The 115,343-nt window shown below is 33.7% G+C and carries 89 protein-coding genes (1 of these 89 cut by a window edge); 56 read left to right on the top strand and 33 right to left on the bottom strand.

The genetic code is table 11. The features are described 5' to 3' along the window. Positions 1 to 885 precede the first annotated feature (885 nt). The gene (locus tag Q1B37_RS11240; RefSeq protein WP_299898690.1) at positions 886 to 2,982 is read right to left on the bottom strand and encodes a putative porin; all 2,097 of its coding nucleotides are present in this window, start codon (positions 2,980 to 2,982) and stop codon (positions 886 to 888) included. Positions 2,983 to 3,121: 139 nt separating this feature from the next. On the opposite strand from Q1B37_RS11240, the gene Q1B37_RS11235 reads away from it, so the two are divergent. The 3 genes from Q1B37_RS11235 to Q1B37_RS11225 all read left to right on the top strand — a co-directional run bounded on the left by Q1B37_RS11235 (position 3,122) and on the right by Q1B37_RS11225 (position 6,860). Beyond that, a complete protein-coding gene (locus Q1B37_RS11235) occupies positions 3,122 to 3,724 on the top strand; it encodes a ribonuclease HII (protein ID WP_299898688.1) in 603 nt (200 codons plus the stop codon). An 85-nt stretch (positions 3,725 to 3,809) separates the two neighbouring features. Continuing rightward, entirely contained in the window at positions 3,810 to 6,278 is a 2,469-nt protein-coding gene (locus Q1B37_RS11230; RefSeq protein ID WP_299898686.1) for a hypothetical protein, read from the top strand. Between the two features lie 81 nt (positions 6,279 to 6,359). Continuing rightward, a complete protein-coding gene (locus Q1B37_RS11225) occupies positions 6,360 to 6,860 on the top strand; it encodes a hypothetical protein (protein ID WP_299898684.1) in 501 nt (166 codons plus the stop codon). A 76-nt stretch (positions 6,861 to 6,936) separates the two neighbouring features. Here Q1B37_RS11225 and lipB read toward each other — a convergent pair whose 3' ends face one another. After that, the gene (gene lipB, locus Q1B37_RS11220) at positions 6,937 to 7,635 is read right to left on the bottom strand and encodes a lipoyl(octanoyl) transferase LipB (protein ID WP_299898682.1); all 699 of its coding nucleotides are present in this window, start codon (positions 7,633 to 7,635) and stop codon (positions 6,937 to 6,939) included. A 112-nt stretch (positions 7,636 to 7,747) separates the two neighbouring features. On the opposite strand from lipB, the gene Q1B37_RS11215 reads away from it, so the two are divergent. Next, entirely contained in the window at positions 7,748 to 8,599 is an 852-nt protein-coding gene (locus Q1B37_RS11215) for a hypothetical protein (protein ID WP_299898680.1), read from the top strand. 75 nt (positions 8,600 to 8,674) lie between these two features. Here Q1B37_RS11215 and Q1B37_RS11210 read toward each other — a convergent pair whose 3' ends face one another. Next, positions 8,675 to 9,454, bottom strand: coding sequence for a hypothetical protein (locus Q1B37_RS11210; protein ID WP_299898678.1), 780 nt, complete (start codon positions 9,452 to 9,454; stop codon positions 8,675 to 8,677). Between the two features lie 107 nt (positions 9,455 to 9,561). Next, a complete protein-coding gene (locus Q1B37_RS11205; RefSeq protein ID WP_299610685.1) occupies positions 9,562 to 9,720 on the bottom strand; it encodes a YqaE/Pmp3 family membrane protein in 159 nt (52 codons plus the stop codon). 115 nt (positions 9,721 to 9,835) lie between these two features. On the opposite strand from Q1B37_RS11205, the gene Q1B37_RS11200 reads away from it, so the two are divergent. From Q1B37_RS11200 to Q1B37_RS11190, 3 genes are all read left to right on the top strand, one after another. Further along, positions 9,836 to 10,894, top strand: a complete 1,059-nt coding sequence (locus Q1B37_RS11200) for a LuxR C-terminal-related transcriptional regulator (RefSeq protein WP_299898676.1) — start codon at positions 9,836 to 9,838, stop codon at positions 10,892 to 10,894. A 135-nt stretch (positions 10,895 to 11,029) separates the two neighbouring features. Continuing rightward, complete coding sequence (locus tag Q1B37_RS11195) at positions 11,030 to 11,521, top strand: DUF1573 domain-containing protein (protein ID WP_299898674.1); 492 nt, start codon at positions 11,030 to 11,032, stop codon at positions 11,519 to 11,521. Positions 11,522 to 11,624: 103 nt separating this feature from the next. After that, complete coding sequence (locus tag Q1B37_RS11190) at positions 11,625 to 12,506, top strand: hypothetical protein (RefSeq protein ID WP_299898673.1); 882 nt, start codon at positions 11,625 to 11,627, stop codon at positions 12,504 to 12,506. 61 nt (positions 12,507 to 12,567) lie between these two features. On the opposite strand, the gene Q1B37_RS11185 is transcribed toward Q1B37_RS11190, so the two are convergent. Further along, complete coding sequence (locus Q1B37_RS11185) at positions 12,568 to 12,759, bottom strand: hypothetical protein (RefSeq protein WP_299898672.1); 192 nt, start codon at positions 12,757 to 12,759, stop codon at positions 12,568 to 12,570. 101 nt (positions 12,760 to 12,860) lie between these two features. Then, positions 12,861 to 14,021 (bottom strand): hypothetical protein, encoded by a 1,161-nt coding sequence (locus tag Q1B37_RS11180; RefSeq protein WP_299898670.1) that lies wholly within the window; start codon positions 14,019 to 14,021, stop codon positions 12,861 to 12,863. 447 nt (positions 14,022 to 14,468) lie between these two features. On the opposite strand from Q1B37_RS11180, the gene lysS reads away from it, so the two are divergent. The 3 genes from lysS (at position 14,469) to Q1B37_RS11165 (ending at position 19,475) form a co-directional block, all read left to right on the top strand. After that, positions 14,469 to 16,160: a lysine--tRNA ligase gene (lysS, locus tag Q1B37_RS11175; RefSeq protein WP_299898668.1), complete on the top strand. Its 1,692-nt coding sequence runs from the start codon at positions 14,469 to 14,471 to the stop codon at positions 16,158 to 16,160. 147 nt (positions 16,161 to 16,307) lie between these two features. Further along, complete coding sequence (locus Q1B37_RS11170; RefSeq protein WP_299610665.1) at positions 16,308 to 17,729, top strand: PKD domain-containing protein; 1,422 nt, start codon at positions 16,308 to 16,310, stop codon at positions 17,727 to 17,729. Between the two features lie 168 nt (positions 17,730 to 17,897). Beyond that, on the top strand, positions 17,898 to 19,475 hold the full coding sequence (locus Q1B37_RS11165) for a hypothetical protein (RefSeq protein ID WP_299898666.1): 1,578 nt from the start codon (positions 17,898 to 17,900) through the stop codon (positions 19,473 to 19,475). Between the two features lie 71 nt (positions 19,476 to 19,546). Here the strand turns inward: Q1B37_RS11165 and Q1B37_RS11160 are convergent, their stop codons facing one another. The 3 genes from Q1B37_RS11160 to Q1B37_RS11150 all read right to left on the bottom strand — a co-directional run bounded on the left by Q1B37_RS11160 (position 19,547) and on the right by Q1B37_RS11150 (position 26,792). Beyond that, a complete protein-coding gene (locus Q1B37_RS11160; RefSeq protein WP_299898664.1) occupies positions 19,547 to 21,277 on the bottom strand; it encodes an alkaline phosphatase D family protein in 1,731 nt (576 codons plus the stop codon). A gap of 146 nt (positions 21,278 to 21,423) precedes the next feature. Then, positions 21,424 to 22,419, bottom strand: a complete 996-nt coding sequence (locus Q1B37_RS11155) for a type IX secretion system membrane protein PorP/SprF (protein ID WP_299610658.1) — start codon at positions 22,417 to 22,419, stop codon at positions 21,424 to 21,426. Between the two features lie 32 nt (positions 22,420 to 22,451). Continuing rightward, positions 22,452 to 26,792 carry a T9SS type B sorting domain-containing protein gene (locus tag Q1B37_RS11150; protein WP_299898662.1) on the bottom strand — a complete coding sequence of 1,447 codons (4,341 nt, stop codon included), beginning with the start codon at positions 26,790 to 26,792 and terminating at the stop codon, positions 22,452 to 22,454. A 379-nt stretch (positions 26,793 to 27,171) separates the two neighbouring features. Between Q1B37_RS11150 and Q1B37_RS11145 the strand changes: the two genes are divergently transcribed. Beyond that, positions 27,172 to 27,795 (top strand): SPOR domain-containing protein, encoded by a 624-nt coding sequence (locus tag Q1B37_RS11145; protein WP_299898660.1) that lies wholly within the window; start codon positions 27,172 to 27,174, stop codon positions 27,793 to 27,795. Between the two features lie 77 nt (positions 27,796 to 27,872). Here Q1B37_RS11145 and Q1B37_RS11140 read toward each other — a convergent pair whose 3' ends face one another. The 5 genes from Q1B37_RS11140 to yiaA form a co-directional block, all read right to left on the bottom strand. Continuing rightward, on the bottom strand, positions 27,873 to 28,217 hold the full coding sequence (locus Q1B37_RS11140; protein WP_299898657.1) for a DUF6515 family protein: 345 nt from the start codon (positions 28,215 to 28,217) through the stop codon (positions 27,873 to 27,875). 73 nt (positions 28,218 to 28,290) lie between these two features. Next, positions 28,291 to 28,842 carry a GDYXXLXY domain-containing protein gene (locus Q1B37_RS11135; protein WP_299898656.1) on the bottom strand — a complete coding sequence of 184 codons (552 nt, stop codon included), beginning with the start codon at positions 28,840 to 28,842 and terminating at the stop codon, positions 28,291 to 28,293. Positions 28,843 to 28,959: 117 nt separating this feature from the next. Next, a complete protein-coding gene (locus Q1B37_RS11130; RefSeq protein ID WP_299898654.1) occupies positions 28,960 to 30,243 on the bottom strand; it encodes a DUF2157 domain-containing protein in 1,284 nt (427 codons plus the stop codon). A 47-nt stretch (positions 30,244 to 30,290) separates the two neighbouring features. Continuing rightward, positions 30,291 to 31,088 carry a ceramidase domain-containing protein gene (locus tag Q1B37_RS11125; RefSeq protein WP_299898652.1) on the bottom strand — a complete coding sequence of 266 codons (798 nt, stop codon included), beginning with the start codon at positions 31,086 to 31,088 and terminating at the stop codon, positions 30,291 to 30,293. A 134-nt stretch (positions 31,089 to 31,222) separates the two neighbouring features. Continuing rightward, entirely contained in the window at positions 31,223 to 31,699 is a 477-nt protein-coding gene (yiaA, locus tag Q1B37_RS11120; RefSeq protein ID WP_299610641.1) for an inner membrane protein YiaA, read from the bottom strand. Positions 31,700 to 31,875: 176 nt separating this feature from the next. Between yiaA and Q1B37_RS11115 the strand changes: the two genes are divergently transcribed. Continuing rightward, positions 31,876 to 33,363 carry a hypothetical protein gene (locus Q1B37_RS11115; protein ID WP_299898650.1) on the top strand — a complete coding sequence of 496 codons (1,488 nt, stop codon included), beginning with the start codon at positions 31,876 to 31,878 and terminating at the stop codon, positions 33,361 to 33,363. 11 nt (positions 33,364 to 33,374) lie between these two features. On the opposite strand, the gene Q1B37_RS11110 is transcribed toward Q1B37_RS11115, so the two are convergent. Then, the gene (locus Q1B37_RS11110; RefSeq protein ID WP_299898648.1) at positions 33,375 to 34,676 is read right to left on the bottom strand and encodes a hypothetical protein; all 1,302 of its coding nucleotides are present in this window, start codon (positions 34,674 to 34,676) and stop codon (positions 33,375 to 33,377) included. 332 nt (positions 34,677 to 35,008) lie between these two features. Here Q1B37_RS11110 and Q1B37_RS11105 point away from each other — a divergent pair, with 332 nt between their 5' ends. The 5 genes from Q1B37_RS11105 (at position 35,009) to Q1B37_RS11085 (ending at position 56,521) form a co-directional block, all read left to right on the top strand. Then, the gene (locus Q1B37_RS11105) at positions 35,009 to 48,718 is read left to right on the top strand and encodes a PKD-like domain-containing protein (protein ID WP_299898646.1); all 13,710 of its coding nucleotides are present in this window, start codon (positions 35,009 to 35,011) and stop codon (positions 48,716 to 48,718) included. Positions 48,719 to 48,764: 46 nt separating this feature from the next. Continuing rightward, on the top strand, positions 48,765 to 49,712 hold the full coding sequence (locus Q1B37_RS11100; RefSeq protein ID WP_299898644.1) for a type IX secretion system membrane protein PorP/SprF: 948 nt from the start codon (positions 48,765 to 48,767) through the stop codon (positions 49,710 to 49,712). 16 nt (positions 49,713 to 49,728) lie between these two features. Beyond that, the gene (locus tag Q1B37_RS11095) at positions 49,729 to 51,699 is read left to right on the top strand and encodes an OmpA family protein (protein WP_299898642.1); all 1,971 of its coding nucleotides are present in this window, start codon (positions 49,729 to 49,731) and stop codon (positions 51,697 to 51,699) included. Positions 51,700 to 51,944: 245 nt separating this feature from the next. Further along, positions 51,945 to 53,921, top strand: coding sequence for a tetratricopeptide repeat-containing sensor histidine kinase (locus Q1B37_RS11090; RefSeq protein WP_299610623.1), 1,977 nt, complete (start codon positions 51,945 to 51,947; stop codon positions 53,919 to 53,921). A gap of 113 nt (positions 53,922 to 54,034) precedes the next feature. Next, the gene (locus tag Q1B37_RS11085) at positions 54,035 to 56,521 is read left to right on the top strand and encodes a zinc-dependent metalloprotease (protein WP_299898640.1); all 2,487 of its coding nucleotides are present in this window, start codon (positions 54,035 to 54,037) and stop codon (positions 56,519 to 56,521) included. Between the two features lie 76 nt (positions 56,522 to 56,597). On the opposite strand, the gene hemL is transcribed toward Q1B37_RS11085, so the two are convergent. Genes hemL through Q1B37_RS11065 form a run of 4 tightly spaced genes read right to left on the bottom strand, consistent with a single transcriptional unit; the run spans position 56,598 to position 60,037 of the window. Beyond that, on the bottom strand, positions 56,598 to 57,884 hold the full coding sequence (gene hemL, locus Q1B37_RS11080; protein ID WP_299898638.1) for a glutamate-1-semialdehyde 2,1-aminomutase: 1,287 nt from the start codon (positions 57,882 to 57,884) through the stop codon (positions 56,598 to 56,600). Between the two features lie 6 nt (positions 57,885 to 57,890). Beyond that, positions 57,891 to 58,727 (bottom strand): glucosaminidase domain-containing protein, encoded by an 837-nt coding sequence (locus Q1B37_RS11075; protein WP_299898636.1) that lies wholly within the window; start codon positions 58,725 to 58,727, stop codon positions 57,891 to 57,893. A 34-nt stretch (positions 58,728 to 58,761) separates the two neighbouring features. Further along, on the bottom strand, positions 58,762 to 59,703 hold the full coding sequence (locus Q1B37_RS11070) for a 1-aminocyclopropane-1-carboxylate deaminase/D-cysteine desulfhydrase (protein WP_299898635.1): 942 nt from the start codon (positions 59,701 to 59,703) through the stop codon (positions 58,762 to 58,764). 7 nt (positions 59,704 to 59,710) lie between these two features. Continuing rightward, complete coding sequence (locus tag Q1B37_RS11065) at positions 59,711 to 60,037, bottom strand: hypothetical protein (protein WP_299610615.1); 327 nt, start codon at positions 60,035 to 60,037, stop codon at positions 59,711 to 59,713. A 28-nt stretch (positions 60,038 to 60,065) separates the two neighbouring features. Here Q1B37_RS11065 and Q1B37_RS11060 point away from each other — a divergent pair, with 28 nt between their 5' ends. The 3 genes from Q1B37_RS11060 to Q1B37_RS11050 all read left to right on the top strand — a co-directional run bounded on the left by Q1B37_RS11060 (position 60,066) and on the right by Q1B37_RS11050 (position 61,552). Continuing rightward, entirely contained in the window at positions 60,066 to 60,242 is a 177-nt protein-coding gene (locus tag Q1B37_RS11060) for a DUF5522 domain-containing protein (RefSeq protein ID WP_299610612.1), read from the top strand. A 76-nt stretch (positions 60,243 to 60,318) separates the two neighbouring features. Continuing rightward, positions 60,319 to 60,855, top strand: coding sequence for a DUF4136 domain-containing protein (locus Q1B37_RS11055; protein WP_299610610.1), 537 nt, complete (start codon positions 60,319 to 60,321; stop codon positions 60,853 to 60,855). A 91-nt stretch (positions 60,856 to 60,946) separates the two neighbouring features. After that, positions 60,947 to 61,552 carry a DUF4230 domain-containing protein gene (locus Q1B37_RS11050; protein WP_299610607.1) on the top strand — a complete coding sequence of 202 codons (606 nt, stop codon included), beginning with the start codon at positions 60,947 to 60,949 and terminating at the stop codon, positions 61,550 to 61,552. Positions 61,553 to 61,585: 33 nt separating this feature from the next. Here Q1B37_RS11050 and Q1B37_RS11045 read toward each other — a convergent pair whose 3' ends face one another. The 10 genes from Q1B37_RS11045 to Q1B37_RS11000 form a co-directional block, all read right to left on the bottom strand. Further along, positions 61,586 to 62,119, bottom strand: coding sequence for a DUF2867 domain-containing protein (locus Q1B37_RS11045; protein ID WP_299898633.1), 534 nt, complete (start codon positions 62,117 to 62,119; stop codon positions 61,586 to 61,588). Then, positions 62,116 to 62,994: an ATP-binding cassette domain-containing protein gene (locus Q1B37_RS11040; protein WP_299898631.1), complete on the bottom strand. Its 879-nt coding sequence runs from the start codon at positions 62,992 to 62,994 to the stop codon at positions 62,116 to 62,118. The genes Q1B37_RS11045 and Q1B37_RS11040 overlap by 4 nt, the downstream gene beginning before the upstream one ends. Continuing rightward, complete coding sequence (gene modB, locus Q1B37_RS11035; RefSeq protein WP_299898712.1) at positions 62,991 to 63,662, bottom strand: molybdate ABC transporter permease subunit; 672 nt, start codon at positions 63,660 to 63,662, stop codon at positions 62,991 to 62,993. Before modB ends, Q1B37_RS11040 begins: the two co-directional genes overlap by 4 nt. Continuing rightward, on the bottom strand, positions 63,662 to 64,063 hold the full coding sequence (locus Q1B37_RS11030; RefSeq protein ID WP_299610601.1) for a TOBE domain-containing protein: 402 nt from the start codon (positions 64,061 to 64,063) through the stop codon (positions 63,662 to 63,664). Before Q1B37_RS11030 ends, modB begins: the two co-directional genes overlap by 1 nt. Positions 64,064 to 64,078: 15 nt before the next feature. After that, positions 64,079 to 64,882, bottom strand: a complete 804-nt coding sequence (gene modA, locus Q1B37_RS11025; RefSeq protein ID WP_299898629.1) for a molybdate ABC transporter substrate-binding protein — start codon at positions 64,880 to 64,882, stop codon at positions 64,079 to 64,081. 6 nt (positions 64,883 to 64,888) lie between these two features. Next, on the bottom strand, positions 64,889 to 67,159 hold the full coding sequence (locus Q1B37_RS11020; protein ID WP_299898628.1) for an aminotransferase class III-fold pyridoxal phosphate-dependent enzyme: 2,271 nt from the start codon (positions 67,157 to 67,159) through the stop codon (positions 64,889 to 64,891). A gap of 129 nt (positions 67,160 to 67,288) precedes the next feature. Then, positions 67,289 to 67,726: a GNAT family N-acetyltransferase gene (locus Q1B37_RS11015; RefSeq protein WP_299898627.1), complete on the bottom strand. Its 438-nt coding sequence runs from the start codon at positions 67,724 to 67,726 to the stop codon at positions 67,289 to 67,291. Between the two features lie 28 nt (positions 67,727 to 67,754). Next, complete coding sequence (locus Q1B37_RS11010; protein ID WP_299898626.1) at positions 67,755 to 68,570, bottom strand: hypothetical protein; 816 nt, start codon at positions 68,568 to 68,570, stop codon at positions 67,755 to 67,757. A 56-nt stretch (positions 68,571 to 68,626) separates the two neighbouring features. Next, the gene (locus Q1B37_RS11005) at positions 68,627 to 69,082 is read right to left on the bottom strand and encodes a DUF1572 family protein (RefSeq protein ID WP_299898624.1); all 456 of its coding nucleotides are present in this window, start codon (positions 69,080 to 69,082) and stop codon (positions 68,627 to 68,629) included. Then, positions 69,075 to 69,542: a DinB family protein gene (locus tag Q1B37_RS11000; protein ID WP_299898622.1), complete on the bottom strand. Its 468-nt coding sequence runs from the start codon at positions 69,540 to 69,542 to the stop codon at positions 69,075 to 69,077. The genes Q1B37_RS11005 and Q1B37_RS11000 overlap by 8 nt, the downstream gene beginning before the upstream one ends. Positions 69,543 to 69,925: 383 nt before the next feature. On the opposite strand from Q1B37_RS11000, the gene Q1B37_RS10995 reads away from it, so the two are divergent. The 6 genes from Q1B37_RS10995 to Q1B37_RS10970 all read left to right on the top strand — a co-directional run bounded on the left by Q1B37_RS10995 (position 69,926) and on the right by Q1B37_RS10970 (position 75,181). Then, positions 69,926 to 70,606, top strand: coding sequence for a Crp/Fnr family transcriptional regulator (locus Q1B37_RS10995; RefSeq protein WP_299898620.1), 681 nt, complete (start codon positions 69,926 to 69,928; stop codon positions 70,604 to 70,606). 12 nt (positions 70,607 to 70,618) lie between these two features. Then, positions 70,619 to 72,229, top strand: coding sequence for a glutamate synthase-related protein (locus tag Q1B37_RS10990; protein WP_299898618.1), 1,611 nt, complete (start codon positions 70,619 to 70,621; stop codon positions 72,227 to 72,229). Positions 72,230 to 72,261: 32 nt separating this feature from the next. Next, positions 72,262 to 73,008, top strand: coding sequence for a hypothetical protein (locus tag Q1B37_RS10985; protein ID WP_299898617.1), 747 nt, complete (start codon positions 72,262 to 72,264; stop codon positions 73,006 to 73,008). A gap of 5 nt (positions 73,009 to 73,013) precedes the next feature. After that, positions 73,014 to 73,397, top strand: a complete 384-nt coding sequence (locus Q1B37_RS10980) for a DUF2721 domain-containing protein (RefSeq protein WP_299610578.1) — start codon at positions 73,014 to 73,016, stop codon at positions 73,395 to 73,397. 12 nt (positions 73,398 to 73,409) lie between these two features. Further along, entirely contained in the window at positions 73,410 to 74,648 is a 1,239-nt protein-coding gene (locus Q1B37_RS10975) for a sodium:proton antiporter (RefSeq protein ID WP_299898615.1), read from the top strand. Positions 74,649 to 74,845: 197 nt separating this feature from the next. Next, the gene (locus Q1B37_RS10970; RefSeq protein WP_299610574.1) at positions 74,846 to 75,181 is read left to right on the top strand and encodes a single-stranded DNA-binding protein; all 336 of its coding nucleotides are present in this window, start codon (positions 74,846 to 74,848) and stop codon (positions 75,179 to 75,181) included. 19 nt (positions 75,182 to 75,200) lie between these two features. On the opposite strand, the gene Q1B37_RS10965 is transcribed toward Q1B37_RS10970, so the two are convergent. Further along, a complete protein-coding gene (locus Q1B37_RS10965) occupies positions 75,201 to 76,211 on the bottom strand; it encodes a WYL domain-containing protein (protein ID WP_299898613.1) in 1,011 nt (336 codons plus the stop codon). A gap of 189 nt (positions 76,212 to 76,400) precedes the next feature. Between Q1B37_RS10965 and Q1B37_RS10960 the strand changes: the two genes are divergently transcribed. The 17 genes from Q1B37_RS10960 to Q1B37_RS10880 all read left to right on the top strand — a co-directional run bounded on the left by Q1B37_RS10960 (position 76,401) and on the right by Q1B37_RS10880 (position 96,210). Continuing rightward, positions 76,401 to 76,640, top strand: a complete 240-nt coding sequence (locus tag Q1B37_RS10960) for a hypothetical protein (protein ID WP_299610570.1) — start codon at positions 76,401 to 76,403, stop codon at positions 76,638 to 76,640. A 618-nt stretch (positions 76,641 to 77,258) separates the two neighbouring features. After that, the gene (locus tag Q1B37_RS10955) at positions 77,259 to 77,432 is read left to right on the top strand and encodes a hypothetical protein (RefSeq protein WP_299898611.1); all 174 of its coding nucleotides are present in this window, start codon (positions 77,259 to 77,261) and stop codon (positions 77,430 to 77,432) included. An 82-nt stretch (positions 77,433 to 77,514) separates the two neighbouring features. After that, positions 77,515 to 79,470: a tetratricopeptide repeat-containing sensor histidine kinase gene (locus tag Q1B37_RS10950; protein ID WP_299898609.1), complete on the top strand. Its 1,956-nt coding sequence runs from the start codon at positions 77,515 to 77,517 to the stop codon at positions 79,468 to 79,470. A gap of 586 nt (positions 79,471 to 80,056) precedes the next feature. Next, a complete protein-coding gene (locus tag Q1B37_RS10945) occupies positions 80,057 to 80,722 on the top strand; it encodes a response regulator (RefSeq protein WP_299610563.1) in 666 nt (221 codons plus the stop codon). 1,181 nt (positions 80,723 to 81,903) lie between these two features. Further along, positions 81,904 to 82,479 (top strand): sigma-70 family RNA polymerase sigma factor, encoded by a 576-nt coding sequence (locus Q1B37_RS10940; RefSeq protein ID WP_299898607.1) that lies wholly within the window; start codon positions 81,904 to 81,906, stop codon positions 82,477 to 82,479. Between the two features lie 440 nt (positions 82,480 to 82,919). Further along, positions 82,920 to 84,443: a TROVE domain-containing protein gene (locus Q1B37_RS10935; RefSeq protein WP_299898606.1), complete on the top strand. Its 1,524-nt coding sequence runs from the start codon at positions 82,920 to 82,922 to the stop codon at positions 84,441 to 84,443. A 1,609-nt stretch (positions 84,444 to 86,052) separates the two neighbouring features. Then, positions 86,053 to 86,670: a hypothetical protein gene (locus Q1B37_RS10930; RefSeq protein WP_299898604.1), complete on the top strand. Its 618-nt coding sequence runs from the start codon at positions 86,053 to 86,055 to the stop codon at positions 86,668 to 86,670. Between the two features lie 246 nt (positions 86,671 to 86,916). Beyond that, entirely contained in the window at positions 86,917 to 88,110 is a 1,194-nt protein-coding gene (locus Q1B37_RS10925) for a histidinol-phosphate transaminase (RefSeq protein WP_299898601.1), read from the top strand. A gap of 4 nt (positions 88,111 to 88,114) precedes the next feature. Beyond that, positions 88,115 to 89,266, top strand: coding sequence for a permease (locus tag Q1B37_RS10920; protein WP_299898599.1), 1,152 nt, complete (start codon positions 88,115 to 88,117; stop codon positions 89,264 to 89,266). Positions 89,267 to 89,588: 322 nt separating this feature from the next. Then, positions 89,589 to 90,326 (top strand): nucleotidyltransferase domain-containing protein, encoded by a 738-nt coding sequence (locus tag Q1B37_RS10915; RefSeq protein WP_299898597.1) that lies wholly within the window; start codon positions 89,589 to 89,591, stop codon positions 90,324 to 90,326. Positions 90,327 to 90,412: 86 nt separating this feature from the next. Further along, positions 90,413 to 91,474 (top strand): nucleotidyltransferase domain-containing protein, encoded by a 1,062-nt coding sequence (locus tag Q1B37_RS10910; protein ID WP_299898596.1) that lies wholly within the window; start codon positions 90,413 to 90,415, stop codon positions 91,472 to 91,474. A 13-nt stretch (positions 91,475 to 91,487) separates the two neighbouring features. Beyond that, complete coding sequence (locus Q1B37_RS10905; protein WP_299898594.1) at positions 91,488 to 91,904, top strand: hypothetical protein; 417 nt, start codon at positions 91,488 to 91,490, stop codon at positions 91,902 to 91,904. A 66-nt stretch (positions 91,905 to 91,970) separates the two neighbouring features. Next, on the top strand, positions 91,971 to 93,374 hold the full coding sequence (locus tag Q1B37_RS10900; protein WP_299898592.1) for an RtcB family protein: 1,404 nt from the start codon (positions 91,971 to 91,973) through the stop codon (positions 93,372 to 93,374). Between the two features lie 151 nt (positions 93,375 to 93,525). Then, positions 93,526 to 93,837 (top strand): hypothetical protein, encoded by a 312-nt coding sequence (locus Q1B37_RS10895; RefSeq protein ID WP_299898591.1) that lies wholly within the window; start codon positions 93,526 to 93,528, stop codon positions 93,835 to 93,837. Positions 93,838 to 93,958: 121 nt separating this feature from the next. Continuing rightward, the gene (locus Q1B37_RS10890) at positions 93,959 to 94,576 is read left to right on the top strand and encodes a hypothetical protein (protein WP_299898590.1); all 618 of its coding nucleotides are present in this window, start codon (positions 93,959 to 93,961) and stop codon (positions 94,574 to 94,576) included. A gap of 25 nt (positions 94,577 to 94,601) precedes the next feature. Beyond that, positions 94,602 to 95,264, top strand: a complete 663-nt coding sequence (locus Q1B37_RS10885; protein WP_299898588.1) for a hypothetical protein — start codon at positions 94,602 to 94,604, stop codon at positions 95,262 to 95,264. Positions 95,265 to 95,331: 67 nt separating this feature from the next. After that, positions 95,332 to 96,210: an aldose 1-epimerase family protein gene (locus Q1B37_RS10880; protein WP_299898587.1), complete on the top strand. Its 879-nt coding sequence runs from the start codon at positions 95,332 to 95,334 to the stop codon at positions 96,208 to 96,210. Between the two features lie 71 nt (positions 96,211 to 96,281). Here the strand turns inward: Q1B37_RS10880 and Q1B37_RS10875 are convergent, their stop codons facing one another. Together Q1B37_RS10875 and Q1B37_RS10870 are read right to left on the bottom strand one after the other, a co-directional pair. Beyond that, complete coding sequence (locus Q1B37_RS10875) at positions 96,282 to 96,710, bottom strand: hypothetical protein (protein WP_299898585.1); 429 nt, start codon at positions 96,708 to 96,710, stop codon at positions 96,282 to 96,284. 161 nt (positions 96,711 to 96,871) lie between these two features. Continuing rightward, positions 96,872 to 98,005: a DUF6569 family protein gene (locus tag Q1B37_RS10870; RefSeq protein WP_299898583.1), complete on the bottom strand. Its 1,134-nt coding sequence runs from the start codon at positions 98,003 to 98,005 to the stop codon at positions 96,872 to 96,874. A 200-nt stretch (positions 98,006 to 98,205) separates the two neighbouring features. Between Q1B37_RS10870 and Q1B37_RS10865 the strand changes: the two genes are divergently transcribed. The 11 genes from Q1B37_RS10865 (at position 98,206) to Q1B37_RS10815 (ending at position 111,942) form a co-directional block, all read left to right on the top strand. Further along, entirely contained in the window at positions 98,206 to 98,895 is a 690-nt protein-coding gene (locus Q1B37_RS10865; RefSeq protein WP_299898581.1) for a DUF2064 domain-containing protein, read from the top strand. A gap of 204 nt (positions 98,896 to 99,099) precedes the next feature. Continuing rightward, on the top strand, positions 99,100 to 102,234 hold the full coding sequence (locus tag Q1B37_RS10860) for a carboxypeptidase regulatory-like domain-containing protein (protein ID WP_299898579.1): 3,135 nt from the start codon (positions 99,100 to 99,102) through the stop codon (positions 102,232 to 102,234). 1,060 nt (positions 102,235 to 103,294) lie between these two features. Further along, the gene (locus Q1B37_RS10855) at positions 103,295 to 103,984 is read left to right on the top strand and encodes a hypothetical protein (RefSeq protein WP_299898577.1); all 690 of its coding nucleotides are present in this window, start codon (positions 103,295 to 103,297) and stop codon (positions 103,982 to 103,984) included. Next, positions 103,969 to 105,360: an RtcB family protein gene (locus tag Q1B37_RS10850; RefSeq protein WP_299898576.1), complete on the top strand. Its 1,392-nt coding sequence runs from the start codon at positions 103,969 to 103,971 to the stop codon at positions 105,358 to 105,360. Before Q1B37_RS10855 ends, Q1B37_RS10850 begins: the two co-directional genes overlap by 16 nt. 141 nt (positions 105,361 to 105,501) lie before the next feature. After that, positions 105,502 to 106,197: a peptide chain release factor H gene (gene prfH, locus Q1B37_RS10845; protein WP_299898574.1), complete on the top strand. Its 696-nt coding sequence runs from the start codon at positions 105,502 to 105,504 to the stop codon at positions 106,195 to 106,197. Between the two features lie 4 nt (positions 106,198 to 106,201). Beyond that, the gene (locus tag Q1B37_RS10840) at positions 106,202 to 106,756 is read left to right on the top strand and encodes a tetratricopeptide repeat protein (protein WP_299898572.1); all 555 of its coding nucleotides are present in this window, start codon (positions 106,202 to 106,204) and stop codon (positions 106,754 to 106,756) included. Positions 106,757 to 106,801: 45 nt separating this feature from the next. Continuing rightward, complete coding sequence (locus Q1B37_RS10835) at positions 106,802 to 107,437, top strand: hypothetical protein (RefSeq protein WP_299898570.1); 636 nt, start codon at positions 106,802 to 106,804, stop codon at positions 107,435 to 107,437. 52 nt (positions 107,438 to 107,489) lie between these two features. After that, complete coding sequence (locus Q1B37_RS10830; protein WP_299898569.1) at positions 107,490 to 108,053, top strand: 3'-5' exonuclease; 564 nt, start codon at positions 107,490 to 107,492, stop codon at positions 108,051 to 108,053. A 672-nt stretch (positions 108,054 to 108,725) separates the two neighbouring features. Then, positions 108,726 to 109,472 carry a DUF547 domain-containing protein gene (locus tag Q1B37_RS10825; protein ID WP_299898567.1) on the top strand — a complete coding sequence of 249 codons (747 nt, stop codon included), beginning with the start codon at positions 108,726 to 108,728 and terminating at the stop codon, positions 109,470 to 109,472. Between the two features lie 136 nt (positions 109,473 to 109,608). Continuing rightward, positions 109,609 to 110,514, top strand: a complete 906-nt coding sequence (locus tag Q1B37_RS10820; protein ID WP_299898565.1) for a hypothetical protein — start codon at positions 109,609 to 109,611, stop codon at positions 110,512 to 110,514. A 42-nt stretch (positions 110,515 to 110,556) separates the two neighbouring features. Next, complete coding sequence (locus tag Q1B37_RS10815) at positions 110,557 to 111,942, top strand: cytochrome c peroxidase (RefSeq protein WP_299898563.1); 1,386 nt, start codon at positions 110,557 to 110,559, stop codon at positions 111,940 to 111,942. A gap of 156 nt (positions 111,943 to 112,098) precedes the next feature. Here Q1B37_RS10815 and Q1B37_RS10810 read toward each other — a convergent pair whose 3' ends face one another. Next, positions 112,099 to 113,388, bottom strand: coding sequence for a T9SS type A sorting domain-containing protein (locus Q1B37_RS10810; RefSeq protein ID WP_299898562.1), 1,290 nt, complete (start codon positions 113,386 to 113,388; stop codon positions 112,099 to 112,101). 166 nt (positions 113,389 to 113,554) lie between these two features. On the opposite strand from Q1B37_RS10810, the gene Q1B37_RS10805 reads away from it, so the two are divergent. Together Q1B37_RS10805 and Q1B37_RS10800 are read left to right on the top strand one after the other, a co-directional pair. After that, a complete protein-coding gene (locus Q1B37_RS10805; protein WP_299898560.1) occupies positions 113,555 to 114,439 on the top strand; it encodes an rRNA adenine N-6-methyltransferase family protein in 885 nt (294 codons plus the stop codon). A gap of 32 nt (positions 114,440 to 114,471) precedes the next feature. After that, a protein-coding gene (locus Q1B37_RS10800; RefSeq protein WP_299898558.1) for a hypothetical protein crosses the window boundary here: on the top strand, positions 114,472 to 115,343 show its 5' portion. The gene runs 445 nt beyond the window's last position; only the first 872 of its 1,317 coding nucleotides appear in the window; its start codon is at positions 114,472 to 114,474; the stop codon falls past the right edge of the window.

Genomic DNA, 115,343 nt, shown 5'->3' with positions numbered 1-115,343 from the left:
AGAATAAGGAACTGTAAAAAAGTATTATTCTGTCAAATTTCCATGATAAAACAATTAAAATTGAGCAAACAATATTTCTTTAATTTCTTTAAGAAAAAGACGGATAAAATGCCGGAGGAACATAAAACTTACTCACTCCAGCATCTTAAAACAACTAATCTAAATTATTGAAATTCTAAGCTTTTTCTAACAGATGTTTAGATAGTAACATCTAACCTTTCTTATTTTTATCCAATTCTTAACAATCATAAAGAAGAATCTAAACTCTCTTTTTTGAATTCGGCTAACTCAATTAAACTGTAATGGGTAAATAATCCATAAGCAACAAATATCTCTCTTCATAACGCTTTGTTTTAAACCTTACATATGTAGTAAAGTCTTAATTGATCTATTAACCATTTCGGAATGATTATGTGGTTAATTTCTTTCTATCTTAAAAATTACTTTATTGTTATTGCTCGAAACGAAAAGAAAAACAGGGTAATTACAAAATACCTTGTTTTTTTCTATTAACCTTTATCAAAACTACAATAAAATTACATTTAATCTATCAATTTCATAATCTTAACTATATATATACAATCAAGAAATCATTCTTAAATATAAAAAACCAAAAATCCTGTTAAAAAACTGAAAAACAAATATTTAACCCAAAAAAGCATCCTTACCCTCCTTAAATGTAGATCCTAACCCATACACATCGTATTATAGATTCTTTCAATAAGCAGATAATCCCAAAAACTCTATTATTACAGTCTTATTTAATCGAAAAAAATAAATTTTGTGAAAGATTTTGAGGAAACTTCAGTATTACTATTATTATTGAAACTGATGATAGATGTCATAATCTACTAAATCAATTATAAGATATATTGGCACAAAAGTTTACAGGAAGAAATTCCATACCAGACCGAAACGAATCACGGCATCTCTAGGAGCATATCCAGGAGCAGAAAATTCATTGTTCTGACTGAAAGCTTCTCCAAAGTTCTCTACTTTAAAATAGATTCGTGTTTGTCTTATTCTAGCATTAAAAAAGATATCGAACTGAGGAAAGCCACCAAATGTTTGTCTTGTATCAATAATTTCGTCTGGATCACTATTATCAAATTGATCAAAATATTCAATCTCATTGGGGCTTTGTACATAAAATTCTGACAGTACTGGATCATAACCATCCGCGTCATACTCCGAATAATATTTAAAAGTTACACCTGTCTGTAAAAACAATGCTCTTTTAAACCAATAGTCTTGATAATAAACACTATTTCTGGTAACAATATTAGGAACATTATACACTTCGAAGGTTCTAACATCTCCAACTTCATTTGTAGTATTGGTTGCATTACTAACATTCTGATATACTATTGAATTATCGACACCTAACCAACCAAATTTTAAACTATTGGAAAGCTTAAGCTTTAATAAATTCAAACTACCATCATACTGTTCAGGAACAGTAATAGAATCTGTGTTTTTTGTAAAATATGTATAGTTGTCAATGGTCGAATAGCTAGCTTCTATATTTGCCCAATTCTTAACCTGCACATTAGCATGAATTTTTTGAGTTTCTACATTTTTAAAATCATTAGTAGCATCAGTATTATTAAAATTCTGCCAGTTATAACTAACGTAATCACTCTGATATAAAAGAAAATTATAATTCGGAGCTGAAGAACTTGTGCTTATACCTAATTGTAGACCATAATCACCGAGCTGATATCCTGCGGAAGCATTTAAATAATTCCCATCAAAATCACCTGATATAATGGACATTCCATCTGCAGCAAGTTGAAATCCTTTATAATATTTTTGATAAGATCCTCCTACAGAAACTATATTTCCTTTAATTCTATTTGTAATATCCGTACCATCTTCTAAAGTAAGAATTGTATTGTATCCGTAATTATAGTCTGAAATACCGGCATTAACAGTTAGGCTACCTAACCAATTATTATCTACATTTACAAACAATTGATTACTAAAATCTTCTAGCGCAGCTTTATCTTGTAATGCTCCAGAATCATACGACGTTCCAAAAAGATCACTTGGTGCAGCCTGGTCAAACTGAAAAGATTTATCGGTAAGATCTAGAATATGTCCCACAGCTATATTCGTATTAGTACTATCTGTTTTTTTAATAATATCGTATTTGTGATTTAGATAAAACCTTTTTCCAAGTAAAATACTCTCAGCATTTTCAAAATTCACCTCGATAGATCCCCTATCGGAAAACTCATCAGCTTCCTCTCTAAATTCTTCAGTATTATTAAGATATTGATTTAGACCTGTTTCTGAGAGCCCTCCATTCTCTTCGTTTAATAAGTCTTGAGATACAAAATGAGTTCGTATACTATATCTGTCATTTTTAGTTCTATAATTTGCTGTAGCTCTAAAATTACCTGTACTCGTAAGTGCATGTTGGTATTTTCCTAATGACCTATTCCCTTTATATGCAATCGATAGATTTAACCTAGGAGAAGTATTTACCGTAAAAAACGCATCTAACTGTTGCCCTTGTTCAAAAGTAGTTTTAAAATACAATTCAGTTAATGGCGTAGGAACATTATAATACAGAATATCTTCCGCTTCCATAAAATTAAAATGTCTTGCCCTTGCGCCAAAAAGAGGTAATAAATGGTTATATTCTTCTACTTTAATCAAACTATTGTAAGTTTGCCCGACATTATTTATGGGCTGTAATCCAAAATCATCTCTTCGCAAATAGTTGAAGTTATAATCCCTTTGGATCGTTAATGTAGTATCTACAAAAGTAGTATCATTTTTAATACTTATGATCTTATAATCCGTAATCGGAGGTTTGCTTTTGGTTTTCTTTGCAAAAGGCTTCCTTTTTTGAGCGAAATCAGGAATCTGTTGCGTATTCGTCCCTCCTCCATCGAACTCTTCTTCATTACCTTCCTGAGCACTTGCTATGGAACCTATTAGAAGTATAATTATAAATACTAAATTCTTTTTCATCTATATCGTAAACTGTTGGCAAAAATATACTTTTTTAACGAAAGTCAATAGCTATGAATTATTCGTTTTAATGCTAAGTTTTTTTCTTGATTCTTAAAAATAGTTTTCTGATGTTCTGTTCTTACATTATCTTCGTAACATGCTCGAATTAAAATTAAAACCTGATCTCATAGAATGTGGTACAGATGAGGCAGGTCGTGGTTGTCTGGCAGGACCTGTTACTGCTGCTGCTATTATTTTACCCGATGATTTCAGTAATGCGATCTTAAATGACTCGAAACAGCTTAGTGAAGCAAAACGAAAGCAACTAAGACCACTACTAGAAGACTGCTCTATTACCTATGGTGTGACACATATATATATGGAAGAGATTGATAAAATAAATATTTTAAACGCTTCTATTCTGGGCATGCAACGTTCTATAGCTCAATTATCACCTCAACCAGAACATATTTCTGTAGATGGAAATAAATTTAAACCATATCATAATATACCACATACCTGCGTTATAAAAGGAGATGGTAAATATCTTAATATTGCTGCAGCATCGGTTTTAGCAAAAACCTATAGGGATGAATATATGGAAAAGATCCATGAAGAATTTCCTATGTATAATTGGAAAAAAAATAAAGGATACCCAACTGCCGAACATCGAGAAGCAATACGAAAATATGGTGTTACCAAATACCATAGAAAAAGTTTTAGATTATTACCAGAACAGTTATCACTAGAGTTCAAATAATTATCTTTGGCAACTGAGAATATTTGGTAGATAGAAAAACAACCAAATTATTACAAAACCAAGAACAAAAAGGAAAACAAAACACATGAAAAAAATAGTTGTACTTCTAATCTCCACAATTGTTTTAGCTTGTAACACTACTACCGAAGAACCAAATACTCTTATTGATTATATCCCCAAAGATGCTCAGGTGATTATAAAAATCAATGATCTGGAGCAAACAAAAAATATGCTTAGGGATAATGACTTTTTCAAGAAAAATAAAAATCTTGATCTATTCAACTATTTCAAGACACTTCCCGTATTAAATCAAGTAGACCAATCTAGCGGCCTATTATGTTTTTCTCCAATCGGTAAGAATGATTTTGAGTATACGTATATTTCTACATACGATCCAATGATTATAAATAAAGATTCGTTAGATCAAAAAACAATAGAAAACATCAATTACTCTAATAAAATCATACATAAAATAACTTCTGGCAGTGATACTTTTTATGCCACCAAACAGGATAGCTTATTAATCGCTTCTTCTTCTCAGATATTGATTGAAAACGCAATTCGCCAGCAAGAAAATAAAATTCCAGTTAGTGACGACCTTATAAAAGCCTATGAGGTTTCTGATGTGAAAAATCCAGTAGCTTTAATAGCAAATGGAAAACAGCTACAAGAAATACACAATTCGTTAATCCCGAATAATGACTTGATAGCGCTGTCAAATTTTAGCGGATGGATCTCGGTAGATGCTAAACTAGATCAGAATGCATTATATATAGATGGAATTGCCATTGAGAAAGACTCTTTATCGACTACCATTGGGATTTTTGACAATACTACCGCCCAAGAAAACAGAATAGCTAGTATTACACCGATCACTGCCAATGGTTTTGTATCCTTTACTTATGACGACTTCTATACACTAAAGAAAAACCTTGCATTAGCTCAGGAAAGGGAAATAGAAAATATTCCTGATGATCTAGACGAACTGTTTTCGGGAATTTCAGAAATTGGAATGATATTTTTAGAAAATGACAATGCATTAACTTTTACCTCACTAGCTCCAGAAAACACCTTAGAACAATTAGCAGGCAATCCTGCAGGTTCATATAGAGATATAAATATATTTAGCTACGAAGAAAACACTACGTTTTCAGGATTACTAAAACCTTTAATCCCTGAATTTGAAGCAAAATACTATTTCTCTTATGAAAATCAGATTGTACTTGGTTCTTCTAAAAATGCCTTACAGACTATTATTGCTAACATTCTTAACAAAACCGTATTACAAGAACAACCATATTACATAAAAACACTGGAAAAACTCTCCGACGAATCTTCTATACTAGTTGTAGGAACTGTAGAATATTTAAAAGAATATGTAAGTAGCAATATTGAAGAATCACAACAAAAACAGTGGAGCGAAACCAAGACTAAAGGTTATCAAATTGGGGCTTTACAACTTATTAAAGAAAGTAATTTTGCCCATATCCATGGCGTATTACAGAAAGATATTACCAAAGGCTCTGCAACCTCTGTTACGCAAACAACATCAACCACTTTAGAAAATAAAATTCTGAATAGGCCAATTTTGGTAAAAAATCACCGGACAAAAGGAATGGATATTGCCGTACAAGATGTGGACAATAATCTTTATCTAATCTCTGACAAAGGAGTCATCTTTTGGAAAAAACAGATCAACGGCGCTATCATGGGAGATATCCAACAAATTGACATTTATAAAAATGGCAGATATCAGCTCCTTTTTAATACCGAAAACACTTTATATTTAGTAGATAGGGATGGTAAAGATGTTACTTCTTATCCTAAAAAATTCGAACAAGCTATTACGCATCCGATTTCTTTATTTGATTATGATAAAAATAAGCGCTACCGTATTGTTGTGACACAAGGAAACAAAGTTAGCATGTTGGATGCAGAAGGAAATGTGGTCTCTGGATTTGGTTTTGAAGGAACTGAAACCAACATTATTTTACCGCCAAAACATATTAGAATTGGTAGTAAAGACTATATTTTAATCTCTGAGGAAAATGGTAAAATAAATATTTTAGATCGTTTAGGCCGAACTCGTGTTGACGTAAAGCAATCGGTAGATTTTTCTAAAAACCAATGGCAACAATATCAAAATAAGTTTACTTCTACTACAAAAGACGGAAAACTGATTCAGATTCAATCAGATGGTTCTGTTAATATAATAGACAAAGAACTAGACCCGAATACCACTTTAGTTTCGACCAACAAAACGTTAGTTACTTTCTCGGAAAACAAATTAACTATTAAAGAGAACACGCTAGAACTAGACTATGGAGTTTATACAAAACCACAGATATTCTACATCAATAATAAAATTTATGTAGCCATTACAGATAAACAATCCAAAAAGGTATACTTATATGATAGTAATGCAGAGTTATTTCCGAATTTTCCAGTATACGGAAACTCTATTATTAGCTTAGGAAATATGGATAAAGATCCTAATCTAGAATTTGCAGTACAAGGAGAAGATAACAGTATTCTAATTTATCAAATCAATTAACCTCTAATTTAAATTTTGTAAAAAAATGTTGACTTTTTAGTTGTAGGTATCACTAATGTGAAACCAACTAATTAAAATGTCATGAAAACTCTAAAAATTTTATCGCTATTATTTTTAGCCGTATTGTTGTTCGGTTGTTCGGACGATACTATTGATAATGAAGAAATAGATCTCGAAGCGACTAGTATTACATTCTCTATAGTAAAGGATGATGATTTTACAGGGACAGCTACAATTACGGGAACTATTACAAATATTGGAGATGACTCTTTTAGGTCATCTTCTGGACAACAAGCGTTACGTTTATACCAAAGAAATCTTGGAGCACCAGCGCCAGGCGAATTAGTTAGCACTGTCAGTTTTACAGATTTAGCTGCTGGCGAGACATTAACCATTAGTTATTCTAGGCCTTGGAATTCATCATCCCCTGCAGAAGGTGAATTTCCGCCAGATTATAGTATAGTTTTAGATTATGATCCTGATATTTTTATTGATGGTAATGACAGTAATAATGATGAGGATCTAACAAATAACAGTTTAACAGTAAGCGGATCAGAAATCAATGACCTATTTGTTAATTAAAAATCAACCTCAATCTATTCGATTTGTTTAGTTTTTAGTCAAAAAAGCCGAAGTAATTTATACTTCGGCTTTCTCGTTATACCATTTCTGCTTCGAACAAGACTTTAAAATGTTTCAACAGTTTCTCTTTTACTTCAGCTATATTTACGCTTTCTACACCTAATTCTACATGTAAAGAAGTAACGGCTTTATCATTAATTCCGCATGGAATAATATTATCAAAATATCCTAAATCCGCATTTACATTAAATGCAAACCCGTGCATAGTAACCCATCTACTGGCTCTAACTCCCATAGCACAAATTTTGCGAGCAAACGGAGTTCCTACATCCAACCAAACACCAGTTTCCCCATCACTACGAACCCCTTTAATTCCGTACTCATCTAAGGTAAGTATCACCATTTCTTCTAAAAGGCGAAGATATTTATGAATATCTGTAAAGAAATTGTCTAAATCTAAAATTGGATATCCCACAACCTGTCCCGGTCCATGGTAGGTAATATCACCTCCTCGATTTATTTTATAAAAAGTAGCTCCTTTTTGTTGTAACTGCTCCTCATTTAAAAGCAAATTACTAATATCGCCACTTTTCCCTAAAGTGTATACATGCGGATGTTCTACAAAAAGAAAATAGTTATTGGTATCGAGATTAGCATCTTCTCGTCTATTCTTTATTTTCGTATCCAGAATTCCTTTAAAAAGAATTTCTTGATAATCCCAGGTTTCCTTAAAATCCTTTAAACCTAGTTCTTGTATTTCAATCTTCTTATTCATCACTGCAAAGATACGGGATTAAAAAAGTTTCTATTCTCCTATTACCTTTCAAAACAAGATCTAACCAATAATAATTATATTTGCTTTTTTTTAACATATAATCCCCCAAAATATGAAACACTTATTACTAGCTACATTTCTATTAATTTTTTCATTTTCTTTTGCACAAAAAATAAAAATCAAAAAAGGAGAAGTCTTTTTTGATAAAGTTAAAGTAGCTCATATTGAAAAAATAAAAGTAAAAGGCTTACGCCATTTTCAAGTTAGTGATCTTGACAAGAAACCTCTATTCAGAGCAGGAGATCTGAAAAAATATTCTCTACTTTTTCATTCTGACAAATCGTATCCCTACAATGCCTTTTTCGGAGATCAATTGAAAGACACATTACTTATAAATTCAAAAAATCATTACTTTTTATCCAAGAAGAAAATTTTTCAGCTTGCTATAGAAATGGGAATTTTTAACGTGGAAGGTTTTCACCAATCTAAAGCAAATGAGCTTATTCTGGAGAGTCCTAAAATACCCGAAAGAATCGTCAAAAAACTTGATAAAGAACGAAAGTTATTAAGTGGAAAAGGACATCGAGTAGATCGCGATTTTAAAGATATGGATATTCACCTTGTAGCACATTCTTCCAAGAAGGCCTTCAGTCAATTAAATAAAAGTATGGTAGATCAAGTTAATTATGACATCTACATTGGAAATCCTAATATAGAAGAAAACAATTCTGTTTTAATTGGTTCTGCCATTAGGGAAATTGGAACCGTAAGCGGAGAATATTTTTTTATTTTTAATACTAAAAAATTCCCTGTAGCTTCTTTTCATTCAATGACTTTCAAAATTTACAGCATTAAAAAAGAATTAGAACTTATGGATCACAACATAAGACTTACTATGGGTAGTAAGAGAAGTGAAGCTATTGAAGAAATGGTTCGAGAACTTATTAAACGACAAGAATTATAAAAATTATTACCAAACAAAAGAAGCGCTATTCTAATTTAGCGCTTCTTTTATTTTATCAATCTATTAATAAAATAATTAATCTTCCAGCTCTACCTCTACATCCAATATCTTCGGATTTTCCATATAGTCAATAAACCCAACTTCTAAGGTAAAACTTTTTCCATCCTGACTAAATAATGCTTCCTTTGAAGAAATATTTTTTATTCTTCTTGGGAAATGATATTTGATTTTATATTTGGAACTTGCTAGAAACATCTTCATTTGTTCTAAACTATCTAATCCCTGTTTCAATTGTTTTTCATCTAGAATTTCAGTTACCCTTTTAAATTTATTTCCTTTAAAAGTATATGAAACTTTGGTCGGATCATCTCCTTCAGTGTTAGACAATGGATCTCCCGGAGCTCCAACAGAGCTACCTGCTTTTTTTCCTCCTAAAGAAGAAGCGGTTTTAAAATCATTAAAAATATTCCCTAAATCCGATACATTCTTAAAATCGGAATACAAATCAAAGTTCATCTCCATCGTTTTGGGATCCATGAACATATGCATTTTAAAGTTTTCTAACTTTTTTAAACGTTCTTGTTCCGCTTTTGGCAACTGTGCAATACTATCCTTTTTTTCCTCTAGGTAATCTTTAAACACCATTAAAGTATCTATCGCCTTTTCTTCTTTTTGTTCTTCTCCCAGACCTTCTCCTAATTTATCTCCAGCCATTTTAAGCAACTCAGAACCATCAAAACTGAAGGCTATCTTTCCACTTCCATCTTCATTAATATGTAAATCCTCCGAAAACTGACATCCTACAAAAAGAATTGCTACTAAAAATACCTGTATCAATAGGGATACTTTTTTCATCTATTTAAAATTTTTATTTGTTGAAAAATTCACTAAACTTACTATACAACTTTGACTTGTTGTTATACTTTTTAATGATCATTCCCAACTGTAGTGAATGACACTAACTATTTGTTAGGGTTATTTAAAATTACCAGTGCTGCAATTACACCAGGAACCCATCCACATAAGGTTAATAAAAGTACGATTATAATTGATCCACAACCTTTATCCAAAACGGCTAGTGGTGGAAAAAAAATCGATAATAAAACTCGCAAAAAACTCATAAGCAAAAATAGATTAAATAATATAATTATAGGTAGTCTTATCTCTTATTATGTTACACTACTATCTTAAAATTATTTTATCTTCGATTCGTTTATTATACACTGAATATATTCTATGAAATGGAAACAAAGTATTTTTTGGATCTTTCTAACGTTGTGCTGTACTAATGTTTGGAGTCAATATCAATTCTCTGGATATGTAGATCGGCAAAATAAGGACACCAATGTATACCTATCGCTAATAGAGGATTACAGAAAAATGTCAGGTACATACCAAGAACAGATTATACAGAAAGTATATCCCGACTCAACAGGGTATTTTGTATTTACCGAAAATAACTTACCTGCAAAGAATAGGATCTATCGCATTCATACAGATAATTGCTCGGAAGAAGAAGCTACTATTCATTTTAACGGGATTTGTTTAAATAGTCAGGAAATTCTATTTATTGCCAAAAATGATGATAAGATTTCATTACCATTTACTAAAGAAGAAGAAGCCTTTTGTGAAATCATTTCCACAAACGAGCGTAGTAATACATTTCTAAAGGTAGATTCTCTAATAGAAAACATGAGGTATGCATTTAGCTCTTATCGAAGTGAGGCAAATAGAAAAGTAAATTCTATTAAATGGTTTAAAACCTTACAAGATTTTGGAGAACAACAAGAAGAACCTCTTACCGAGTTATATATTTACTCATTTCTTTCTAATAAATCCAATAATCTATACACCTATTATCTTCAGGACCTGAAACAGAACACTTATTATGATAAGCTATTAGAAAGATTGCAAGAGCAGTATCCCAATAGTCCCTACACCAAACAATATGAAACCGAATTAGCGGCAGACAAATTTTCTATATCCATAAAAAAAGAAAACACATCTTATTGGACGTGGATCATTACATTCTTTCTAATTATTTCTATTACACTGAATATTTTATTATTTCGAAAATTAAAAACGAAAAATAATGCTGGTAATGCGTTGGAGGAAAAACTCACACAGCAGGAAAAGAAAATCTTAGATCTAATTTTGCAAAATAAAACGAATAAAGAAATTGCTTCTTTACTATTCCTGAGTGTAAGTACCATTAAAACCCATATCAATAATCTCTACAAAAAAGTTGAAGTTGATAACCGAGAAGAATTAAAGGCGTTATATAAAAACAAGTGATTAGCTGGTAATTACAAAATTCCAACTGGGGTCTAGTCCCTATTTCCACCCCTTTTTCATTGCATTTTAAGGCACATGTCTAGAATTTTGAACAAAACAGAATTCAAAAAAAATAATCCTAAAAATTATCAAGACATGAAAACTAACATTACAACCGTATTTACTTTTATCATCCTATGTGCAACTATTAGCTCTTGCTCAGACGTGCAAAAAAACAACTCTAGTAGCACGATAGCAATGACTACAAATTCAGAACCGATTACAACTAAAAATTTGGCTCCACAGATGACTTTTGCAGAAACAGAGTTTGATTTTGGAACTGTAACTGAGGGTGACATCTTAAAGCATAATTTTTCCTTTACTAACACAGGCAATGCTCCTTTGGTAATTGTAAATGCAAAAGCAAGTTGTGGTTGTACCGTTTCTAACTGGTCGAAAGAACCTATTGCACCTGGAGCATCAAGTGAAATGCTAGTTACCTTTAATACCAATGGAAAACCAAATCATCAAAACAAACAGGTTACTATCACTACAAACACAGCTATTGGAAAGCACATTCTAAAAATAAAAGCGATGGTTACTCCAAAAATTAAGAACACTATTTCTGGTGTTCCTTTAAGTAAATAATTTCAGAATTAGAGGCTATAAAAAACCTCTTCTTAGTGACTACACATTGCATGATTGATCTAAATGATCATCTTAATACTATACTTTCAATATCATCAATATTATGAAAAAAATTGTGCTATCATTATTGATATTAACAATAGGAGCTGTTTGTTATTCTCAAACATTTAATCAAGAAATCACCGATAACAAAGGTGTTCGAAATCTTACTGGCAAAATCAATTTTGAAAAACTAAATAACAATCCTTATAACACTTGGTTTACTAAAAATTACGATGCTTATAAGCCTAATGAAAACATCATATCGTCTATAAAAGATAGCTTGCAAGAATATACCATACAGATATTTATGGGAACTTGGTGTGGAGATAGTAAAAGAGAGGTACCTCGTTTTTATAAAACATTAAATAATGCAGGTTTCCCACTTGATAGATTAACATGCATAGCAGTACAAGCTGATCGCGAACATTATAAACAAAGTATTGGAGGTGAACACGAAGGCTTAAATATTCATAGGGTACCAACCTTTATTTTTTATAAAAATGGTAAAGAAATAAATAGAATTGTAGAAGCTCCTATAAAAACGCTGGAGGAAGATATCAAAGAAATTGTATCGGGGACATATGTCCCGAATTATTCAGGTGTGACCAAAGTACATGAAATGATATCAAAAAATGGAATTGCTTCTTTGGCAAAGGACCCTCAACTTATAAGCGAACTGAAGAATGAACTCGCGAGCATGTATGAATTAAATACGTATGCGAATGTTTTATTTTTTAGCGGAAATATAACAGAGACGATAGAAGTACTAAAACTTAATACTTCTCTTTTCCCAAAAGAAGCAAATACTTACATCAGTCTTGCCAACAAATTTTTAATAGCTAACAATATCCCTGAAGCTATTGCAAATTATGAACGTTCCTTAGAAGTCAAAAAAGATCCTGAAATAAGCAAAAGAGTTGAAGAATTAAAGAAATCTCTTTAAGTAAAATTAGTAGAGATGATAAAGAAGAAAAGCGAATTAAATTCGCTTTTCTTTTTCTTTTTTACAAAAGTCCGCAAGCTGGATGTTCTGGTAAAACGCATAGACCATTACAGCAAATGTGATCAGGAACACCACAAAAGAAAGAATTAGGTGTTGGATATTCTCCATCAAAATAAAATCCACCTTGAATACCTTTTTGAGTAGATTTATTTAAAACCTGAACGCCTTGGATTTTTGAAATTTTCTTGAACATAATATATTTTTAAAGGTTAATCCTAACAAGATATTATGTTTGCTTTTTGGAATGATGTTAATTGGCACTACTTAACAGAAATTTCCCCATTTTAAGATTGTTTAGAAAGATGTGATTTCGCCTTCGTCGGGTTTTAATTCTATATATCTTTTTATTTTGCTTTTAATCTCAGGTACATAATGTTGATATTCTTCTAATGCGGCCATTTGCTTAAAGCCGTAAATATCGTCTCCTCCTTTTCCTCCATCTCTATTACTAGCAAAATATCCCATTCTTTCTTTTTCATTAATAATAAAAGTAAAATCATCTTTATTGCTATTAATAGGTGCACCCATATTATAAACTTTCCAACCAGATTGTTTATTCGGCAATACCATAAAAATATCAAGCCCACCAAAACCCAAATGACCATCACTTGCAAAAAACAACCTTCCTTTATCGCTTATGTAAGGAAAAGTTTCTCTACCCTCAGAATTTATAAGACTTCCTAGGTTTTCTGGAGTTCCAAAACTACCATCTTTATGCACCGCCACTACGTAGATATCTGATTTACCATAACTCCCTGGCATATCACTAGCAAAGTACAAGAACTTTCCATCAGGAGATAAGGCTGGATGTGCGGTAGAATACTCATCACTATTAAAAGGCAATTCTTGTACATTTTTCCATTTCCCATTATCGTATGTTGCTTTATAAATTTTTAGCAAAACACAACCTTTCGTACTACTCTTAATTTTTCTTTTAACGTAATTATTTCTGGTAAAATAAACTGTTTTCCCATCTGGACTAAATGTTGCCGATGATTCGTGAAATTTAGTATTTATAGATCCCTTTAACTTTGTAATTCCTTTGTTAGCGATATTCCTATTAGTCCTATACAAGTCCAAGAAGGGTTCATTAGAACCTTCCTGAAGAATCATAGTCACGGATTTTTTACTTCTGGAAGACGCGAATACCAATTCACCATTGTAAAAACTTGGTGCATAATCAGAGTTTTTAGAGTTAAATGGTAAAGTCTTTACCACAAAATTCGCTGCTAAAGGTTTCGAAATGCGATCCGATAAAAACCGATATCTCTTAGATAATTGTTTATCATGAGCAATTATCATCGAAGAAGTATCTTGATTATTTAGATTGGCTGTTTCTACAACACCATCCTGCCCCAGTGAATTATCCACTAATGCAGAATTTTTTTGTTGAGAAAATGTTGAATTCATTAAACAGAAAAAAACCAGCCCCAAAAGGTTTTTTTGCAATGTCATTAAATTACTTTTTTGTTGGTCACGTACAACCGTATATCCTAATTATTATAAAATTAAGTGTACCTAAAGACATCTTAGCTTATCTAAGAGTAATAAAGGATTGATTCGTTTTTATAAGAATTATAATGCTGCTATCCCCATAGCATTGAGTTGTACACACTATGTGTTACTTACGGCAATGTACTGATACTTAATAAAATAAACTATTAAAAAAACAAGAAAAATAGGAATTCACTTATAATTTAACAGGTGTAGGAAATTACTTTTTAAAAAAAATCACAGTATACACAAGAGGAAAAACACCCATTTTTTTCAATATTTCTAATAATTCAAATAAAACAAAAATGAGCTTTCTTTTCTCATTATTTGAAAGTGATACAATACTTAAAAATCAATTGAAAGATTATATCATACTTTGTATCTTTGCAGGCTTAAAACGGCAGCATTATGCAATTAACAGAACAAGAACTTGTAAGAAGAGAAAAATTAAAATCTCTACGTGATTTAGGTATCAATCCATATCCTGCAGCATTATTTCCTGTAGATCATACTTCAGAAGATATAAAACAAAAATTTGAAGAAGGAAAAAAGATTATCATCGCTGGAAGATTAATGTCTAGAAGAATACAAGGAAAAGCTTCTTTTGCTGAGCTCCAAGACTCTAATGGGAGAATTCAGGTATATTTCAATAGAGATGAAATATGTACTGGTGATGATAAAACGAAATACAACGATATCTACAAAAAATTACTGGATATAGGTGATTTTATCGGGATCGAAGGAGAATTATTCACAACGCAAGTAGGTGAAAAAACTGTGATGGTTAAAGACTTTACATTATTAAGTAAAACTTTAAAACCTTTACCTCAACCAAGAACCGATGCAGACGGAAAGGTATATGATGCTTTTACAGATCCTGAGCTTAGATATCGCCAACGTTATGTAGACCTGGTTGTAAATCCTCATGTTAAAGATGTTTTCATAAAGAGAACAAAGCTCTTTAATGCTATGAGAGACTTTTTTAATACTAAAGGATATTTTGAAGTAGAAACCCCAATATTACAACCAATTCCTGGTGGTGCTTCTGCACGTCCTTTTATTACTCATCATAATTCATTAGATATTCCTTTGTATATGCGTATTGCAAATGAATTATATCTAAAGAGATTAATTGTTGGAGGTTTTGAAGGAGTTTATGAGTTTTCTAAAAACTTCAGAAATGAAGGAATGGATCGTACCCATAATCCAGAGTTTACAGCTATGGAAATCTATGTAGCTTATAAAGACTACAACTGGATGATGGAGTTTACTGAAAATCTAGTAGAGCACTGTGCGATTGCTGTTAATGGAACAACAGACGCTACTTTTGGTGAGCATAAGATTAATTTCAAGACTCCGTATGCTCGAGTAACAATGACAGATTCTATCAAACACTTTACAGGATTTGATATCACAGGTAAAACTGAGGAAGAAATTAGAGAAGCTGCCAAAGGTATGGGTATCGAAGTAGATGATACGATGGGTAAAGGGAAATTAATTGATGAGATATTTGGTGAAAAATGTGAAGGAAACTATATCCAACCAACATTTATTACAGATTACCCTAAAGAAATGAGTCCATTATGTAAAGAACATAGAGATAATCCTGATCTTACGGAGCGTTTCGAATTGATGGTTTGTGGTAAAGAGATTGCTAATGCGTATTCTGAGCTTAATGACCCTATAGATCAAAGAGAACGTTTTGAAGCTCAATTAAAACTTAGCGAAAAAGGTGATGACGAAGCTATGTTTATTGACAACGACTTTATCAGAGCTTTAGAGTATGGAATGCCTCCAACTTCGGGAATGGGGATTGGAATGGATCGATTAATTATGTATTTAACCAACAATCAATCGATACAAGAGGTACTGTTCTTCCCTCAAATGAGACCAGAAAAGAAAGCGGTGGAGTTAAATGATAACGAGAAAGCTATTTTTGAGATTATCAAAAAAGAACAACGCATGGAGTTAGCAGATCTTAAAACCGCATCCGGATTAAGTAACAAAGCTTGGGATAAGGGGATGAAAGGTCTATCTAAATTAGGTCTTACCAAGGTAACCAAAACGGAAGATAGCTTACTAGTAGAGCTAGCGGAATAAAAAACATACATTTTGTAAATAAAGTGTGTTCTAGTAAATAGTCTAGAACACACTTTTTTGTTTGGTGTTGTTAAAGTTTATAACTGTTAGATTTGTTAACATTTTTTTAACTAATTTCGCTGCGCCTTAAATTTAAAACTAAAGTTTATGAAAAATCTCCTACTACTTGTTAGTATTGCTATTCTTACTTTCTCCTGCAGTTCAGATGAAGAAACTGCTATTCAACTACCAATCGCGTGTTTCTCTATCGATAAAGAAGTTGTTGAAGTAGGCGAAGAATTTGTAATTACGGACTGTTCCGAAAATGCCACAGAAATAACCTTTAGTTATACAAATAATGAAGAAGAGAAAACAACAACTGAATCTTCATTCACCTTATCATTTTCTTCTCCAGGAACACAAACTATTCAACTAACCGTTTCTAATGAAAATGAAACTGAAACTATCTACAAAAGAATATCAGTTCTGCAACCGCGAACACGATACAAATTCTTCGACTATCCTAACGGAACTCGTGGATTCCCTATTGCTAGTGGAATTAACTCAGAAAACAATAATCTATTTATGATCGAAATTATAGATGATATTCTAGATAATAGTCTGGGAAAAATATTTTACAGGGAAATTGATAACAATAATGAAATTATAGAATCTTTATATATCGGAGACCAAACTGATAATACTGGTAATTGCTTTAGATTTAATAAACTTAATGGAGAATTGGTTTTTACCTTCGTTAACACCTTGGGTAATTATTATTCTTCTAGAGAAATAATTCTCGACCAATCTGGAAGTTTAGTAAAGAATGGTAGATCAGATCTTACAGTATCTTATAACAATATCAAAGTAGGTGATGAATTTGCATTTTTTGGGAGTAATCGAGTTTCTGTAGATACCGAATTTAAACTCGCACCTGCTATTCAAATAAGAGATGTTAATAACAATGTCATTAAAACAATGAACTATCCTTCCATGGAAGAAAATGCATTCATTGGTGATTTAACTAAAACGTCTGAAGGATATATAGGTTACGGAGGAACATTTACTTCAGAAAATGATATTTTAGAAAACTATGAACCTGTTTTATTTTTATTAAATGAAAACTTTGAATTAATAAAAAACATTAGATATACTTCTCAATTAACCTCAAGTGTAACATCTATAAATGATCTGAACGGGTCGTTCCATATTGAAGAATTAAGTTCAGGTAATTTTGCTTGCTATAGTCATAATGAATTAAGAGTTGTAGCTCCTGATGGAAATGAAATTATGTCAAAACTTACTCGTGGTAGCTCAGGTATTAATGATCTATTGAATTTAAACGATTCCTTTATCGTAACCGAAAATCGATTTTTAACAAAATATGATCATCAAGGAAATGAATTAAAGAGCATACAATATGGGGGGCAGTTCATTTCAGGATTGATCCAGAAAAATAATATCATATACTTTATTGCAGCCGAGTCTTCCTCCGATTTGGTCGAAAACTTGGGTAATATATCTCTTTTAAAAGGATTTATGGGAGCTGTAAATGATAATTTGCAAATAGTAGACATTAATAATAACTAGTTCATTTTATTATATTCCATCTCGAACTATAGTAGAAAATGTTTGATAATATAATACAAAACGGAACCTAACAATAGGTTCCGTTTCTTTTATCCTTTGTTTTTTAAATATTTATACTATTTTTGCCGCTTTGATTTTAAGATTTATTTAACATTAAGCCCCATTCAAATGATTCGAATTTTTACTTTTGTCTCGGCATTACTTTGCTGTACGATCGCACTATCTCAAAGAACAAATCTAGATAGAGAAAATTTCAGAACTTCCTATGTTAACTTACCCTCTAAACCTATTCTAGACAACACAAAAAGAACATATTCCATTAACATTGGGAGTATTACGATACCTGGTTTTAAGAAGCTAAAAAGCGGTGGTTCATTGGATATAAACTACAAGTTTCATGGAACCAAAATCGGAACAGTAGATATCAAAAAAGAAAAACACGAGAAAAAAGACAAAGAAGGAAAAGTATTATCTACAAGTTATACGTACATCGTTAAGACAACATACTCATCATCGGCAACACTGTCTGTAAATAATGGTACAAACGCCGAATCTTATGAAAAGTCATACTCCGAAAGCGAGGATTATGCTAGTGGAGAATTTACAACTTATAAAAAGGCACAAGATTATTATAATAATAATCGTCATAATTTACGAGATAAATATAGAAATGATCACAAAAATCAATTTCTAAACTCGGCAAGAAGGCATTTGATTAATACCTACGGATACGATATCGAAACGCATGAAAGAGAGTTTTTCTGGATTTTAAAAAGCAAGAAACATCCAGAATATGCAAAGCATCAAGAGGCATATGAGAAATTAAAAACCGTTTTTTCAACCATGCAGCATAACCAACCTGTGGATTCTATAAAGACAGAACTACAATCCGTAATCGAATACTTTAACGGAGTAATTCCTAGGTACGAAGGTGATAAAAGAAAAATAAGAAAAATTCGATATGCAAGTTATTATAACATCGGAAAAATATATTACTACCTAGACATGCCAGAAAAAGTTAAAGAGTATGCACAGAAACTAATCGATAATGATTACGATAAATCTGATGGTAGATATCTAAATGAAATTGCAGACGACCTCATCAAGGATTTTGAAGCCAACAAAACAAAAACACGTCATTTTGATGTAAAAACAGAAGATCTAAGTAATCAAACCGATGAAAATGAAGCTACTGAACTTACAGACATAGAAGTAAACAAAGCTTACTTAATCACTAAAGAAAATGACACACTATTGGTTGATATTAAAACTTCTGATATGAACAAAATTGCGTACTCATTAAAAACGGTAGAGTACGATAAAGAAGGAAAACCATTTGGCACCAGAGTAAGAAAAGCTAAAAAGTGTAGTCAGTTAGTATTTGTAGATGGAGATCACTATAGAAATATAAAATTTAAGGAATCTTCTATAAAAGGCGGAGCTGTAGATGTTGATCAGATGGTTTTAGGAGGTGCTACCGATAAGCTTTGTAAAGTTCTTTTTGAATCTGAAAAGATCAACCTATATCTTTTTAATAATAAAGAATTGGTTATTATGCCAGCTGGTGCAGAAAAAGGAAAATCTACTATGTCTGCAGGTTATGTGTTTGGCTTTAAAAAGAATCTAACCAAACTAGCAGAGGGTTGTCCTTCTGTACAAGAAAAAGTTGCTAGCAAGACTTACAAAAACAATCAAGAAGATCTTCTTAGTTTTTGTAAAGATCTTACCAATTGTTCTGCAGATTAAGAACCTCAAAGTTTAAAAAAACAAAAAACGCAACCTAAATAGGTTGCGTTTTTAATTCTAATAAATAAAAACTAGCTATACGAAACTGTCTCCCCAACAGTAACCGTATAATCTTCTTGTGAAATGGTATTGATATAATTCCATTCTGCCTGACTACTACCCGACGTAAATGTTACTTTCAGGAAACCTCTTTGGGTAGCGTCCATATATTGTAAATCATCTATTAATAACTGTAAAGCCTGCTGAAAACCAATTGCCTGATTAGCATCTACTCCTAAAAATCCTTCAAATCCTGGAGAAGTTACAGAAGAAGTTGCAAACTCCACTCCTATTTCTTTTCCAGTTGCATCTTTTAGTTGACTATACCAAGCATTATGAGTATCTCCAGCTAGACAAACGGTTTTCTTATCGCCTAATATTACAAAAAGCTGTTCTCGCTCCATAAAATATCCATCCCATGCATCTAAGTTATACGGAACAACTGATTGAACTCTTGCGATTTCTTCTGCAGTAAGCGTAGTATCTCCAGCTAACAATCTTGATTTAATAGCAGTCAACTCTGTTAGCGCCGTTTGGAATGCCGCTGCGGTTTCTGGAGTAGCACTTCCCAAAGCACCTATTTCCGCTACTAACGTGCCAATAAGTATTAGCAATTCTGCTGGCATAAACATTTTACCCATGAGTACCTGCTGACCCAAGACTTGCCAATTCGCACTACTACCCGAAACTACCCCTGATAACCAACTTAATTGTTCCGATCCTAATAATGTCCTACTTGGATCTTGCAATGCTGTCTGAAATGCTGCTGCATCGAGTCCTGTACTCGGATCGAAGAAATCATTATAAGACAATTGCTTATCTCTACCAATAATTCGGGTGTCTAGCATATGCAAACTTAAAATACTACCAAAATCAAACGTCCTATAAATTTTAGCCGGATCCGTTGATCTAAGCGGTAAAAACTCGCTATACACCTGAATAGCAATTTGTTTTCTTGTTTCATAAGAACCTTCATTATCTTGGTGATTTTCTGCGCCATCTACATAAGCATCATTGGTTATCTCATGATCATCCCACACGCAGATAAAGGGTTTCTTTTGATGTGCTAACTGCAACTGCTTATCACCTCTATATTGTTTATATCTCGCACGATAATCACTTAAGGACAAGATTTCATTTGCTGGTTTATGAACTCTATCCAAGGCAACAGTATTTTCGTTAGTACCGTATTCTCCTTCTCCATATTCATAAATGTAATCTCCTAAATGCACGATCACATCCACATCAGAATTAGCCATTGCCCCATACACGTTAAACAAACCAGCTGCAAAATTAGCACAAGAACATGCTGCTAGTTTTATATCATTTACGGTATCTCCAACCTTGGGTAATGTTATAGTTTCTCCAATTACAGAAGAAGTTTGGGATTCTAAATCAAAGAAACGATAATAGTACTTACTGTTAGAAGGTAATTCCTGAACATCGATCGCTACCGTATAATCACGATCTTCACCTGTTATAAACTCGCCACTACGAACTATATCATTAAAATTATTATCTGTAGCTACCTGCCAATTAATAGTCACATTTGCAGTTCCTGAATTGGGAGTAAAGCGTGTCCATATAATAACTTTAGAATCTGTTGGATCAAAACTAGCTACACCTTCCAAAAAGTTGTCTGTACTAAGATCTGGAATATTAATATCCATATCATCATCACTATTACAACTGATGTACATAGGAGCGATCATAAAGCCACCGGCAGCCAACAAAGATTTTTCAAAAAAGTTCCTTCTATTCATTGTGTATATTTTTCCTTCAAAAATATTTTACCACAATAAACTTGATGTTATCCCTTCTTTAAAAAAAGATCAAAACCAATAGACAATATTCTCCGAATAGTAATCTTTAGATAACATAAAATTAGAACCTACTCAAGTATAAGTCATTACTCCACCCAAGGACAGTAGCAAGCATATTTCTTTTCTCTACAAGAAAAATCAATTCCCAATGTAATTTGGTGAAAACCACCACTATTAAAAGTAACTGGATTCGATTGATATGAATACGTATAAGCAAACATGAACTTTCCATAATTAACACCGATAAAAGGAGTTACAAAATTCAGTGTTTGACTTCTTATTTCTTCACCTTCTACAAAATCTATAGAATCAAAACTTCTTCTATAAGACAATCCTCCCCATAGTTTTCCAAAACTTAGATCGCTATATACTTTTAAATTAAAATCAATAGTGGACTGGGAAACTCCATCTCTATGTGAAAATAAAATAGAAGGTTCATAGGAGAATGTCTTTCCAGGACGGTCAATAACGTATCCCACCGAAACTAAATAATTCCTTAAGTTATTGGTTACCTGCAAATCATTGTTTACCCCAGAATTTTTCAAAAGGTTTTTTACGGTTACGTGCGTGTAGAAATTATATAAATTATACGAAAATCCAGCATCTATGTTAAACTCGCTTTCGCTTATTGATCCAGGTCCAACTAAAGGATCATTGGGATCAAACCTTGTTTGATCTAGTCTGTATTGGATGATACCAGCACTTAATCCAAAAGAAAGTTGATTCAGATCTACTTCACTTCTAGAAAACATTAAATGATGCGCATATGTCACATACCCTCCTGTTTGAGAAGAAAATCCATTTTTATCATTGTAAACAATAGCTCCTATTCCAGATTGAGAATCTCCAATTCTACCATTATAGGCAGCAGTATATAATCCTGGACTGTCTTCTTCTCCAAGCCAATTTCTACGACCAGTTAATCTTACCTGAGAACAATTGGATGCTCCTGCCATTGATGGGTGTAACAAATAATAATTATCCGTAAGATAATCCGAATATATGGACAACCCTTCCTGAGCTACTCCAATTTTCATAACGAATAAGACTACTATTACTATATATATTTTTGTAAGTTTCATTTTTTTTATTTTGAAAGAAGAAAAAGCTCCTATTATCGTTTTAATGTAAAGTGTCTTCTAAAGGTCGCTGAACCATCTTTAAACTCTGCGACAAACCAATAGTCTGTTGCTGGCATAGGTCTTCCAGCATACGTTCCATCCCATTGATTATCATTATTTAGCTGTTGCAAAAGTTTCCCGTATCGATCAAAAATATAAATATCCATTTCTGGTGTATCTGCATCACCAATCACTCCCCATTGATCATTTCTTCCATCATTATTAGGTGTAAAGAAAGTAGGGAAACCTACTACAAAAATAGAAGCAGTAATAGAACCACAGCCATTAACATCTATTGCAGTTACTTCGTGTAATCCTGGAAGCACATTATTAAATACATTACTACTCTGTGGACTACCTCCATCTAAAATATATTCATACGTGCTATCACCTACAACAGTGGCCGTAATATTAGTGCTATCCGAAAAGTCTCCAGATGAAAGATCTAAATCCATGCTCTGTGGATCATTTATTCCTGTGATGATTACTTCTGAAGTTGCTGTACACATGGACACTACATCAGTATAGGTAACAGTATATGTTCCCGCTTGTGAAGCATCGTATGCAGATTGTGTAGCTCCAGGAATTACTGTTCCTTCAAAACTCCACTCAAACGAAAATTCATTATCATTCAATTCCGTATCTATCAAAAAAGAAGTAAATGTAATTGGACCAGCACAGATAATCCCGGATTCTAGTTCTAGCTCTTCAAGATCTACTATCTCTACAAAAAATGCTACTTCATTCTCACAACCATTACTATCGACTTCTCTTAAAAACACAGTTTGGCTAACCTGAATTACATCTCCCGCGTTGAGTTGAGTTCCGCTACCATTAGAACTAGTATAATATGCTTGTCCACTCTGCAGCGCCGGCAACACATAACTATCGCAAAAACGATCTCCGGTATTTACAGGAGCTATCGGATTAGGTAAAGGATTAATGGTAATATCCAGTTGTTCTTCATCGAAACAATTTGGGGTTGTTCCCGTTTCAGCATACACATATATTACCTGAGTCGTAGATATAATGTCCCCCGCATTAAGTTGAGTACCGCCTCCATTCACTGCCGTAAAATAATTCCCCACAGATAATGTAGGCAACACATAAGATTCACATGCATTTACGGGATCCATAGGATCTACTACTGGAATATCCAAAATATCATACGTTACTTCTATTTGACTACTTACACAGTTTTCCGCAATATCCAACGCTTCTACGCGATAAATATAGTTTCCAACTGCGGTATCCGTAGGTGTGTATGTAGTACTATTCATAATCAGCGAATTCCCATTCGAATCATACCAATTTGCTGTTTGACCAGCCAACACATCTACAGATAATGTTGGTGCGAGAGAACCAACACATATACTCTCGTTAGTTGGATTTGTAGGCTCAGCTATTGTTGGACAACTACAATCTGGTGCTGTAACCACTAGCGTTTCCTCACAAGCAGTATTAGCAGGATTCATAGCTATTACAATAAGATCAACTCCCGCTGTAACACCTGTTATCATTGAATTAGCAACATCCACAACGCCTTCATTCGGTGGGTCTGTAGAAATATCCCAAGTACCATTGGTAGTAAATGAAATATTATAAGTTGCTCGGTCAGCAGCACAAGTAGTGGTTCCTAACGCTAAAGTTGGCACTTCACTTATTGTAACCGTAACGATCGCAGTATCGGTACATCCGCCACTAGAAACTGTGTAGGTATAATCACCAGATAATGCAGCAGCTACAGAAGGATCTATAGTACCTCTGTCATCTGCACCAAAAGGATTATTATTTGGATCTGTCCAAGAACCACCTGTACTTGGAGTACCATTAAGACTATCAAATAAATCAGTTACACCATCATTAGAACAAAAATCAATTGCACCGTCCTCTCCAGCATTGGCACTAGTGTTTTGACTTACGTCCACCATTGCAGATCTCGAGCAACCACTTGTCCCTACGGTATAAACATATGTACCAACAGGATCAGTAGCAGGATCGAAAGTTCCTCTGTCATCTGCACCGAATTGAGCTCCTGAAGGATCTGTCCAAACACCTCCAATTTCTGGAGTACCTGTTAAACTATCAAAAAGATCGCTTGCAGCATCTCCGACACAAAACTCTAGTATGCCGTCCATACCTGCGTCAGGAACTGAAACAATCGTTACTGTAACTTCTGCTCTTCTTGGAGGACATCCCCCAATAACAGGCAATGTATATACATATACTCCTGAAACATTTACATTCGCGTCAAATGTACCTAATTCTCCATTAGATAATGGTGGTGCTCCTGCTGGTCCTGTCCAAGTACCCCCAGGAATTTGAGCATCCATCAACTCATCAAACAAGTTAACAGTTGGAATCCCATTTGCACATCCATCTACCGAAACCATTTCATCAATTTCTGTAAACTCTTCTCTGTAATCTACGTCATTTCCTGGGTTATGATTATCTGGGAAATTTGCAGCTACTTCGCCTCCATCAGTAGGATTTGAAATTGGTGTAGTCATGCCCAATGCAATCGTATCAAAGGCGTCATCCATACCATCTGTATCCGAATCATTCCCACTAAAAGAAATATCAGAAACTCCATCCTGATCAATATCGTAGGCTTCATCCGTATCATCCAAACAATCATCATCCGAGTTAAGATCTAAATAATCAGGAGTTCCATCGATATCAGTATCTATAGGGGTGATAGAATTTGGTGAATCATATGCATCATCAACACCATCTCGATCTGAATCGTTTCCACTTGGAGCTACATATCCTACCGTTAATTGTGCTTCAATATTATCTTGAATACCATCATCATCAGAATCAATATCCTGATAATCTGGAAAACCAGTTCCATCAGTATTAACCGGAGTTAATCCTCCTGCTGCCGCAACAGGAACACCGTTAGCATCAACAGCACCATCTACAATACCATCTCCGTTTACATCCAGATTACCAAAACCAGCTTCAACAATGTCGTAAATCCCATCATTATCATTATCCAAATCTAACGAATTAGGTATTTCATCAAAATCAAAATCACATCCCAATTCGGCAAAACGAACATTATCTATACCTATATCATTTCCATTATTTCCTAAAGGTTGCTCGTTAATTATTCGTAGAGTTAAAAAAGTGGTAGAAGTAGCTGTAAAATTAAGTAATAACGTTCGCCAGATATCATCATTAGCTACTCCTAAACCTGCAGAAGTCTCTGTGAAAATAGGTGGTGATCCTGCTGGTAAATTTTGATCAATAAGCTCCAGTCTTAGTATTGGCTCGTTAAAACATTGACCAGGATCATCGCACAATCCTGCTAAATCGATTCTAAAATTATAATCAGAGCCGTTAACTATCGGTATATTTTCTATTTGATAAATTGGTTGATTTACGTAGTTGAGTGCTATATTCATAGCCAGGTATCTTCCATTTACATCACCTCCACCATCTGAGTTCGCAATTGGATTTGCATTGGTTGCAACAAAGAATACATCAAAATTAGCAGAATTCAAGAAAAAGTTAGAAGTACCTACGTTATATTGACCATCATTAGGCCAAATAGCCGTATATGTATGTCCCACTATATTTGGATCTGTAGTAGGAGTAAGTCCAGTTCCAAAATCATTATCAACTAAAGGTAAAATTTCTGTAAGATCACTAGGATCAGTACAAGTTCCATTTTCAACGGCATCTAAAATTCCATCATTATCATCATCCAAATCAACATCATTCAATACTCCATCATTATCAAAATCATCATCAGTACATTCTCTCACAACCACCCTAGCAGAACTACCCCCACAGATTGCTGTTCCCGCTACGGAGTATAAGTATTCACCTGGAGTATCTGTACCTACTACAAAATTACCTCCACCACCAGATAATGGAGGATTCCATGTTCCTCCTGTATCCGGATTACCTTGTAATAAAGTAAAAAGATCTACTGTACCCGTTATATTACATAATAACAAGTTACCTTCCGTTCCTGGATTTGGAGGATCTTCAACAATAATTTCAATTGTACTTGAAGCAAAACCTCCACCACCAGAAACCTGCACTTCTATGGTAAAAGTTTGTTGAATTAATCCGAAAAAATGAAAAGTTCCTGGATCGCCTACTTCTCTTTTTATCTCAGCTCCTGTAGTCACATTTCTCCAAAAATATTCGTAATTATCATTTTGAGGAGTAGCGATGGCGTTTATCTGAATATTAGATCCGAAACAAACAGTATTCGAACCTCCACCATCTACTTCTAAGACTAAATTACTTTGAGAAAAAATACTGTTCGCACCTAGCGTTAGTACGAACAAAAAAATCACATGTATTCTTGTGTTCACGTTGGTTAAGTTTTGGTTAATAGCAAATATGACCGTATTCTATTTTCGACTTAGGGTGGGTGGATTGTAAAAATAGAATACCGAAAAAGTAATAACGTTTCAATACTCATTATATTTCCAGATTTTACAAGTATTCGATATGATGTAATTAAATGACGGTATGCGTATCACAAAATCAAAAAGTCGTGCTTTTTTAAAGAAAAAATCTTACAATTTTAGACTGTTTTTTCTTAGAAATACTCTTCAAAAACGTTGCTATTCTCACAATTATTTGCTTTCGACACAAAGCAGTATTCAGCAACTGTTACGGTTTATCAGTAATTTAATTTTTGCATAAAGTAATAATCACCTATATTTGAAGACATTAAAACCACGACTCATGCCTTATATCAGTGATGATGAACTACTAGACTTTCAGGTTCAGATAGATGATGCTAAAGAAGAAAAAAGAGTAACTAACTATGCTCATACGAAAGCTCTTAAAGAAGAACAGGAAAACACTCGAAAATTTAAAATAGCAACGATTATTCTTGGATTTGTTGCTCTTTTAGGAGTAGCAGGTACTATTTACTTTATGCAGTTTAATACTTCTGACAGTGTAATTTCTAAAAGTGAAGCAAAAGCACAAACAGATATTCTTAATAATAAAATTGCAGAATTAGAAGACACTATCAAAAACCTATCTATGGATCAGGAGATCAATGCTTCTGACGAAGGTTCGGATACTCAAGAAGAAAAAGAGAAAGCTTCGCTTCAAAATGAATTAGTATATGCCGTACAGATAGGTGCTTTTGAAAAGAAAGATCTATCCATGTATTCTGATAAATTTGTGAATTTTAGAGAAATCAAAGCAGGCAGTTTCAATAAATATGCTCTTGGTAATTTTGCTTCATTAGCAGAAGCCAAAAAGTTTAGAAGAGAAATAGTGCGCCTAGGATTTAGAGGAGCTTTTATTGCTTCTTACCGAAACGGTGAACGTATAAAAATTGAAGAAGCGTGGTAATAAAAAAACCTTGAGGTCTCACACAAAACCTCAAGGAATCTTACTTAACTAAACTAACCAACTCAACTTTTCATATACTATACATTTACTACTACATAGTTCCTTCCGGTTCTTTTGTAGTAAACACCTTTATATCTATAATACTTTACTCCTCGAACTTTTACTACTCTGTATCCAGTAGGTAATGTTTTTACTCTCACTCCAACTGGAGCGGCAACGGCAGCATACCTTCTATTCTTTTTAACATACCAGACACCACCACTTCGATAGTACTTTACATTTTTATGAACTACAACTCTTGGATTATGTACTTTGGTTACCACCACTTTGTTTGCTGGACGTAGGCGTACAGTTGTAGCACAAGATGTTGTAAATACTAATAATAAAAGCCCGAATACCGATGTTTTAAATAATGTCTTCATAATTCTCTACTTTTTCGTTTTCAATACTATGACCATCAGTTTTTAAAAAGGTTTAATCCGCTATTCAATTTTTTTATTTTTCCACATATTCTTGAATAGGCATATCGTATATGTACACATCCTTAAGAACAGCTTCATCGTCCTTTATATACACCAAAGCATATACATTAATAGGCAAACTATCTCTATTTGCCTTGGTATAAGCAACCTCTGCATCATACGCTTTGGTTTCTTCCATATAAAATGTATTAAAAGGCAAATGAAAATTCACTTTATTATCATAATAGTAACTAACTCTTGCAGTCACATAATCTTTTGAAATCTCCAAAGGTTCTTTACTTATTTGTGAAATTTCAGCAAAACCCTGTTCATCCTTTTTGAGATAAATATATATTTCCTCACCTACCACATAGGTAGAATCTTTTGTTTCGAAATGATCCATTTCATATTGTAGGGTTATATATTTTCCTCTAAACGGATCTGTAGGATCGATAGGTCGGGTTTTGAATTTATACGCAACTCCAGACATTAACGTATCTTCTTTATCAACAATCATATGCAATGGAACAAAGATTTGTGCCAAAGCAACGATCATAAAGAGTATGAATAAATAAATAACTTTCATCTTATTATATTTTAGTTTTTTTTCAAGTGTTAGATAGAATTTACGAATAATCATTTCCTCTTATGAGGTAATTTCTAAACTCCCCAATGTTCTCTTTATATATTTACTTTTCAACTTTTACATAGTTTGGCTTTTTCGTTGCTTTTTCAGCATAAGGTAATTGGTAAAGAAAAAACCAGCTCCTACAATGACAAACAACAGCCCTCTAATCACAAAACTCATATCAGTGTCGAAAAACCTGCAAATAATAAGAATAGAAACGATCAATAATCCATAATTAAGAATTCCAAAATTCAACTTATCAGATCCAATCTTAATTGCAGTTATTCCTAAGATAAATACCAAAATATTTGTACAGATCATAGCGATAAAAGGATTCGCTGCCACTAAAAAGAATAACATCCAAAAAAGTATAAATGACACCTGAAAAAGATTGACAGATTGCACTCCTTTTTTAATAATGGTGTAACACAGGAACAATACTGCTATTACTCCAAAAAAGCATGAAATGTAGAATTCCTGAGAATGATATACCCATGTATCAAAAAGCTCTTCCCAAGGCCATTTAAAGGTGAATATCATGAGAAGGGTTATTGTTCCTAGAGAACCCAGTATTAAGAATCCATTTCTAAGCGTTCTTATTTTTTGAAAAGCTGGTAATTTCCCAATATTATAAAATATTCCAAACAGCGTAACATACATTACAAATCCTAATTCACTGTTATTACTAATAAACGCTCCTAAACCAACCATAAAACTAGCGGACAATATCCAATTAAAAATAGTAGTCGTGTTTGCAGTAATGTGTTTTCTAACCTGAAACCAATAGTGCGGAAGTACTCCAAGAACAAATAAAATATAGAACCAAGGAGTATTATTACTTCTATAGCTCCATATCCCTACCTCTACAGCATAATACGTACCCAAGAGAATAACTAATAATCCTACTGCATGAGAACGAAGTAGATATAAAAGCGGAAGACAAAGCAATGTCCAGGTTTTTAAGAAATCACCTAAATCTCCAGAAATATTATATATCTGACTTATGAGAGATATGCTTGCTCCTACTGCAAAAAACAAAAAGGTCCCTGAAGCTTCTTTCCAAGTACGACTTTTATCCTTTAGAATAGCATATCCAGCAATCAATTGCCCTAAGACTAATGGAAAAAATGCTAATATGGTTTTGGTCATTCTGGAAAAATCATCCCAATTATGTGCTAGCATAAGTATAATTCCAGAACCTATTAATAGAGAACCAAAAATACCAAATATGGTAAATAACTTGTTTGGTTGCCTACGCCTTTTTTGATCATAGTATTCTGATATCTTATTAGATATATCTTCAGAAATCACCTGATCTGCAACTAGCTGTTGTAATTCTTTGTGAAATTTAAGACTCATGATTATTAGTTATTATTAGATGATAAAATTGCTTTCTAACATTATCATTATTTCGGAAAAAACTGTTCTGATAAAGAATTTGAATTAGAAGAGACTTTAAAACTCTTTTCTCCTAATTCCGTTCTTTTCTTATAAAAACTCAATAAAAAATAAAGACCAGTCGCCGCTAGAATATGCTTTAATGAATGTCCACTGATAAATCCTAAAAATTGATAAACTTGATCATCGAAATGTTCCAAAACTTTAGCAGCCATATAAAACACTAATAGCACCCAATATTCCAGTCCTTTAGTGTATTTGGATTTAAAGAAAATAAGAATGACAGGAATTGCTACCATTGGATAAAACTGAATTAAACCATAAAACCTTAAATCACCTGATTCTCCATATACCCAATAGAGTATAGAACTTAAACCAATTAGAATAAGAGGTAATAACATCAATCTTCCAAGTCTTACAGATATAAATTCCCTAATGATTATAGAAAACAACGTCATAAATACAATAGTCATTGGTAATCGATCCCAAACCAATGAATATGAACTTGGAAATAAGTGATAATATCCTGAACCTACTGCTATCAATATTACCCCCAAAAAAAGTAACATATATGAAAAATGTAATTTGTTATTTCTTGTAAAATATATTACACCTAGACCTCCAACAATCACAAAAGGGTAATTAGAAATTACATTCCAACAGTTCGGAATATTCATAATACTTCTTCTATCACTGAACATGTGATATGCTTCATCTTGAGGAATGGGATCAATATAAAAAAGTATCAAAACCGCCATCACTCCTAGTACAAATAATAAAACAGCCCCTATATTTTCTTTTTTCAAAATAGTTTGATTTTGTGGTTAAGTAGAAGATACTATACTGATAAAAAGACAGCCACAGCGTTGTAGCTGCCTTCTCTAATCATCAAAACAAGGAGCCACACAATAGTGACTCCTCCTTTTGATTGAATTTCCAATTATAACTCCCTGTTTTCTATGAATTTTTTATCTCGTGTATTCTTTTGTACTGCAATTGCTGCGAACAAACTAAGTGTAAATGACATTCCGTAGAACCCTTTTTCACTTAGATCCAGATCAGCATTCCATAATCCGATAATTAATAAGATAATCGAAGCCAAAGCAGCAAACCAACTGATCCCATAATAGATCTCCGTTACTTGCACTCCTTCTAGCTTATCTCGCACATTTTTCTGTACGGATACTGCGGAGAATAAACCAAATAAAAGAATGGTAAAGTAATACCCTTTTTCGTTAAGAGCCATTTCTGCATTCCAAAGACCGGTACAGAAAGACACCATTCCTGCTAATAATGCCACCCATGAAGCGCCAATAAAAGCTGGGGTTGGTTTTTGATCATATACTTTTGTTTCGTGTTTTTCGATGTTTTCGTTTACGATTTCTTCTGTTACATCGTTACTAAACTTGTAGTCCATAATAATTGATTTTGATGATTAATTATTTCAATTGTTTGTTTTGAACAGGACAAATTTGCAACCTCTACCTCAGCTTCTCAATTCAATTTTTACAAAAAACTTACGATATATTTTTAAAATATTATCTATTTAATCAATATTTACAGTATTTTTAAATCATTATTACTTACGATATAATGAACACTTTATCTTCTATAATTGCGACTTTATCTAGTGAAGAGAAACAAAGTTTTATTCAGCATCTAAAACATAAAAACAAAAGAAACGACACCAAGAACATTCAACTATTTAAACTATTAGATAAGTTTCCAGAACAAAAAGATATAGACATAAGGTTATATGGAAAAAGTGCAAAAGGTGCTTTTCATGCACTCTGCAAGAGATTACACGATAGTTTGATTGATTTTATTGCTGTTAAAAGTTTTGACAGTGAGACTTCAGAAGAAATGGAAATTTTTAAACTAGTGTTGGCGAGTAGAATCTTTTTTGAACAAAAGCAATATAAAATAGCTTTAAAAACCATAAAAAAAGCAGAATCAAAAGCACAAGCCTTTGATCTTTTTAGCTTTTTGCATGAGATTCATTATACCAGAATCCAATATGCTCATGTAGATCCCAATACTCCTCTAGAAACTTTAATTGAAAATTTTAGAAAAAACCAAAACCTACTAAGACAAGAAGAAAATCTAAATCTTTTTTATGCAGATATTCAGGATAAACTTTTGAAAAACAACATTAATATATCTCAAGAGATACATAAATCGTTAGATAAGTTCGACATCTCTATCACAGGAGACATAACATTTAGATCTCTTTACAAACTTTTAGAGATCATAAATCAAGCAGCAAATCTAACACGTAACTTCTATTCCGTTCTTTCTTTTGTAGAAACTACCTATCAACAAATTGAATCCAAAGAACAACTTACAGACAAACATCTGTTCTACCATATACAGATTTTATATTATGTTGCTAATTCTTATTTTAGGAATAAAAACTTCTCTGTTTCCGAAAAGTATCTGTTACTGATGGAACAGCAAATGGAGAAACAAAAAAAGAAATATTTCAAAAGATTTTTTCCTCAATTACTATTGTTAAAAACTTTAAATTACAATTATACAGGTAATGGTACTAAGGCAATTGCATCATTAGAAGCTTTTAATTTTCAGAAGACTAAAGACCAAACTTCTTACATTTTAGATCTAAAATTAACGTTAGTCGTATTTTATTTTCAACAATCAAAGTTTAAAGAAGCACTAAGGCTACTTAATCAATTACATCATAGTGATACCTGGTATACCGAAAAAGCCGGTATCATTTGGGTAGTACAAAAAAACCTAACCGAAATATTACTGCACATAGAACTGGATCATCTGGACTTGGTGGAATCACGAACCAAAAGTTTTAGAAAAAAACACCGATCTTACTTGGTAAACAATAACGAAAATCGTGCTCTTGAGTTTTTATCTCTTGCCACTAGCTTCTATTTTAACCCTGAAACTATTCATTCCGAAGAATTACTATTTAAAATAGAACATACATTAATTCAAAAAAGTGCAGATCAGGAAGATATTTTTGTAATGAGTTTTTACGCCTGGTTAAAAGCAAAAGTATTGAAATTGGATTTATACGAAACCACTTTACAAGTTGTTCATCAGTCTTAACATATAGAACCTTAGGCTTTATCTTCTTGTTTCGATTTTATAAACTTATCTAATACTAAAATAAATAAAACTGGTAGCATCCACTGATGGTAAATAAGATATCTGGGAATACTATGTTGTACCACACAGATCAGTAATATATTACTAAAAGTAAGCGATATGCATACAAAAGCAAATAATGCTAATTTCTCTTTATAGCGATAGTATAGATATAAAGATCCTATTAAAACTAAGAGAGATAACCAAATCATATAAAACCCGCCAAAAGCATGTGCTACATTTTTGTAAAACAGATCTGCGCATTTCCAAAAGTTATCTATAACGAGAGGTAGCCACATACTCACTAGCATCTTATCATTAGCAATTAATGCATCGTGAGAATCTGGATCAGAAGGCATTAAAAACTTTCTTCCTTCTATAGAAAACACTCCATAAGAAATGTTTACAAAATTATAGTCAAAATAATGAAACACATTATCATTTAAAGGAATATAAAAATCATCTAATAGCTTGCGATCATAGGCAATTGCATACATCTTTTTATAATATTCCTGAGTCTTGGTATCTTCATAAAGCCTGTAATCTGCTTCATCAGCAACAAAGAAAGGCATGATCATTATCTGAAGTCCTGTACTCGAAATGTTTATATATTTCCCTTGAACGATATAGTTAAATGTTTTTTGGGATAATGACACAAAAACAGGCAAACATAAAAAAAGTATGATGACAGATACATACCGCTTAAAGTTTTTAGTCTGATACCATTTGTAGAGGAATAATATTAACAAAACAGGAATGATAAAGAAAAACTGAGTTCGAATGAGCAGCATTAAAAAGATACTAATCAGTAAAAAGAAAACATCTTTTTTATTGTTACCAAAAAGAAACCGGATTAAAAAAGCTGTTATAACTAAAAAACCAGGGTAAGCTAAACCTTGCGTCACTATTCTATTTACCGTTAAAAATTCTGGAATTACTATTGGAGCTAGTAAAATAACATCTAAAAAGAATAACCATCGTTTATCAACTTTAAAAAACGTTTTGATCGTCTTAATAAGATAAATACAAGAGACAAAACCGATTACCAATTGTACACCTACAACAATCGGAAAGTATATATCCTCTCCAAATATTTTTCTAAAAACAAAAAGAAAAGTACCATATCCAGGAGGTGTGATCAAGGAAAGCCCCACATAACTACTAGTATCTGGTTCTACCACTACCCCAACCCAAATCACATAGATGCTTATGAGTATATACAGTAATACTCTTAAAAAAGAGTTGGAAAAAATGTGTGATATATAATTAATCATAATTTGGGATTAAAAGTAATGTAAATATTCTAGTTAGCACAAAACTTCACACACCTAACTGATGATCAAAACAATACAAACAGAACTGTCATTTCATTTTAAAAAAAACACATTTTATATTTTAACAGTAAATAGTTTACGTCTTACCAATAAGGAGTAGATTCCCTTAAAATGTATATTTGAAGTAATAGTATTTTAACATTTTTAACAAATACCTTTAATCCTATTTTTTACGTATTTCATCGATAAAAACTAGATTTTCATATATAATTAAACTAGTAAAAACCTGGTCATTTTCTAATTTAGAAAATCATTGTCATAATAAGTACACCATGAGAAAAAATTACCTCTTCCTACTATTTTTGTTAATCAGTTGTATTCATATGACCGCCCAGCTGAGTAATGTCCACTATCTCCCTCCATTAAAACAAGGTGGTAATAATCAGGCAATACGACAACAAGCTTTTTATTTATCTACACCAGAAACAACGGCTTTTGATGTGAACGTTTTTCAAGGAACCAACACTACGGCAGTTGCTACATTAACTATATCCAATACTGCTCCAGGAAAATATGATGTTGCAGACGGAGATAATAACATCACTCTCGTAAATAACACAAATACGGGTGTAGTACTTAGTAATAGTGGTTTGCGATTTGAATCTGTTGGAGGAGAGAATTTTTATGTAAACTATAGAGGAAGATCCTCTGCGCAAGGTACTTCATTAACATCAAAAGGAAGGCAAGCTATAGGAACCTTATTCAAATGGGGTGGTAGACCGAATTATGGAAACGGACAAACGAGTCTCAATGCGACTTTAGGGATTATGGCTACAGAACCTGGTACTACTATTGTAAATATCTATGGGTACGGAACAGATTGCGAATTCCGATTACAAGAAGATAATGATGGTATTACAGATGACACCTTAACTATAACATTAACACAAGGACAAACCTATGTTTTAGAAGCTTGGCGAAATGCTACAATTGCAAACATAGATTGTTGGTTAGGTGCTACCATCCAATCTGATAAAAAAATTGCGATTTCTAATGGAAATTTAAATGGAGCTCCAAGAGTAGGAAGTAACAGTAGAGATGCTGTTATTGATCAACCTGTTCCTGAGAATGTTTTAGGAAGGGAATATGTTTTTATTAGAGGAAATGGTGTAAATGACATAGAAACACCTATCATTATTGGAACACAGAACGGTACTGATATTTTTGTTGGAGGTGTATACCAAACAACCATTAATACAGGAGAATACTATGTAATCGATGGGAGTAATTACGTTCCTGCATCAACAGGAGGAAACATGTATGTAACTACCACTAAAGAAGTATATGCTTACCAACATCTTTCTGGATCAAGCGGAATCCAAACAGGGGGATTAAACTTTATTGCTCCAGTAAACTGCTTATTACCAGATAACTTAAGTAATATCTCTAATATTAGAGATGTAGATGGCCTAAATTTTAATGGAGGGATTACCATTGTAGCAGCTTCTATTACTCCAAATGCAAATATCATAGTTACCGATGATACAGGTACTGTCCCTCTTGCGAATGAACAGACCGTTACCGGAACAGGAGATTGGAAAACATTTTATATTCCTAATCTTACGGGAAATGTTTCCGTACAGTCCTCTGGTCCAATCGCCGTTGGGTTTTTAGGAGTTAATAGTAATGCTGGGATTGCAGGTTATTTTTCTGGGTTTGATACAGTACCTGTAGTAGAACTTGATATAACTGGAGGAGGCTGTTTGCCTGGTTCGGATGTTTTCGAAATAACAGGAAATTTTGATGCTTATCAATGGTTTCAAAATGGAGTGGAAATCATGGGAGCTACAACGAGTGTATTTACTCCAACAGAACCTGGAGATTTTTTTGTTAGAGTAACACGTGGAACTTGTACCTATAACTCTGCTATTTTATCCGCTTATAATTGTATTCCGGAAATTGTAATTTCTAAGACCGTAGATAACTCTCCTGTCATTGAAGGAGATACTGTTACTTTTACTGTTACTGTTGAAAGTTTAGGACAAGATCCTGTAAGTAATCTGGTTATTAATGATATTTTACCTTCTGAATTAAGCTTTGGAACCGTAACTCCTAGTTTTGGTACCTGGTCAGAACCGAACTGGAATATTGGAGACATGTTTCCTGGAGAGGTTCATACCCTTACAATAGAAGCTACTGTAAATGAAGTTTCTGCAGATGTTACCGTTACAAATACCATCAATAATACTCAAACCGAAGTAGATACAAACGCCTTACCCGATGACCCTACTGAAGATGTTACTATTATTAACAATGAACTAGAAATCACTAAAACAGACAGAACTGCTCCAGATGGCAGTTATGATACCGTTGGAGAAATAATAACCTATGATTTTACGGTTACAAACACAGGAAGTCAAATAATTCCGAGTGTTACGATCTCTGACCCTAATATTGATGCTGGTAGTCTATCTCCTGCTTCTGTCTCTAATTTAGGAATTGGAGCAACAGCAAATTTCACAGCAACTCATACAATTACTCAAGCCGATATTGAAGCAGATCAAGTGGTGAATACAGCAACTGCCGAAGGTACTTTATCAAATGGTTTTGTTATTACTGATATCTCTGATGATCCAGATGATCCAACAACATCAACCAGTGATCCTACTATTACTCCTATAGAACAGATTGGTGCCTTGGTATTAGAAAAAATTGCACAACCGGCTCCTGATGGCTTGTATGATACATTAGGAGAACTAATTACCTATGAGTTTACAGTGATCAATACTGGAAATGTAAGCTTAGATAATGTAACCATTACAGATGTAAATATAGATGCGGGTAGTTTAAGTCCAACCTCAGTTGCAAACTTACCTGCTGGTGAATCTGCTGTTTTTACAGCTACTCATGAAATCGTTCAGTTAGATTTTGACAATGGAAACACGACAAACATGGCTACAGCTACCGGTACCGAACCAGTCGAAGGAACTATGGTTAGTGATATGTCGGATGATCCAACTACCTTAGCACCTAATGATGCTACTGTGGTTAGTATCCCGCAATTTGGTAGATTAGATGTTACTAAAGTGGATGATGCCCCAACAAATGGCCCTTATAACACCATCGGACAAACCATAACCTATACCATTGTTGCCACCAGTGTGGGTAATGTTACATTAACTAATGTAAATGTAGTAGACCCAAATGCGGATACCATTACTCTAATTAACACTACAGGAACTGATACAGGTACTGATGATGTTGTAGACAGCATGGCTCCAATGGAAACTGCAACCTTTGAGGCTACCCATGTAATTACGCAGGAAGATCTCGATGCAAATCAGGTAGTAAATACAGCAACGGTAGGGGCTCAGGATCCTGGATTAGGTAGTATTACTGATTTATCGGATGATCCTGACGATCCAACAACCTCTACGAATGATCCAACGATAGTGTCTTTAATATCGACTCCGGGGATTTCGGTGACAAAACAAGCCGATGACGATAGCAATGTTGCTGAAGGACAAACAATAACATATACTTATACGGTTTCAAATACAGGAAACGTAACTTTCGATGAAGTAAGCCTTTCTGATTTACATTCTGGAAGTGGTTCTCTGGGAACTATAACGCTTCAAAGTACAACCGGTACAGATGATGGAATAGATAATGACGTAGATGAACTAGGTCCAGGAACAAATGCAGTCTGGACTGCAACTTATACTATAACGGCAACGGACATTTCAAATCAAAGTGATATCACCAATACGGTTACTGCTAGCGCTACGCCAAGAACTGGTAGTATAGCAGATCCTACAGACTTTACCGCAACAGAAGTCGTAACAGTAAATCCTAAAGAAACTATTTGTGGCGGTCAAACCTTATCACATGATTTAACAATGGATGTAGATCCGAGTATCGTTTCTTTTAGTTGGTCTACAACAGATAATCCATTAATTTCTGGAGAAACAACTACCACTTCTACAGATTCTAGCATTACTGACACTTTAATAAATATTGGAACTACAGATCAAGAAGTAATATACACTATCACTGGATTTGATTCTGGAGGAACTCCTCAAGATACATATACATACACCGTTACTGTGCAGCGTGCTCCACAAGTTTTAGACACTACTAGAACTGTAGACATTTGTACTGGAGATTCATTGAATCAAAATTTAATAGGACACGTTGATAACTATAATGACAGTGTAAATTTTTCTTGGTCAGCTATAGATAATGCAAATATCACTGGAGAAACAACTGCTACTTCAACCGATGATAGAATACAAGATACTCTTGTAAACACTTCTTCGGTTCCTCAGGATGTAGTATATACAATTACCCCTTCGGATAATACTAGCGGATGTATTGGAACTATTTACACCATAACAGTAACTGTAGAGCCTCCATTAGTAGTTCCACCAAATGATTCTGCTACGGTAGAATGTCTTGCTGATGCCACACAACCTGCCGCTCCTGTAGTTACTGATAGTGGCGGTACACCAATTACTCCTGTGATTACTGAAAATACAGATCCTACTTGCGAAGGAGATAAAGTCTACACCTATACCTATACCGATTGTGCAGGAAACGATTCTATCTATACATTTACCTACACCATCGATGTGACAACACTTCCAGTTGTACCAGCCAATGGAACAGCAACCGTAGAATGTTTAGCAGACGCTACTCAACCAACTGCACCAATAGTAACGGATGTATGCGGAAATGATATTACTCCTGTAATTACTGAAAATACAGACCCTACTTGTGAAGGAGATAAAATATACACTTATACGTACACCGATTGTGCAGGAAATGATTCTGTATACACATTTACCTATACTATCGCCGTAACGACACTTCCGGTTGTACCAGCCAATGGAACAGCAACCGTGGAATGTTTAGCAGACGCTACACAACCTACTGCACCAATAGTAACAGACGTCTGTGGAAATGATATTACTCCTGTAATTACGGAAAATACAGATCCTACTTGTGAAGGAGATAAAGTCTACACCTATACTTATACGGATTGTGCAGGAAATGATTCTGTATATACATTTACATATACCATCGATGTAACTACATTGCCTGTTGTACCAGTTAATGGAACAGCAACTGTAGAATGTATTGCGGATGCTACGCAGCCTACTGCACCAACGGTAACGGATGTATGTGGAAACAATATTACTCCTGTAATTACTGAAAATACAGATCCTGTTTGCGAAGGAGATAAAATATACACCTATACCTATACCGATTGTGCAGGAAATGATTCTGTATATACATTCACGTATACCATCGATGTAACTACACTTCCAGTTGTACCAACCAATGGAACAGCAACAGTAGAATGTATTGCGGATGCTACGCAGCCTACTGCACCAACAGTAACAGATGTATGCGGAAACAATATTACTCCTGTAATTACTGAAAACACAGATCCTACTTGTGAAGGCGATAAAGTGTATACCTACACCTACACCGATTGTGCAGGAAACGATTCTGTATATACATTTACATATACCATCGATGTAACTACATTGCCTGTGGTACCAGCCAATGGAACAACAACCGTAGAATGTTTAGCGGACGCCACACAACCTACTGCACCAATAGTAACAGATGTCTGCGGAAACAATATTACTCCTATAATTACTGAAAATACAGATCCTACTTGTGAAGGAGATAAAATATACACCTATACGTACACCGATTGTGCTGGAAACGCTTCTGTATATACATTCACGTATACCATCGATGTAACAACACTTCCAGTTGTACCAGCCAATGGAACAGCAACAGTAGAATGTATTGCGGATGCTACGCAGCCTACTGCACCAACGGTAACAGATGTATGCGGAAACAATATTACTCCTGTAATTACTGAAAACACAGATCCTACTTGTGAAGGCGATAAAGTGTATACCTACACCTACACCGATTGTGCAGGAAATGATTCTGTATATACATTTACATATACCATCGATGTAACTACATTGCCTGTGGTACCAGTTAATGGAACAGCAACTGTAGAATGTTTAGCAGACGCTACTCAACCAACTGCACCAATAGTAACAGATGTCTGCGGAAACAATATTACTCCTGTAATTACTGAAAATACAGATCCTGTTTGCGAAGGAGATAAAATATATACCTATACCTATACCGATTGTGCAGGAAATGATTCTGTATATACATTTACCTACACTATCGATGTAACGATACTTCCAGTTGTACCAGCCAATGGAACAGCGACAGTAGAATGTATCGCTGATGCTACCGAGCCTACTGCACCAACGGTAACGGATGTATGTGGAAACAATATTACTCCTGTAATTACTGAAAATACAGATCCTGTTTGCGAAGGAGATAAAATATACACCTATACCTATACCGATTGTGCAGGAAATGATTCTGTATATACATTTACCTACACCATCGATGTAACGACACTTCCAGTTGTACCAGCCAATGGAACAGCGACAGTAGAATGTATTGCGGATGCTACGCAGCCTACTGCACCAATAGTAACGGATGTATGTGGAAATGATATTACTCCTGTAATTACTGAAAATACAGATCCTGTTTGCGAAGGAGATAAAATATACACCTATACCTATACCGATTGTGCAGGAAATGATTCTGTATATACATTCACGTATACCATCGATGTAACGACACTTCCGGTTGTACCAGCCAATGGAACAGCAACAGTAGAATGTTTAGCAGACGCTACTCAACCAACTGCACCAATAGTAACGGATGTATGTGGAAACGATATTACTCCTGTAATTACTGAAAATACAGATCCAACTTGCGAAGGAGATAAAGTCTACACCTATACTTATACGGATTGTGCAGGAAATGATTCTGTATATACATTCACGTATACCATCGATGTAACTACACTTCCAGTTGTACCATCCAATGGAACAGCAACAGTAGAATGTTTAGCAGACGCTACGCAACCAACTGCACCAATAGTAACGGATGTATGTGGAAACGATATTACTCCTGTAATTACTGAAAATACAGATCCAACTTGCGAAGGAGATAAAGTCTATACTTATACGTACACCGATTGTGCAGGAAACGCTTCTATATATACATTTACCTACACTATCGATGTAACAACACTTCCGGTTGTACCAGCTAATGGAACAGCAACAGTAGAATGTATTGCGGATGCTACACAACCAACTGCTCCAATAGTAACTGATGTCTGCGGAAACGATATTACTCCTGTAATTACTGAAAATACAGATCCTGTTTGCGAAGGAGATAAAGTATATACCTATACGTACACCGATTGTGCTGGAAACGATTCTATATACACATTTACCTACATCATAGATGTAACTACACTTCCGGTTGTACCAGCCAATGGAACAGCAACCGTAAATGATATTGCAGATGCGGTTCAGCCTACCGCTCCTCTAGTAACTGATGTCTGCGGAAATAATATTACTCCTATTATAACCGAAAATGCGGACCCTTTATGTGACGGTGAAAAAATATATACCTATTCCTATACCGATTGCGCAGGAAATACCTCTGTTTATACATTCACATATACAATTGATGTAACTGCTACTTTAGAAATTTCAGATACCTCTACAATAGTTTGTAGTGATACAAATATAAATTTTGATCTTACTACCTTAACTAGTCTTCCTGATGTTACTTTTGATTGGGTGATAACGCCAAATCCAAATATTAATGGAGCCAATAATGGTAGTGGAACTTCTATTACCGATAGTATTGAAAATATCTCTGGCAGTAACCAAGATGTTATATATACAATAACTCCCTTTAATAGTGATGGTTGTAATGGAAACACTTTTACGATAACCATAACGGTGTTACCAGAACCTTTTAATAATACTCCACCATCTGACATTACCTGCAGTAGCACTTCGATAAATCATGATTTAACTGGAGATGTGAACTTGATGAATACTACTTTTAGTTGGGTAGCAAATGACAATCCTAATGTAGTTGGAGAAACTACCACTCCTTCAAATTCTAATTCCATTACAGATGTACTTATTAATACTTCAGGGATAGTTCAAACGGTAATTTATACTATTACCCCCACAAGCGAAGATGGTTGTGCAGGTAACTCATACAACTATACCGTAACTGTAAATCCAGAGGCTGAAATGGTAATTACAAAATCTTTTTTACCTGCTGCAGATGGAAGCTACGATACCCTTGGAGAAATCATTGAATACGAAATCATCATTAATAATATAAATGATGTTGAAATAAATAATGTTGTAGTAAGTGATATGAATGCCGATTCAGGAAGTATAACTCCTTCTAGCATAACTACAATTCCTGCAATGAGCTCTATTACAGTAAATGCCTCGCATACAATTACCCAAAGTGATTTAGATGCTGGACAAGTTGTAAATAGTGCCTCTGCTACAGCTATTGACCCTTGTGGAAACATCGTGAACGATGTATCTGATGATCCTTCAACAACTACACCAAATGACAATACAATTACTCCTATACTTCAAAATCCTTCTGTTTCTTTAGAAAAGATAGCAACTTTTAATGATGAAAATGGTGATGGATTTCCACAAGAAAGCGAAACCATAACCTATAATTTTACAGTCATCAATACGGGTAATGTGACATTGACCAATATTACGGTTTCTGATCCTGTGATTACAGTTAACGGAGGACCTATTGCTTTAGCGCCAGGGATTTCAGACAGTACAACTTTTACAGGTACATATACCTTGACTCAAGGAGATATAGATTCAGGAAGCTTTAGTAATTCTGCCACTGTATCGTCAGAAGCTCCGGATGGAAGTATCATTTCTGACACCTCTGATGACCCTAACAATCCTACTAACGATGACATTAATGGTGATGGAGAACCTGATGATGCTACAATTACAACATTACTTTCTAATCCTGAATTAACTCTAAGTAAAACTGGTGTTTTTATTGATAGCAATAATGATGGTTTGGCACAGGTAGGAGAAACGATTGAATATACTTTCGATATTTCTAATACTGGAAATGTTTCAATTTTTGGAATTACCATTTCTGATCCTTTGGTTACTATTAATGGAGGTCCCATTAATCTATCACCAGGACAAACAAATAGTACTGCATTTACAGCTATTTACACTTTAACCCAAGATGATATTAATACAGGAAGTGTGACAAACTCTGCTATTGCTTCTGGTACTGATCCAAATGGAGGATTGATTGAAGACGTTTCTGATGATCCAACAACAACTCAGGATAATGATGACACTATTACAACCTTATCCAGAGATCCTCAGTTAACATTATTAAAAACAGCAAACTTTAATGACGAAAATGGAGATGGTTTTCCACAAATTGGTGAAACCATAAACTATATTTTTGATATTAGAAATACTGGAAACGTAACGATATCCAACATTACAATTTCTGATCCAATAGTTACAGTAAATGGAGGCCCCATTAATCTTGATCCCAACCAGTCTGATAACACTTCCTTTACCGCTGTTTATACAATTACGCTGGCAGATTTGAACAATGGAAGTATAACGAATTCTGCCACAGTAAACGGTCAAGGTCCAGATGGAAGTACCATTACCGACATCAGTGATGACCCTAATAATCCAGATAATAATGATATAAATGGTGACGGTGATCCAGATGACAGCACGATTACCACATTAGATGCTAATCCTCAGATAAGCATTTCAAAAACTGGTATATTTCAAGATGAAAATGGAGATGGATTAACACAAGTTGGAGAGACTATATTATATGCATTTGATATCATTAATATCGGTAATGTAACCGTATCGAACATCGGTGTAACCGATCCATTGGTAACAGTTACAGGAACCCTGATTGATCTGGATCCTGGACAAAATGATAACACTACATTTACCGCTACATATAGTATTACTCAAGACGATATTGATGCTGGAGTAATTCAAAACAGTGCGATTGCTAGTGGTCAAGATCCAAATGGAAACATTATATCTGACACTTCGGACGATCCTAATAATACAGATAACAATGATACAAACGGAGATGGCGAGCCAGATGATATTACAAACACTACTATCCCAACGCAAGGAGAACTTAGTCTTATCAAAACTGAATTACCTGCTTCAGATGGTAGTTACGACACCGTTGGAGAACAAATCATCTATGAGTTAACTATAACCAATACTGGAAATGTTACTTTAACCAATATTTCGGTCACTGATGCAAACGCAGATCCAGGAAGTATTTCACCGGCAACGATTACCAGTTTATCTCCTGGGCAGAGTACAATAGTAAATGCTATTCATACAATTACACAGGATGAAATAGATAGCGGTATTGTAAATAACTCAGCTTCGGTAGAAGCAATAGATCCTTCTGGCAATTTAATTACAGATATTTCAGATGACCCAGATAATCCTACTGATACAGATCTCGATGGAGATGGAGATCCAGATGATATTACAGAAACAATAATAACACAAAACCCTTCTATTTCTTTTGAAAAAATTGGCAGCTTTAATGATCAAAATGGTGACGGTATCCCACAACAAGGAGAAACGATAACCTACAATTTTAATATTACAAATACTGGAAATGTATCCTTAAGTGATATCACCATTTCGGATCCTTTAGTTACCGTTAACGGCGGTCCAATCTCCTTAGTTCCTGGACAAGTTGATACAAATTCATTCTTTGCAGTATATACGATAACACAATCAGATATTGATAATGGAAGTATTACTAATTCTGCTATTATTACTGCAAATGACACAAACGGAAACCCGATTTCGGATATATCTGATGACCCAAATGACACAACTAATAATGATACAAATAATGATGGTGAACCAGATGACACTACAGTCACAACTCTAACAAATAATCCTGAGCTTACAATATTTAAAATAGGTGTCTTTATTGATGCTAATAATGATGGATTAGCACAGGCAGGAGAAACCGTTGAGTATATTTTCGATGTCACGAATTCAGGAAACACAACGATCACCGATATTACTATTACTGATCCGCTAATTCCTGTTACTGGAGGACCTATTGACTTGGTTCCTGGACAAACAGATAACAGCACCTTTACTGCGACCTATATATTATCACAATCAGATGTAAATACCGGAGAAGTTATAAATACTGCAACAGGTTCTGGTACTGATCCTAGTGGAGGATCTGTAAGTGATACTTCTGATGACCCAACGACTACAGATGATAATGACCCAACAGTTACCACTTTAGCAAGAGATCCAGAGCTTTCGCTATTCAAAACTGCTAATTTTAATGATGAAAATGGTGATGGAATTCCACAAAGCGGTGAGACTATCTCTTATACTTTTGATGTAAGAAACACAGGAAATGTAACCATTACTAACATTACTATAACCGATCCAATTGTACCGGTAACAGGAGGTCCAATTACCTTAAATCCAGCTCAAATTGACAATACAAGTTTTACAGCATTATATACAATTCTGCAATCTGATATTGACTCGGGAAATATTACTAATAGTGCTTTGGTAACAGGCGAAGATGATGATGGTGGAATAATAACTGATGTAAGCGATTTCTCTGATGATCCCGACAACCCAAATAATGAAGATTTAGATGGAGATGGAGATCCTGATGACCCAACAGTAACTGATTTAGTTGGAGATTCAGAATTAACCTTATTAAAAATCGGAACGTTTAATGATACAAATAATGATGGATTTGCCCAAGTTGGAGAAACCATTACGTATACTTTTGAAGTAATCAACTCAGGAAATACCACTATTACCGATATAGAAATCACAGATCCATTAGTAAATGTAATAGGTGGTCCAATTGATTTGATTCCAGGAGAAACCGATGCTACGAGCTTCTCTGCCACATATGTAATTACACAATTTGATGTAGATACTGGAAGTATTACAAACTCTGCAGTTGTTTCTGGTCAAGACCCCAATGGAATTACAATTACAGATAATTCCGATGATCCTACAAATACAACAGATCAAGATGACAATAATGACGGAAACCCAGATGATGATACAGTAACAACGTTTTCTTCCCAAAGTGGTATTTCTATAACTAAAGCATCTCTTCCAGCAACGGATGGGACTTATGATTCTGTTGGAGAACAAATTACTTATTCTATTGTGATAACGAATACTGGAAATACAACCCTTACAAGTATCAATATCACTGATAACAACGCAGATATTGGAAGTATTACTCCTCAAAATATTACTATCTTACTTCCGGGAGAAACGATAACAGCTTCTGCAGTACATACTATTACCCAAGCTGATCTAGACAACGGTATTGTATCTAATACGGCTATTGTTGAAGCTATAGATCCTTCAGGAAATATAATATCTGATATTTCCGACGATCCAAATAATCCAACTAATACAGATGCTGATGGAGATGGCGATCCAGATGATATTACGAATACTGATGTAAACCAATCTCCATCTATTAGTCTTACAAAAGCAGCAGATAATGCTCCAGACGGATTGTGGGACACAGTAGGTGAAGTTATTACATACACATTGCAAGTAACTAATACAGGGAATGTAACCTTAAGTAATATTAATATTTCTGACGCTAATGCCGATGTAGGTAGTATAATACCTGCTGATATATCTAGTTTATTGCCTGGTGAAACAGTAACAGTCATAGCTGCCCATACGATAACCCAACAAGATTTAGATACAGGATCAGTTACTAATACAGCTACGGTTACAGCCGAAGATACCAACGGAGGAATAATTACGGATGACTCGGATGATCCTAATAATCCAACAGATAATGACACCAATGGTGATGGAGATCCTGATGACGCCACAGTAACATCCACACCACAGTTAGGAACAATTGATATATTAAAAACAGTTGATAACATTACCTATACTGAAATTGGTGATATCCTTAACTACACTATCACAATAACCAATACAGGAAATGTTACTTTATTAAATGTAAATGTGATCGATCCTAATGCGATCTTAAACGATCCTACGTCGATACCCACACTAGGCCCTGGTGATATGTTTATGATAACAGGAACACATGTAATTACAGAACAAGATATCATTAATGGTTTTGTAGAGAATACGGCTTTTGCCAATGCTACTATTCCTAATTCCTCAATTACAATAACAGAAGATTCTGACGATCCTGATAATAGTACTAATACGGATATTGATAATGACGGAGACCCAGATGATCCTACCATTAGCTACTTAGATACAGACGGAGATGGTATCCCGAATGTATTCGACCTAGATGATGATAATGATGGTATTACAGATATAGAAGAGCAAAATGGAGATCCTTTCCTAGATACAGATGGCGATGGTATCATTGATAGCTTAGATCTTGATGCCGATGGAGATGGGATTTACGATTATATTGAAGCAGGGCACGATGGTATCGATAGTGATGGAGACGGAACAATCGATGGACCATTTGGAGATGATGGTATACCTGATCAAGTACAAGATGATCCTGATAATGGAACTGTAGATTATGACCCTCAGGATTCTGATGGTGATGGAATTGATGACTTCCAAGATATTGATGATGATAATGATGGAATACTAACAGAAGATGAAAATCCAGATCCTAATGGTGATATGGTACCAGATGACGCTTTTGATTCTGATGGTGATGGAATTCCAGATTATTTAGAACCCAACAACTCCGATCCTACGGCAGAGGACGATATAGAAGTATTTAATGGGGTTACACCTAATGGAGACGGAAATAATGATGTATTTATCATTCGCAATATTGAAAAATTCCCTGATAATGAATTAAAAATATTTAATCGATGGGGAGTATTGGTCTATGAAGCGATTGGTTATGGTCAAAATCAAGAATTTTTCCGAGGAGAATCTAATGGTAGGGTAACTATAAGTCAAGAACGTCAACTCCCTGTTGGTACATACTTCTATGTGTTAGTCTACAAAAATGCTATGGGAATATCCAAGACACGAACTGGTTATTTATATATCAATCGATAGTTAACCCATCTAAATGATGAAAACTCTTTTTAGCAATAATCAGTTTATGAGTAGATCATACATATTAGGTATTCTAGTTTTTTTAATCTTTATACAAGATATAAAAGGTCAACAAGATGCGCAGTATACACAATATATGTATAACACCATCAGCATCAACCCTGCATATGCAGGATCTAGAAATGCTATTAGTATTGCCGGATTATACAGAGATCAATGGGTGGGCATTAATGGAGCTCCAGTGACGCAAACTCTAAATATTCACTCACCTATTGGACGAGCCGAAAAAGTAGGTCTAGGATTATCAATAGTAAATGATAAAATTGGTCCTACCCAGGAAACTTATATCGACATAGACTTTTCTTACACCATAAGCACCTCTGAACAAGGAAAGTTAGCTTTTGGTGTAAAGGCTGGAGGGCATTTACTTGATGTTAATTTTGATCGATTAAACCAGTATTCAACTTCGGATATTCTTTTGGACACCAATATTGATAATAAATTCTCTCCTAATGTTGGAATAGGTGCTTATTATTATACTCCAAAATTTTATTTTGGAATCTCAGCTCCTAATCTACTGCAAACAAAACATTTTAATGAATCTTCTAATGATAATACTGCTTCTTCTTTTTTAGCCTCAGAAAGAATCAACTATTACATGATGCTAGGATATGTATTTGAAATCAATGATTATCTAAAACTAAAACCCGCAATATTGGGAAAAGTTGTTGCTGGATCACCGTTGCAAATAGATGCTTCTGCCAACTTCTTATTATATGACAAGTTTACACTAGGAATAGCTTACAGATGGAGTGCAGCACTTAGTGGTTTAGTAGGGTTTCAGATTACAAACAACCTGATGTTAGGTTTTGCTTATGATTGGGAAACTACTGCGCTAGGTAACACAGAATTTAATTCAGGTTCTTATGAATTTTTCTTACGCTATGAAATTTTTAAGAAAAAGGAACGTGTATTATATCCTAGATTCTTTTAACCAAAAACAAACAAAAATGATGATATATAGAATTCTTTACAGTATTGGTTTCCTTATACTCATCCCCTCATTTTTGTTTTCTCAAAATTCGGATTTCAAAAAAGTTAATAAACGGTTTAATGACTTTGAATTTATAGAGGCTATTGATTCGTACAAAAAAATTATAAATCAAGGAAAAGGATCAATTGAAGTATATCAAAAACTCGGAGATGCTTATTATTATAATTCAGACCTAGAAAATGCAGGAAAATGGTATCAAAAAATGTTCGAATATAGAACAGAACAATTAAATGATAGTATCATTGTAGAAGAACTGCAACCAGAATACTACTATAAAGCGGCTCATTGTTACAAACATTTAGAAAAATATGATGAAGCAAAGAGACTAATAACCCTTGCCAAAGAGAGTAATGCAAACGACTCAAGAAGCAAAAGATTAGAAGAAAACCAAGATTATTTAGAAGATATCGAAAAGCAATCTGGCAGATACGAAATCAGTGATTTTGAAAACAACTCTGCATTTACAGATTTCGCTCCTTCCTTTTATCAAAACGAGCTTGTTTTTTCGTCTTCCAGAGGAAAAAGAAAAAATATATCAAGCCGAAATTCATGGAATCAACAAGCATATTTAGGATTATTTCAAAGCATAAAGGATGATTCCATCGGCGTATCCTTTTCTAGAGAATTTGCAAAAGAATTGAGTTCACGTCTTCATGAATCTACCTCATCATTCTCAAAAGATGGTAATGTTATATATTTTACACGTAATAATATTTCCAAAGGTACTTCAAGGAAAGATTCATTAGGAGTTAATCGACTCAAAATATTTAAAGCTTTTAAAACTGCAGAACAAAAATGGTCACAACCCGAAGAACTTCCTTTTAATAATGATCAATACTCTGTTGCGCATCCTACACTTAATTCAGATGGAACAAAATTGTATTTCGCCTCTGATATGCCTGGAGGTTATGGCGAGTCAGATCTTTATGTAGTTGACATTAATAATGATGGAAGTTACGGAGAACCAAAAAATCTGGGACCAGAAATTAATACAGAAGGTCGAGACACCTTTCCTTTTATTACTACATCCGGGATGCTATATTTCGCATCAGACGGGCATCTTGGACTTGGTGGACTAGACATTTTTGTAACAAATACAACCGCATCTGAAAAAAAGGTTGATAACATAGGTAAACCTGTAAATAGTAATTACGATGATGTTACTTTTATCATCAATGAAGATACTAAAGAAGGATACTTCGCTTCAAATCGTAAAGGTGGACGTGGAGATGATGATATTTATCGTATTACTCAGAACAGCCCATTAGTTACGGATTGTATCGGATATGTTAGTGGCTTGGTAAAAGATCAAAACTCTCAAGAGATTTTAGTCGAAACAGAAATAGAGGTTCTTAATCAAGATAAAGAAACGATATTTAATGGTAAAACAAATGAGGAAGGGTTTTTCTATGTACCCTTAGATTGCAATAATAAAAGTTTTGAGTTCCTACTAACAAAAACAAAATACAAACCTCTAAATATTAGTATAGATACTAATAATGATAATCCAATAGCAAATAAAGATTTCTTTTTAGAAAAAGACACACCAAAAACTGGTGTAGATCTAGGAAAAGTACTTTCGCTCAAACCGATTTATTTCGCTTCTAACAAAGCTTTGATTCTCAGTAGTACTGCAGAAGAACTGGATAAAATTGTCTCTTATCTGAAGGAGTTTCCTTCATTAAAAATTGAAATCCGATCACATACCGATAGTAAGGGAAGTGATCTATACAATCTAAAATTATCAGCAAAACGAGCTACTGCCACAGCCAAGTATATCATCGCTAAAGGTATCAATCCCAATCGAGTAAAAAGCAAAGGATATGGAGAACTGCAATTAAAAAACGATTGTAAAAATGGTATCCCTTGTAGTAAGGAAAGACATCAACAAAATAGAAGAAGTGAATTTATAGTAATTGAAAACTAATCTACACCATATCATAAAAGTTCCCTTCGCCTTTCAGGTAATCAGCAATTAGACATTAAAAGTTAGATTGTTTGTAATCCATATATGAAGTTGAATTATACCTAAAAACGTCATAACTCTTTCGAAAATCCATAAAAACAATATATTTTGTAAGAATAATACTACTATATTTGTTTTTTAAATTGATTTTTGTGTATTTTGTAGATGTAAATTGTTTTTTAATCTATTTTCCCAAAATAAAACATATGAAAAAAGCGATTTTTACATGGATCTTATGCGTCCTATTCAGTTCATTTAGTTTTTCTCAGAAAAAATCACTGGATAGTATCATACCTTTCATAAAAACGGAAAAAGACTCTGTATTATTTGATACAGCCATGAAATATTTTGAAAATATGTGGAGAGCGGAAGAGTTCGACATGGCTTTATCATACGAATCTAAATTATTATCTATTTCAAATACTATAAAGTATAATAAAGGTATTGGTAATGTATACCAACATATCGGAAACGTTCATAATTTAACTCAGCAACATATAAAAGCTTTTTACAATTATGACCAAGCTGCCACATACTTTAAAAAAGCTAATCACCAACGAGGTTTGGCAATTATTAATAATAATAAATCTACTATTGAACAAGGAAGAGGTAATTCTGAAAAAGCAATACATCATATACTAGAAGCAAACTTATACTTCGAGCGTATGAAAGATAGTTTAGTCTTATCCAGTACATATAACAATCTTGCCAATATTTACTCTGATATTGATAATTATGAACTTGCCGAAGAATATTATCAAAAATCGATAGCCTTAAAGAAAAAATTCAGACCAAATAAGGTAGGGTCAGCATTAAACAATTTAGCACTGATCTATATCGACCTTGGTAAAATCGATGAAGCAGAAAAACTGATTAACGAAGCCTTAAAAATTAGCAAGAAAAATAATCGAACTTTAGACAAAGCAATGGCATATACCCGACTAGCTAATCTTTATAAGGCAAATAAAGAATATGAAAAATCAAAAAAATATTACGATTCTTCATATTGCAATGCTGTACAAGCACAAAACTTTAGAGTGGCTGCAAACATCAAACAACAGTTAGGCGAGATTGCGATCAAACTAAAAAATTATAATGAAGCAGAAGTTCTCTTAGATGAAGCTAGAACAGAACTAGTAAGACTAGATATTCCACCATTGCTTTTGACCAATTATAGACATTCTGCTACTTTAGACTCAGCGAGAAATAATTTTGCATCTGCCTTTATTTGGCAAAAAAAATACCAGCAAATTGCAGATCAAATATCCAGAAATGAATCCACCGAAAAAATCTCTAAAGCAGAGATTCGTTTCAAATCCGAATTAGAACAACTAAAACTTCTTGAAGAAAAAGAAAAACAGGAATTAAAAACACAAGGAGCATTATTTAAATATAGAATATTTACATTCATAAGCATAGGAATGTTTGTCATAGGTGCAATATTTTTATTCTTTATTATCAAAACCAGAAGAGAAAGAAAAAGATATATTGCTGAATTAAACGAATCTAACCAAGTAAAAAACAAGCTCTTTTCTATCATTTCTCATGATCTAAAAAATGAAATACACGGACTTGATGGCACCTTAAATCTTTTAAAAGAAAATGCCATTTCTAAAGAGGAGTTTGAAGAAATTGTTCCGCTACTTTCCAATAGAACGCATCAGACTTCTATAATGCTTAATAATTTATTGAATTGGTCCAAATCCCAAATGAATGAATTAAATGCAAAACCTACCGAGTTTAATATTAAAGACGTTATCCAGAATAAATTTAGCTTTTTCGAACCCAAAGCAGCACGTAAGAACATCCAACTTAACAATAAATTAGACGCTACTTTGGTATATGCGGACAAGGATATGTTTTCTATTGTGTCACAAAATTTATTAGCAAACGCTATTAAATTTTGTAAATCCGGAGATTCTATAACCTTGCTATCTAATGAAAAGGAGGAGCACTATGAAATTTATTTTCAAGATACTGGAGTAGGAATTCCGGAGGAAAACCTTCATAAACTATTCTCTGAAGACACTTTTACTACAAAAGGTACGCAACAAGAAGCAGGTACAGGTTTAGGATTAAAAATTTGCAAAGAACTTGTAGAATTAAATAAAGGTGAAATTAAAGTAAAAAGTATTTTAGGTGAGGGTAGCACATTTTGCATCACATTACCAAAAGCATCATAAGATTTTATAAAAAGATTAAGATACAAAAGCCCTTGCTCTCTGAGGTTTTAACGTTCTTTTCACTTACAACGCATTGTTATTTCTTTATCTTCGGCCGATAAAAAAAATTACACATGCTCAAAAATACGCTTTATTTGCTGCTGGCGTGTACCATTACACTATCCAGTTGCTCATCTTTACAAAGTAAAAAAACAAAGAAACCAGCAGCAACAGCTGCTAAAAAACCGGGAAAAGATAAAAATGCTATTAAACCTTATAAAGAGGTTATTACAAAAAAGGCAAAAAGTGATCCTGGACTTTTTACTGTTCACAATATTGAAGACAAATATTTTTACGAAATACCAGATTCTCTATTTAATAGAGAAATGTTAATGGTAACCAGAATTGCTAAAACTGCAACCGGTATCGGTTTTGGTGGAGGAAAACAAAATACGCAGGTCCTTAGATGGCAAAGAAAAAACAAAAAAGTATTACTGCGTGTAGTATCACACCAAATATATGCTGCGGATTCTTTACCTATTCATGAAGCAGTAGAAAATTCCAACTTTGAGCCTATCTTATTTTCATTTCCTATCAAAGCATTCCATAAGGATTCTGTAAATAATGCTACAGTGATCGATGTAACAGATATGTTTACGAAGGATGTAAAAGCGATTGGTTTTCCTGCATCAAGAAGAAAAAGATATAAGATAACAAGGTTAGACCAGAGTCTTTCCTATATAGACTCTATAAGAAGTTACCCTCTTAATATCGAAACCAGACACGTAAAAACATACATGGCTGGAGATCCACCATCAAACGCTAGCACTGGAACCATCTCATTAGAAATGAGTAATTCCATGATCCTATTACCAGAAACACCAATGAAAAGAAGAATTTTCGATCAACGTGTTGGATGGTTTGCAAGAGGACAAACAGATTACGGATTAGAAGCGCAAGAAAGTAAGACTATTAGATATCTAGATAGATGGAGATTAGAAGTAAAAGAAGAAGATATTGAAAAGTTCAAAAGAGGCGAACTAGTAGTTCCTAAAAAACAAATTGTCTATTATATTGATCGTGCTACGCCTAAAAAATGGAGGAAGTATATAAAACAAGGTATTGAAGATTGGCAGGTAGCTTTTGAAGAAGCTGGTTTTAAAGAAGCGATTATCGCTAAAGATCCACCTTCTAAAGAAGAAGATCCGGATTGGAGTCCTGAGGATGTAAGATATTCTGTAGTACGTTACCTCGCATCTCCTATTCCAAATGCAAACGGACCTCATGTTAGTGATCCAAGATCAGGAGAAATTCTAGAAAGTGATATTAATTGGTATCATAATGTGATGACATTGCTTCGTAACTGGTTTTTTGTACAAACTGCAGCCATTAATCCCGAAGCAAGAGGAGTAGCTTTTAAAGACGAAATCATGGGTAGATTAATACGATTCGTATCTGCTCACGAAGTAGGACATACATTAGGATTACCTCATAATATGGGTAGTAGTGTTGCCTATCCTGTAGAATCGCTTCGTGATCCTGCGTTTACGAAAAAATATGGTACAGCTCCTTCTATTATGGATTATGCACGTTTTAATTACATCGCGCAACCTGGAGATGGTGATGTAGCGCTAATGCCAGAAATTGGAATTTATGACAAACATGCTATTAGATGGGGATATCGACCTATTCTGGATACAACAGAAGAGGAAGAAAAGAAGACTTTAGACAGCTGGATATTAGCACATCAGAATGATCCTAAATATCGTTTTGGAAGACAACAATTTGGTGTTATAGATCCAAGCTCACAAACAGAAGATCTTGGAGATGATGCTGTAAATGCCAGTACTTATGGAATTGCTAATCTAAAAAGAATTATTCCTAATCTAATAGAATGGACTGCTGAGGATGGTAAAAACTATAATGATCTAGAGACAATGTATGGTCAGGTACTTGGACAGTTTAATAGATATATGGGACATGTTTCTTCTAATATCGGAGGTGTATATGAGTATTTTAAAACATACGATCAAGAAGGTGCTGTGTATACTCATGTTACTAAAGAGAATCAAAAACGTGCTATGAAATTTTTACAAGAAGAATTGTTTAGCACGCCAAATTGGTTATTAGACACCAATATCTTTAACAAAATAGAATCTGCAGGAAGTGTAGAACGTATCAGAAACTTTCAGACCAGAACTCTGAATAATCTTTTGGATTATGGAAGAATGGCCAGATTAATTGAAAATGAAGCATTAAATTCAAATGCATATACTTTAATTGATCTAATGACCGAATTAAGAGCTGGTTTATGGAGTGAACTAAGAAGCGGATCAAAAATAGATGTTTATCGTCGTAACTTGCAAAGAGCTTATATAGAGCGTTTAGAGTTTTTGATGACAAAAGAACAAACACCAATACCTGCTAATTTTAGACGTTTCGTGAGACGAACCAATGTGGATGTTTCGCAAAGTGATATCAGACCTATTGTTCGTGCAGAATTAAAAAACTTGCAGAGAGACATTAGAAATGCAGTTGGACGAACATCTGATAGAATGACACGTTATCATTTGCAGGATGCAATAGAAAGAATTTCGTTGATATTAGATCCAATAAAATAATCGTAATCAAAGAATTTAGATTCTAAAATTATGATATCAAAAAAGCCAATCTTTTAGAGATTGGCTTTTTTATAATTTATAAACTTTCTGCCGTTATCCTTGCAGCGTTTATGGTTTCATCTAAATCTTCATAGCTAAGTGCGTCTGTAATGAACCAAGTTTCAAATGCACTTGGGGCGATATAGATCCCTTGATCTAGCATCCCATGAAAAAACTTCTTAAAAGTATCATTATTTCCAGCTGCTGCACTTTCGAAATCAACCACAGGTTTTTCAGAAAAATGAACAGAAATCATAGAACCTAATCTATTAATAGTATGTATTATATTTTTCTCGATTAAAACCTTTCCAATTCCTTCATGTAAGTATTCGGTTTTCTTAGTTAAACTATCAAACACTTCAGATTTTTCATTTAATTCCGTTAACATTGCTAATCCCGCTGCCATTGCCAAAGGATTACCACTTAAAGTTCCTGCCTGGTATACGGGACCTAAAGGAGCAAGATGGTTCATGATTTCTTCTCTTGCTGCGAATGCTCCTACTGGCAAACCTCCGCCGATAACTTTTCCAAAAGTTACGATATCCGCATCTACTCCTAGCAATTCCTGCACACCTCCTTTAGCTAATCTAAAACCAGTCATTACCTCATCAAATATCAACAGTATATTATGTGCATCACATAGCGACCTCAAACCTTCTAAAAAACCTTTTACCGGAGGGATACACCCCATATTTCCAGCTACAGGTTCAATAATAATACAGGCTATCTCATCCTTATTAGAATTGATAATTTCTTCTACATTCTCTAGATCATTATACCTTGCTAACAAGGTGTCTTTTGCTGTTCCTGCAGTTACACCAGGACTATTAGGACTTCCAAAAGTAACAGCTCCACTACCAGCCTGAATCAAAAATGAATCACTGTGACCATGATAACATCCTGCAAACTTGATGATTTTATCCTTTTTTGTAAATCCTCTTGCCAATCGTACAGCACTCATACAAGCCTCTGTACCAGAATTTACGAATCGTATTTTATCAATATTAGGCACCATAGATACCGCTAGCTCGGCAATCTTAGTTTCAATTTCTGTAGGCATACCAAAACTAGTTCCCTTTTTGGCTTTTTCAACCACTGCATCAACCACAGGTGGATATGCATGACCAAGTATCATTGGCCCCCATGAATTGATGTAATCGATTAAACGATTTCCATCTTCATCATATAAATAAGCACCTTTTGCTTCTTTCACGAAGATTGGATCACCTCCTACTGCTTTAAATGCACGAACAGGAGAATTAACTCCTCCAGGAATTACTTTCTGAGCCTCTTTAAACAGAGCACTACTTCTTTTATAAATCATAGTACGTTAAAATTCGTCAGCATCGTCCTCTGGCTTTTCTATCTTAAGTACTTGTCCAATGGCGATTGCGTTATCTTTTAAATTATTGTAAGCTTTTAGTTCTGCTACTTTTAGATTATATCTTCTGGAGATAGAATAAAGAGTATCGCCTTTCTGCACGATATACTCACCATTTTTGATCTTTGGAGCTTTCCTTTTCTCCACTTTTTTAGGCTCTACAGCTACGTAAGAAGTCCCTAACACCTCAGCATCATAGTCATACAATTTATAGCGTTCTATAATACTAATTAGTTTTACAGGGTATTTCTTATCCGTGGCGTATCCCGCAGCTCTTAAACCGTAAGCCCAAGACTTATAATCACTTTGTTTATAGGTAAAAAGCTTGGAATATCGCTTTCTATTTTTAAGAAATAAAGAATGATCTCTAAATGATTCACTCGCTTTTTCGTACTTCCTAAAACATTCTTGGGAGCGATCATCATCATGGTATACTCTATCACCTGTCCAATCATGACATTTAATTCCGAAGTGATTTTTGGCTTTACTTGTCAATTCTCCATAACCAGCTCCGGATTCTAAAATACCTTGTGCTAGTGTAATACTCGCAGGGATTCCATATTGCTGCATCTCATGTTTAGCAATACTAGCATATTCGAAAATATAATTCTGAACTTTTTCTTTATAAGAAACCTTAGCGAGAGGTTTTTTAGCAACTTCTTTTGGCTTTTCTACCGATGTTACCTCTCTACTAACCTGCGTTTTTCTAGACGAAACAGTTTTAGTTTTTGTTGTAGTTCTTATTGTTTTCTTACTACCTCCACAAGAAATTAAGAGTGCAGTCACACAGCACAACATTATTATTTTCCTCACATTCATATTAAATCCTAATAAGAGGGATTTTCTTTTTACTCAGTTTTTTATTCATCCCAGCAATACCTTGCAGACCTCCTGTATGAACGGCTAAAATACGAGTATTTTTTGTAAAATCCCCTTTCTGTATCTTATCAAAAATACCGTATATCATCTTGGCCGTATATATAGGATCTAAGGTGATATACTGTTCTTCTTTAAACCTATTCATAAACTCAATTAATACAGTATTTATTTTACCATAACCCCCAAAATGATATTCCGTATTCAAGCTCCAATTCTCCTTATTAGTATATTTATTTATCTCAGCATTTAAAAAATCTCCTTTTAGCGCTGGGAAACCAATAACCTTTTGATGATCACTACTTCTATTAATGATGCCAGCAATAGTTCCTCCTGTTCCAACTGCACAACAGAGATAATCATATTGATCATCTGAGGATATAAGAATTTCTTCACAACCTTTGACAGCTAATTCATTTGTTCCTCCTTCGGGTACTACATAAAACGAGCCAAATTCTTTCGTGAGTTTTTTTAAAAAAGAAGTTGAAGTCTTTTCCCTGTAGTCTTCCCTGCTCACAAACTTTAATTGCATACAATGATCCGTAGCAAATTGTAGGGTGTCATTCTCGGACAAAACTCTTGGTAAATCATTTGCTAATTCTTCTCCTCTGATAACTCCAATAGTCTTAAAACCCATTAATTTTCCTGCGGCAGCAGTAGCTGCTATATGATTACTATAAGCACCTCCGAAAGTAAGAATTGTTTTGTATCCATTTGCTTGTGCTTCTCTAAGATTATATTTCAGTTTTCTGAATTTATTCCCAGAAACATATGCATGAATTTGGTCTTCACGCTTTATATCAAGTTTTATCCCAGCTTCATCTAATAAGGGATGTGTTATTTTTTGGTTGATTACGGTAGAAATTTCTGAAGAAAAGAAATCCATATCACAATTAGAGATATTTTGTAAAACTCCAGATTTTTCGATGCTCTAAATAGGAAAGTTCTCCTTCCATTTCGTAAGCTTCACGCTCAAAAGAGATATTTCGATAAGCTTCTCTAGAATTTCCATACTGAAATAATCTAATAATGTACTCCAATAGATAAACAATATAAAAAGGCAATACCAAAAGCTCTAGCTGCTGTTTTAAGTGAATTCTTTCATGGTTGATAAACACCTTATCCTCTTTTAACCGTGGATCTTTTACCACAATAAAAGGCCAAAGTGCTATACCCACAAAATGACGACCTATCAAATATTTGTTAACTAAAATTGGCATCTAACCGCAAGATAGTATTTTTGTAGTGATGAGCAACCCAAAAAGAATACTAAAACCCGAAGAAGGTGATTACTATCTTACACCTGAAGGGTATCGATGTTTTACAGAACAATATCATCTACGAAGAGGGTACTGTTGTGAGAGTGGCTGTAGGCATTGCCCATACGGTTATGATAAAAAAACAAATAAGTATACCAAAAAGTAGATTTTAAGTCACTCATGGTATGATTATTGTGCATTTTTTACCAAAAAATTGTTGAACTTTTTAAAAACATAGGATTATGAAATCTTTCTCTCTTTTATCGCTGATCCTAATCATAACACTCAGCTCTTGCTCTAGTGTAAGAGTAGCTTCTGATTATGATAGGCAAACAAATTTTAATAGTTACAAAAGCTACGCCTTTTTTAAGCCAGGAATAGATAAGGCTGAAATTAGTGACTTGGACAAAAAACGCATCCTAAGAGCCATTGAAGCGGATATGGCTGCTAAAGGATTTACCAAATCAGAAAATCCAGACGTATTAGTAAGTATTTTTACAAAAACTAAAGAAAACGTAAACATTTATCAAAATAATTTTGGCTTCGGATGGGGTTATGGATGGGGATGGAATCCTTGGTTTTGGAACAATGGATTTAATACCGTTTCTAGAACAACTGAAGGAACTTTATATATAGATCTTATCGATGCCTCTAAAAGAGAGCTTATCTGGCAAGGTATGGGTACCGCAGCACTTACTGAAAGGGTAGAAAGAAAACAGGAAAAAATGAATCAAATTGTAACCGCGATATTAGAAAAATATCCTCCAGAATTAAAATAAGCATTTCATCCGTTTAGATATCATAGCCTTTCTTTTATAGAGAGGCTATTTTTTTATGTACTTTTATATACAGAACCAGATTCTTAAAAGTATGCGTAATTTTTTACTTGGTGCTTGTATTGCAGCATTTATTGCTTTGGGAATTAGCTATTTTATTATTCAGGCTAAAACTCAAAAAACCGAAATACAATCTTCTGATTTAATTTTAGATCAGATAAAAAACGTAGGAAAACTTGTGGTTACCGAAGGACATTTCTCTGAGGTCATTACCTATAAAGACGCAAAAAAATACTATTTGGATATTTTAACTGCAGAAAAAAAAGCTATTGTGGTGGTAAACGCTGAAGTTACGGTTTCTTATGACCTTAGCAAAATAGAACACTCCATTGATAAAACGAATAAAACAGTAACAATTACCCATATTCCCGAAGCTGAAATTAACATCAATCCAACGATAAAATACCATGATCTGGAAGAAGATTTCTTTAATCAATTTAATCCAGAAGATCATAATAAAATACAACAGGAAGTAACTCGTCAGTTAAATGAAAAAGTAGAAGCTTCTACCCTAAAATCTAATGCCGAAAACAGACTGATAAGCGAACTACAAAAGATTTATATTCTTACCAATAGCTTAGGATGGAAGTTGGTGTATAAAGGAGATACGGTTACCAATTCTGAACAATTGATTTTATAAAACCTGAAACAATATGATTCTTAGGTTCAAAAGCTAGTGCTTTTTTAAATTCCTGATAGTACTTTTAAGCATTGCAGGAACAATTAATTTATGAAAAGGTTTCACTGGGAAGAAATATAGTTTCCCGAACCAATTGTTAAAATGTACCACAGTAGATATGGTTAGGTCTTTTGTATGATCTGGTTGAGGAACTAACAATAAAGAAACTCTAAAATTTAAATGAGAATCGTTTTCTCCTAAAATTAGCTCATTATCTGCCTTATCAAATACTTTAAAAATACCAACCTGATCGCCAATTTCTCCTTTAAAATTTTGAAGCACTTCTTCTTTTTGTTCTAAGCCATTCCCAGTTTTAAGTCCAAAAACTGAAACTATTTTATTTCTCAAAGCGAACAAGCTCCCTATCCATTTTGGAGAAAATGAAAAAAATGCTTTGGTAACCGCTAAAATACCAATCTCGTTTTTTGGATCCGAAAACCTGCTTTTATAACTATCAGAATACTCATAAACTTCCTCTGATAACAACGAAATCTCCGGCAAAGCTACTTTCTCTACTTCGATTTTCATACTTCAATTTTTTGTAAAACAGGATTAAATGCTTTTGAAGCTACAATAACCTTATCTCCTATTGCTAAATTGACAATTTCTTGTTCCTGAGCTACAACTTTTACTACATTTTGCCCAATAAGAACAGTAACTATATAGATAACATCTTCTTTCGTAATATCAATCACCTCTCCGACAAACTGAAACTTACCACTAAGCTGATTACTTGCAAATACGGTCATTGGTTTTCCAACCTTTTCTACACCACCATCTTGAAGCTTATATACCACATCCGACATTTTGATAATTTCTCCAATATCATGACTTACCAAGATAGTAGTTAGATGGTATTTTTCATGAACTTTTAAAATATAATCTTGCAGCTTGGAACGCATTCTTATATCTAATGCAGAGAGTGGTTCATCTAACAACAAAACTTCTGGTTTTTGGACCAGTGCACGAGCTAAAGCTACACGTTGTTGTTGACCACCAGATAACGTTTCTGGTTTTCTATCTTGTAATTCTTCTAATTCTACAATGCTAATCAACTCATCAACAATTGCCTTATCTTGTTTTTTATCTAATGCAAATTCCAAATTTTTACGAACTGTCATATGAGGAAATAGCGCATAATCCTGAAAAACATATCCTATCTTACGCTGCTGAGGAATGCGATTAATTTTACGCTCTTTATCAAACCAAATACTATCATTTACCATAATACTTCCTTTATCTGGAGATAGCAACCCAGCGATGATTCTAAGTGTCGATGTTTTTCCTGCACCAGAAGGCCCATACAATGTTACGAACTGACCTTTCTTAACATCTAATTCGATGGCAAGAGTCATTTTTCCAGCAGCCGAACGTAAAGTTTTATGGATAGTCGCTTTGATCATTTCCAGAACTTTTTAAGATATCCACCATTTATCATATATACTGACAATAGTACTATAAACGTAATTAAGAATAAAATCATAGAATATGTATTGGCATGCGCATAGTTTAATGCTTCTACCTCATCATAAATAGCAATCGATACTACTTTTGTTTTTTCAGGAATATTTCCTCCTATCATTAAAACAACGCCAAATTCGCCGACGGTATGCGCAAAAGCCAAAACGATTCCTGTAAGTAACGATGGTTTTATATTGGGTAACAATACAATAAAAAGTGTTTTCAATTTTGATTTTCCTAATATATACGAGGCTTCTGATAGAGAAGATGGTAAACCCGATAATCCAGATTGGATAGGATTGACCATAAATGGTAAACTATAAATCATTGATCCAATTACTAATCCCGAAAAGGAGAATATCAATCGTAAGCCAAACCATTCTTGCAACCAGGCTCCAAAACTATTTCCAGGGCTAAATGCCATTAACAAATAAAACCCTAAAACCGTTGGAGGCAATACTAATGGCATGCTTACCAAAGTTTCTATAACAGGTTTCATTCTTGATTTAGAAAATGCTAGCCAATAGGCCAAAGGAACAGACACGATAAGTAAAATCACAGTAGTTACCAAGGCAAGTTTAGCTGTTAATATGATAGGTCCCCAATCAATCATCTGGAAAGCATAATTTCGTTAACCTTTATCATAGCAACTACTTTTTGATCTTTTTCTAGAGAAAGCTCGTCAAGAATTTCAGAAGTGATCAATGCTACGATTTCTCCAATACTACTTTCTAATATCACTTTACTTAATAACGCTCCTTTTTCAATATTTTTAATGGTAGCTTTGATTTTATTTTCGATACTGATCAAGGTATTCTCTTCTGTGGAAATGATAACCTCTGTTTCTTTAAACAAAACAGTAATCTGATTTCCTTTTTTTAGATGAGAAGCTGTTTCTGGAGTTTCGAGCAAAATAGTTTTAAGCAAATTATGCTCATCTAGCTTAACGGAAACTATCGATAAACTTTTGCTTACTTTTATATCAGAAATATGTCCGGAAAAAACATTCATTAGTTTATTTATAAACTACTTCAGTGCGTTAAAATATCGATTATCGAGTAAATATCCGAAATCTTCTAATATTTTCTTGGCTTCTTTAGAAAAAAGAAAATCATAAAACTTTGTGCTATTCATATGCTCCTTATTCTCTCGTTTTATTAGTACAACACCTTGTGCTATTGGTGTATAAAAACTATTATCTAGTTCTTTCCAATGTCCTTGCTCTCTCATTTGAGGAGACATTACTACAGATTTTGCTGTAAAACCAATTTCTGAAGCCTTAGAGGTAATAAACTGGTTGGTTTGAGCAATACTTTCTCCATACACTAATTTATCCTCAAGGAGTGTATACACTCCCTTAGATTTTAAAAATTCTACAGCTGCCTGTCCATAAGGAGCAGTCTTCGGATTTGCTAAAGCAATATTCTGAATCTTAGGATTAGAAAGTCCCGCAATCGAAAGTTCTATATCATGATGTAACGACCATAAAACCAACTGACCATACCCGTATATTTTTGGAGGTGCTACTGCAAATCCTTCTTTATAAACATCATTAGGGTATTTCATATTAGCAGACACAAAAATATCATAAGGAGCTCCTTCTTTGATCTGTGCGGTTAGTTTACCAGAAGAACTAATAATCAGATCACAAGGAATCCCTGTTTGCTTGGTAAAAGCATCCGAAATTTCTTTAATAGCAAACTGCATATTGGCTGCTGCCGCTACGGTAATATGACCCTTTTTCTCTTCTGTGCACCCTAAAAAGAATACAAAACCCAATACAACAAAAAGCAGCTCTAATTTTACAAAACGTATTTTCTTATACTCCACTAACTCTTAGATTTTCTGATAATAATCCTGTAATATTTCATCGATAGCATCTACTACTTCTTTTGCATTTTCTTTTGTGAAACATAATGGAGGTTTTGTTTTTAACACACTATCATCAGGACCGTCTGTACTAATTAATATAAATCTATTTCGAAGCGCATTTTTAATATGATGTGCCAACTCACGATTCGTTTCTTGATTTCCTTCTTTTACTATTTCAATACCTAGAAAAAGACCAGATCCTCTAACATCGCCTATACACTTATGTCTATCCTGAAGCTCAATCAAAAGTGATTTATAATAATCTCCTACTTCCTTAGCATTTTCCTGAAGATGTTCTTCTTCTATAACTTCTAAAACAGCCATTCCTACAGCGCAGGAAACTGGATTTCCTCCAAAAGAACTAAAAAACTCTACTCCTTTACCAAAAGATTCAGCAATTTCTGATGTGGTAATCACCGCTCCCATTGGATGTCCATTAGCAATAGGTTTTCCAACGATCACAATATCCGGAACCACATCTTGTTGTTCAAAACCCCAAAAGCAATCTCCCAATCTACCAAATCCAGTTTGGACCTCATCACTAATACAAACTCCTCCTTGTTTTCGAATCTCAGGATATATTTTTTTCAAATATCCTTTGGCTAAAGGTACTTGTCCACCACAACCTACAACTGGTTCTGAAATAAAAGCACCTATCGGATCTTCAGAATCTTTAATTTGCTCTATGGCTTCTTCAGCATACAATCTTCCAGCATCATTATCTTTGTATTTTCCTCTATATGTATCTGGGAGTTGTGTTTTTAGAATATGCCCTTTTTGACCATCACCTTTTGGATTATTAAACTTATAATCACTAATATCAATAGAAATTTGTGTGTTTCCATGATACCCATGTTCCATCACCATAGTCTTTTTATGTCTGGTATGCGCATGCGCCATGCGAATAGCAAGATCACTGGCTGCACTTCCCGAGTTTACAAAAAAAACTTTATTCAGAGATTTAGGAAACTTAGATAATAGCTTATCTGCGTAATTAGGTAACACATCATACAAATATCTCGTATTTGTATTTAGTTTTGCCATTTGCTTCTGTCCAGCTTTTACCACTTGCGGATGAGAATGACCAACGTGCGGAATATTATTGTAGGCATCTAGAAAAGTATTTCCTTCTTTATCATACATATATTGAAAAGCCGAACGATCCATGAAAATCGGATCCTTATAACTTAGAGATACCACTGGACTTATATATTGATACCTTCTTTTTATTTCTTCATCTACTGCTTTTATTTCTACAAGAGGTAAACTAATTGCTTCTCTAAAAGCATTTTCTGCATGAATAGGATTAATTCGCAACCATTTATGCAACATACTCCAAGCATATTTCTCGCTCACAGTAGCATATGTGTTCTCGGGATCCATTTTTTTAGCATAAGCAGAATTGCAAACACTTGTACAAAGTCTGGCTGCTACCAAATAGTATAATACGCCAATTTCTTTTTCCTCTAAAGGAAGAACATCGTGATATCCTTTAATGATGTCTAACGACCAGTCTAGCGGACGTTCTTTATCATAACATCCATACGTGATTGCTATAGCCAACTCATTGATCAACTGAGAATATGCAATATCTCCAAAATCGATAATTCCAGAAACTTTGTTATTATCAGTTAAAATATTCCACTCATTCGCATCATTATGAATTATTTGCTTCCGTAATTCAGGAAGTAATGGAACTACATTTTCTTCATATTGCATGAAAAAATAGCGTACGATGTTTCTATCATGTGGATCTGTAATATATTGTAGATACTTTTTATTTAACGGAAAATATTGAAGATCCCACTCCCAGGTTCTGGATTTCAAAACATAACTTTCGATTCCTTGAAGCCTCTTATTCATACCAGCCACGAAAGCTCCAATATCATAAGACAGTTCTTTAGTAGGCTCAACATCTCCTAAGAATTTGCCTTCTAAAAAAGACAACATTCTACAAATAGATAAATTTCCTCCGATCTCGATCACTTTAACATACTCCTCATTTGCAAAAGCAATAGGTTGAGGAAAAGCATTGTCATTTGCTGTACTTAGATGCAAAAGAATTTCATTTTCTGCTTCAAGAATTGCTAACAATTCTTTGTCATAAGCATATGTTTTAAAAATAGATATATTGGTATTTGTCTTGACAATATAATTGATATTATCATAGCCATTTATTTTTTTTACCTTTGGTTGATTTAAAGAAAATTCAACTTCTAACAGCTTCTCTATCATAACAAAAACACTATAGAATTCTTACAAAAATCTTTTGGAATATCGCAGGCTAAATATACAGTATTAATGGTAGTTAAGATTAAAAGAAGACACAATTAATTTTTTAAAAAATCAATGCGGCAGTCTAGGTTATATTTCTAATTCCATCTCATATAAATCTAACCCTAAACCCCAATAATCTTTTGCTGTCTTTTTGGTAATAAAACCAAATTTTTCAAAAAAACCATATGCAAGTTGAGAGGTTCTAACAGTTACTTTTTGTATCTCACTATTAGACTTTAAAATGGACAAACAATGGGTAACAGCTTTATTTCCGAAACCCTTACCAGCAAACTCTGGATGAAAAAAAATCCATGTAATTTCTCCTACTCTCCTTTTCTCAAGATAATTACATCCTACTCCTCCTATTATTTTATTCCCAGATGTTATTGTAAAATAGGTGCTTTCGTATACCGCTAGATATTTTTTAAAATCCTGGATTTCCTTACGATCAAAATATTTAGGAGTATTTAAGATAAGAACTTCAACTAGTTCCTTTTTGTCATTGGATGTATAAGGTCGTATCATTCCAAAATTTTTCTGGTATTGGAATATATTAATTAATCCGGATCGAAAAATTATCCACAAACAATTCAATATCCTCCATAGTAGGGTTTGCAGTGGCTCCTACTTGGACTCTTTCATAAAATACAGGCTCTTGTAACGTAAAATCAATTCCATTTTCAGCAAACAATTCTCTAAAAATAGTGGCATTAGGCAAATTCATCCCATTACTCATGATTACCTCATTCCCATTGATAGATAAGCTATTCATTCCAGCATCATCATCCGCTAATGTTAATTCCCATCGTACGGTTACCCATTCATTTCTGGGAAATTGTAGAGATGTTTGTTGCAAATTGCTCGCTGAGATTTTACCTCTTTCGATGGACAAAAAATCATTTCCTCCAGACATCATCAAACGGACTCCAGGACATTGATTATCCTCCACCGTTGGATCCCAACAGGAGCAACATTCTAGATCAATTAATAGTAAGTTTTCAATATTAGCTGTGGAATTCAAGTAAAAATCTGCTTCGATAACAACCAGATCATCTGCAAAAGCCTTAAATCCTTCTTTTTCTATGTCCATTTTAGATAATACATTATCAGATTGCAACGCTAACAAACGTAATGCATTTTGACCTTCAGAAAACGTAGTGGTTGAAATAGAAATCTCATTTGATGGGTTTGTTTGTTGTATATTCGTCCATCTACTTCCATTCGATTCAAAAAGTTCGTCTACATCATTATTTTGAGTCTCGAATCCATCTTTAAATAAAAATGAATTTGTAGTAAGAGATGCATCATTATCACTATTGGAGCATGCAATACAGAACACAAGAATTATCAAAAAATAAACAAACTTCATAACTAATGGGGATTTGTTATGAAGATACTATATTTATTTTATTCTAAGAAGAATCCTTAGGAGTCTAGTAGTCTTCTGTGATAATTTATTTGACCTAAATGATAGGTTAGATGTGTTGTTAGATGTATTAAAAATCGATGCGTACTAGGATTCTTATCCATTAGTATTCTAGGATATTCTTTCTGAAGATCGTCTGGTGTAATAGTATCCAATGCTGTATCCACTATTTTTTGTACCTCATCAATTTTAGCAATCATTTCTGATCTGGGAACATCTTTCGCGGAAAACTCCAGATCACGTTGTCTTATATATCCAGTATTTCCAAACTCTGCTCCAATATACGTATTCAGGTTTCCAATCAGGTGTAAACAAAGGTTTCCTGCAGAATTACTTATTGCTTTTGTCTCTATCCACAAGTTCTCTTCTTTGGAATAAGCATTAATTTCTGCTTTAAGTTTGGTTAAATCTCGATCGAAGATGGTTTTTAGTATGGCTATAAGAGAATCATTCATTAGATATCATTTTATTAATTAATGTTATTTGTCCTAAGTGATAATAGGCATGTTCGATCATTGCATCAATATTTCTTTGATAAGTCCCATACTTTTCATCTACAAAGACTTCATCTAATTGCACATCCGACATTTGCTCAATCAAATCAGCAAAGCTTTCGGAATTATTATATAATCTCTGTTGTAACGCTTGCCAATCTTCTTCTGAGGTAATTGATGGTGCATCAAAACTATACTTATCCCTAATTTCTAAGTCTCCTCCTTTTAATACATTTAGAACACCTTCTATATAATAATTGATATGAAATGTTAGTAACCCAATGGTATTTAAATCACTTACTTTTTTATTCGCTTGTTTCCAACCAATTTTAGACAATTGATCTTTATAATTGGTATTTGCAATCCAACGTCCATTTAATACTACTTCTCTAAATCGATTGGCTATCTGTTTTGTTCTCATCACGGTATAAAACAAAATTAATTATAGCTAAAAATAGTTTTTTTACTAAAGAAATGATAGATAAATATCATAGAACCTTGTTAAAAATTTTCTTCAAAATCTGCTCATTCTAATGATCAATCACCACAAGATATAAAAGAAAGTGATTGATATTCCATTGTAATCAGCTATTAACAATATCCCTAATTGCAACCCAACTAAGATTAGTTGAACTTACTTTAAGCTTCCATTTTCAATACAATAATTCAACTCCTTAAAATCACCTATTAAAAAAGTAAGAAAAACAACTACTTGTCGTCTGAAGTAACTTCTAACAATTTAGTAAGATTTAGTGCTACTAAAATTCATTACTTTTAACAGTACTAACTAAACTCACACAAACATTGAATACCTACACCAAATATTGGTTTCTCGAAGGGTTTAACTTGTTTAACAAGTTAGGAAGAATCACTATGATGCGTATGTGTGAGATTCTGGAAATGGAAAACATTAATAAAGGATCTGTTATAGAACTTCTAAAAGACGATCGTAAAAGTATATTTTTCTTAAAAAAAGGAACTGTTAAGATTATTGATAGTAATAGCAAAACGGTAAAATATATCGTAAAAAAAGGAAACATCTTTGGGGAATTGGCACTCTATGAAGAATCAGAAGAAATCAAAGAACAAGCGATAGCATTAGAAGATTGCATTGTTTGCTATATAGAATCTTCGAGAATGAAAACTATTATGGAAAAACATACATCTCTAAAAAATGGTGTTCTAAAAGTTTACGGCCTACGCATTAAAAAGTTAGAAAGAAGATTAGAAGATCTATTATATAAAGATAGTAAAACACGGATTAAAGAATTCATTGTAGATTATATCAATGAATTTGGAGAACAGATTAATGAAACGCTAGTTGCAAAAAATTTACTAACGCATAAGGATATTGCTAACCTTACAAATACCTCTAGACAAACGGTTAGTAACACCTTAAGTATCTTAAGAAAAGAAGATTGTATCGATTATAATACACAGATTATTACCTTACTTCAAAAAGAAACACACACAATTCATACATAATTTACTCAAACCATGAAAAAACCAGTAGCAATTGCACAAATTAATGATTTAGAAAACAAACAACCCTCACATGCATTAGTCAATGGACTCGATCTTGTAATTATTAAATTTGATGAAGAAATATCTGTATTATATGGAAGATGTTTGCATAGAGGTGCTCTTATGGCAGATGGACATATCGATGGGCATAATCTCATTTGCGGTGTACATGGTTGGGATTATAGATATGATACTGGTGTTTCTGAATATAATAATAATGAAGTACTACATAAATTTAGCACCAAAATCGAAGGAGATACGCTATATGTAGATGAAGTAGAAATAAATAGTTATTTAACTCAACATCCGCAACCCTTTAATAGAGACGAGTATTTAGGCGCTTTTGCAGATACACATCCTGAAGACACAGAACCCTATACAGGATACATTAAAGAACTAGCAAAAAACGGATTAAAAAATCTAGGGCATCATGGGTTTTCTTCCTCAATGGGTGTGGATCGAAATACGCTTCCAAAATGGAGTGACATACAATTCTTGCCAGCACAATTGGCCAGCAGACCTTTGTTAGATCATGAAGATGTAGCAACTAAAGTAATTATTGGTCCAAAGGCAAAAAAACCATTAAGTATTGATATTCCATTATTTGTAAGCGATATGAGCTTTGGTGCTTTATCTAGAGAAGCTAAAATCTCATTATCCAGAGGTGCAGAAATGGCAGGAACTGGTATTTGCTCAGGAGAAGGTGGTATGCTACCCCAAGAACAAGAAAGCAACACCAAATATTTTTATGAACTTGCTTCTGCGCAATTTGGGTTTTCATGGGATAAACTAGAAAAAGTACAAGCCTTTCACTTTAAAGGTGGACAAGGCGCTAAAACCGGAACTGGTGGCCATCTTCCAGGAAATAAAGTGAGTAAGGAAATTGCCGAAGTTCGAGGATTACAAGAAGGAGAAACTGCTATTTCTCCAGCTACGTTTCCTGATTTTCATGGAGTACAAGACTTTAAAGACTTTGCTGAAAAAGTAAGAGAAAAAACAGGAGGCATTCCTGTTGGTTTTAAGATTGCTGCAAGTCATATAGAAAAAGATATTCAATTTGCATTAGATGTAGGTGTAGACTATATCATTTTAGATGGTCGCGGTGGTGGAACAGGTTCTGCTCCAACAATTTTAAGAGATAATATCAATGTACCTACAATTCCTGCTTTGGCAAGAGCCAGAAAATATTTGGACAAAGTTGGCGCTACTGATGTAACATTAATTATTACTGGTGGATTACGAATCGCAGAAGATTTTGCTAAGGCCATGATGTTAGGAGCAGATGCTATTGCGGTTTCTAATGCTGCGTTGCAAGCAATTGGATGTTTAGGAATGAGAGCCTGTGGTAGTAATAATTGTCCTGTTGGTATTGCCACGCAAAAAGAATCTCTGAGAAGTAGGTTGATTATAGAATCTTCTGCTAAACAATTATGTAATTATTTTGAAGCCACTAATAACCTCATCAAAGTAGTGGCAAGAGCTTGCGGATATGATGATATTTCTAAGTTTAATCATAATGATTTATCAACTTTTGATCGAGATATGCATCAGTTAACAGGTATCAATTATGCAGGAGTTTTATAAAACCTGTGTTTCACAAAATCAAAAATAAAACCATGACAGTACAATTGCACTTAGCTGCCCAATATCTAGCAGCTGCCGGAATCTCATTTGTAGATAAAAAAGAAGATGATAGTCATACCAATCTCGGATTTTCTATCGAAAAAAGAAGTCTCATTACTAGAAATTTGGATAAAAAATCAATCACACTTTCTCTTAATTACCAAACCTTTGGATTAGAATGGAATGACAATGAATCCATTGCTATATTTCTGCTAGATGGTAAAACTCATAACCAAGTTTTGGAATGGATAAATAGTATGGCATCAAAAAGTAAACTATCTAAATCTTACATCTATGATCTTCATTATGAACTCCCATATCAAATAACTGATGACTATATATTCAAACTAGAAGATGCTGACAACTTACAAAAACTAAAAGAACAAAGAATCTTAGCAAATACTATTATAGAAGAATTTCTAAATACGAATAACTTAGAATCAGAAATTAGGATTTGGCCACACCATTTCGATACTGGCGCCTTCGTTCCTAGCATAAACGCATCAGGAATATCAATTGGCCTGGGAATGGCAATACCAGATACGATGATAGATGATTATTATTTTTACATCAGCGGATATCATGGACATGATGGTGTAGATACTTCTGATTTTAAAAAGTTATCAATAGGAACCTGGAAAAATAATGGATTTAAAGGAGCGGTGTTACCAATTACCGGAATTGAAAAAGAACAAGGTATCAATTTCTTAAACGAAGCGCTAACTGCGTACAAAAGTTAATAACTATGGAACATTGGTATATTCCTGCAACCATCATTCCTGGCATAGGGCTTTTAATCTTATCTACTTCCAATCTTTTGGTAAATCTCTCATCAGAGATCAAAGGAATGATAGATCAGGAGGGAAGTACTCCAATACTTATTCAACGAAAGCTTAAACAGCTTAAATTATTAAACAGTGCTATGGTATTCATGTACATCGCTGTAGCATGTTTTGTAATCGCAGCATTGGTCTCTGGAATTTATAAAAGTGTAGAAGGTAATTTCGATTCGGCCATTTATATTACTATTTCAGGAATTATTAGCGCATTATTAGGACTTCTAGCGCTCATAGTATATTCTTTTAAGGCTGTAAAAATTAGACAAGATCAATTTAATAATAAATGTTAGCCCTTTAGAATCATGCTACAATCCTTCAGTATTATTTTTTCTATAGCCGCGTTTTTTAGTTTTATCAATTACAAATGGCTAAAAATGCCTGCCACCATTGGTTTAATGATCATGAGTTTATGCACCGTGATCATCATTACACTTAGCAAAAGTATTGTTCCTGATTTTTATGAATTCTTTTGTGATATTGTTGCCAATTCTGATTTCAAAACCTTACTATTAGATGGTATTCTTAGTTTTCTTTTATTCGCTGGAGCTTTACACGTAAATATCGAAGAACTTACCAAAGAAAAATGGTCTGTTATCCTGTTTGCAACACTGGGAGTTCTAATTTCTACTTTTTTAGTTGGCGGATTAACCTTTGGTGCAGCAAGACTATTGCATATAGAATTACCGTTATTACATGCACTGCTGTTTGGTGCACTTATCTCGCCTACAGATCCGATTGCGGTAATGGCCATTCTGAAAAAAGCCAATATTGCCAAAAGTTTAGGAATTAAAATCGAAGGAGAATCGCTGTTTAATGATGGTATTGGAGTGGTTGTATTCTCTGGAATACTAATTCTTATAAGTATGGAAGGAAATCTAGAAGGATCTGTAGGCGCCGAAATTGGAAAATTATTTATGGAAGAAGCCATCGGCGGCATTGTATATGGAATTGTTTTAGGTTTTATCGGATACCATAGTATAAAATCTGTAGAAGAGAATCCACAATTATCCGTAATGATTAGTTTGGCAATCGTAATGGGTGGATATTCACTAGCATCGCTGATTCATGTATCAGGACCATTAGCAATGGTAGTTGCTGGAATGATCATCGGTAACAAATTAAACGTTGCTACCAATAAAGGACCTACCAGAAAACTAATGAATGACCTCTGGGAAGTATTAGACGATATTTTTAATGGTATTTTATTTGTTCTTATCGGACTAGCAATTCATTTATTAAAATTCGATACTGGAAATCTAATACTGGGAATCATAGCCATATTCATTGTATTATTTTCAAGATTTATTTCGGTACTACTTCCCTACTCTTTATTAAAACATACAGAAACAAATCCGATTAAGACCGTAACCATATTAACTTGGGGTGGTTTACGAGGTGGTATTTCATTGGCATTAGCATTAAGTTTAGCCGATAATCCATCTGCAGAAGTAATCCTATATATTACCTATGTGGTTGTTTTCTTTTCTATTCTTGTACAAGGATTAAGCATTGGACAATTGGTCAAAAAACTATATCCATAAGTCCCTTTTTAGCATTCTATAAATCTTCCATAAAATACTATTCGACACAAACGACTACAAACGTTTACAACCGAAAATAAACACTTCCTAACCGTATGTAACTTGCTTCTACTCCTATGTTTGCCCTGTCGAAACATAAGAACTCGATAATCATTATCTAATTTATTTGCGCTATGCAGATTATAAAAATCAATGTCATGAATACATTAAAAAACAAAGTACAATTAATCGGAAATTTAGGACAGGAACCAGAAATTATCTCTTTAGATTCCGGAAGAAAACTAGCCAAGTTTTCTATCGCTACCAACGACTACTATTATAACAAAGCTGGAGACAAAATCACGGATACGCAATGGCATAATATCGTTGCCTGGGGAAAAACCGCTGATATTATCGAAAAATATGTAACCAAAGGACAAGAAATAGCCATCGAGGGTAAACTAACCTCTCGCAGTTATGATGACAATGAGGGTAATAAAAGATACATCACCGAAGTAGTTTGTCACGAATTATTAATGTTAGGAAATAAATAACGTAGCTATGAAGGATACATTAAGTATATTTTTTTACCGCTCGTTTTAATTTTTCCTGAATTCTATTACGTAGTTTTTCTGGTTGTAGTACTTCGATACTATCTCCAAAACCGAGAATCAATCGTTCCAGCTCAAAATTCATTTGCACTTCGATGCTAAAGGTCACTCCATAATCATCTCGTGCAACTGTTTTCTGAGAGCTATGAAAAGGTTTTGTAGTCACATAAGGAGCATTACGGCGATCAACGCGAAAGCTAATCAGTTCTGGTCGAACATTTTCTGAAACCGTCACGCCTATCACATCTTTGTAATAATCGTCTCCATCGATATGATGGTCTACATAAGGTATGTCTGTATCTGAAGTAGCAATACTAATGATGCGATCTAGAGCAAAGGTAGTAAGTGACCTTCTGTTATGACCAACTGCCAGTAAAAACCATCGGTTATTAAATTCTTTTAATAACTGTGGGTGGATCTCGATTTCACTAGGTTGTCTGGCTTTAAAAGAACGGTAACCAATTTTCAGGACTTTCTTATCCAAAATAGCGTGGTAAAGCATATCTATATGATGTAATCCTTTTAGCTGCTCATTCTTTTCGAGGTGAATAATAGGTTTGTTATTCTTTTGGGTAGCATATACAGAATCTTCCAATCGCTCTAACACACCATTCATCTCTTTAAAAAGCGAGAAATCTTTAAACTGTCGTAATATCTGTATGGACTCATTCATAATCTTAATATCATGATCGGTAACCGGAATATTCATAATACTATAATCCTCCTCTGCATATCGATAATATTTGCGCTGATATACTTCTATCGGTGCATTATACCCCAATTTATCACTACGCATCATCTGTATATCCAACTGAACCGTTCTTTTACTTACGTATACATCTTTTCCTTCGTATTCGTACAAAGCATCAGAACAGGCTTCGATCAGATCATCCAACGTCCATGTTCTAAAGCTATTACGAAGACACTGATCAATGGTTTTATAACGAATTAGAGCATTTTTATTCGACGCCATGTTAAAAATTTTAAGAAAAATATGAATTATCTTTTTACTACGCAAAAAGAATGCGTACTAGCACCAGATATTTGTACTATAAATAATGAAACAAGAGGCACAATGATAGTGTTTCGAGTAATTAATAAGTAAATCAGGGGAAACCTGAAAATGTTTAAATCTCGATTATCGAGTAAAAAATATAGTACAATGAAGTTTAATCAATTATCAAAAAAGGAGCAGGAGATCAGAAATAATCTGTTTACCGATGCATTCGCTGGCTTCGTTGGGATAGGATTTTACACTTCAGTTGTAAATACTACTCCACCAAAAATGCCAAGTGCAGACAGTAACAAGATACTGGAAAAAGCACTAGATCTAATGAACACTAGCTTTCGCAAAGCGTTCATAACAGACAGCTATACTTCGCATATAGTTGGAATTTCGTAAGCTTTTTATAAGTACTGATTAGCGAACGGTGCAACATCGATCTAAAGGTCGAAAATTTACATCAGTTGAAGTACCCGTCCAGGACGGATGTATCGAAGACCCGCCTACTGGCGAGGAAGGCAAGTAAATTCTAAAGCACCATACCAAACAACCAGCTGCTTATCTAAAGATGAGAATACCGAAAATATCGAGTATATCCAGTAAAAATTTTCTAACAAACCCAAAAAAAGCATTGGTAACTAAAGGTGTAACAATCGATGGTTACGCCGAGCCACACTACCAATGAACATACGAAGATGTCGCACCTAGATGCTACACCAAGATGTTACGCCGAGATATCACACTGAGATGTCATACTGAGCTTGCCGAAGTATTGTCAAAGTGTTATCGAAGTATCATCAATGTGTTCTCCAAGTGCCATCTAAGTACCATCCGAGTGCAGTTCGCTACTACCCAAAAGGGGAAAGTAGGGTAATGCGACCGCACGAGGATCACTTTCCCGAAAACAAAGGATCATTTCCCATAGGTGAAATGTATGTATCCGCATACTAGCTGGGGCTATCACTTATGGGCGTACCCCAACAATTGGAATATATCAATCACAAAACAACTAACAACATGAAAACTTTAAGATTTATATTATTAGCTATATTACTAGGTGTTAACCTTGTTTCTTGCGAACCTCCAACCATCCAGGATGAAATCGGAGTTGAAGAAGTAGAGAGTAAAGTCTCACTTACGGAAGAGGAATCTGGTACAGTGGATACAGAAAATGAAGAAAGAGATAATTAAAATAAATATCTTTGCTTGAAGAAGGCTTTAAAATACGTAAAGCCTTCTTTCATTCTACAATTAAGATAGTTATTTATAAAAAATGAGAACATCAGCTTTTTTTTATATATTATTTTTATTAATGATAATTAGTTGTACAACTAAACCTCAAAAAAAAAATAATGAAAAAGAGAGTGCATCAGTTAAAAACTATATTTCCAACGCCTTAGATACAAAAAAGGATAAATCCGAAAGAATACAAAATGCAGATAGTGCTTTCAAAATATTAGATTTAACTAAAAATGATTTAAAAAAACGTAAAAAATTAACCCAAATATCTAGAGTTTACCTTGACTTAAACGATAGTCTTCGCTTCTTCAGATCAATTCACCAAATTCTAAAGCTTTCAAAAGAAATTAAAGATTCTTCAGGAATAGCTTTTAATTACATAAGGCTAGCCATTTTTTATGAGAAAACGAATAAACTAGATAGTGCTTATGTAAACTACAAAAGATCTGAAAGAATGTATGTCCTATTAAATGATAGACACCCTTATCAGCATGGAAGAACTTTATTAGGAATCGCAATAATTCAAAGACAAGTAAAAGATTATGTGAAAAGTATTTCTAATACGGTGAAAGCAATTCAAAAATTTGAACTTGACGGAAAAGCTAACAATTACCTTACAATATGTTACAGTAATCTGGGAATAGTTTCTAATAATCTCGAAGAATATAATAGAGCAATAGAATATCACTTAAAATCAGTCAAATATGCTCAAAGTTTAAAAAATAAATCAGAAAGGGAAATTTTAGCTTTTAATAACATTGGTATAGTTTATAAAAATCAAAAAAAATATGACAAAGCTATCGAATTTTTCGATAAAGCTCTAACTTACAAAGATTTCCTTAATAAGAATCCGAAAAGAAAATCATTACTATTAGATAATTTAGCCTATGCGAAATTTTTATCTGGTGAAAAGACTAATATAATTCATGAATTTAACGAGGCTTATAATATTCGAGATAGTATTCAAGATAAAATTGGTCTAACCACAAATAATTTGCACATAGCGAGATACTATCATTCAAAAAATAATAAAGATCAAGCATTAAAACATGCTAAAAATGCCGAAACCCTTTCCCATATTCTTAAAACTAATAAGGAATTATTACAGTCCTATTTACTACTTTCCGAAATATCTCAAGGGAAAGACAAAATCCATTATTTACGAAAATACATCAACCTAAATGATAGTTTAATTAAAGAGGAGAGAATTTTTAGAAATAAATTTGCTCTTATCGAATTTGAAACTGAAGAAAAAGAAGAACAGATTAAATTGGGAAAACAAAAAATTGATGAAGTACAAAATCAAAATACCATCTACCTGCTTGGGATGCTCCTACTCGTTACTTTTATTGCTTTTATCATCTACTTTTCGCGTCAGCGTACCCGATATCTTGCACAACAGAATAAAATTGTAGAATTTCAGGCAGCCTATGAAACCGAAACCCGTATTTCCAAACGTTTACACGATGAATTAGGGAATGATATCTTTCAGGTAATGATGCAATATCAGAACGATCCACATGATCCACAGATTACCAAAAAATTAAATACTGCCTATAATAAAGCCAGAGATATTTCTAGAGAAAATAGTGAGTTCGAAGTGGATGAAACCTACACCGAAGAACTTACGGATATGTTGACCAATTATACCGAGAATCATAGCAAATTGATTCTTAGAGGTATTGATAAAATCAATTGGGATATGGTAGATAAGAATCTAAAAATCACCATCTACCGAGTATTACAAGAACTCATGACCAATATGCAAAAGCATAGTCAGGCGGATTTGGTAGCCATTGTGTTCAAAAATGAAAAAAACAAACTTTTGATCAAATATTCTGATAATGGTATCGGCATCGAACAAGAGGATATCAAATCCAAAAACGGACTGCGTAATACCGAGAAACGTGTTCAGGCCATACAAGGAAACATTACGTTTGATTCTGCAAAAGACAAAGGCTTTAAAGCAGAGATCAAAATTCCTGTATAATCCCAAAACCGTCAATTCGAGGGGTTTTTCGAAGTGAAACGTAGAAAATTGTACTTCGACAAGCTCAGCAGAACTATCGAGAATCTTTTAAAGACAAAAACTAAACAACATCTCGATACATTTTTAGTTCCGCTATCGCTACACAAAAAACACTCGATGTGACGATCAACTATATAAAACCCAACTTTCTAATAACAAACGGCCTATCGAAAAATTGTTGTAAAATTTGAAGTTACACTGAGCCTGTCACACTGAGATGTCACACTGAGCTTGTCGAAGTGTTATCGAAGTGTTGGCAATGAAAAAAAGAAAATAGAATCCTTTAAACGTAAATGTAAAAAAGTCCCTCTTTGAAAACCTGTCAGCTATTTGGAGGAAGGGATTTAGGGAGATGTTACTTAATATGATATCAGAAAAACATCCATCCCCAACCCTTCCTTCAAAGGAAGGGAGTAAAAAACTCCTTTACAAAAAGATAGTTGACAAGATCTTTCTCATAATAAATCAAAAGAATACGGAAAAGCGTAATCAACCTATTTACGGAACAATTATATTTGACCTTTATAACAGAACTAAAACGTATACGATGTTTACGAAAGTATTGGTTGCAGAGGATTATGAAATCGCCAATCAAGGAATTATAAAAGTAATACAAGAAGGGTTAGGAATTCAGAATATCCATGAATCTAAGTATTGTGATGATGCCTATCTCAAATTCAGAAAAGCATTTCAGGAGAATGAACCTTTTGAGTTACTTATAACAGATCTATCATTTAAAGAAGATCACAAAGTACAAATCAGAACTTCCGGAATCGATTTGATTCAGGATATCCGAAAAATACAACCCAATATAAACGTCATTGTATACTCACAAGAAAGCAGACCAGACAAAATAAATATGTTATTTCAAAAACTAGATATCAATGGCTACGTATGCAAAGGGCAAAATGCAGTAAGAGAATTAGTAAGCTGCGTGCAAGGTGTATTTCGGGGAGATACCGTTTTACCGCCAGAAGTTACCGAAGCCAGTACCGATAATATCGTCAATCTAGACGATTTTGATATCATGTTATTAGAAGAACTATCACAGGGACTGACTAAAAAGGAAATCGTACAAAAGCTTAAAAAGCTTAAAATAACTCCGAATAGCGAAAGTACGATTGACAAAAAACTAAGCAAGCTTTTTGATGACTTCAAAGCTAAAAACACTACACATTTAGTCGCTATTGTAAAGGATTTGGGATTACTATAGCAACTCCTTGATGGCGATCTTCTCAAGATTATCGACTCGATTTATAATCGAGATGCTTTCGAGAAAAGAAAAAACCGTCAATTCGAGTACTTCGATTTTAGGAGAAGTGTATCGAGAATAGGTTTTAAGTAATATATCATCAATTCAAGTACTGATATAAAATATAATTCATAGACTGTAAACGGCCTATCAAAAACTTGTTGTAAAATTTGAAGTCACACTGAAATGTCACACTGAGCTTGTCGAAGTGTTGTCGAAGGGTTGGCAATGAAAAAAAGAAAAGTCAGAAAACATCTCGATAGTTCTGCTGAGCTTGTCGAAGTACATTTTTAGTTCCGCTACCGCTACACAAAAACACTCGATGTGACGATCAACTATATAAAACCGTCAATTCGAGTGCTTCGACTTTAGGAGAAGTGTATCGAGAATAGGTTTTAAGTAATATATCATCAATTCAAGTACTGATATAAAATATAACTCATAGACTGTAAACGGCCTATCGAAAAATTGTTGTGAAATTTGAAGTCACACTGAGATGTCACACTGAGCTTGTCGAAGTGTTGACAAAGGGTTGGCAATGAAAAAAAGAAAAGTCAGAAAACATCTCGATAGTTCTGCTGAGCTTGTCGAAGTACATTTTTAGTTCCGCTACCGCTACACAAAAACACTCGATGTGACGATCAACTATATAAAACCGTCAATTCGAGTGCTTCGACTTTAGGAGAAGTGTATCGAGAATAGGTTTTAAGTAATATATCATCAATTCAAGTGCTGATATAAAATATAACCTATAGACTTTAAAACGGCCTATCGAAAAATTGTTGTAAAATTTGAACTTACACTAAGATGTCACACTGAGCTTGTCGAAGTGTTGACAAAGGGTTGGCAATGAAAAAAAGAAAAGTCAGACAACATCTCCTTAACGCACATTGAGCAAAAGCAATAAAAAATTTATCCATAACAATTCGGTGAATTACCAAATCTTTTTCCTCTCTACTATCACCCTGATTTTATGCACGCTTAAACTTCAAAACATAACTTTTAACAAAAAATTTCCTTCGATTACGGAAATCCGTAAGGACTTCAGCCAGAGTAGATTTATGTTTGTATCGTCAAAAAAAGGAAATACATACTTAATCAGTATACACATCAAAAAACGTAGCAGTTAAACAAAAAAGGTAATGGGAAAAAGGAATACGGATCAAGCAGTTATAAATGGTATCTTGAATGGGGATCAAGAAATACTAACTATTTTTTACAGAGATAATATTAGCTATATCCAAGGATACATTCTTAGACATAGCGGTACGATGCAAGATGTTGAAGATATTTTTCAAGATGCGCTGGTTGTACTCTACCAAAAAATTAAATCTGGAACTTTTGAAATCCGTGTTCCTTTAACTACCTATTTCTACGGAATCTGTAAAAACACCTGGAGAACTCGATTACGCAAAAAACATCAAATCGTTTTCGACGAAACGATGATCGATACAAAAAAAGAAACAACAGATGCCATTACAAGTTCAATAGAAAATGATGAACGTGAGCATTTATACCGAAAACATTTCCAAAAGCTAAGTACTAGTAATAAAAGTTTAATGCTCCTTTATTTCGAAGGAAAATCAGTAAACGAAATCTCAAAGATCACTGGATATACTCCAGGATACACCAGAAAAAAGAAGTTCGATGCTAAAAAGGAACTTTTAATGAGAATCGAACAAGACCCGATGTTTCAAGAATTGAGAGTTCCCGCGTAAATTTTATTTTTTACCAAGAGAAACAATTACAAATAAGTATAAAATCAGAGCCAGATTACTCAGAGTGATCTGGCTTCTTCAGTTAGTATGAAGAAAATTTCGATGATAAAAATGACTATTTGTGGTTTTTGATAGTAAAATCAATCTAATTGATGATTTACCGAAAAGAACTCAAAACCAACTCTTAACATATCTTTTTTCGATAAAAAATAAAAAAAATCACATTATTTTTTCACTGCGCAAAAAGAATGCGTAGTCACTTAAAACATTTGCATTGTAATTAACAACAAAATGCGAATAAGATGAAACGAGCATTAAGAAATTTAAAAATTATTTCACAAAGGAAATTTTTAAAATTCTTAATGAGAGAACGAAGTGGTAACATACGTTCTCAATTTTATAATTAACTATTTATTAAACAATTATTAAAATTTAAACGTATGAAATTTAATGTATTTACAAAATCAACAAATGAGGTAAGAAATTATCAAGGTGCTAAAGCATTTAGATTATCTCCTGAAATGGAATTGTACACGGCTGTTGTTAATTCCACTTTAGAAAAAACCAATTACGAAGCTACCAATGATCGATTAGAAAGAATCATTCAATTGGTTCAAAAAAACGATCCTTACTTTGTAGCACAGCTAGCTGTATACGCAAGACAAAAAATGTATCTAAGATCAATTCCTATTGTATTGGCAGTAGAATTATCTAAGGTTCATAGTGGTGATAATTTGATTAGCAAAACCGTAAATGGTGTGATCCAAAGAGCGGATGAAATTACAGAGCTTTTAGCATACTATCAATTTGCTAATCAGAGAACTGGAACTAAAAAGTTGAACAAGCTTTCTAAGCAAATTCAAAAAGGTATTGTAATGGCTTTAAATAAGTTTGATGCATACCAATTTGCGAAATATAACAGAAAAACTGAGGTTACTTTTAAAGATGCTATCTTTTTAACGCACCCAAAACCAAAAGATAATGTACAACAATCTATCTTTGATAAGGTGATTAATGATAGTTTAGAAGTTCCTTATACTTGGGAAGTTGAGTTATCGACTTTAGGTCAGCAAAAGTTTGCCAATGATATCGAAAAGCAAAACGCCTTTACCGCAAAGTGGGAAGAACTTATCGATAGCAACAAACTTGGATACATGGCGCTAATGCGTAATCTAAGAAACATCCTTGAAGCAGAGGTAAGTCATGCACATATTGCCAAAATCGTTACTACTCTTACTAACGAAAGTAATGTAAAACAATCTAAGCAGTTACCATTTAGATTTATGGCTGCATACCAGGAATTAAGTGCGGTAAAATCCTCTTACACTTCATACATTTTAGATGCTTTAGAAAAAGCAATCCAAATTAGTGTGATCAATATGAAAGGATTTGAACTAGACACAAAAGTGGTAGTAGCATGTGATGTATCTGGATCGATGATGCAACCTATTTCTAGAAAGAGTAAGATACAAGCTTACGATATCGGATTAGTACTAGGTATGTTGTTGCAAAACAAATGCAAAAATGTGATCACAGGTCTTTTCGGAGATCGATGGAAACAATATGTATTACCAAAAGGTAATGTATTATCCAATGTGATGAAGCTAAAAAGAATTGAAGGTGAAGTTGGATATTCTACAAACGGTTACAAAGTGATTCAAAGTCTGAATAACAACAAAACCAAAGTAGATAAGGTGATGATCTTTACGGATTGTCAACTATGGAATAGTGGTCATTACAATTCGGATAAGCATATTGAAACTGAGTGGAAAGCATACAAAAAGTTAGTTCCGAATGCTAAGCTATATATCTTCGATTTAATGGGATACAACAGTGCTCCATTACAAGTAGAACAAAATGATGTATACCTAATCGGCGGTTGGAGTGATAAAGTTTTTGAAGTGCTAGACGCTTTAGAAAATGGAAACTCAGTAATCCAATATATCAAGGAGCAATCCTTATAACAGTAGTAAGCTCACATCTATGGATGGTGTGAGCTTCTTAAACAAGTTCATTGAAAACATAGAAAATATTGAAAAAACAAGTGCCGTAAAAAAGAGTTACTTCGTAACTATAACGGTCCTAAGGTAGCGTAGCACAAGCGATTGTGTGAGCGAAGCTGGGTTAAAAACCAGCAGGGTGAAATGCATATATGCGCACATCTCTCTGAGATTTCGAATCACCGGTTCACTGTCCGCCTATGGCGGATAAGAACGGCGCTCTTCAAAGAGCATCTCTCTTTTTGCTTTTTGCCTTGTTTAACATAAAAATATTAAAAGTAAGTGTCGTAAATAAGAGTTACTTCGCATTCATAACGCCGTGGTCGTGGGTTCGAGTCCCACTCCGCCTATAGCGGATAGCTCAGTTGGATAGAGCGCGCAACAGTCTCTTATTGCTTTTTACCTTACTTCAATAAAAGAATACTCAAAGTAAGTGTCGTAGAAAAGTTTTACTTCGTTGTCGAACTATTGGGGTCATGGGTTCGAGTCCCATTCTGCTTAGGCAGGTAGCTCAGAGAGGTTAGAGCACAATACATAACAGACTTTTTGCTTTTTACCTTACTTTACATAACATATATTCTCTAGAACATAAAGTGTCGTAGACTAGTGTTACTTCGTAGGTTCGATTCCGAATTCCTCCACAAAAAACTATAAACACAACAAATATCATGGGGGAATTGCGCTCAAATTTGGTGAGCAAGATTCACTAATCGCTTTTTACCTTTATCAAAAAGAGAATACAAAAACAATTATAAAGAGTGTCGTAGAAAAACGTTACTTCGATTCAGGTTCCGGTAATGTAGGTGCAACTCCTACCCTCGCAAGAGGTCGTCTAATAGTAGGACGCCGTTATAGTCGTTTTTTGATCATTACCTCTTTTTAAAAAAATAAGAATAGAACAAGTGCCGTAGACAAAAGTTACTTCGCACTTTTAATGCCGGTGTTGCGGGTTCGAGTCCCGTCTCTTCCACAAATATTCTTTTGGATAAAACTAGAAGAGTTCAATCTCGATTATCGAGAGAAACTTTTAATCGGGAGAGTAGCTCAATTGGTAGAGCACGTATTTGTCTTTTGTCGTTTTTTGCCTTGTTTTTAAAACAAAAATCAAAAAATAAAGAGTGTCGTAGAAAAGTGTTACTTCGCACCGACAGTTTGAACAATTTTCACTTTTCAATCAGTTACCTCTTTTTTTTAGCAGCATACCAGAATGTGCCGTTTTGTAATCATACTTCGCTTTTTGGATAGGTTCATATGGGTTCGAATCCCATCGATATTAATTGATTATACACTTGTAGCCATTCTGTACTATTATTAAATAAAAAAGAAAACCAGGTTTGAACCTGGTTTTCTCGATTAAAAAAACATCCACTGACGACTGACTGGTCGATTATGAATTGAGGTATTATCTTTTTATAGCATTTACTTACATAAACAGGCTTGTCGACCAAAACCCTAAAAAAAAAGTAAAAAAAATTACATTTATCTTCAAAGTACTGGTTTTACTCGTCAAAACGCGATATATTTTATTTAAATTTATCACCTAATTTATCTGAATAACATCAACCTAATCAACATGAAAAAAGCTTTAGCTCTTATTGTAATTACCATCTGTATACTATCATGTAAAAATGAAGGAAAGAAAGAATATTCTGATGAGAAAACATCCGAAACTTCGAAGGAGGAAATAAGTACAAATAACACCCCTTCTACTACTGCTGAATTATCTAATTTGGATTTTGCTAAAGAAGTGGAAAACTTTATTACCTGTAAAAAAACTGCTACCGAAAGGAATGATTGTAGAAATAGTATTACTAAAACTATTACCAAAGCTTTTGATCTCACCGAATTTAGTGACCCAAAACTTGGGTATGTCATATATGATAGTATCCGTCCCATTGTAGAAGATTCCAAAAAGTGGTTACAACTTGGATCCATAAGCCAAGAAAGCATCGATCAAGCATTGGCACATACCAATAGAGGAGGTTTGTCTTTAATCATTGATACTGCAGAAACCTATGGCCATGTAGTAATGATTGTTCCTGGTGATGCTAAAAAATCTGGATCTTGGGATATGAAACTACCAAATGTTCTTTCCCTGTCTAATTATAAACCTGAAAGTTCTTTTAGCAACAAATCACTCTCTTATGCCATGAGAAAAAGTGATGACTTAAAAATCTATGTAAGACAATAGAGTTAAAAGTCACATTTGGATTACTAGAAAATTTAATGATATTGTAAAATAGGCTTCTTTTTTTTGAAGTAAATCTATTTTTACAGTTAATTTTTTGCACACTATTTCCCCATTCATTTCTCAATCATAATTTAAGTTAATTTTTATAAAACCTTAAAAACAACACCTTGATTTTTAATGGTTTAAAACCTGTTTTATCCATAGATATTAGTAATTTGAAATCCGAAACTTTATAAAAAAGGCGTGATGACAAACACACACATCAACAGACGAGAATGGTTAAAAAAAGGAGTATTAACTTTGGGATCTATAGCTCTTATTCCTTCAGACATTTGGGCAAAAACAGTTATCGAAGCTCAAAGGCATAATCAGAAGTTTTTATATCAGAATTCGTTGTTTGATGAGTTTACGCCACCAGAACTCCCTGATTTAAGTACCGTAAAAGCGCGCTTAATCTGGAATGAAAACCCTTATGGGCCTTCAAAAAAAGCTGCAAAAGCTTTTCAAGAACGTGTTTTTGATGGCAATCACTATTCTTGGAAAGCTTTGTACCAGCTGATAGAAAAAATTGCTACTAAAGAACAGGTAAAACCTAGTCAGATAATGATGGGGCCTGGTTCTTCGGATCTATTAGAAAAAACCGCATTGGTTTTATTCCAAGAAAAAGGAGGAAATGTGGTAAGCGCAGATCCTAGCTATATGTCTTTAGTCCATGTAGCAAAAGCATGTGGTGGTAACTGGAAGTCTATTAAATTGACTAAAGATTATCAACATGATCTGGATGCCATGGAAGCGGCAATCGATGAACAAACTAAGTTAGTTTATATTACTAATCCTAATAATCCTACTGCTACTATTACCGATGCCAAAAAACTAAAGGATTTCTGCGCTCGAGTATCAGAAAAGGTTCCAGTGTTTATAGATGAAGCCTATATAGAACTTAGTGATGCTGGCCATAAAAACAGTATGGTATCACTCGTGGCGGAAGGCAAAAATGTGATGGTTGCCAGAACCTTTTCCAAAATTCATGGGATGGCAGGGTTACGAATTGGATATATGATGGCTTCTGAACCATTATTAGAAAAAATTCAAAAAATTACCAGAGGTGGAATGGGAATTACCGGACCCACCATTGCTGCAGCAAGTGCAAGTATGGATGATACCGAGTTTCTGGATTCTTGTAAGCAAAAAATTGCAGAAGGAAGAACCTACACTACCAATTTCTTAAAAGATATGGGAATTGAATGCATGCCTTCGCAAACTAATTTTTTGATGTTTCCTATCCAACTGGATGGAAATGAATTTTTAGAAAAAATATATGCTGAAAAAGTGGTTGCCAGAGCATTTCGATTCTGGGATCAAAATTGGTGTAGAGTAAGTATAGGTACTATGGAGGAAATGAAAATCTTTACAAAAACAATCTCCCAAATCTTTGCATAATTCTATGGAAACCACCATTCAAAAAACCATTGTATTTGGGGTTTTTATACTTATCGGATTTTTGTTAAAACGCAAATTCACCTCTAAAGCGGAAACGCAAGGATTGAAAAAGATAATTCTAAACCTTGCGCTTCCTGCAACTATTTTTATAGCATTAATGGGAGTGAAAATTGACCAAAATCTATTAACACTTCCTTTTATCGCATTACTAATCAATGGTCTTTTATTTTGGATGTTCCCTTTTGTATTACCCATGGTAGGTTTCAAAAAAAATACTCCAGAATATAGAACGTTACGATTGCTACTACCTTCGTTGGCTCCAGGATTATCTTGCTTTCCCTTTATTGCAGAACTCTTGGGCCCTAACTATCTCGCCAAAGCAGCCATGGCAGATCTAGGAAACAAGGTATTTGTTTTGATCATTTTGTACTGTGTGGCCATGCACTGGTATATGAAATTATCAAACAACACAAATCAAAAACAGAACAGAAAATTAAAATCACTAATTACAACCCTTCTATCTGAACCCGTAACAGTATTGATATTACTAGCGATCGGATTACTGTCTTTTGGGTTATCTTTTCAGAATTTACCCAATATGGTTCAGGATGTATTACAGAAATTAAGCCTGTTGATGACTCCACTAGTAATGATTTTTATAGGTTTATCCGTAAAAATTAGGAAAGATCAGTTTATAAAAATAGTATCTGTTCTGATATTGCGGACAGGAGTAGTATTATTAATTTCAGCTGGAATTATTGGACTAATGGGAATTACGATACGAGAAGAAATCTTATGGTTGATTTCCTTTTCCTTAAGTGCATGTAGTTTTTGGCCTTATGCGCATATTGCGGGTATTGGAGAAAAGGAGAAACAGGAATACGGCAGTGAAAAAACATTTCACAATGGATTAGCCATAAATGTACTGGCCATATCGTTTCCATTATCAACTGTAATGATTATGGGTATCATGCTAAATCCATCACTTGTTGGAGACCCTTATCGCATAACCTTATTAGCTATTGGCTGTATAGGTATTGGAGTGATACTCACTTTTTGGGTACGCTATCAAGAAATTAAAGATGTTGCTAAACGAACCACAACCATTGGTCCAAAGCAAAATATTTGGATGACGAGACAAGCTTCTAAAAATTAACAATACCCTTCCTTAAAAAAATAGATTTTTTTCTATTAAAATTATATTACGCAAAATCACTGCGTAATACAACTTCATCTTTGCCTTGTTATAAATCAAAACTCTCTTTAGCATAAAAGGAAGTGCTGCGGAAAAAGACCTTTTACGTAACCGTGGAGTGATTGGATAATGTCGTTAGTGGCGCGCCCGCTAATGAATAGGTTTTGCAGAAGCACCGAAATACACAGGATGTAAAATAGGGAAGCGCATTTAGAGCCAATCTGTTCGCTTTGGCGAAAGTCTCAGTTCGAATCTGGGAAGAGAGACAAAAAAACATATAAAGATGAAAACAAGATTAGAAAACATAGAAAAAGAGCGCGGTGTACATATACCGTTTGCCTGTGAATCTGGAAGTAGAGCTTGGGGTTTTGCTTCACCAGATAGTGATTATGACGTACGTTTCCTATACACAAAACCATTAGATTGGTATCTGTCTGTATCTGAGAAAAAAGATACAATAGACATCATGGACGGTGATTTTGATGCTGTTGGTTGGGAATTACGTAAAAGTTTACAACTACTTAAAAAATCTAATGTACCAGCAACAGAGCATTTATTTTCACCTATCATTTATATAGGAGAAAATGAACTTCTTACTGAACTTAGAGAGATCGCATCAGAATGCTTCTCTCCTATAGCTAGTATGTTTCATTATCTAAGCATGAGTAAAAAATATGAAGAAAAGCTGGCTACAGAAACGATCAAATTAAAGAGTTTATTCTATGCCCTAAGAACTTCAATGGCTGGTAAATGGATTTTAGAATACAAAACCATACCTCCAGTAGTTTTTAATGAAATGCTATCTTTAGCTCCTAAAGACGTAGTTGAGGAAATCTTAGATTTAATGGACATCAAAGCCAAAGAAGATGAAAGTTATACGCACCTAAGAAATGAAAAAGTCATAGCTTTTATCTCCGAAACGATAGAGACGAATGATCGATTTGCAAAATCTCTTCCTTCGGGAAAACCAGATCATGAAAGAATAGATGCTTTCTTATTTAAAAGTATCACTTCAAATTAATTTAATGAATATGTCAGACCAAGCTTATCGAAGTCCAATAATACTTCGGTAAGTTTAGTGTGACCTCTAAAAAAATATTATAATACATGAAAACTATAGAAGAATTAAAAGCATCAAGCACTATTATATTTGAATGTATTAGTGGAAGTCGTGCTTATGGTTTGGATACTGCAACTTCTGACACAGATATTAGAGGAGTTTTCATTCTTCCAAAAGAGCAATTCTACTCTTTAGAATATATTGGACAAATCAATAATGAAACAAATGATATTGTGTATTACGAGCTTAGAAAGTTTATCGAATTACTATCTAAAAATAATCCAAACATTTTAGAGCTATTGAATGTTCCATCTGAGTGTATTTTACAAAAGCATCCTGTTTTTGATCAACTCAAAATGGAATATTTTGTATCTAAATTATGCAAGGATACCTTTGCTAACTATGCCTATACTCAAATCAAAAAAGCCAGAGGATTGAATAAAAAAATTGTCAACCCTGTTGAGAAAGAACGGAAAACAGTATTAGATTTTTGTTATGTAAGATCAGAAAAGCAATCTATTCTTGTAAAACATTTTTTGGAGTTAAAAGAATTAAATGCAACAAATTGTGCATTGGTAAAAATCCCTCATATGAAGGATTGTTACAACTTGTTTCACGGAATAGAAATGGGGTATCAGGGAATAGCCAGAGAAAATGCAAATGAAGTATGTCTTAGTTCTGTACCAAAAGAAGCGTTACCTATCGGAATGTTATATTTTAATAAAGATGGATACTCTTCTTACTGCAAAAAGTATAAGGAATATTGGAGTTGGGTAGAAAAACGTAATGAAGACAGATATAAAAACAACGTTGCTCATGGAAAGAATTATGATACCAAAAATATGATGCATACCTTTAGATTACTTCATATGGCAGAAGAAATTGCAAAAGAAGGAATGATCAATGTTAAAAGATCGGATCGAGAGTATTTATTACGAATCAAAAATGGAGATTTTGAGTATGATGATTTAGTGAGAAAAGCTTCAGAAATTAAAGATGAGTTAGAAGCTTTTTATGATGAATCTAATTTACCTGAAAAACCAAATCTTACTCAGGTAAATGGACTATTAGTGAATATGAGAGATAAATTTTATTCACTAAAGCAATAAATTTAATTTCAAAATGGAACTAAAAGAGGAATTTGTAAGATATCCCAGTGGCCTTTCCGAAGAAAAACTTGCTAAAAGATTTGGTTTATATTGGGATAACGACACGGAAGATTGGGAATTTGTTGTTTCAGATTTCGGTAGAATCTCAGATTTTCTTAAAGTATACCAACAAGAGCTTTTAGATGATGATGATAAGTTTACTTTGATGGGATTAATTGTTTCCTCTTTTGATGATGGAATTTCTAATTTTGATCAAGAAACTGCCAAATATTGGAATATATGTAGTAATATATTAGAAACAGAATGCTATTTACATTATTCTATAATGCATTATTGGAGTTTGTTAGATGAAAAAGATGATCAAAATGTATTTGATATAACTCCATATATGCGAAAGATCTGGAATACAGTAAAAACAAAATTTATATAAATTATTTCAATACGCAAAACTATTGCGCAATACTATCTCATCTTTGCTTCATTAATTAAAAAACAGATGAAAAATAAAGTAAACATTACAGGAAAAACATTAATCGATTTAGGTTTTAGATCTGGAAAGTGGTTTCCAGAAGCCATCGAATATATCAATGCAAATCAGCTGGAAGATGAAGCGATGTTTGCCTATTTAGAACAATACAAACTACCTCCTTTACAAGAATTACATATAGATGCAGTGGATTTTAACATCAATATCAAAGCAGAGAATGAACAAGAAGAAGACAATGTTACTGCGGTGTTAGATTCTATGAAAATATTAATGAAAACACCAACGGTTATAGACGGTGCAGTGATGCCAGATGCTTGCCCTGCAGGTCCTAGCGGAACCATTCCGGTTGGTGGTGTTGTGGTTGCTAAAAATGCAATTCATCCAGGAATGCATAGTGCCGATATTTGTTGTTCGGTGATGTTAACAGATTTTGGTAAGACAGATCCTAAAAAAGTATTGGATGCTGCACACGCAAGCACGCATTTTGGACCTGGTGGAAGACCAAGAGGAAAACAATACCAGTTACCAGATGAATTACTAGCTGAGTTTAAAAACAACTTCTTTCTAAACGAAGATAAAGACATCAGCATGGCGAGAGAACATCTGGGAACACAAGGCGATGGAAATCATTTCTTATTTATTGGTACTTCTTCTAAAACGGGCAATACAATGATGATTACACATCACGGATCCAGAGGTGTGGGTGCTCGATTGTATAAAAAAGGAATGCACGTTGCGAATAAATTTAGAAGAGATATTTCTCCAGATACTTTGAAGCAAAATGCATGGATTCCATTTGATACCGAAGAAGGAAAAAGCTATTGGTCTGCTTTGCAAACGATTAGAAAATGGACAAAACTAAATCATGAGGTGATTCATGATGCTACGTTAAAATCTTTAGGTATGAAAGCTGAAAACAGATTCTGGAACGAACATAACTTTGTCTTTAAAGATGGAGATTTGTTTTACCATGCCAAAGGCGCTACTCCGCTTGATGCTAAGTTTATGCCAGATATTACAGGACCAAGATTGATTCCATTAAATATGGCAGAACCTGTATTGATTGTGGAAGGAACCACAACAGATACAAATCTTGGATTTGCTCCGCATGGTGCTGGTAGAAATTTAAGTAGAACGCAGCATAAAAGAAATAAAGAAGGACAAACGAGAGAAGAAATCTTTGAAATCGAAACGGCTGGACTAGACGTTCGTTTTTTCTCTAATGAGATCGATATTTCTGAATTGCCGAGTGCTTACAAAAATGCCAAAGCCGTGAGAAACCAGATGGACGAATTCGGACTAGGGCAAGTAATCGATGAGGTGATGCCTTATGGATGTATCATGGCCGGAGATTTCCAGATCAATGCTCCATGGAGAAAGAAAAGAAGAAAGAAACAAGGGAAAAATGAATGATGTAGTAAACAGTATTTTGGATTTTTTCAAAATAATTTTAGTAATACCGATCATTATAATCATAATGTTATTACTAATACCATTAGCTATAGTGTTCTTTGTGTATTTAATCTTTAGGAGTTTAACAAACCATATAAAATTAAAAGTTTACTTGAAAAAATATGATGGACAGATCTATCTAATTTATGCAGATTATAATAATCTTGATCTATCTAAAGTCACTCAAGATCTTGATGGTTTAAAACATATAAAAGTCAATAATAATCGTGTTAAAGGATTATTAGAAAGACGCTTAATCAAAGGACTTCAAAACAAAAGTTATCCAAGATTAGTGAAAATCGATAATGGAAAAGTAATACATAAAGAGCACTATAATTCTTTCAAAAGTCTAGTGAAACGAAACAACGATCTAGACAGTTTTTATGATCTTTTAGTGAGATCTTTTAACAATCTGAAGAAATAAAAAATGGCAACAAAAAAGGAACTCTGTATTAAGTTTCGGCTTATCAAAAGTTTGTTGTAAAATTTTAAAGATAAGACCTGTCAGGTTTTAAAAACCTGACAGGTCTATAAAAGAAAAAAAATTGGAAATAAAAGAGCTTGAACTAACCATATCCGAAGTACTTGTAGACAAGATTACAATTGATGAATTTGAAAGTATCATCTATCAAGACTTTTATGTTGATCAAATAAAATCCAACAATTTTATTAAAAATGTAATAACCATTAATTACAGGAATAAGAACTGGAAAAAAGAACTAGAAGATCTAATTCGTCAATCCTGGGATACTAAAAAATACTTGGGTTATTCGATTAGAAATTATTGCTTAAAATTAATTGAAACTGATAACCCCGATATAATATTTAATTTTGTTAACAAGATAGCAGAGTTGAATATAAAATATGATTATGAATATAAAACCTTAATGCAATTTTATCTTTTCAGCAATGAATTAGGATTGATTGAATCAGGATATGGTTCTTATTCAGTTGAGAAGCTTATTAAATACATAAAAACGTATGCTAAAAAATACATCAATACTTATAGTTTTGATATCGATACTGATCTGCTTTTAAACCTTGAGCAAGATTTTGATAAAACTTATAAAAAAAACAGGAAAGTAATTGAACACAATACTGCATCTCATAAATTAAATAAGACTAAAACTGATAAAAAATGGTTTCAATTTTGGAAAAAATAAGTCAAAAAAAAACCTAATTAATACGATGTATTTATATCCTATCTTACAAAACAGCATACCTTTCCTTTCAGAATCCTGGAAGAAAACGTATGCTGCTTTTTTCGAAGAAGAACATTTACAGGTTTTCGCAAATACACTTCAGAAATGGCACAAGTATGGTGTGCCTGACACATTACCACTTCCTCATTTCGAAGAAGAAACCACTCCTCCACTATCCCAAGCATTCGAAAATTTTAAAACGATTGTTTCCAAAAAAGATGCGACTCCCCAAGATTGGGCAACAACAATCGAAAATACTCCTTTCGAGTATCTTTTATTGCTAATTGGTCAACGATGCACCTCAGCCACATTACAAAATTCAGCAGCGATTCCACCAGTAAAAGAAACATTATTAGCTAGTTGTTTCACTCCTTTTAATCATCAAATCTGTATAGCTACCAGAGCTTGGGAAAAACATATCGGAAGATCCGATGACAATTTCTGGGGAACGATGAAAGGAAATCCAGCTCAAAAAGAAGAACAAGTAAAAAACCGAATTCTGGAGATCATAGAAAATAAAACCTGGTGGAATATCTTTTACCATTATCAACACGAATATGTATATGAAATCCGAGTTGCTAGTGGTCATGGCATCCGATGGAATCATAAAGGAACAAAACTTATTGGGTTCTTAGAACCTTTTTTATAGACAAGTAATTTATAGAAGTTGGTTTACTTACCTTTGTAAAAACCAAGTGCCAGCTTAAAACTATTGTATGATTTTTACCATCCAGAATGACCGACTAACCGTTTCTATCAATTCTGTTGGAGCAGAACTCTCTAGTATCATTACTAAAAAAGATAACAAAGAATACCTATGGCAAGGAGATCCAACTATTTGGGCCAGTCAAGCTCCTGTGTTGTTCCCAATTGTAGGCGGATTAAAGAATGGAACGTATCATTATCAAGATCAACAATACAGGTTGCCCAAGCATGGTTTTATTAGATATAATGAAGCCATAAAGGGAATTCAAAACTCGGAAACTAAAGTATCATTTACACTATCCTCATCAGAAGAAACTTTAGTAAAATATCCTTTTCAATTTACATTTACTATTAGTTATGAACTTGCAGAGAATCAATTGATCGTTTCGCATACCATAGAAAATACAGACACAAAAACTATGTACTTTTCTATTGGTGGTCATCCAGCATTTAACTGCCCTATAAATCATTCAGAAAACTACGAGGATTACTTTATCGAATTAGAACAAACTAAAAATACAGATTGCTTTGTGCTTACCTCTGATGGATTAATTAGCGATGAAACGATATCTGTGGTTAAAGACCATAAAATCTGGCTTACCGATACTATTTTTGATAAGGATGCGCTGATTTTTAAGGATATTCAAGCAAATAAAGCTACGCTTATTCATAAAGAAAAAGGAGCTATACTTTCTATGGATTTTAAAGATTTCCCAGATCTTGGTATCTGGGCAAAACCTAAAGCTCCTTATGTATGTATCGAACCTTGGTTAGGATATGCTGATGTAATTTCTACAACGCAAAACATTATCGAAAAAGAAGGTATTCAGCACTTAGAAAGAGAACACATACATCGTAGTTCTTATAGCATCACTATCACCAACGCTTGATTATACAATTTTACTAATCTTCAGCACAATCTGTCATAGACAGACTACTCCGAATGATGTCTTTTTTCACTCTAATATTCGTATGAGACGCTTTCATCAAAATTAGCAACATTTAATATCAATTGGTTCCCTTCTACCTGTAGATTAGAAATATCAAAATCTAACTCTTGTGTAATAAAAGCTAAACAAGCTTCTTCATTTCTTAAAGACAATCTTAGATTTCTTTGTGGTGGATCAGATTCTAAAACAATACCAGAATCTATTAAATTTAGTTGCCAGGTATCTCCATCACAACCAGATGCTCCAAAATTAATTTTCAAACAATTGTCTGTTATAGATATACTATTAATCGAAACCGGATCAGAAGGTCCATTTTCAAATTCCGTAGCACTGATCAAGGTTGTCATATCACAGTTAGTAGGAGTTATATTGTTATCATCATCGTTAGAACAACTCAAGATTGTAATTATAATTAGTAATAGAAGTAAAATACGTTGCATGAGTAAGGATTTATGTTTTTCTATAGATGAAATTTTATCCAAATGGTTGCGATGAATTTTGTAAAAGTTTCATTTTGACTATTGCTTTAACATAATTTCAAACCATCTTCTCCAAATAAAACGCTTCTTATTAAATCAGCATAATAAGTACTTATCAAAAATTAACGGTGACGCTGTTGCACCCTCATATTAGGAAGGCTTTTGTTTTTATACTCAGATACCATTGTTTTTTCGTTTTTCATATAACTTTTATGAACCCATCTTTTCTCATCCATATCTTCTGTGATAAAAACAATATTCCCTATTTTATCCTCTACTGTTTTAAAATTAGTTGTCTTGTTGATATTTTTAACAACCTCATTACTTTGATTTTTAACTGCATTCATAAAAGTTTGAACATCTACTTTTGTGCAAGATGCTAGATCAGCATCTTTTTGTTCGCTAATAGCCTCAACAATAACAGATTCTAATATTTTACCCCACAAACTTTTAAAAAGCTTATGATTATTATAGAGCTCTACTCCGTAAACTTCTCCATTAATTGCGTAGGCATATCCCATAGCATTATTCATATCTATAAGATCTTTAAGTTTATTGTAGTATTCTTCTTTTGCTGTAGCTAATTCTTTGCTCTCTAATGCTAACTGTAAGCTTGTTTGCGATTCTTCATTAGCTACATTTATTGCTTTTCCATTTTTTCTAGAAAGGTTCTTGTTTAAACGATCTTGCTGTTCTGATACTTTCCCCCATACCATACTTTGGTTTTTTTCATGCCTTGCTGCCAGCTTTAATTCTCTAGATGATAACATTTTTGTATTGGAACCAAAAGAAGAAAGTGTTTCATTACCGCGTTGCCTCCATCTACCTTGTTCTACACAAAAACTTTGTAATGCCACATCCTTAGAGTTTGGTGGAATAATTACGTCATAACTAATGGTTCGATCTTGTTTTCCTCCTTTTACGATATCTCCTGAGTGAATAAATATATAATCATCACTGTTATTATCTAGTAATAATTGATTTACACTTCCCGTTTCTTTTACCATCACTTCTTTAGTATCCATTGCTTCGGATAATGTCTTGTAAACATTACCTGATATTTTTTCATTCCCTGTAATCATAAATAACGTAAGGTTCTGAACGGTTGTTCCTTCACCAATTCTAATTTGATCTGTCACTTGTTCATTACCAGAATTATCTATGGTCTTTTGGTCTTGCGAGACTTCAACCGCAGTGAAACCAAATAATAGAATACAAATACTAAAAACTGATACAATAATTGAGTATGCTTTCATAAGTGTTTTTATTCAAAAGTATCTGCTAAGAGATTAACCTTCAATATCAATCGAGGGAGAAGATCTTTTCATTTAGGGAATCATTTGTATGGTTGAGGGAACTTTGTAGAAAATCCATAATAAAAAAACCTATTTCTTTTGTAAGCTTTATTTCTTTATCTTGACTAAGGACGCCAACAACTATCTTAAAACACTTTTTTTTGATTTATAAAAAAAGAAATATTGCAATTCTGATTTTTGCACTTTCGCAAGAAGAAGAAATGAAGAGAAAGCCTTTTCTGGCAAATAACTCCATCCAAACAGATCTTACCTCACAAACCATTGCTGTAGCTAAGAAAACAGGATTAGATTATTTCCTTTACAACGAAAATCAACAATTTGGAACTAGTTTTGGAGAACGCTTTTCGAATGCGATTGAAGATATTTATAAAAAAGGGTATGATGCGGTAATTACTTTAGGAAATGATACTCCTAATTTGGGGAAAGCACATTTACTAAAGGCAGTTGAAACCTTAGAAAGCGGACAATCTGCCATCGGTCCTTCTTTTGATGGAGGTTTCTACCTTCTAGGAATTCATAAAGAATCCTTTGATAAAACAGAATTTACCAAGCTTTCCTGGAATACCTCTGAAGTAAGAAAAGATCTATATAGCTATTTGGATTCCAAAAACAAATCCTTTTATCAACTAGATTTTTTATATGATCTTGATCACTTTTCGGATGTTTTAAATATATACAAAACGCTACCGTTTTTATTAAAAGAATTACGAAGAATATTACAAAGCTTACTTCAAAAAGAAGAAAAAGTAATTCGTACAACACAACTTCTCGTATCCTCAATAATTTTAGGAGCACATTTTAACAAAGGCTCTCCTTATCTCTCCACATAGTACATAAAGGATACAATCCTATATCAAGTACGTTTCTTCATATTCAGTTAAAAACCAATCATATTTTCCTAAGATCAATATGGTGTACAAGTGTGTTTAGATTCTTTTTAGATGTCTTGTATCCATATACTCTTTAGAGATAAATAGCAAGCTCAAGTATATTTTCATGTATGAAATGAGCTATAAAACAATACACATAGACGAATGAAATTCTTTTTTAAAGTTCTTTTTATTAGTATTATATCAAATACAGTTGTTTCTCAGGAAACTACTGGAACACTTCAAGGTACACTTACCGATACTAAAAACAACCCTATACCTTTTGCAACAGTGCAATGTATTGATGTTGCAACCAATTACAAATACGGAACGATTTCTGAAGAAAATGGCTTTTATAATATTACCAACCTATCACCTTCTAATACTTATCGCATACAAATCTCATTTGTAGGGTTTCAAACAATTGTTGAAGAAAATGTTACGATTCAACTGGGAAACACCACCATCAAAAACTTTGTCATGTCAGAAGACAGTGTGTCCTTAGAAACAGTAGTCATCACTGGTTCATCTAAAAATCAAAAAAATGGTAATGAAACTTTGCTTGGAAAACGAGAGCTTAGAACAACTCCAACTATCAATAGAAGCATTCAGGATCTTACCAAAAACCTCACGGAAAACAATCTTAATTCCTTTGGTGGTGCTAGTAATCGTTTTAACAATCTTAATATCGATGGTATCGCCAACAATGATGTGATAGGTTTTCAGGAACCTGCAAGTGGAGCTGCAGGATCTTCTGCCAACGGAACTCCAGGAAGTCTCTCTAGAACACAACCCATCGGATTGGGTGCAGTTAAAGAATTATCGGTAAAACTTACACCATTTGATGTGAGCATTGGAAATTTTAGTGGTGCCAGTATCAATTTGGTAACCAAAAATGGAACAAACACTACCAAAGCAGAGGTTTATGGATATGGAAACAATCAAATTCTATTGGGAAATTATGCAGATGGAATCAGACAGGAAAGCTCCAATTTTTATGATGTACAGTTTGGTGGTGGAATTGGTGGTCCTATAATAAAAGATAAATTATTCTATTACATAAATATAGAGCAAGCACTTTCTGATAATCCGGTATTAAATGCTCCTGGAAGTGCTACGTCTAATATCTCATCCGAAGACGTAGAATTAATTGCTGATCGTCTAATCTCAACTTATAATTATGATCCTGGTTCTTTTACAGATGCTTCGATTAAAACTGCAAGTACTAAAATATTTGCACGATTAGATTATAATATATCTGATCAGCATAAACTTACCTTGCGCAATAACTACGTAAACAGTTTTGCAGATAATTTAGAATGGAGTTCATCTATTTTTAATTTTGGAAACCAAGGCTATCGACATAATAGCATTGCCAATAGTTTAGCGTTAGAATTAAAGTCAAATTTCAACAATGGAATCACAAACCAACTGACATTAGGATATAATACAGTAAAAGAAGACCGAGATTTTGACGGTCGCGTATTTCCACATATACAGATTGCTTCTAACTCTAGTAATCGCATATTTGCTGGAACCTATCGAGAAGCTTCCGTGTATAATACTGATTTTTCTACCTTGCAATTAGCCGATAAAATATCATACACTTCGCAAAAACATACTATCACAGCTGGTGGATTGGCTCAATTTCATGACGTGAATTACGGATTTTTATCGGCATGGAACGGACGTTGGGAATATCGCTCTGTGCAAGATTTTCTAGATGATCGCCCAAGTCGCGTGCGAGGTGTCTATAACATCAACAATAATAATTTTGATTTCGTTACCAGTAGACCATCAGCAACCGTATCTGTTATAGAAACTGCATTATACATACAAGATCAATTTAGAATAAACAATCGGTTTTCTGTTACTGCTGGTATTCGACTCGATGCTCAGTTTTTACCAAGTGACTTACCTATCAGCCAAGAAGTCCAAAATACATCAGAATTTAGTCGGTTTGATAATAAAATCTCTAATGCTCCACAGTTTAATCCAAGAATAGGGTTTAATTATGCATTAGATGCTTACAACAACTATAAAGTGCGTGGAGGTACGGGATTATTTTCTGGTAGAATTCCATACTTATGGTTTGCCTATGTAGAATATATTTCGGGAACGGAATACTTTAATATTGATGTACGCCCAACAGATCCAACTCCTCTTACAGAAAATCTAGCAGATTTACGAAGTGTACAACCAAATCTTACCGAAATTAATTTAATTGATAATGACTTTACATTACCTAGAGAATGGAAAACAAACCTAGCTTTTGAAGCTAAATTACGTCATCAATGGACATTGAACCTAGAAGGAACTTATACTGAAATATTAAATGGATTATTTTTTCAATCTATTAATAGAAGAAATGAACTTGGAAATTTTGCGGGTGCCGATAATCGCCCTTACTTTTTGCAAACGGGCGAGGACATCAAAATCAACCCTAATTTCACCAACGTATTTTTACTAACCAATACAGATAAAGGGTATCGTTATAATATTACCGCAAACATTACTAAAACCATAGGAAATTACAGAGGAAGTGTAGGATATACTTATGGTAAAAGTAAGGATATCTCCAGTACCGTAAGAAGTTCTCCTGCGGCTAATTTTGAATGGAATCAGGCTATTTTTGGGAATGAGCCAGCAATCTCTTTTTCTAATTTCGATTTAAGACATAAAATTATTTCTACACATTCTTATGAAGTGAATTTTGGACAAACAAATTCTTTAGGGGTTTCATTTTTGTATAATGGTCGATCCGGAAGCCCATATTCTTTTGTGTATCAAGGCGATCCTAATCGAGATGGTTCTTCTAGAAATGATCTAGTATATGTACCAAGAAATCAATCTGAAATACAATTGGTAGATATAGTTGACAGTAATGGTATCGTAACTACTTCTGCAAATGAACAGTGGCAGCGATTAAATAGTTATATAGAAAACAATTCTTATTTGAGAAGTAGAAGAGGTAATTATGTAGAGAGAAATGGTGCAAAAACTCCTTGGAATCATGAACTGGATATGAAGTTACAATATGGCAAACAGCTAAAAAATGGACATACGATCTCATTATCACTAGATATGTTGAATGTACTAAACTTCATCAATCGAGATTGGGGGCGTTTAGTTTTCGTTCCTAATGTGGTAAATTCTAGTTTTAGTTTACTCAACTTTGTGGGTATTGAGAATGAACAACCACAATATCAATTTAACGTTGATCCAGATGAGGAGCCTTGGAATATAGACTTACAAAACTCCCGTTGGAGAGCCCAAATAGGACTTACATACAGTTTCTAAAAACGACATAGCTAAATTAATATAAAATGGCGTAAAAGATTTTGGAGATCAAAAGCAAAGTTCGAGACAAAAATTTGAAGCATAGCAGTAGCTACGATGATAATTTTTAACGAAGAAATTTGTTTTTTAGTTCAAAATACTTCTGTTATTTTATGTTGATTTAGCTATACATCTTATTGAGAATTAAAATGAATTAGTGCTCAAATTTGGATTTCTCTTTAAAATAATCCCATATTTGCAGCTGAAGTAAGAACCAAAAAATCAAGTTTAACATCTATGAATCCATTTTCAATACATAAAAAAGGACGCTGTAAAGTCGTTTTCGAATAGAAAGCATAGATAAAAAACTAGAATGATTATATTTCTTTTAAGCGTCCAAAACAAATTGGACGCTTTTTTTATGTTTTTATTCTAAAAAAATTGCAATCAGATACAAAGTTATTTGAACGATAGTAAAAAGATTCTCAGCTGATTAGATATTTGTCGAAAGACAGACAGGATTTTCTTTGCTCAAAAATAATCATAAATACCTAAAAATCAATTAATTAAATTGAAATTTTATTTGCGTAATTAAAAAATAGATTTCATATTTGCACCGCAATAAAGCAATAACAAATGTCGCACTGTCCCGATAGCTATCGGGAGTCGAAGTGTAAAGACAAAAAATTAATAACTATTAATAACCGAAGTATAATGACCTTTAGAGATTTACACACAGATGCACTAAGAGAACAAGGTTCTTTTATGCATATGCTTCGGGACTTCTATAACTCATAAACTGCATACAACAGTTTCTTATAAAGTCCGAAGCCAACAAAAGTTTCGGACTTTTATTTTCATAAAACTTCTTTTTTACTAGACTTTCTAATCTGGGTTGCTTCACCAAGCGTACTCAAGTTTTATAAGAATGTTATTGAAATGTTCCGAACATAAAACATTAAGAACAAACTTTTAAAAATAATTCACATGAAATTTTATAGCCAAAACAGTTAGGATTTCAGGTATCAGAAGATAAGCTGGAATCATTTGTAAAACTATTACAAACGAAACAATATGTTTAATGAGACCGGCACATATCAAAGGCCAAAGGCAAAAAGAAGTTCGAAGCATCAAAAGGAGACAACGCAAAATTTGGGCAGCACAACGAAATCTTGGATATATAAAATTAGAGAAACCTATAAGACATGGATGGTTCAAAGAATCAGTCATTACCAAACAGGTCGAAAAATATAAAAACCAAGAATATATCATTGAACTGCACGAAAAGCTTGTAAAATCCTTTTGGGGAAGAACAAAAGAAGAAGCTGAAAGTAAATGGTACGAGGAAATATCGAGGTATTTAATCCATAAAGATTTACCAACCATTAGCAGAAGATCCTTTAATAAGCTTAGTGATGGCGCACAGCGAATGTGTGTACCGTTTCGATACTATACAAAGGAAAAAAAAGTAAGGCTTCGATTTTATGTAAATCTCCCCAAAGGCAGCTATAAGATCAAATTTACAAGAGCTTATGTAACCCATAGTAAACGGATTGATCCTAAACTAGAAAGTGAAGACGCTTTGTTAGAACAGAAGTTGTTAAAACACGGATACTTCGAAGAAGTACAAAAACAATATAACTGGAAAGATCATTGGCAAACACCAAAACTTAGAAAAGAAAAGCTACAAACGAATAGCAAACTAAGAGATCTTAAAAAATATAATATCCAGGACATTATAAACGAAGAAATATCATGGGAAAGAAATTAAGCGGAAAAGACTTAATCAAATTAGGCTTTCCAAAAAACAATAGTATTAATGTGACATTGGGTCAGATTAATCGATATCAAAAAAGAGTAAAGAAAGAACAAATATTACAAGAAGCAAAAAAAGTATTACTAAATCCAGAAGCATATCAAGGTGACGGGATTTGGGGTAAAATTGCAGAAAGTTTGCTAAAACCTGTTGAGGTAAAAAAGCATGCGTTGAAAACCACGAGAGCTCCATTCCAGATCTATGGTGAGAATGAAATCGAGGATCAAGCAAAATATCAATTGTTTGATGCACTAAAGTTACCGGTTTCGGTTGCTGGAGCATTGATGCCAGATGCACATAGTGGTTATGGTTTACCTATTGGTGGTGTGTTAGCCACCAAAAATGCAGTGATTCCGTATGGAGTTGGAGTAGACATTGGATGTAGAATGTGTTTAACTATTTATCCAATAGCAACTTCTTATCTAAAAGGAAAAAAGCATCAGCTAGAAAACATCCTTTCCGAACATACAAAATTCGGAATGTATGAAACCCATAAAGTAAAGCATGATCACGAGATCTTTGAGCGATCGGAATTTAAAGATATTCCGTTAGTAAAAAGATTAAAAGACAAAGCTTATAAACAATTGGGAACTTCTGGCGGAGGAAATCACTTTGTAGAATTTGGAGCAGTAGATATCTCAGATCCTAATAATCAATGGGGATTAGCAATCGGTTCTTATATAGGTGTGTTATCACATAGTGGTTCCAGAGGACTAGGAGCCAATATTGCAAAGCACTATACCTATTTAGCTACCAAGCAATGTCCATTACCAAAACATGTACAGCAATTAGCATGGTTGGATTTGGATACGCATGATGGACAAGAATATTGGTTAGCAATGAACCTTGCAGGTGACTATGCGCAAGCATGCCATGATAATATTCATGCCAGAATTGGAAAATTATTGGGAGCAAGACCTGTAGCCAAAATTGAGAATCATCACAACTTTGCCTGGAAGCAAGAGGTAAACGGCGAAGAATGTATTGTACATCGAAAAGGAGCTACTCCTGCCGCCAAAGGTGAGTTAGGAATCATTCCTGGATCTATGGTAGCACCAGGGTTTATTGTTCGTGGACTTGGAAATCCAGAGAGCTTGCAGTCTGCTTCTCATGGAGCCGGAAGATTACATTCCAGAAGAAAGTGTAAAGAGAAATTTACCAAAAGTGACATCAAAAAAGAGCTAAAAGCAAATGATGTTACCCTAATTGGTGGAGGAATTGATGAAGCTCCAATGGCGTACAAGGATATTACCAAAGTAATGGCAAACCAGCAAGAGCTTGTAGAAGTTGTAGGAACCTTTACTCCTAAAATTGTACGAATGGATAAGTAAAGTGATTTGGGCGTTACCCCGATGCATACTTTTCGGGGTCAGGCTTTCGCTCATACTCCTTGATTGTTTGCCCTTCGAGGACCTCAGGGCACACAACCTGTGGGGTAACCGCTTTATCCTTAACGCAAAAAGAAAATAAAAATGAAAACTAAAATAATTCAAATAACGGCTGGAAGAGGACCTTCAGAATGTTGCTGGGTAGTTGCACAAGTCTTAAAACTTTTTTTAGAAGAAATAAAAGCTAATGCATATAAGTATATAGTACTACATAGAGAAAAAGGAAGTCAAAATGGTACTGTACAATCGGCAACAGTGCAATTAAAAGGAAAAGAAATTGATACTTTTCTCTCTACATGGTTGGGTACTATTCAATGGATAGGAACCTCAACATTTCGAAAATATCATAAACGTAAAAACTGGTTTATAGGAATGTACGAGATCAAACAGGTAGAACAGCTAAGTATTAAAGCACAAGAAATCTCTTTTCAAACCATGCGCAGTTCAGGTCCTGGTGGCCAAAATGTAAACAAGGTGAATTCTGCCGTAAGAGCTACCTATCACCCAACAGGAGATCAAGTAGTGGTAATGGACAGCAGATCACAACATCAAAATAAAAAAATAGCAATCGAAAGATTAAAAGAAAAAGTATACCAAAGTCAACTCCAAAACATACAAAAGTCGCTATGCGATCAATGGGAAAATCATTTGAATGTAGCACGTGGTAATCCTGTTAGAAAGTTTAAGGGAACTGATTTTAAGAAAATAAAGAAAAAACAATCGTACGCCTCAAATCGTCAACAATTAAAAAACGATTTGCGCAACGAATTAAAATACTAACGTCATGAGCAATTTACTAGACAAATATTTATTTCAGGCATTAGATGCTTATCCATACAATCTGGAAGAAGCGGTAGAATCTTTGAACTATGCACTATCATATGATGACAAAAATCCAATAGCGTTATGTCTAATGGGTCAGATCTATGCAGAGAATCTAAGAAATTACGAAGAAGCAAAGGAATATTATCAGCAAGCATTAGCTGCAGATATGTATGCGTTAGATGTGTATCCAAAATATATCAATGTATTACTTTGGAACGAAGACTATGATGAAGCTGAAAAGTTAATCGACTTTGCTTTAACCATTAAAGGAACAGATAAAGCGGTGTTATATCTAAAAAAGGGAATTCTTTTAGAGCAAAAACAAGAGTACAAAGCAGCTCTTAAAGTATTAAAAACTGCTAAGATATATGCATATAACAACTACTTTATTAGTGATGTAGAAGGTGATGAAAAAAGGATTAAAGATAAAATGCCGAGGAAGAAAAGTAACAACAAGAAAAAAGCCAAAAAAACTAAGAATTCTTCTAAAAAGTCGAAGAAGAAAAGTAACTAATTATACAAACATGTCATTCCAGTCTGTTACATTGAGCTTGTCGAAATGCAGGCTGGAATCCATTTAGTGAATTGTTTTATCATACAACAATGGATCCCAGTCTGTACTGGGATGACAAAAAAACAAAAAACCATGGGAGCACCGCATAATAAAAAAAGATATGGAGAAGTATGGCCATCCTATAGAATCAAATATGCATTAGAAGCGTTAGAACTTCTAAAAGATTTAGTAATTCTATCAGGTGGGTGGGCCTGGCATTTTCTCTCTCCAGAAGGTCATACAGAATATAAACATGCACATGATCATAAAGATATTGACCTCTTTATTGATCCGAAAGATGTAGCCAGTGTCATGTGTATATTATTGGAGAATGGATTTCAAAAAGTATGGACGCGCTATGATCATTTACCAAGCGATGAAAATTTTAGACGCTACGAAAAAACGGTAATCACTGAAAATGAAAAATCCATACGAATTACCATTGATTTTTTCGTAAAATCTGAGATCCCTCATCGCACTGTAAAAGGTTGGAAGATTGTAGAACCTACCTATTTATTAGGATTGTACTCTAATATACACTCTAGTGATAAGTGTTGGGCAGTTCAATCAGCAATCAAACTACTAGATAAAGGAATCGATCCTTTAGATAGAGAAGAATTGGTAACAATTCCAAAAAATTAAATAACTACAACCTCACAGGTCTTTGGGATTTGTGAGGTAAAAAATAAATAAAATGGAAAACAAAAACACAATAATAATTATAGATCTAGAAGCAACCTGCTGGAACGGTAAGATACCTCCAGGACAAACCAATGAAATAATAGAAATTGGTATTTGCTTACTAGATATGCAAACTGGAGGGGTTACCAAAAATCGAGGAATCCTGGTAAAACCAGAAAAATCAGAAGTAAGTCCGTTTTGCACGGAACTAACAACAATTACTCAGGATTTACTGGATCGAGAAGGTATTTCTTTTGCCGAAGCATGTGAAATTGTAAGGACCGAGTACCAAGGACATCAATTTACATGGGCTAGCTATGGGCTATACGATCTAAATATGATGAAAAAGCAATGTAAATTTCGTGATATCGAATACCCTTTATCGCAAAACCACATAAATGTAAAGGACCTTTTCCAAAAAACCAGAGGGTTACGAAAAAAAGTTGGTATGAAAGGAGCTTTAGGTATTCTTGATATTCCCTTAGAAGGAACCCATCATAGAGGTGTTGATGATGCGAAAAATATTGCAAAAATTTTACAATGGTCTCTAGTTAAAGAAAAAATGATAAACAGATAACATTCTAGAAATCAATTCTTACAAAAAAGATGCGATACATCATAATATTTTCATAATTCAAAAAAAAAACTCTTCACAACATCAAGATACATTTATCTTGATGTTTTCCCTCATTATCATCGCTTACAAAGCCATTCTCCAAACGATAAAAAAGAATATTTTGATACTTGAAAACCGTAATAAAATGTTAATTTTATGTTAAAGTGTTGTTTTTTTGTAAGGTTCACTAATTTTAATCATTTTTCTTCTTTTTCACTTCAAAAATGATGTTTTCTTACTTGTATTTTATTAAATATAAGCAATTCTACACTTAAAAAATCGTCATGAAAAATTCTAAATAATCTTCCTTTTTAGGCATCCTTAAATTCAATTCTAGCATCAATATTAACGGGAATTTTGATCATAATAGTTCACTTAAATTTTAAAGTCATTTTTGCATATCTGAACCCAATTTTGTGAAAGAACAAAACACTATTCAGAAATTAATCTTGACCGTAAATCACTAAAAGGTTTAACAGTAAAGAAGTTACAAGTTAATTTCAACTTATGTAAGAATTATATTATTATCATTTCTGTCACAAAGTTGCATGAATGTATTACGTCCGTTTTTTTGTTAATTTAGTCCTTCCTAACGTTGAAAAAAATGTAAATAACCCCAAAAAAACTAACAAAATGAAGATCCCAAAATCCCTATTACTAATTTTATTTTATTTAGTATCGTTCCAAATCAATTCCCAGGAAACTGTCGACCATTCTCCTTGGGACCAAATCCTAGTTCTTAATGTTACAGAAGATGGTTTAGTAGACTACGATGGAGTTACAAATGATGTCATAGTATTTTATAAGTATTTTAGATACTTACAAAATGTTTCTCCCGAAAATCACTGGAGTAAAGAAGAAAAATTAGCTTATTGGCTAAATGTATATAATGCAACGGTGATGAAAATGATTATTGATGAATATCCTATCACATCCATCAATCAATTAGAAGATCCTTGGAAAAGAAAAGTTTTCAAATCGAATAATGTGCGCTATAGTTTAGATGATATCGAACATAAGATCTTAAGAAAATTTGGAGATCCTAGAATTCACTTTTTACTAAATTGTGGATCTATGTCCTCTCCAAGACTATGGAACAGAGCATATACTAGTGAGAATATTGAGTACGCACTTGATGAAAGAACAAGAGAGTTCATCAACGACCCTCAGAGAAATCAGATTAACTCTCAGACAGTTAGAATTTCTCAATTATTCGAATGGTATGAAGATGATTTTATCAGTAACAATATAGATGTTATCGATTTTATAAACGAATATTCTACAACTACCATCGACAAAAACATGAAGAAAAAATATGTTACCTACGATTGGAATTTGAATAAAAATCACGAGAAAACCCCTATAACTAGTAATAATTAGCCAAAATTGCCTCAAAAATATTTTGCCAGAACTATCATGAACTAACCTTACGCTATGCTTGTATGCTTTAGCAAAAAACCATGAGTAGTTATCAATACTAAATTGATATACTTTTAAAACTAAATTACCCTCTATTATGAATAACATTATTACCCTTAAAACCTCACTATTTATACTCTGCTTAACTTCTTTTTCTTCATTAACAGCACAAACAATCATCAATGGTTTTTTTCCACAAAAGAACGAGTTTACAGTAGCTTCATCATATTCGTACAAAAGCTATGACAATTTTTTTATGGGAAATACGCAAACGGAAACGACCCCAATGAATATGGGAGAGATCAGCTCTTCTGTAGTCAGTGTCTATGGAGAATATGGAATTCTGGATTGGCTCTCAACCACAGTCACTCTTCCTTACATCTCTATGCAAAATGAAACAGGTGTTTTAGATCCTGTTTCGCAGACGGATCAGGTAAGCGGAGTACAAGACTTAAGTATGTTTTTTAAAGCCCGAGTTTTAGATGCTCAAATTAACAACGTATCGAAAATTGCTTTCGGCGCCGCCGCAGGTGTATCCGTTCCCGTAGGAGGATATGAAGAAGCTGGAATTCTATCATTGGGAAACGGAGCTACTGCGATTGATGGATGTGGATTTGTACAAATCAATGCTTCCAGAAATCTGTTTGTAGAATTGCAAGCAGCGTACAGCTTGCGTAACAATGGTGATTTTGAAATCCCAAATGCCACTCTTTTTAGTGCGAAACTGGGATATTATAATAAATGGTTTTACGCTCATGCAAAAATAGGAACACAAAATTCTTTGGATGGCCTCGATATCGGTACTCCTGAGTTTGCTGAAGCAGGTGGTGCGGCCGCACTACCAGAAACTGAAGTTGATTACACTAACTTTTATTTTGACCTCTATGTCCCTGTATATAAACAGAGTATTGGAGTTTCTACAGGATACACTACCAATATGAGTGGAAAGAATTATGATCGAGCCTCTGGATTTTCCGTAGGACTCGTGTATAAAGTTCCTTAATACTTTATTATTAACATTATTACCTACTATTAAATTTAACTTATGAAAAAAATACTTTTTTTTGCCCTTATTTCCACTCTATTGGCATGTGAGCAAGACGAGTACATTCCATTAAACTCGAATGAAGATCAAAATTTATATTCTAAATCTGGACCTCCTGCAAGCGGTTTAGACATGCAAATTTTAGATACACTTGAGATTATTACAGGAGGTATTGGTGCTTCATTTTTTATGCTACCACAAAGTGACCAGTATAGCATGATACCTCAGGATCCATTAAATCCAATTACAGATGAAAAGGTAGCTTTAGGAAAGCTTCTTTTCCATGAAACTGCAACTGGAGGAAACCCAACGACTGCATCTAACTTATTTACGTATTCATGCGCCTCTTGCCATCATTCAGCAGCTGGTTTTGGAGCAGGAATCAGACAAGGAATTGGTGAAGCTGGTGTAGGTTTTGGTACTAGTGGTGAAGCACGTGTTTTTAATCCTGGCATCGCAGTAAGTGATGCGGATATTCAACCAATTCGTTCTCCAACAGTATTAAATGCAGCGTATCAGGATATCATGTTGTGGAATGGTCAATTCGGAGGATCAGGTACCAATCTGGGTACAGAAGCGAATTGGACCAACATTCCTGAAAACTTTATAGGATTTGAAGGTGTAGAAGTACAAGCGATTAAAGGACAAGGAGTACATCGATTATTAGTTGATGGCAATTTTGTATCTAGTTTTGGATACCAACAGATGTTTGATGATGCTTTTCCAAGTCTTCCTGTTTCCGAAAGGTATACTACACAAACAGCAGCCTTAGCTATTGCTGCCTATGAAAGAACCATATTATCAAATCAATCTCCTTGGCAATTATGGTTACAAGGTAACTATGAAGCTTTATCCATTCCTGAAAAGAAAGGTGCAAAAGTCTTTTTTAACAAAGGGAAGTGTTATGAATGTCATACAGGACCCGCTTTAAATGACAAGAATTTCTATGCCTTCGGAATGGGTGATTTTGAAAATTCTAGCGATGCTGTTGTTTTAGATCCTGTTGGATTCGAAAATGTAAAGAAAGGAAGAGGTGGATTTACCAAAGTAGCGGCAGACGAATATAAATTTAAAACTCCTACACTATACAATTTAGTTGACAATGGTGGTTTTTATGGTCACGGAGGAACTTTTACATCTGTTAGAGAGGTCATAGAATATAAAATTGCTGGTGTTCCTCAAAGTTCTGAAGTTACAACAGCAAATCTAGCTCCACAGTTTGGCGATATTAAACTAAACAAAACCGAAATAGATAATCTTGTATTGTTTATTGAAAATAGTTTAAGAGATCCTAATTTATCTAGATATGATCCAGATCAGGTAAATTCTGGAAATTGCTTTCCAAATAGTGATCCTGCATCGAAAGCCGACCTGGGTTGTAGTTAAATCATCAAAAATCAATACAATACATATAATTTAAAAACGCATAGAACATTCTATTATCTTGCTAGAGCTCATTGAAAATAACTATTTCCCAAATAAAATAGCGTCTAACACAAACTTAATTCAATGAGCTTAGCAGGATTTTTTATCTATCACCATTTATCTGGCAATTATTTTCACGATATCCGAATACTGATCACCAATAATCTTTAGAAAAAACGTCCCTTTTTTATCTAAATTAAAATTTGTCGATTGATGATCAGTTATGGAAATTTCGTCAATTACTTGACCAATGGTATTTACAATCTTTACTTCAACCGGGAAAATTGTAGTCTGTGGAAGTTCTAGATTAAAAACACCATTTCCGGGATTCGGATATAGTATAGGTTTTTGAGTATTTGTTGATATATCTTCTATCGATAGGGTTTGATTTTCTAAAAAAACTCTACTATCGCCATTATCAAATGTGTAGTTCTGAAGACTGTTCCAAATAAAGTCTACTATCACATTATAATTATTTTTTACTGTATCAGGAATTTGAATGGGACTAGTTAATGCCGCATCCGGAAACTGAAAATTAGCTGGTGGTCGTTCTCCATATATTACAGAATAATGTACCAATGCTGCCAGAAAATACAGTACCGGATACCCATGTGGCGCCGAATCTTCGTAAAGTGTAGTTGCCGAAATATCTGATAATATTCCTTGATCTGAAAATAGATCTGCTAAAATTGGTCCAGTAGGAATTAATTTCACTTCAGCATCTGGCCTTAATGCTAAAACCTCATCTTGGAGCGTAATCCACCAATCATGAAAATCTCCACGAGTATAATCATAAAAAGCTCCAAACTCTTGATCTTCCTGTGCTTGAGAATTTGGAGGAAATGTCCCGTTAAACTCTGGCCAGTTTTCATAAATATAGAAATGAATTCCTGTTTCTTCTGTTCTGGCATAATCTAAAATTCGCAAAACTGCCTCTACAGAACTTAACGCATTAGGATCTTCATTACAATCTTCTATATATTGTGGATCACAAAAGGCATTTTCTGAAGGTGTGGAGGTTTGCTGAATAAAGTTAGCTAGTGTAACAATTACGTTATCATAATTCCAACTTCCAAAATCATCGTTAGATTCATTGGTTCTGGTATTAGGCGCATCTATAAACCCCCATTGAAATATTGGTGGCAACTGTTGTAGTGGTAAAAAATTAAACTGACCGTCTACTGTATATTGGTTACCTGCTTGTTGAGCAAGCAAATACATCCAATCCGGTATATTGCTTCTGTTTTGAGTCGCTTGATCAGCACTATGATTTACTAAACTGTGACCAAAAATATACGAGTTATTAGATTGCTGAGAAAAACTTGCTATTCCTATCAGTATAAATGCAATCAATAACATAGATTCTAAAATGCTAATAAGAGCCGGTTTATTAGTAGTTTTGATCATCTTACAGCGTAGTTTTTGTTCATTTATATCAGTTGTCGTTATCTATAAAACGTACTACATAAGAAATACCCTACCCCCTTATTTTTATTTTTTTTCGGCCTTTTATTTTTATCTATTACGCCCATTTGTTTAATTACTATATTTACTCAAAACAATCAATACAACGATGAAAGACAAATTATTCGAGGAAGTAGTTGACAATTATGATGCGCTAAAATATAGCTTACTAACAGCGCAGACATTTGATGAATCTCATTTTGGTTTCCCTGAAATCTACTATAAGATTATGGAAACAGATAAACAACGTGTAGATGCTTTTCATAAGGCTTTTCAGCTCAACGATAATTTTAAAGATGCTACTGTTTGTGAAATTGGCGTTGGAACTTTGCCTCTTACCAAATTATACATGCCTTATGTAAAAAAAGCATATCTGATCGAAAATAATCCAGATCTCATTCCTTTTATCAATGAAGAAATTTCCAAATATCCTTGGGCCGATAAAGTAGAAGTGATCTATGCAGATGCCCTCACTGTAGATTTACCAGAAAAAGTAGACTTTGTAGTTGGTGAATTAATGAGTATTTATTGTGCTAATGAATTTCAGGTACAGATTTTTCAGCATATGCGTGAATTTTTAAAACCTGGCGGAAAATTATTCCCAAACCGAATTGTAAACTTTGCCAGACTTTGCGAAGCTGAAATTGATAAAAACATACATCATTACCCTGTTAATTTTACCAGACATCAACCGATGTTTTTAACACAACAGTTTTTGGTAAATGAAATCGAATTATTAAAAGAGAAAAAACAAGGAGTTAAACTAAGTTTTTCTGTTCCTGTTTTATTTTCGGGAACGGTAAACGCATTATACCTAGAATCCTATGTAGAAGTTACTGAAGGTGCTAATTTTACTGGAACTGATAGTCTAATGCCTCCAACTGTATTAAAAACTACCAATACTCAAGAAGTAAAAGCTGGAGATTTAGTACATATAGATTTTAGTTTTGATTATGGTTCTTCTTTAGATCATATCAGTTGTGTGTTGTCTTAATGTTTTCCATTTCTAGTAAAACCTACTTGTTAATGATTTTAGACAAAATTCTATCTTTTTTATTCGGTATCAAAAAATCCAAATTTGAGATTACGGAACGTGAACTAGAAAAAATAACAGATGATGTCGATGAAAATCATGAAAATGACAAGCATGAAAAAGAAATCATTGATGTAATAACTACTCCTCTGTTTAAATACAGTTTTGAAGAGTTATCCAAAACCATTTTTGAAGAAGCCAAACATAAATTTAAAATCAACAGATATAATTATTGGGCTCCGAAGTTCACGAGTTTAGATTCATATATATTTCTATCTGAACAACAAATATCTTTCAAACGGGATTTTGCTTATTGGATTTCGAAGGAAATTATTTGGTTTGAAACCACTCCAAACATAGTTAAGCCTCCCTTAAAAACTCAGTATTTACAGGAAATATTACAACTTCTCCTAAGATCGAATCTGCATTTTAAAGAAAAAGATTTCGAATACTTCATGAATCTTTGGGTAAAATATCCCACTTATGTATCAATTGCTTCTTTAACTTCTAGACTGAGAAAAAAAACAAAAAATGATACAGTAAGTAAAGAGTTTTATCAGTATCTCCAAAAGTTTTTAAAAACCCCAAGGTTTCATAATGAGTGGTACAACTATTACAAAACTCCTAGGAATACAATACAACGTATATTGCATTTATATGCTCAAGACAATGATGAAAATCAACCCTCATTTTTATTAGCTTCTGACCCTTTTGCTGATTACATCAACAAATTTATTCGAAACTGTGATCAAAAAGAACAAGATGCTTATTGTCATATATTCAAAACTTTTGAAGAGAATAAAGAATTTTACAATTCTTTTAAATTAATAGTTCTCATTCAGGAAGAGCTAAATACTATAGGAAG

The organism is uncultured Aquimarina sp. (genome assembly GCF_947492965.1).
GTDB lineage: Bacteria > Bacteroidota > Bacteroidia > Flavobacteriales > Flavobacteriaceae > Aquimarina.
This window is presented reverse-complemented; position numbering and strand designations above follow the sequence as displayed.

Bases quoted from the DNA above. Each gene is read 5' to 3' on its own strand.
- Q1B37_RS10850 (WP_299898576.1), top strand. From the start codon at position 103,969: ATGGGAAAGAAATTAAGCGGAAAAGACTTAATCAAATTAGGCTTTCCA.
- Q1B37_RS11130 (WP_299898654.1), bottom strand. From the start codon at position 30,243: ATGAGTCTTAAATTTCACAAAGAATTACAACAGCTAGTTGCAGATCAG.
- Q1B37_RS10975 (WP_299898615.1), top strand. From the start codon at position 73,410: ATGCTACAATCCTTCAGTATTATTTTTTCTATAGCCGCGTTTTTTAGT.
- Q1B37_RS10835 (WP_299898570.1), top strand. From the start codon at position 106,802: ATGCAGGCTGGAATCCATTTAGTGAATTGTTTTATCATACAACAATGG.
- Q1B37_RS11115 (WP_299898650.1), top strand. From the start codon at position 31,876: ATGAACACTTTATCTTCTATAATTGCGACTTTATCTAGTGAAGAGAAA.
- Q1B37_RS11215 (WP_299898680.1), top strand. From the start codon at position 7,748: ATGAAACACTTATTACTAGCTACATTTCTATTAATTTTTTCATTTTCT.
- Q1B37_RS10940 (WP_299898607.1), top strand. From the start codon at position 81,904: ATGGGAAAAAGGAATACGGATCAAGCAGTTATAAATGGTATCTTGAAT.
- Q1B37_RS10930 (WP_299898604.1), top strand. From the start codon at position 86,053: ATGAAAAAAGCTTTAGCTCTTATTGTAATTACCATCTGTATACTATCA.
- Q1B37_RS10920 (WP_299898599.1), top strand. From the start codon at position 88,115: ATGGAAACCACCATTCAAAAAACCATTGTATTTGGGGTTTTTATACTT.
- Q1B37_RS11240 (WP_299898690.1), bottom strand. From the start codon at position 2,982: ATGAAAAAGAATTTAGTATTTATAATTATACTTCTAATAGGTTCCATA.
- Q1B37_RS11200 (WP_299898676.1), top strand. From the start codon at position 9,836: ATGAAATGGAAACAAAGTATTTTTTGGATCTTTCTAACGTTGTGCTGT.
- Q1B37_RS11225 (WP_299898684.1), top strand. From the start codon at position 6,360: ATGAAAACTCTAAAAATTTTATCGCTATTATTTTTAGCCGTATTGTTG.
- Q1B37_RS11110 (WP_299898648.1), bottom strand. From the start codon at position 34,676: ATGATTAATTATATATCACACATTTTTTCCAACTCTTTTTTAAGAGTA.
- Q1B37_RS10805 (WP_299898560.1), top strand. From the start codon at position 113,555: ATGAAAGACAAATTATTCGAGGAAGTAGTTGACAATTATGATGCGCTA.
- Q1B37_RS10840 (WP_299898572.1), top strand. From the start codon at position 106,202: ATGAGCAATTTACTAGACAAATATTTATTTCAGGCATTAGATGCTTAT.
- Q1B37_RS11020 (WP_299898628.1), bottom strand. From the start codon at position 67,159: ATGATAGAGAAGCTGTTAGAAGTTGAATTTTCTTTAAATCAACCAAAG.
- Q1B37_RS11180 (WP_299898670.1), bottom strand. From the start codon at position 14,021: ATGACATTGCAAAAAAACCTTTTGGGGCTGGTTTTTTTCTGTTTAATG.
- Q1B37_RS11185 (WP_299898672.1), bottom strand. From the start codon at position 12,759: ATGTTCAAGAAAATTTCAAAAATCCAAGGCGTTCAGGTTTTAAATAAA.
- Q1B37_RS10905 (WP_299898594.1), top strand. From the start codon at position 91,488: ATGGAACTAAAAGAGGAATTTGTAAGATATCCCAGTGGCCTTTCCGAA.
- Q1B37_RS11210 (WP_299898678.1), bottom strand. From the start codon at position 9,454: ATGAAAAAAGTATCCCTATTGATACAGGTATTTTTAGTAGCAATTCTT.
- Q1B37_RS11230 (WP_299898686.1), top strand. From the start codon at position 3,810: ATGAAAAAAATAGTTGTACTTCTAATCTCCACAATTGTTTTAGCTTGT.
- Q1B37_RS11105 (WP_299898646.1), top strand. From the start codon at position 35,009: ATGAGAAAAAATTACCTCTTCCTACTATTTTTGTTAATCAGTTGTATT.
- Q1B37_RS11030 (WP_299610601.1), bottom strand. From the start codon at position 64,063: ATGAATGTTTTTTCCGGACATATTTCTGATATAAAAGTAAGCAAAAGT.
- Q1B37_RS11140 (WP_299898657.1), bottom strand. From the start codon at position 28,217: ATGAAGACATTATTTAAAACATCGGTATTCGGGCTTTTATTATTAGTA.
- Q1B37_RS10855 (WP_299898577.1), top strand. From the start codon at position 103,295: ATGAGACCGGCACATATCAAAGGCCAAAGGCAAAAAGAAGTTCGAAGC.
- lysS (WP_299898668.1), top strand. From the start codon at position 14,469: ATGCAATTAACAGAACAAGAACTTGTAAGAAGAGAAAAATTAAAATCT.
- Q1B37_RS10900 (WP_299898592.1), top strand. From the start codon at position 91,971: ATGAAAAATAAAGTAAACATTACAGGAAAAACATTAATCGATTTAGGT.
- Q1B37_RS10935 (WP_299898606.1), top strand. From the start codon at position 82,920: ATGAAATTTAATGTATTTACAAAATCAACAAATGAGGTAAGAAATTAT.
- Q1B37_RS10970 (WP_299610574.1), top strand. From the start codon at position 74,846: ATGAATACATTAAAAAACAAAGTACAATTAATCGGAAATTTAGGACAG.
- Q1B37_RS10885 (WP_299898588.1), top strand. From the start codon at position 94,602: ATGTATTTATATCCTATCTTACAAAACAGCATACCTTTCCTTTCAGAA.
- Q1B37_RS11070 (WP_299898635.1), bottom strand. From the start codon at position 59,703: ATGGATTTCTTTTCTTCAGAAATTTCTACCGTAATCAACCAAAAAATA.
- Q1B37_RS11040 (WP_299898631.1), bottom strand. From the start codon at position 62,994: ATGATCAAAGCGACTATCCATAAAACTTTACGTTCGGCTGCTGGAAAA.
- Q1B37_RS11235 (WP_299898688.1), top strand. From the start codon at position 3,122: ATGCTCGAATTAAAATTAAAACCTGATCTCATAGAATGTGGTACAGAT.
- Q1B37_RS10955 (WP_299898611.1), top strand. From the start codon at position 77,259: ATGAAAACTTTAAGATTTATATTATTAGCTATATTACTAGGTGTTAAC.
- Q1B37_RS10985 (WP_299898617.1), top strand. From the start codon at position 72,262: ATGACAGTACAATTGCACTTAGCTGCCCAATATCTAGCAGCTGCCGGA.
- Q1B37_RS10825 (WP_299898567.1), top strand. From the start codon at position 108,726: ATGAAGATCCCAAAATCCCTATTACTAATTTTATTTTATTTAGTATCG.
- Q1B37_RS10820 (WP_299898565.1), top strand. From the start codon at position 109,609: ATGAATAACATTATTACCCTTAAAACCTCACTATTTATACTCTGCTTA.
- Q1B37_RS10945 (WP_299610563.1), top strand. From the start codon at position 80,057: ATGTTTACGAAAGTATTGGTTGCAGAGGATTATGAAATCGCCAATCAA.
- Q1B37_RS10960 (WP_299610570.1), top strand. From the start codon at position 76,401: ATGAAGTTTAATCAATTATCAAAAAAGGAGCAGGAGATCAGAAATAAT.
- Q1B37_RS10880 (WP_299898587.1), top strand. From the start codon at position 95,332: ATGATTTTTACCATCCAGAATGACCGACTAACCGTTTCTATCAATTCT.
- Q1B37_RS11010 (WP_299898626.1), bottom strand. From the start codon at position 68,570: ATGAAGTTTGTTTATTTTTTGATAATTCTTGTGTTCTGTATTGCATGC.
- Q1B37_RS10910 (WP_299898596.1), top strand. From the start codon at position 90,413: ATGAAAACTATAGAAGAATTAAAAGCATCAAGCACTATTATATTTGAA.
- Q1B37_RS11060 (WP_299610612.1), top strand. From the start codon at position 60,066: ATGAGCAACCCAAAAAGAATACTAAAACCCGAAGAAGGTGATTACTAT.
- Q1B37_RS11090 (WP_299610623.1), top strand. From the start codon at position 51,945: ATGAAAAAAGCGATTTTTACATGGATCTTATGCGTCCTATTCAGTTCA.
- Q1B37_RS11100 (WP_299898644.1), top strand. From the start codon at position 48,765: ATGAGTAGATCATACATATTAGGTATTCTAGTTTTTTTAATCTTTATA.
- Q1B37_RS11155 (WP_299610658.1), bottom strand. From the start codon at position 22,419: ATGAAACTTACAAAAATATATATAGTAATAGTAGTCTTATTCGTTATG.
- Q1B37_RS11055 (WP_299610610.1), top strand. From the start codon at position 60,319: ATGAAATCTTTCTCTCTTTTATCGCTGATCCTAATCATAACACTCAGC.
- Q1B37_RS11050 (WP_299610607.1), top strand. From the start codon at position 60,947: ATGCGTAATTTTTTACTTGGTGCTTGTATTGCAGCATTTATTGCTTTG.
- Q1B37_RS11145 (WP_299898660.1), top strand. From the start codon at position 27,172: ATGCCTTATATCAGTGATGATGAACTACTAGACTTTCAGGTTCAGATA.
- prfH (WP_299898574.1), top strand. From the start codon at position 105,502: ATGAAAACTAAAATAATTCAAATAACGGCTGGAAGAGGACCTTCAGAA.
- Q1B37_RS10870 (WP_299898583.1), bottom strand. From the start codon at position 98,005: ATGAAAGCATACTCAATTATTGTATCAGTTTTTAGTATTTGTATTCTA.
- Q1B37_RS11205 (WP_299610685.1), bottom strand. From the start codon at position 9,720: ATGAGTTTTTTGCGAGTTTTATTATCGATTTTTTTTCCACCACTAGCC.
- Q1B37_RS10925 (WP_299898601.1), top strand. From the start codon at position 86,917: ATGACAAACACACACATCAACAGACGAGAATGGTTAAAAAAAGGAGTA.
- Q1B37_RS11160 (WP_299898664.1), bottom strand. From the start codon at position 21,277: ATGAATAGAAGGAACTTTTTTGAAAAATCTTTGTTGGCTGCCGGTGGC.
- Q1B37_RS11135 (WP_299898656.1), bottom strand. From the start codon at position 28,842: ATGAAAGTTATTTATTTATTCATACTCTTTATGATCGTTGCTTTGGCA.
- Q1B37_RS11065 (WP_299610615.1), bottom strand. From the start codon at position 60,037: ATGCCAATTTTAGTTAACAAATATTTGATAGGTCGTCATTTTGTGGGT.
- Q1B37_RS11165 (WP_299898666.1), top strand. From the start codon at position 17,898: ATGATTCGAATTTTTACTTTTGTCTCGGCATTACTTTGCTGTACGATC.
- lipB (WP_299898682.1), bottom strand. From the start codon at position 7,635: ATGAATAAGAAGATTGAAATACAAGAACTAGGTTTAAAGGATTTTAAG.
- Q1B37_RS11170 (WP_299610665.1), top strand. From the start codon at position 16,308: ATGAAAAATCTCCTACTACTTGTTAGTATTGCTATTCTTACTTTCTCC.
- Q1B37_RS11095 (WP_299898642.1), top strand. From the start codon at position 49,729: ATGATGATATATAGAATTCTTTACAGTATTGGTTTCCTTATACTCATC.
- Q1B37_RS11190 (WP_299898673.1), top strand. From the start codon at position 11,625: ATGAAAAAAATTGTGCTATCATTATTGATATTAACAATAGGAGCTGTT.
- Q1B37_RS11195 (WP_299898674.1), top strand. From the start codon at position 11,030: ATGAAAACTAACATTACAACCGTATTTACTTTTATCATCCTATGTGCA.
- Q1B37_RS11000 (WP_299898622.1), bottom strand. From the start codon at position 69,542: ATGAGAACAAAACAGATAGCCAATCGATTTAGAGAAGTAGTATTAAAT.
- Q1B37_RS10830 (WP_299898569.1), top strand. From the start codon at position 107,490: ATGGAAAACAAAAACACAATAATAATTATAGATCTAGAAGCAACCTGC.
- Q1B37_RS10915 (WP_299898597.1), top strand. From the start codon at position 89,589: ATGAAAACAAGATTAGAAAACATAGAAAAAGAGCGCGGTGTACATATA.
- Q1B37_RS10990 (WP_299898618.1), top strand. From the start codon at position 70,619: ATGAAAAAACCAGTAGCAATTGCACAAATTAATGATTTAGAAAACAAA.
- Q1B37_RS11085 (WP_299898640.1), top strand. From the start codon at position 54,035: ATGCTCAAAAATACGCTTTATTTGCTGCTGGCGTGTACCATTACACTA.
- Q1B37_RS10860 (WP_299898579.1), top strand. From the start codon at position 99,100: ATGAAATTCTTTTTTAAAGTTCTTTTTATTAGTATTATATCAAATACA.
- Q1B37_RS10950 (WP_299898609.1), top strand. From the start codon at position 77,515: ATGAGAACATCAGCTTTTTTTTATATATTATTTTTATTAATGATAATT.
- Q1B37_RS10815 (WP_299898563.1), top strand. From the start codon at position 110,557: ATGAAAAAAATACTTTTTTTTGCCCTTATTTCCACTCTATTGGCATGT.
- Q1B37_RS11015 (WP_299898627.1), bottom strand. From the start codon at position 67,726: ATGATACGACCTTATACATCCAATGACAAAAAGGAACTAGTTGAAGTT.
- Q1B37_RS11045 (WP_299898633.1), bottom strand. From the start codon at position 62,119: ATGAAAATCGAAGTAGAGAAAGTAGCTTTGCCGGAGATTTCGTTGTTA.
- Q1B37_RS10980 (WP_299610578.1), top strand. From the start codon at position 73,014: ATGGAACATTGGTATATTCCTGCAACCATCATTCCTGGCATAGGGCTT.
- Q1B37_RS10875 (WP_299898585.1), bottom strand. From the start codon at position 96,710: ATGCAACGTATTTTACTTCTATTACTAATTATAATTACAATCTTGAGT.
- Q1B37_RS10965 (WP_299898613.1), bottom strand. From the start codon at position 76,211: ATGGCGTCGAATAAAAATGCTCTAATTCGTTATAAAACCATTGATCAG.
- Q1B37_RS11005 (WP_299898624.1), bottom strand. From the start codon at position 69,082: ATGAATGATTCTCTTATAGCCATACTAAAAACCATCTTCGATCGAGAT.
- hemL (WP_299898638.1), bottom strand. From the start codon at position 57,884: ATGATTTATAAAAGAAGTAGTGCTCTGTTTAAAGAGGCTCAGAAAGTA.
- Q1B37_RS10810 (WP_299898562.1), bottom strand. From the start codon at position 113,388: ATGATCAAAACTACTAATAAACCGGCTCTTATTAGCATTTTAGAATCT.
- yiaA (WP_299610641.1), bottom strand. From the start codon at position 31,699: ATGGACTACAAGTTTAGTAACGATGTAACAGAAGAAATCGTAAACGAA.